This window comes from Cupriavidus pinatubonensis, from assembly GCF_019602855.1.
In the GTDB taxonomy this organism is placed as follows: Bacteria; Pseudomonadota; Gammaproteobacteria; order Burkholderiales; family Burkholderiaceae; genus Cupriavidus; species Cupriavidus pinatubonensis.
Map to the genome: position 1 here is coordinate 2308353 of NZ_CP080767.1, position 113712 is coordinate 2422064.

At 63.7% G+C, this 113712-nt stretch carries 109 protein-coding genes and 1 tRNA gene (2 of these 110 running past the window's edge); 24 read left to right on the forward strand and 86 right to left on the reverse strand.

The window, feature by feature from the left end:
• The 23 genes from K2O51_RS23325 to K2O51_RS23435 form a co-directional block, all read right to left on the reverse strand.
• Nucleotides 1-3774: the 5' portion of a phage tail length tape measure family protein gene (locus tag K2O51_RS23325; protein ID WP_220630843.1), read on the reverse strand. It extends 627 nt beyond the left edge of the window; only the first 3774 of its 4401 coding nucleotides appear in the window; it begins with the start codon at nt 3772-3774; its stop codon lies beyond the left edge, outside the window.
• Between the two features lie 49 nt (nt 3775-3823).
• Nucleotides 3824-4141 (reverse strand): DUF1799 domain-containing protein, encoded by a 318-nt coding sequence (locus tag K2O51_RS23330; protein WP_220630844.1) that lies wholly within the window; start codon nt 4139-4141, stop codon nt 3824-3826.
• 59 nt (nt 4142-4200) lie between these two features.
• Nucleotides 4201-4596, reverse strand: a complete 396-nt coding sequence (locus tag K2O51_RS23335) for a hypothetical protein (protein ID WP_220630845.1) — start codon at nt 4594-4596, stop codon at nt 4201-4203.
• Between the two features lie 72 nt (nt 4597-4668).
• Nucleotides 4669-5586 (reverse strand): phage tail tube protein, encoded by a 918-nt coding sequence (locus K2O51_RS23340; protein ID WP_245001874.1) that lies wholly within the window; start codon nt 5584-5586, stop codon nt 4669-4671.
• A 12-nt stretch (nt 5587-5598) separates the two neighbouring features.
• Nucleotides 5599-5805, reverse strand: a complete 207-nt coding sequence (locus K2O51_RS23345) for a hypothetical protein (RefSeq protein ID WP_220630847.1) — start codon at nt 5803-5805, stop codon at nt 5599-5601.
• 11 nt (nt 5806-5816) lie between these two features.
• Nucleotides 5817-6248 carry a hypothetical protein gene (locus K2O51_RS23350; RefSeq protein ID WP_220630848.1) on the reverse strand — a complete coding sequence of 144 codons (432 nt, stop codon included), beginning with the start codon at nt 6246-6248 and terminating at the stop codon, nt 5817-5819.
• A complete protein-coding gene (locus K2O51_RS23355) occupies nt 6245-6553 on the reverse strand; it encodes a hypothetical protein (protein WP_220630849.1) in 309 nt (102 codons plus the stop codon). The genes K2O51_RS23350 and K2O51_RS23355 overlap by 4 nt, the downstream gene beginning before the upstream one ends.
• Nucleotides 6553-6768, reverse strand: a complete 216-nt coding sequence (locus K2O51_RS23360) for a hypothetical protein (RefSeq protein WP_220630850.1) — start codon at nt 6766-6768, stop codon at nt 6553-6555. The genes K2O51_RS23355 and K2O51_RS23360 overlap by 1 nt, the downstream gene beginning before the upstream one ends.
• 64 nt (nt 6769-6832) lie before the next feature.
• A complete protein-coding gene (locus tag K2O51_RS23365; protein WP_220630851.1) occupies nt 6833-7768 on the reverse strand; it encodes a major capsid protein in 936 nt (311 codons plus the stop codon).
• Nucleotides 7769-7814: 46 nt separating this feature from the next.
• Nucleotides 7815-8189, reverse strand: coding sequence for a DUF2190 domain-containing protein (locus tag K2O51_RS23370; RefSeq protein ID WP_220630852.1), 375 nt, complete (start codon nt 8187-8189; stop codon nt 7815-7817).
• Between the two features lie 39 nt (nt 8190-8228).
• A complete protein-coding gene (locus K2O51_RS23375; RefSeq protein WP_220630853.1) occupies nt 8229-9581 on the reverse strand; it encodes a S49 family peptidase in 1353 nt (450 codons plus the stop codon).
• A gap of 47 nt (nt 9582-9628) precedes the next feature.
• Complete coding sequence (locus K2O51_RS23380; protein ID WP_220630854.1) at nt 9629-11197, reverse strand: phage portal protein; 1569 nt, start codon at nt 11195-11197, stop codon at nt 9629-9631.
• Complete coding sequence (locus K2O51_RS23385; protein WP_220630855.1) at nt 11194-11409, reverse strand: DUF6148 family protein; 216 nt, start codon at nt 11407-11409, stop codon at nt 11194-11196. The genes K2O51_RS23380 and K2O51_RS23385 overlap by 4 nt, the downstream gene beginning before the upstream one ends.
• Before the next feature lie 3 nt (nt 11410-11412).
• Nucleotides 11413-13512 (reverse strand): phage terminase large subunit family protein, encoded by a 2100-nt coding sequence (locus K2O51_RS23390; RefSeq protein WP_220630856.1) that lies wholly within the window; start codon nt 13510-13512, stop codon nt 11413-11415.
• A complete protein-coding gene (locus K2O51_RS23395; protein ID WP_220630857.1) occupies nt 13496-14020 on the reverse strand; it encodes a terminase small subunit in 525 nt (174 codons plus the stop codon). The genes K2O51_RS23390 and K2O51_RS23395 overlap by 17 nt, the downstream gene beginning before the upstream one ends.
• Before the next feature lie 104 nt (nt 14021-14124).
• A complete protein-coding gene (locus K2O51_RS23400; RefSeq protein WP_220630858.1) occupies nt 14125-14931 on the reverse strand; it encodes a hypothetical protein in 807 nt (268 codons plus the stop codon).
• Between the two features lie 131 nt (nt 14932-15062).
• Nucleotides 15063-15830 (reverse strand): hypothetical protein, encoded by a 768-nt coding sequence (locus K2O51_RS23405; protein WP_220630859.1) that lies wholly within the window; start codon nt 15828-15830, stop codon nt 15063-15065.
• Nucleotides 15831-15969: 139 nt separating this feature from the next.
• Nucleotides 15970-16362 (reverse strand): hypothetical protein, encoded by a 393-nt coding sequence (locus K2O51_RS23410; RefSeq protein ID WP_220630860.1) that lies wholly within the window; start codon nt 16360-16362, stop codon nt 15970-15972.
• 2 nt (nt 16363-16364) lie between these two features.
• Nucleotides 16365-16694 (reverse strand): hypothetical protein, encoded by a 330-nt coding sequence (locus K2O51_RS23415; RefSeq protein WP_245001875.1) that lies wholly within the window; start codon nt 16692-16694, stop codon nt 16365-16367.
• On the reverse strand, nt 16691-17770 hold the full coding sequence (locus K2O51_RS23420) for a hypothetical protein (RefSeq protein WP_220630861.1): 1080 nt from the start codon (nt 17768-17770) through the stop codon (nt 16691-16693). Before K2O51_RS23420 ends, K2O51_RS23415 begins: the two co-directional genes overlap by 4 nt.
• A gap of 190 nt (nt 17771-17960) precedes the next feature.
• Nucleotides 17961-18341, reverse strand: coding sequence for a hypothetical protein (locus K2O51_RS23425; RefSeq protein ID WP_220630862.1), 381 nt, complete (start codon nt 18339-18341; stop codon nt 17961-17963).
• Complete coding sequence (locus tag K2O51_RS23430) at nt 18338-18652, reverse strand: hypothetical protein (protein WP_220630863.1); 315 nt, start codon at nt 18650-18652, stop codon at nt 18338-18340. Before K2O51_RS23430 ends, K2O51_RS23425 begins: the two co-directional genes overlap by 4 nt.
• A gap of 119 nt (nt 18653-18771) precedes the next feature.
• The gene (locus K2O51_RS23435) at nt 18772-19359 is read right to left on the reverse strand and encodes a toxin YdaT family protein (RefSeq protein WP_220630864.1); all 588 of its coding nucleotides are present in this window, start codon (nt 19357-19359) and stop codon (nt 18772-18774) included.
• 228 nt (nt 19360-19587) lie between these two features.
• Here K2O51_RS23435 and K2O51_RS23440 point away from each other — a divergent pair, with 228 nt between their 5' ends.
• Nucleotides 19588-19989, forward strand: coding sequence for a hypothetical protein (locus tag K2O51_RS23440; RefSeq protein WP_220630865.1), 402 nt, complete (start codon nt 19588-19590; stop codon nt 19987-19989).
• Between the two features lie 210 nt (nt 19990-20199).
• On the opposite strand, the gene K2O51_RS23445 is transcribed toward K2O51_RS23440, so the two are convergent.
• Nucleotides 20200-20457 carry a helix-turn-helix domain-containing protein gene (locus tag K2O51_RS23445; RefSeq protein WP_220630866.1) on the reverse strand — a complete coding sequence of 86 codons (258 nt, stop codon included), beginning with the start codon at nt 20455-20457 and terminating at the stop codon, nt 20200-20202.
• A gap of 542 nt (nt 20458-20999) precedes the next feature.
• Between K2O51_RS23445 and K2O51_RS23450 the strand changes: the two genes are divergently transcribed.
• The 7 genes from K2O51_RS23450 to K2O51_RS23475 all read left to right on the forward strand — a co-directional run bounded on the left by K2O51_RS23450 (nt 21000) and on the right by K2O51_RS23475 (nt 23682).
• Nucleotides 21000-21260 (forward strand): hypothetical protein, encoded by a 261-nt coding sequence (locus K2O51_RS23450; RefSeq protein WP_220630867.1) that lies wholly within the window; start codon nt 21000-21002, stop codon nt 21258-21260.
• A gap of 268 nt (nt 21261-21528) precedes the next feature.
• Nucleotides 21529-22026: a hypothetical protein gene (locus tag K2O51_RS23455; protein ID WP_220630868.1), complete on the forward strand. Its 498-nt coding sequence runs from the start codon at nt 21529-21531 to the stop codon at nt 22024-22026.
• Nucleotides 22023-22148 carry a hypothetical protein gene (locus K2O51_RS35585; RefSeq protein ID WP_280640416.1) on the forward strand — a complete coding sequence of 42 codons (126 nt, stop codon included), beginning with the start codon at nt 22023-22025 and terminating at the stop codon, nt 22146-22148. Before K2O51_RS23455 ends, K2O51_RS35585 begins: the two co-directional genes overlap by 4 nt.
• Nucleotides 22145-22369, forward strand: a complete 225-nt coding sequence (locus K2O51_RS23460; RefSeq protein WP_220630869.1) for a hypothetical protein — start codon at nt 22145-22147, stop codon at nt 22367-22369. Before K2O51_RS35585 ends, K2O51_RS23460 begins: the two co-directional genes overlap by 4 nt.
• 14 nt (nt 22370-22383) lie before the next feature.
• A complete protein-coding gene (locus tag K2O51_RS23465; protein WP_220630870.1) occupies nt 22384-22743 on the forward strand; it encodes a nucleoside/nucleotide kinase family protein in 360 nt (119 codons plus the stop codon).
• Complete coding sequence (locus K2O51_RS23470; protein WP_220630871.1) at nt 22740-23159, forward strand: hypothetical protein; 420 nt, start codon at nt 22740-22742, stop codon at nt 23157-23159. The genes K2O51_RS23465 and K2O51_RS23470 overlap by 4 nt, the downstream gene beginning before the upstream one ends.
• A gap of 61 nt (nt 23160-23220) precedes the next feature.
• Nucleotides 23221-23682 carry a hypothetical protein gene (locus tag K2O51_RS23475; protein ID WP_220630872.1) on the forward strand — a complete coding sequence of 154 codons (462 nt, stop codon included), beginning with the start codon at nt 23221-23223 and terminating at the stop codon, nt 23680-23682.
• Nucleotides 23683-23804: 122 nt separating this feature from the next.
• Here K2O51_RS23475 and K2O51_RS23480 read toward each other — a convergent pair whose 3' ends face one another.
• Complete coding sequence (locus tag K2O51_RS23480) at nt 23805-24137, reverse strand: hypothetical protein (protein ID WP_220630873.1); 333 nt, start codon at nt 24135-24137, stop codon at nt 23805-23807.
• Between the two features lie 130 nt (nt 24138-24267).
• Here K2O51_RS23480 and K2O51_RS23485 point away from each other — a divergent pair, with 130 nt between their 5' ends.
• Entirely contained in the window at nt 24268-24525 is a 258-nt protein-coding gene (locus K2O51_RS23485; protein ID WP_220630874.1) for a hypothetical protein, read from the forward strand.
• Between the two features lie 65 nt (nt 24526-24590).
• Nucleotides 24591-24806, forward strand: a complete 216-nt coding sequence (locus tag K2O51_RS23490; RefSeq protein WP_245001876.1) for a helix-turn-helix transcriptional regulator — start codon at nt 24591-24593, stop codon at nt 24804-24806.
• Between the two features lie 266 nt (nt 24807-25072).
• Here K2O51_RS23490 and K2O51_RS23495 read toward each other — a convergent pair whose 3' ends face one another.
• From K2O51_RS23495 to typA, 5 genes are all read right to left on the reverse strand, one after another.
• Nucleotides 25073-26692, reverse strand: coding sequence for an AIPR family protein (locus K2O51_RS23495; protein ID WP_220630876.1), 1620 nt, complete (start codon nt 26690-26692; stop codon nt 25073-25075).
• Nucleotides 26693-28052: 1360 nt separating this feature from the next.
• Complete coding sequence (locus tag K2O51_RS23500; protein ID WP_220630877.1) at nt 28053-28616, reverse strand: NADPH-dependent FMN reductase; 564 nt, start codon at nt 28614-28616, stop codon at nt 28053-28055.
• Nucleotides 28617-28743: 127 nt separating this feature from the next.
• Nucleotides 28744-29826: an enoyl-CoA hydratase/isomerase family protein gene (locus tag K2O51_RS23505; protein ID WP_011298181.1), complete on the reverse strand. Its 1083-nt coding sequence runs from the start codon at nt 29824-29826 to the stop codon at nt 28744-28746.
• Between the two features lie 100 nt (nt 29827-29926).
• Nucleotides 29927-31492, reverse strand: a complete 1566-nt coding sequence (locus K2O51_RS23510) for a methyl-accepting chemotaxis protein (RefSeq protein ID WP_220630878.1) — start codon at nt 31490-31492, stop codon at nt 29927-29929.
• Between the two features lie 321 nt (nt 31493-31813).
• Nucleotides 31814-33634 carry a translational GTPase TypA gene (gene typA / locus K2O51_RS23515; RefSeq protein WP_011298183.1) on the reverse strand — a complete coding sequence of 607 codons (1821 nt, stop codon included), beginning with the start codon at nt 33632-33634 and terminating at the stop codon, nt 31814-31816.
• Nucleotides 33635-33824: 190 nt separating this feature from the next.
• On the opposite strand from typA, the gene K2O51_RS23520 reads away from it, so the two are divergent.
• The 4 genes from K2O51_RS23520 to K2O51_RS23535 all read left to right on the forward strand — a co-directional run bounded on the left by K2O51_RS23520 (nt 33825) and on the right by K2O51_RS23535 (nt 38862).
• Nucleotides 33825-34301 (forward strand): MarR family winged helix-turn-helix transcriptional regulator, encoded by a 477-nt coding sequence (locus tag K2O51_RS23520; protein ID WP_011298184.1) that lies wholly within the window; start codon nt 33825-33827, stop codon nt 34299-34301.
• 79 nt (nt 34302-34380) lie between these two features.
• A complete protein-coding gene (locus K2O51_RS23525; RefSeq protein ID WP_011298185.1) occupies nt 34381-35925 on the forward strand; it encodes an efflux transporter outer membrane subunit in 1545 nt (514 codons plus the stop codon).
• Between the two features lie 43 nt (nt 35926-35968).
• Nucleotides 35969-37258: an HlyD/EmrA/EmrK family protein gene (locus K2O51_RS23530; protein WP_011298186.1), complete on the forward strand. Its 1290-nt coding sequence runs from the start codon at nt 35969-35971 to the stop codon at nt 37256-37258.
• A gap of 2 nt (nt 37259-37260) precedes the next feature.
• Nucleotides 37261-38862, forward strand: coding sequence for a DHA2 family efflux MFS transporter permease subunit (locus K2O51_RS23535; protein ID WP_011298187.1), 1602 nt, complete (start codon nt 37261-37263; stop codon nt 38860-38862).
• A 169-nt stretch (nt 38863-39031) separates the two neighbouring features.
• Here K2O51_RS23535 and K2O51_RS23540 read toward each other — a convergent pair whose 3' ends face one another.
• On the reverse strand, nt 39032-39226 hold the full coding sequence (locus tag K2O51_RS23540; RefSeq protein ID WP_041679639.1) for a DUF3606 domain-containing protein: 195 nt from the start codon (nt 39224-39226) through the stop codon (nt 39032-39034).
• Nucleotides 39227-39340: 114 nt separating this feature from the next.
• Here K2O51_RS23540 and K2O51_RS23545 point away from each other — a divergent pair, with 114 nt between their 5' ends.
• Nucleotides 39341-39541 (forward strand): Type 1 glutamine amidotransferase-like domain-containing protein, encoded by a 201-nt coding sequence (locus tag K2O51_RS23545; RefSeq protein ID WP_245001877.1) that lies wholly within the window; start codon nt 39341-39343, stop codon nt 39539-39541.
• Here K2O51_RS23545 and truB read toward each other — a convergent pair.
• From truB to K2O51_RS23585, 8 genes are all read right to left on the reverse strand, one after another.
• Nucleotides 39457-40404, reverse strand: a complete 948-nt coding sequence (truB, locus tag K2O51_RS23550; protein ID WP_011298188.1) for a tRNA pseudouridine(55) synthase TruB — start codon at nt 40402-40404, stop codon at nt 39457-39459. The genes K2O51_RS23545 and truB overlap by 85 nt on opposite strands.
• 66 nt (nt 40405-40470) lie before the next feature.
• On the reverse strand, nt 40471-40839 hold the full coding sequence (rbfA, locus tag K2O51_RS23555) for a 30S ribosome-binding factor RbfA (RefSeq protein ID WP_011298189.1): 369 nt from the start codon (nt 40837-40839) through the stop codon (nt 40471-40473).
• A gap of 62 nt (nt 40840-40901) precedes the next feature.
• Nucleotides 40902-43802: a translation initiation factor IF-2 gene (infB, locus tag K2O51_RS23560; protein WP_011298190.1), complete on the reverse strand. Its 2901-nt coding sequence runs from the start codon at nt 43800-43802 to the stop codon at nt 40902-40904.
• 96 nt (nt 43803-43898) lie between these two features.
• Complete coding sequence (gene nusA / locus K2O51_RS23565; protein ID WP_011298191.1) at nt 43899-45374, reverse strand: transcription termination factor NusA; 1476 nt, start codon at nt 45372-45374, stop codon at nt 43899-43901.
• Entirely contained in the window at nt 45371-45859 is a 489-nt protein-coding gene (gene rimP / locus K2O51_RS23570; protein ID WP_011298192.1) for a ribosome maturation factor RimP, read from the reverse strand. The genes nusA and rimP overlap by 4 nt, the downstream gene beginning before the upstream one ends.
• Before the next feature lie 285 nt (nt 45860-46144).
• Entirely contained in the window at nt 46145-48004 is a 1860-nt protein-coding gene (gene rluB / locus K2O51_RS23575) for a 23S rRNA pseudouridine(2605) synthase RluB (RefSeq protein ID WP_220630879.1), read from the reverse strand.
• 5 nt (nt 48005-48009) lie between these two features.
• Nucleotides 48010-48888, reverse strand: coding sequence for an SMC-Scp complex subunit ScpB (gene scpB / locus K2O51_RS23580; RefSeq protein ID WP_041679640.1), 879 nt, complete (start codon nt 48886-48888; stop codon nt 48010-48012).
• Nucleotides 48889-49443: 555 nt separating this feature from the next.
• A complete protein-coding gene (locus tag K2O51_RS23585) occupies nt 49444-50199 on the reverse strand; it encodes a sulfite exporter TauE/SafE family protein (protein WP_220630880.1) in 756 nt (251 codons plus the stop codon).
• A 79-nt stretch (nt 50200-50278) separates the two neighbouring features.
• On the opposite strand from K2O51_RS23585, the gene fnr reads away from it, so the two are divergent.
• Entirely contained in the window at nt 50279-51004 is a 726-nt protein-coding gene (fnr, locus tag K2O51_RS23590) for a fumarate/nitrate reduction transcriptional regulator Fnr (protein WP_041679641.1), read from the forward strand.
• 42 nt (nt 51005-51046) lie between these two features.
• Here the strand turns inward: fnr and K2O51_RS23595 are convergent, their stop codons facing one another.
• The 18 genes from K2O51_RS23595 to ugpB form a co-directional block, all read right to left on the reverse strand.
• Nucleotides 51047-51292, reverse strand: coding sequence for a hypothetical protein (locus K2O51_RS23595; protein ID WP_011298197.1), 246 nt, complete (start codon nt 51290-51292; stop codon nt 51047-51049).
• On the reverse strand, nt 51289-51504 hold the full coding sequence (locus K2O51_RS23600; RefSeq protein ID WP_140950869.1) for a FixH family protein: 216 nt from the start codon (nt 51502-51504) through the stop codon (nt 51289-51291). The genes K2O51_RS23595 and K2O51_RS23600 overlap by 4 nt, the downstream gene beginning before the upstream one ends.
• 84 nt (nt 51505-51588) lie before the next feature.
• Nucleotides 51589-53061: a cytochrome c oxidase accessory protein CcoG gene (gene ccoG / locus K2O51_RS23605; protein ID WP_011298199.1), complete on the reverse strand. Its 1473-nt coding sequence runs from the start codon at nt 53059-53061 to the stop codon at nt 51589-51591.
• A gap of 49 nt (nt 53062-53110) precedes the next feature.
• On the reverse strand, nt 53111-54025 hold the full coding sequence (gene ccoP / locus K2O51_RS23610; protein WP_220630881.1) for a cytochrome-c oxidase, cbb3-type subunit III: 915 nt from the start codon (nt 54023-54025) through the stop codon (nt 53111-53113).
• Nucleotides 54026-54027: 2 nt separating this feature from the next.
• The gene (locus K2O51_RS23615) at nt 54028-54192 is read right to left on the reverse strand and encodes a cbb3-type cytochrome oxidase subunit 3 (protein ID WP_011298201.1); all 165 of its coding nucleotides are present in this window, start codon (nt 54190-54192) and stop codon (nt 54028-54030) included.
• Nucleotides 54193-54195: 3 nt separating this feature from the next.
• Nucleotides 54196-54858, reverse strand: coding sequence for a cytochrome-c oxidase, cbb3-type subunit II (gene ccoO / locus K2O51_RS23620; RefSeq protein ID WP_011298202.1), 663 nt, complete (start codon nt 54856-54858; stop codon nt 54196-54198).
• Between the two features lie 18 nt (nt 54859-54876).
• A complete protein-coding gene (gene ccoN, locus K2O51_RS23625; protein WP_011298203.1) occupies nt 54877-56325 on the reverse strand; it encodes a cytochrome-c oxidase, cbb3-type subunit I in 1449 nt (482 codons plus the stop codon).
• Nucleotides 56326-56463: 138 nt separating this feature from the next.
• Entirely contained in the window at nt 56464-56610 is a 147-nt protein-coding gene (gene ccoS / locus K2O51_RS23630) for a cbb3-type cytochrome oxidase assembly protein CcoS (RefSeq protein ID WP_011298204.1), read from the reverse strand.
• 10 nt (nt 56611-56620) lie between these two features.
• Nucleotides 56621-59170 (reverse strand): heavy metal translocating P-type ATPase, encoded by a 2550-nt coding sequence (locus K2O51_RS23635; protein ID WP_220630882.1) that lies wholly within the window; start codon nt 59168-59170, stop codon nt 56621-56623.
• Nucleotides 59171-59272: 102 nt separating this feature from the next.
• Nucleotides 59273-60370 carry a cell division protein ZapE gene (gene zapE / locus K2O51_RS23640; protein ID WP_011298206.1) on the reverse strand — a complete coding sequence of 366 codons (1098 nt, stop codon included), beginning with the start codon at nt 60368-60370 and terminating at the stop codon, nt 59273-59275.
• A gap of 152 nt (nt 60371-60522) precedes the next feature.
• Nucleotides 60523-61947 (reverse strand): dihydrolipoyl dehydrogenase, encoded by a 1425-nt coding sequence (gene lpdA, locus K2O51_RS23645; RefSeq protein WP_011298207.1) that lies wholly within the window; start codon nt 61945-61947, stop codon nt 60523-60525.
• 105 nt (nt 61948-62052) lie between these two features.
• Nucleotides 62053-63312, reverse strand: coding sequence for a 2-oxoglutarate dehydrogenase complex dihydrolipoyllysine-residue succinyltransferase (gene odhB / locus K2O51_RS23650; protein WP_011298208.1), 1260 nt, complete (start codon nt 63310-63312; stop codon nt 62053-62055).
• Between the two features lie 86 nt (nt 63313-63398).
• Nucleotides 63399-66251, reverse strand: coding sequence for a 2-oxoglutarate dehydrogenase E1 component (locus K2O51_RS23655; protein ID WP_011298209.1), 2853 nt, complete (start codon nt 66249-66251; stop codon nt 63399-63401).
• A gap of 310 nt (nt 66252-66561) precedes the next feature.
• A complete protein-coding gene (ugpQ, locus tag K2O51_RS23660; RefSeq protein ID WP_140950582.1) occupies nt 66562-67329 on the reverse strand; it encodes a glycerophosphodiester phosphodiesterase in 768 nt (255 codons plus the stop codon).
• A 2-nt stretch (nt 67330-67331) separates the two neighbouring features.
• Nucleotides 67332-68441 (reverse strand): sn-glycerol-3-phosphate import ATP-binding protein UgpC, encoded by a 1110-nt coding sequence (locus K2O51_RS23665; RefSeq protein ID WP_140950583.1) that lies wholly within the window; start codon nt 68439-68441, stop codon nt 67332-67334.
• A gap of 48 nt (nt 68442-68489) precedes the next feature.
• Entirely contained in the window at nt 68490-69338 is an 849-nt protein-coding gene (ugpE, locus tag K2O51_RS23670) for a sn-glycerol-3-phosphate ABC transporter permease UgpE (protein ID WP_011298212.1), read from the reverse strand.
• 15 nt (nt 69339-69353) lie between these two features.
• Nucleotides 69354-70235, reverse strand: coding sequence for a sn-glycerol-3-phosphate ABC transporter permease UgpA (ugpA, locus tag K2O51_RS23675; protein ID WP_140950584.1), 882 nt, complete (start codon nt 70233-70235; stop codon nt 69354-69356).
• Nucleotides 70236-70342: 107 nt separating this feature from the next.
• Nucleotides 70343-71659: a sn-glycerol-3-phosphate ABC transporter substrate-binding protein UgpB gene (gene ugpB, locus K2O51_RS23680; RefSeq protein ID WP_140950585.1), complete on the reverse strand. Its 1317-nt coding sequence runs from the start codon at nt 71657-71659 to the stop codon at nt 70343-70345.
• Nucleotides 71660-71864: 205 nt separating this feature from the next.
• Between ugpB and K2O51_RS23685 the strand changes: the two genes are divergently transcribed.
• Nucleotides 71865-72665, forward strand: a complete 801-nt coding sequence (locus K2O51_RS23685; RefSeq protein ID WP_041679984.1) for an HAD-IIB family hydrolase — start codon at nt 71865-71867, stop codon at nt 72663-72665.
• Nucleotides 72666-72721: 56 nt separating this feature from the next.
• Here K2O51_RS23685 and ntrC read toward each other — a convergent pair whose 3' ends face one another.
• The 4 genes from ntrC to K2O51_RS23705 all read right to left on the reverse strand — a co-directional run bounded on the left by ntrC (nt 72722) and on the right by K2O51_RS23705 (nt 77656).
• Complete coding sequence (ntrC, locus tag K2O51_RS23690) at nt 72722-74269, reverse strand: nitrogen regulation protein NR(I) (RefSeq protein ID WP_041679642.1); 1548 nt, start codon at nt 74267-74269, stop codon at nt 72722-72724.
• Nucleotides 74270-74360: 91 nt separating this feature from the next.
• Nucleotides 74361-75542: a nitrogen regulation protein NR(II) gene (gene glnL, locus K2O51_RS23695; RefSeq protein WP_011298217.1), complete on the reverse strand. Its 1182-nt coding sequence runs from the start codon at nt 75540-75542 to the stop codon at nt 74361-74363.
• A gap of 4 nt (nt 75543-75546) precedes the next feature.
• Entirely contained in the window at nt 75547-76113 is a 567-nt protein-coding gene (locus K2O51_RS23700; RefSeq protein WP_011298218.1) for a hypothetical protein, read from the reverse strand.
• 127 nt (nt 76114-76240) lie between these two features.
• On the reverse strand, nt 76241-77656 hold the full coding sequence (locus K2O51_RS23705) for a 3-hydroxylaminophenol mutase (protein WP_011298219.1): 1416 nt from the start codon (nt 77654-77656) through the stop codon (nt 76241-76243).
• 514 nt (nt 77657-78170) lie between these two features.
• Between K2O51_RS23705 and K2O51_RS23710 the strand changes: the two genes are divergently transcribed.
• Nucleotides 78171-78635, forward strand: coding sequence for a rhodanese-like domain-containing protein (locus K2O51_RS23710; protein WP_011298221.1), 465 nt, complete (start codon nt 78171-78173; stop codon nt 78633-78635).
• Nucleotides 78636-78703: 68 nt separating this feature from the next.
• Here K2O51_RS23710 and K2O51_RS23715 read toward each other — a convergent pair whose 3' ends face one another.
• The 6 genes from K2O51_RS23715 to hrpA all read right to left on the reverse strand — a co-directional run bounded on the left by K2O51_RS23715 (nt 78704) and on the right by hrpA (nt 87455).
• Nucleotides 78704-79525 (reverse strand): competence/damage-inducible protein A, encoded by an 822-nt coding sequence (locus K2O51_RS23715; RefSeq protein WP_220630883.1) that lies wholly within the window; start codon nt 79523-79525, stop codon nt 78704-78706.
• A gap of 12 nt (nt 79526-79537) precedes the next feature.
• A complete protein-coding gene (locus K2O51_RS23720) occupies nt 79538-80413 on the reverse strand; it encodes an EI24 domain-containing protein (protein WP_220630884.1) in 876 nt (291 codons plus the stop codon).
• Nucleotides 80414-80503: 90 nt separating this feature from the next.
• Nucleotides 80504-81478 (reverse strand): sterol desaturase family protein, encoded by a 975-nt coding sequence (locus tag K2O51_RS23725; RefSeq protein ID WP_220630885.1) that lies wholly within the window; start codon nt 81476-81478, stop codon nt 80504-80506.
• Complete coding sequence (locus K2O51_RS23730) at nt 81478-82329, reverse strand: polysaccharide deacetylase family protein (RefSeq protein WP_220630886.1); 852 nt, start codon at nt 82327-82329, stop codon at nt 81478-81480. Before K2O51_RS23730 ends, K2O51_RS23725 begins: the two co-directional genes overlap by 1 nt.
• Before the next feature lie 18 nt (nt 82330-82347).
• Nucleotides 82348-83271 (reverse strand): YVTN family beta-propeller repeat protein, encoded by a 924-nt coding sequence (locus K2O51_RS23735; protein ID WP_235679811.1) that lies wholly within the window; start codon nt 83269-83271, stop codon nt 82348-82350.
• A gap of 212 nt (nt 83272-83483) precedes the next feature.
• Entirely contained in the window at nt 83484-87455 is a 3972-nt protein-coding gene (gene hrpA / locus K2O51_RS23740) for an ATP-dependent RNA helicase HrpA (RefSeq protein ID WP_140950588.1), read from the reverse strand.
• A gap of 23 nt (nt 87456-87478) precedes the next feature.
• Between hrpA and argA the strand changes: the two genes are divergently transcribed.
• On the forward strand, nt 87479-88912 hold the full coding sequence (gene argA, locus K2O51_RS23745; protein ID WP_011298228.1) for an amino-acid N-acetyltransferase: 1434 nt from the start codon (nt 87479-87481) through the stop codon (nt 88910-88912).
• Between the two features lie 146 nt (nt 88913-89058).
• The gene (locus K2O51_RS23750; RefSeq protein WP_011298229.1) at nt 89059-89331 is read left to right on the forward strand and encodes an oxidative damage protection protein; all 273 of its coding nucleotides are present in this window, start codon (nt 89059-89061) and stop codon (nt 89329-89331) included.
• 76 nt (nt 89332-89407) lie between these two features.
• Here K2O51_RS23750 and rpiA read toward each other — a convergent pair whose 3' ends face one another.
• A complete protein-coding gene (rpiA, locus tag K2O51_RS23755; RefSeq protein WP_011298230.1) occupies nt 89408-90094 on the reverse strand; it encodes a ribose-5-phosphate isomerase RpiA in 687 nt (228 codons plus the stop codon).
• A 145-nt stretch (nt 90095-90239) separates the two neighbouring features.
• Between rpiA and tal the strand changes: the two genes are divergently transcribed.
• On the forward strand, nt 90240-91196 hold the full coding sequence (gene tal, locus K2O51_RS23760) for a transaldolase (RefSeq protein WP_011298231.1): 957 nt from the start codon (nt 90240-90242) through the stop codon (nt 91194-91196).
• Between the two features lie 21 nt (nt 91197-91217).
• Here tal and K2O51_RS23765 read toward each other — a convergent pair whose 3' ends face one another.
• From K2O51_RS23765 to rnr, 3 genes are all read right to left on the reverse strand, one after another.
• A complete protein-coding gene (locus K2O51_RS23765; RefSeq protein ID WP_011298232.1) occupies nt 91218-92000 on the reverse strand; it encodes an SIR2 family NAD-dependent protein deacylase in 783 nt (260 codons plus the stop codon).
• A 228-nt stretch (nt 92001-92228) separates the two neighbouring features.
• Nucleotides 92229-92969: a 23S rRNA (guanosine(2251)-2'-O)-methyltransferase RlmB gene (rlmB, locus tag K2O51_RS23770; RefSeq protein WP_041679986.1), complete on the reverse strand. Its 741-nt coding sequence runs from the start codon at nt 92967-92969 to the stop codon at nt 92229-92231.
• Between the two features lie 88 nt (nt 92970-93057).
• Entirely contained in the window at nt 93058-95646 is a 2589-nt protein-coding gene (rnr, locus tag K2O51_RS23775) for a ribonuclease R (protein WP_041679644.1), read from the reverse strand.
• A 70-nt stretch (nt 95647-95716) separates the two neighbouring features.
• Between rnr and K2O51_RS23780 the strand changes: the two genes are divergently transcribed.
• The 3 genes from K2O51_RS23780 to K2O51_RS23790 all read left to right on the forward strand — a co-directional run bounded on the left by K2O51_RS23780 (nt 95717) and on the right by K2O51_RS23790 (nt 97272).
• A tRNA-Leu gene (locus K2O51_RS23780) sits at nt 95717-95803 on the forward strand.
• A gap of 316 nt (nt 95804-96119) precedes the next feature.
• Nucleotides 96120-96554 carry an Rrf2 family transcriptional regulator gene (locus K2O51_RS23785; protein WP_011298235.1) on the forward strand — a complete coding sequence of 145 codons (435 nt, stop codon included), beginning with the start codon at nt 96120-96122 and terminating at the stop codon, nt 96552-96554.
• A 106-nt stretch (nt 96555-96660) separates the two neighbouring features.
• Nucleotides 96661-97272: an NAD(P)-dependent oxidoreductase gene (locus K2O51_RS23790; RefSeq protein WP_011298236.1), complete on the forward strand. Its 612-nt coding sequence runs from the start codon at nt 96661-96663 to the stop codon at nt 97270-97272.
• Between the two features lie 54 nt (nt 97273-97326).
• On the opposite strand, the gene K2O51_RS23795 is transcribed toward K2O51_RS23790, so the two are convergent.
• The 15 genes from K2O51_RS23795 to rlmN all read right to left on the reverse strand — a co-directional run.
• The gene (locus K2O51_RS23795; protein ID WP_011298237.1) at nt 97327-97896 is read right to left on the reverse strand and encodes a phosphoribosyltransferase; all 570 of its coding nucleotides are present in this window, start codon (nt 97894-97896) and stop codon (nt 97327-97329) included.
• 129 nt (nt 97897-98025) lie between these two features.
• Nucleotides 98026-99366 carry an adenylosuccinate synthase gene (locus K2O51_RS23800; RefSeq protein ID WP_011298238.1) on the reverse strand — a complete coding sequence of 447 codons (1341 nt, stop codon included), beginning with the start codon at nt 99364-99366 and terminating at the stop codon, nt 98026-98028.
• Between the two features lie 87 nt (nt 99367-99453).
• The gene (locus tag K2O51_RS23805; protein ID WP_011298239.1) at nt 99454-100605 is read right to left on the reverse strand and encodes an ATP phosphoribosyltransferase regulatory subunit; all 1152 of its coding nucleotides are present in this window, start codon (nt 100603-100605) and stop codon (nt 99454-99456) included.
• A 170-nt stretch (nt 100606-100775) separates the two neighbouring features.
• Nucleotides 100776-101687 carry a protease modulator HflC gene (hflC, locus tag K2O51_RS23810; protein ID WP_220630887.1) on the reverse strand — a complete coding sequence of 304 codons (912 nt, stop codon included), beginning with the start codon at nt 101685-101687 and terminating at the stop codon, nt 100776-100778.
• A gap of 10 nt (nt 101688-101697) precedes the next feature.
• A complete protein-coding gene (hflK, locus tag K2O51_RS23815) occupies nt 101698-103071 on the reverse strand; it encodes an FtsH protease activity modulator HflK (protein ID WP_011298241.1) in 1374 nt (457 codons plus the stop codon).
• Nucleotides 103072-103175: 104 nt separating this feature from the next.
• Entirely contained in the window at nt 103176-104420 is a 1245-nt protein-coding gene (gene hflX / locus K2O51_RS23820) for a GTPase HflX (RefSeq protein ID WP_011298242.1), read from the reverse strand.
• Between the two features lie 278 nt (nt 104421-104698).
• Nucleotides 104699-104938, reverse strand: a complete 240-nt coding sequence (hfq, locus tag K2O51_RS23825) for an RNA chaperone Hfq (RefSeq protein WP_006577126.1) — start codon at nt 104936-104938, stop codon at nt 104699-104701.
• A 208-nt stretch (nt 104939-105146) separates the two neighbouring features.
• Nucleotides 105147-106490 carry a ribosome biogenesis GTPase Der gene (gene der / locus K2O51_RS23830; protein WP_140950591.1) on the reverse strand — a complete coding sequence of 448 codons (1344 nt, stop codon included), beginning with the start codon at nt 106488-106490 and terminating at the stop codon, nt 105147-105149.
• Between the two features lie 244 nt (nt 106491-106734).
• Nucleotides 106735-107913 carry an outer membrane protein assembly factor BamB gene (bamB, locus tag K2O51_RS23835; protein ID WP_011298244.1) on the reverse strand — a complete coding sequence of 393 codons (1179 nt, stop codon included), beginning with the start codon at nt 107911-107913 and terminating at the stop codon, nt 106735-106737.
• Between the two features lie 54 nt (nt 107914-107967).
• Nucleotides 107968-108600 (reverse strand): YfgM family protein, encoded by a 633-nt coding sequence (locus tag K2O51_RS23840; RefSeq protein ID WP_011298245.1) that lies wholly within the window; start codon nt 108598-108600, stop codon nt 107968-107970.
• A 110-nt stretch (nt 108601-108710) separates the two neighbouring features.
• A complete protein-coding gene (hisS, locus tag K2O51_RS23845; protein WP_011298246.1) occupies nt 108711-110081 on the reverse strand; it encodes a histidine--tRNA ligase in 1371 nt (456 codons plus the stop codon).
• A 39-nt stretch (nt 110082-110120) separates the two neighbouring features.
• Entirely contained in the window at nt 110121-111413 is a 1293-nt protein-coding gene (ispG, locus tag K2O51_RS23850; RefSeq protein ID WP_011298247.1) for a flavodoxin-dependent (E)-4-hydroxy-3-methylbut-2-enyl-diphosphate synthase, read from the reverse strand.
• 40 nt (nt 111414-111453) lie between these two features.
• Nucleotides 111454-112470 (reverse strand): RodZ domain-containing protein, encoded by a 1017-nt coding sequence (locus K2O51_RS23855; RefSeq protein WP_011298248.1) that lies wholly within the window; start codon nt 112468-112470, stop codon nt 111454-111456.
• Nucleotides 112463-113242 (reverse strand): type IV pilus biogenesis/stability protein PilW, encoded by a 780-nt coding sequence (pilW, locus tag K2O51_RS23860; protein ID WP_011298249.1) that lies wholly within the window; start codon nt 113240-113242, stop codon nt 112463-112465. Before pilW ends, K2O51_RS23855 begins: the two co-directional genes overlap by 8 nt.
• A protein-coding gene (rlmN, locus tag K2O51_RS23865; protein ID WP_011298250.1) for a dual-specificity RNA methyltransferase RlmN crosses the window boundary here: on the reverse strand, nt 113239-113712 show its final stretch. Its footprint extends 681 nt past the window's final position; only the last 474 of its 1155 coding nucleotides appear in the window; the start codon falls outside the window, past its right edge — the gene reads right to left on this strand; it ends in the stop codon at nt 113239-113241. Before rlmN ends, pilW begins: the two co-directional genes overlap by 4 nt.

Sequence of the window (113712 nt, forward strand, 5' to 3'; positions counted from 1 at the left end):
TGACGGTGCCATCGCCATCAGCGCGGTGTAGGCCTGCTGGCCGGAATCCGTCGTGAGATTCAGCCCCTCGACCATCGCCCGGAAGGCTTCCTTGCTGTCCGGCATCGCCACGCCCAGCGCCGCAAACTGATCCCACAGCGTCTGGCGCAGGCGCTGCAGCTTCTCCTCCTCGCTGTAGTACGTCTCGTAGTACGTGGCCAGCTGCGAGGTGAAGGCATCCATGCCGCCCGCGGCATCGATCAGGTGCTGACGCATATCGGTGCTGGCCAGGCCCACAAAGCCGAACACCGCCTGCACGTCCTTGCCGAACACCATGGCGATCTGATTGGTCGCCGTGAAGACGCCCGTCAGCCGCGTCGCCGTGTCGAGCAGCTGCTCGCCTTCCTTGCGGAAGCCCTCAATGCCCGGCACCAGGTGATCGCCAAGCGCGTCCGAGAGCTTGCCGAACGACTTGGCGATGTTCTCCGGGCTGCTCCAGTCGTCGCGCATGGTGTACCGGAAGCCGCTCATGTCACCGCTAATGCCGGTGGCCTTGTTGAGCGCCTGGTAGGTACCGACCATGCCGCCGAATTGCGCGTTGACGCCGTCGAGCGTCTTCTGGTCGACCGCGGCGTAATCCGTGCCACTGCGATTGGAGCGAAACCACCCGCCCTTTTGCGACCAGTCGGCGAAGGCCCGGCCATCAAAGCCGTCAGCCGTCACCACCCCCTCGAAGCCCTTATCCCCGTAACGCTTCGGGCCCATGCCAAACGCACGGTTCACCAGACCGCCCGCCACACCCCCAATGATTGCGCCGATCGCCGTGCCAATACCGGGCAGGATGGCCGTGCCGATGGCAGCGCCGGCCGCCGTGCCGCCGCCCGTCGCGTAGGCCTGGTTATTGCCGATCGCCGAGAACTGGCCGGAGATCATCGACCCCAGGCCATAGCCGGCCACGATGCCGCCTGCCGCAGCCCCTGCAGGCCCCATCGCAGCGATCAGGCCCGTGGTGCCGGTGCCGGCGCCGCCTGCGGCCGCGGTCGACGCGAGGCCTGCCGCGCCGAATTCGCCCGTCTGCGCCGCCAACATGGCTGCCTGCGATCCCGCACCGAACGACGTCAGCCCCGGCACCGCCGCGGCATAGGCCGCCGACGAGCCGAACACGGTGGCACCGACGCCACCGGTCAGGGCGCTGTAGGCACTCTGCAGGTTGCTGGCCGCGCCGAGCAGGCTGGTGCCGCCCGACGCGTACGCGGTGCCAGGCACCCCCAGGACCCCGCCACTGAACATGGCACCGACCGGCGCGACGATCGCCGAAATGATCGGACGCAGCACCAGCGTGCCGAACATGTTTTTCATCGTGTCGACCAGGTTGCGCGCGTACCCCTTGCCGCTCTCGAAGCCGCGCAGCAAGGAATCCGTGAGCGAGCGGTTGATTTCCTCGCTGCCACGCTTCCAGTCCTTGACCGACTCCTCGGCCGCCTTGCGCACGCTGTCGCGATACTCGTTGCCCTGCAGCGCGTCGGCATACTCGCGCTGGGCCCGCGCCAGGCGCGACACGCCTGCGATCGCCTCGTCGTAGTAGTCGAGCTCGGCCTTGGTGCCGTCCAGCATGGCCACACGTGCCCGCCCCTGCTCGAGCAGCGCGAGCGACTCCTCGTAGCGCTCGGCCGTCACCGAGGCGAGCTGCCCCTTGGTCATGCCGTAGTTTTCGTTCTCCAGGCGCAGCGCATCGGTCGACTTCTGCAGCGAGCCGACATTCTGGTCAATGCCGTGGGCATACTCGGTGGCCAGACGCGTCTGCAGCTCGGCAACGGCGTTGACGTGCGTCTGCTCATTGTTGAGCCGCTCCTGCTGCAGCTTCTGCAGCTCGCCGACGTACTTCTGGTAAGCGGCGGTCTGTTTCTTGCCGCCCAGCGCCTCGAGCTCCAGCTCGACCAATGCCTGGCGGTCGACCAGGTAGTTGTCCTGCAGCTGATAGGACTGGTCCAGATAGTCACGCTCGCTGATCAGGCCTTGCTTGCGCTGGCTGGCCAGATCCCGCTCCTCGCCCTTCTTGATCTCCTCGAGGGTCTGCTGGTAGCCCTCATAGACCGCGATCTGCGCATTGAGCGCTTCCTTGGCCGCCGCCCCGCTCTCCGCGTATTTCTTGCGGATATCGGCTTCCATGCGCGACACGCGCGTCGGGTCCAGGCGCTCGTCGTTCGGGTTGACGGCCCGGATCGCGTCCAGGTTCTGCCGGTACTCGCGCAGCTCCTTATTCATGCGGGCGGCCTTCGAGGCGCCGTCTTCCAGGTTGCCGATGAAGTCCGACGCCTTCATGGCGGCCTGTTGCTTCTGCTGGAAGCGGGACGCCTCCTCCGCCAGGCGGCGCTCCTCGACCTGCAGCGCCTGCATCGAGGCCTCGACCTGCGCGGCCTGCTCCTCCAGCGCCTTGGCCTGGGCGGTATCCCCGCGACCCCGCGCCGCGCCAGCGCGACGCAGCAACTCGTTGCGGCGGTCATTGATGACTGCCGCGCCGGCATTCGGCGCATCGCGTCCGAACGACTTCGCCGAGTCCCATGCGCCCGAGATGGCACGGCCCACCGCGCGCCACGCCCGCTCGAGGTAGCCCAGGCTCTCCACGCCCTTGGTGGCCAGGTGATCGTGCAGCGCCTTGGCGTTCTCCAGCACGGCCGCCTGCGTCTTGCCCTGGTCTTCGAGTTCCTTGATGTAGTCGTACTGCGCCAGGGTCATGTAGTGCAGCGACTTGTTGTGCTCGGCCGCCCACTTCGCGACGCCGTCCGGCATCGACGCGTAGTCCTTGGCGATGCTCTCCATGCTTTCGCCGGAGAGCTGCGCCTGGCGCACCGCGGCCGCCCCGAGCAGATCCAGCGCTGCGCCGGTCAGCGTGCCGGTGGCCATCAGCGCCTGCAGCGCCTCGCGACCGGTCCCGATGCCGGTGGCTGCATCCTTTGCAATACGCTGGGCCGAGGCGCTGAATGCGTCCGCCGTCAGGCCGGCGTAGTTGCCGGTCAGCGCCAGCGTATCGTTGAACGCCTTCTGCTCCTGGTGGCCCTGGTAGACCGCCAGGCCCATGACGCCCGCCGCGGCGGCGAGCGCACCGAAGCCCAGCACCGCTGGCGAAAGCGCTGCGGCGATGCCGGCAAACATCTCACGGAAGCCGCCGAACATGTCGCGCGTCTGCAGGCCCTGCTGCATCAGCACGAGGAGCGGGTTCTGACCGCCGGCGAGCTGGGTGGCCACGTCGCTGAGCTGCGCCGGCAACATCCGCATGGCCTGCGTGGTCTGGCCGACGCTGGTGCCGACCTGCTTGGTTGATTGCTGCAGCCCTTTCTGCGCGGCGTCGAGCTTGCGGATCATCGGCTCAGCCTCGTCGCCGACGCCCAGCAGCGACGCCTTGTGCCGCAGCATCTGCGTCTGCGTCATGCCCAGCGTTTCGACCTGTTGCCGCAGCGTCTTCAGGTAGGTGGCGCCCGCAGCGATCTGTCGGGCCTGCTCGGCCGTTAGCCCCGCCATGTCCTGCGTCTGCTCGCGCACCGCACCGCTGGCCGCCGCCAACGCCGCCGCCTTGCGGCTCTCCGCCTCGGCCAGTTGCGCCGCCGCGGTCGAAGCGGCCCCACCGGCGGCCTGCGTCGCGTTGCCGGTTTCCTGCGCCGCCTTGGTGGCGCCGCCCATGGCCCCGACTGCGGCCTGACCGAACTCCGACAGCTTCTGCGCCGCCGCCTCCAGGCCGCGGTCCACGTCGCCCATGGAGAACCCCATGCGCATGACCAGCTTCGGCAGATCCGCCATTCCCCCCTCCCCTCAAAATGCGAAGGCCTGCGCTGGGCAGGCCTTTTCTTTACGACTGCTCCAGCCGCTGGTGGAGCACCTCGAGCGCCGCGCGCTCCATGAGCTGGATCCGCTCGAACAACTTGCGCTGACGCTGCCTGCCGTCGACCTGCAGCGCGATCTGCGCGACCACCGAGGCGTAGTTCAGGCCGCGTGGGATCGAGCCGGCCATGCCTGCGCTGGTGCTCTCCCATTGCGTGGCCACCGAGCAGAAAAACTCGTAGACCGGCAGGTTTTCCTCCCACAGGTAGAACACTGCCTCGCCGGCCTGCGCGCGGGCGGCCGCGATCACCTCGGCCGGCGCCTCGGACGCGACGAGCTGCTGCACGATGCCGTCATCGGCGGCAAACTCGTCGCGCTCGCCGGCCCAGTAGCGCGCGGCCTCGATCAGTTTTTTGTGCGCAGCGCCTTGATCTCTGCAACGCGGTCGATGGCCAGGCGTACGCCGGCGAGCACTTCCGGATCGGCGATCAGCACGAGTAGGTTCTCCGGCGAGAACTGGAAAGCATTGCCGGCTTCGTCGACCACGTCCTCGAAGCCCACCATCCAGCGCTTGACGTAGTCGTCAGCCGCGGCACTGGCCTTGTCCAGCTCGTTCATCGTCTCAGGCAGCGCATCGACGTAGTCCTTGTGCGCGTTGAACAGGGCGGAGCGCTCATGCCGGTCCAGGCGGCGGAAAATGCCGGTGAACTCGAATGTCTCGATCTTGCCGAAATCGTTGCGACGCTCGACCTTGACCTTTTCCTTGATCGTGCCGCCAGCGGCGCGGATTTTCATCGTCATGGGGATAGCTCCTCAGAATAGAAAAAAGGCCCGCACGATTGGCGGGCCCTTGGGGTAGCGCGGCGGGGCCGCTTATTTGACGGTCAGCAGGAACTCGTCATTGCCGGCATTCGGCACCAGGATCAGATTGGCGCTCACCTGGGCGATGCCGCTGTCATCGGAGTACTGCAGATTGGACAGCTGCACCTTGGGCGCGTCGATCTTGACGATGTTGCCCGCCGTGAGGCCATGCGTGATCGACAGCGTGTCGAGCACCGCGCCACGGACCTTGGTCCACCAGTCCTGCGACGCGACCGTGCCGAGGTCCAGCGTGACGCTGCCGGCCGGCTTGCGATCGGTCAGCACCGACGACTCGCTACCGATCAACGCGCGCCAGGCGATATCGTTAGCGAGATCCAACTGCAGCGCCGACAGCGCGCCCGTGTAGCCGTGCAGCGCCCAGGTGGCCGTGTTGGTCTTGTTCGCGATGCGCGGCGCGATGAACTTGGTGTAGTCCGCGGTCGGGTTGGCGCCATCGGTCACCGGCGAGAACGCGCCGATGAACTTGAAGCGCATGAACGGGATCTGCTTCGCCGTGATGTCGAAGGCCACCGTGCCGACGCAGCCGATCATCTTGTGCAGCAGGCCGTCCAGGTAGAAGTACAGCGTCACGGTCTCATTGTTGCCCGTGATAGGCGCGTACTTCACGTCGGTGGCCGCGGTGACGGTTTCCGACAGGCCGCACGCGCGCAGCAGTGGGCCATAGCCCGGCGCCGTGCCGGCGGCACCAGCGCCCGCGAGCTCGACCTCGACATCCATCTCGCTGTGCTCGCCGACCGGGATGTTTTCGCTGTTGCCGAAATAGGCCCGGATCAGGTTGCGCGGGACGTTGTCGACGACCAGCGGCTGGGGCGTGGTCGCGCGCACCAGGATGGCGTTGGCGGCGCCGGTCGGCACCGGGTCGGTACCGGACACCGCTTCGATCTTGGCCAGCAAGATCTGCTTCCGCATGAGTTTTGGCATTTATTCCTCGCGAGGTTGTTCAGCGGCCGCGTCAGCGGGCTGGATGGCTTGGGCCGGCGCTTCGGGAGCGTCAAGCGGGCTGCCGTCTTCGTCGATCCGTTGCCGAGTACCGGTCACCGGATCGAACAGGTAGCGCCCGGCTTGACCGGCGTACTGGTCGGTGGCCAGCACCTCCGCCGAGTCCAGCGGACCCTTCTGGGTTTTCATGGTCGTTCCTCTCATGCACTCAGGCTATTGCGCTGGGTGCGGTAGTGCAGGTCATAGTGGACGGTGCGCGCCGAGACGAGGCCGCCGGCGTTGTCGTAGGCCGGCGAGTCGGTTTGCAACTCGGCGACGTCAATGAGGCCGTCGGCGACGAAGCCCATCACCACCGGCTGGACCAGCTCGAGCACGGACTCGGACACCTGGTCGGGTTCCGGATCGCGCACGACGACGGTGAGCAGCACCTCGCTATGACGATCGAGCATCCCGACCACGCGCTCCTCCGGTGCGTCGGCGCCGTGGTGGACCACCACCACGATGCGAGTACTCCGCATGTCCAGCGCGGCGTACAGCGAACGCGAGAACTGCGCATTCTTGGCCTGCAGCGCAGGCGTCTGGCGCAGCGCGTCGTAGAGCTGCTGCGCGTAGGTTTCGCGAAGGGTCGTCATGTCGCCACCTTGTTCAGTTCCACCGCCACGAAGGCGCCATCGTCGATCGGCATCGGCGCGCCGAACGGGTGATAGTTGCCGGCGGCATATCCGCCCTCGACCACCACCAGGTCGGTGCCGACGAGCTGGCCGAACACATCAGCCCGCCCCGTCAGCGTGAAGGACAGGCCGCGTACGATGCCATTGATGACGTCCTTCCAGCCCTGCTCAATGACCGCTAGCTGACTTGCAATGCCGCGGCTGGCCACCGTCACCGGATCGCCGAAGTCCTCGACAAAGGCGTCCAGATCCTCGCCGGCCAGCATCAGCTCTGCGGCTCAGTGCCGCCGCCTTCACCGCCCTCACCGCCTTCGCCGGACTCGCTCTCGCTATCCTTGGCGGCGACTTTCTTGCGGTCGAGGATCTCGACAGCACCCGAGCGTTCGAGCTGCTCGGCTTCGTCGTCCGACACATCGAACTTAGCGCCGGTCGGATACACCTTGTCGCCGGTATCGACCGGCCAGTTCGCTTTGACTTTCATGCGTACTCCTCAAAAGGAAAACGGCCCGCACGCGGCGGGCCGACAGGGTTGCAGTGGCGCGCCGTTAGGCGATCGCGTTCTGGAAGAAGAAGGACAGATCCGGTGCGGTCACCAGCTCGTTGACGCGCTCACCCGCGCGCACCTGGTAGCCACCTTCGAGGCCGCCGTGCTGCTTGCCGAACTCGGCATCGGAGATGCGCTCGCCCTGCTGGGCGGTAAAGCCCCAGGTGGTCGAGCGCGTGGTCTCTGCCGGGATCTCGCGGTAGATGAAGGCGGCATGCTTGCCCCAGCAGCGCTGCAGGGACATGGCCTGACCCTTTTTCGCCGTGTTGACGAAGGCGCTACCGACCAGGATCTCCTCGAGCTCGAGCGCATCGGCCAGCTGCTGGCGCGTCACGCCCCCCGAGGTGCCGCCCTTGCCGTTGACGTAGTCGATCACCTTCGGGTGCAGGATCAGCTTGGTCCACACCGAGCGACCGAAGATGGCCACGTTGGGGCGCATGATCGGCGTGTCCAGGTTGGTCAGGATCGCGCTGATCGGGTCCGAGCTGGTGTAGTCCGACCATTGACCGGAACCCGACAGCGTGACCTTGTTGTTGTGGTTGGCCGCACCGAAGACGGTATTGGCCACGCGCACCTCGCGGTCCAGCGTCACCAGCTTCATCACGAACTCGGCGGCCAGTGCCAGCGGGTCGACGCCTTCCGGCGAGTTGCGCACGTCCTCGATCGGGACGATTTCATCCAGGCCATAGTCGAACACTGCACCGGTCTGCATGATGCCGGAGCTTTCGACCTGGTTGGGACGCGCCTTACGGCCCACCTTAGTGTCGGGCACGGTGAAGTGATCCGCGACGGTCTGCACCAGGTACTTGAACTCGGCCTGCGAGACGGTCACACGGGGCATCACCTTGTCGGCGATCATTTCGCCGTTGGTGTAGGCGATGACGATCGACGCGATGAGCGCCAGGTTGATCGGGTACGGCGCGACAGCAGTCGACATGTAGAACTCCTAGAAATTGGAAAGGGAAACCGCAGGCAAGCGGGGCTTAGCCCTGCATGACGCTCGGTGCGATGAAGACCGAGCCGATATCGCCCAGCACGCCCGACACCTCGGCGAAGCCGATCAGGCGCACGTTGGAGCCGCCCGCCGGAGCCGCCGCGACCGCGCGGCCGCTGGCGTCAGCGGTCAGCGGCTGGCCGCGCGTGACGTTGCCGCCGTACTCGACGTCGGCGAGGCCGCTACGTACGATGCTGGGGCGATCGCCGATGGCGTAGGCAAAGCCCTCCGTCACGCCGTTCAGTGCATCGGTAGCAGCACCCGCCTGCTTAACCGAGCCGTCGGTGGCGCCGGGCGCCGTGATACGGAACTTGGCCAGGGCGGTCTCGGCAATGGCCGTCTTGATCATTCCAGGATTGCTCATGATGTGGTCCTGTAGTGGTAGGGAGGAAAGCGCGGACGATCAGGCCTGCGCCAGTTCTTTTGCGGCCTGGGTGGCTGCCATCGAGTAGCTCAGTTTCTTGCCGGAGGCCTCCGCGGTGCTCACCAGTTCGCGGGCGCGCGCGGCGATCGCCTTCGGGTCCGGCTTGGCCGAGGCCGCCGGCGCGGGATCGGCGACCGGTGCAGCCGGCAGCGGCGTCGGCGCGTCGGCAGTCATGGCCGAGGCCTGCTTCGCCAGCGCGGCACGGTGGGCACCGAGGATCTGCGCGGCAGCCTGGTCCGGCGTGGTCTTACCATCGGCCTTGAGCGAGTCGACCAACGCCTCGTGGCCGACCATGGCGTGCGCCTCGATACCGAGGATGCGGGCGCGCTCTGCATCGGCGCCGGCGGTGCGGGCCTCGGTCTGGATTTCTGCCAACAGCTCGGGCGACTGGGCCGCCAGCTCTTCGCGGGTAATGCTCATCGTGGTTCCTTTCGGAGAGGTGGGCAGTTCTGCCCGGTTCTTGACAGGCGCGGGCTTCGCGCCAGGGACTTGAAACTCGCCGGCGGCGAGCCGGGCGATCAGCTGCTCGGCTGTGGCCATTCCGTCCACGAGTCCGGCATCGATGGCTTGCTGGCCGATGAAAATTCGGCCATCAGCCATATCGGAGAGCACGGTGTCCGCCGACGTGCCGCGGTTCTTGGCGACAGCGTCGACAAACTGCTCATACATGTAATCGGAGTGGGCCTGAATCGTTGCCCGGCCCTCATCCGATAGCGGCGCATAGCTGCTGGCGATGCGCTTGTACTTGCCCGAGTAGATCTCGGTGGTCTTGACGCCGCGTTGCGTCTCGGCGCCGGACACATCGCGGTGCGCATTGACCACGCCGATCGAGCCGACTTGCGTGGTGCTGTCGGCGACATAGACCGCCTGCGCAGCGCTGCCGATCCAGTAGGCCGCGCTGGCCATGGTGCCGTCAGCGAGTGCAATCACCGGCTTGATCGCACCGACCTCACGCACGATGTCGGCGAGCTGCTGCGTGCCGGCCACGGTGCCGCCCGGCGAATCGACATGCAGCAGGATGGCGCTCACCTGGCGATTGGCCGCCGCGGCACGCAGGTCCCGGCCGATCAGGTCACTGGAGGCCCCACCCGAGATATCGGTGAATAGGTTGGCGCGCTGCGCGATCGTGCCCATGATCGGAACAATCGCCACGCCGTTGGCGATCTCATAGTCCTGCGGCGCGCTGCCCAGCGGCTTCCCGATGCTCGCCTCGACCGCTTTCAGATCGATGGCATCGCCACGCATACGCATGTCGTATGCGTCTACGATGGCCACCAGCTTGTCGGGCAGGATCGCCCACGGGCCCGTGACCACGTCCAGTAGTCGGTTCATCGTCGCTCCAGAAAAGCGAAACCCGCCACGCGGGCGGGTTCGGGTTGTCATTGATCGTTCGCGTTATCGGGCGGCGCGAGCAGCTCGTCGGCCTGCCCTGGCGGTGTCGGCAGGAGACCGTCGCGCTCGCGCGCGGCATGCTCCCGCGTTTGCTGGGCGTGGTTGTCTTCCCAGTTACTGCCGTCGTAGGCCATCGTTTCCTTGGCCAGCGTGGTACGCCCGATCTTGAGGTTGAGCTCGGAGGCCTGCGCCTCTTTCATCGGGTCGATCGCGCCCGGCGCATCGCCCACCCACTGGCAGCCGAGCCAGGCGCGACGAATCAGCGGGTGATCGAAGTAGCCCGGCGCCGACAGGTACCCGTTGGCCACCGCTTCGTCGATGATCAGCTCATAGACCGGCTGGCAGAAGTTGGTGGCCAGCCAGAAGCGGCGCATCTTGAAGAAGCGCCACGCGTCCAGGATCGCCGCCCGCGCTGCGGTGTAGCTCGAGGTGTAATGCTTGATCAGCACCTCAAAAGGCAGCTCCAGCGCTACCCCAATCTGCCGCAGGATCGACTGCACGAACGGATCGAACAACGCGTTGGGCCGCCCTGGATTGATCACCTCGACGCTGTCGCCGGGCGCGCCCTGGATCACCGCGCCCTTGCCCAGTTTGTAGTCGGGGTCAGACTGATTCGGGTCCGGCTGCAGCGGGCCCTCGCCGTCCCCGGACTTGATGAAGACGGTGAACATGCCGGAGACCACTGCCGCGGCCAGCTCGGCATCGGTATAGGTGCCAAGCTGGCGCAGCGGGTCAATTACCGGCGCCAGGTAAGGCTCGCCGCGTGTCATGCCGATGCGCCGCCGCTCGAACAGGTGCAGCACGTTGCGGCGTCCGGTGCCGCTGCCGAACGCTTCGCGCCGATCCCACTGGCGTTGGGCGCCCGCGGCGCCAAGCGCACCGGGATGCTTACGCAGAAAGTGGTACGCGATCGGAGCGCCGAAATCGTCGAGCTCGACGCCCCCTGCAAACTGGTCGTCGTCGCGCCGGCCCTGCGGGTTGCAGCACCGATCGGCCTCGATCAGCTGCAAGCGCGTGCGATATCGCGTGCGGTGGCGATCGAACATCGGCGTCAGCATGAACGTGTCGCCGTTCTCTGCCGTCGAGCGAAAGGCCAGATTCTGCAGCTCGTAGAACGTCTGCCCCAAGGCCGCATCGCATTCCTTGCTCTCGGCCCACAGCGCAAACTCGCGCTGCGCCTGGCGCTGCCACGCGGTCGCCTCCTCCTGGGTGAGGCCCAGCACGTCGGCATCGACCGTCGGCTGCGGCGCCAGGCCGGTGCCGACCACGTTGGTGACCATCGTGTTGATGGCGCCGCGAGCGAGCGGGTTATTGCGCGCCAGGTCACGGCTGCGGTTGCGCAGCACCGCCAGCTGCGGGATCAGGTCGGCGTCTGCTGAGCCACCGAACGCAAACCAGTTTTTGAGGGAGCGCTTGGTGCGCGAGCCGCCCTCGTACGCGCCGGAGTAGGCCTGCACCGTACGCGCGTGCGCTCGGCGATTACCGGCGGCCGGATTGAAGTAGTTGACGACGCGGTCGATCACCGTCAGCTTGGGCGCGGGCTTGGCCATCTTCATTCCGCCACCCCGTAGCCGATCGTCATGCGACGCCCGCCGCGGCGGGCTCGCGCCACGCGCGCCTCCCAGTAGTCGATCTGCTCGCGGATCTCGGCGGCATCCACACGGGTCATCTTGCGGCCACCGATCTCGTAGGCCTGGCCTTTGGCCACGGCGATGCTTGCGGCCAGCCAGACATCGAGCTGGGCCTGCGCCTGTTCGGCTGTGATCATGGGTCAAATCTCCACGCCACGCGACACGGTGCCGTATCGGCGCCGACGTACTGGTGGCAGGTTGGGTGAATCGGTGTCGCCGACTGCAGGCGGCGGTACCGGCGCGACGTCCTCAGTGCTCGACGCGTCGTCGTCGACCTCCTCCGGCTCGACTGGTGCAGCCGTGGGCGCGGGCGGCTCGGGCGCTTCCACCGCTTCGGGCTCGTCGAACAAGCCGCTCTGCGAGTGCCGCGCCTCCAGGATCGACCAGTCGCGTTCCTGCATCAGGTGCACCTTGGCCGCGCGCGATGCGTGCAGCGCGTACACCTCGCAGTCGAGCGCCTCGTTGCGCTTGCCGACCTTTTTTTGCCAGACGCGGATCACGTGCCCGTTCTTCTGCCGCATCGGCGCCTTGACCTCCGCCAGGAGCTGCTCGAAGTAGTCCGCGATCACGTTCTTGTAGACGTGAAAGCGGCCCGGCCCCTTGCCCTCCAGGCCGACGCGCCCGCGCTCGCCGATCAGCAGATCCTTGGCGCGCCCGACACCGACCTGGAACACCGACACGCCATAACGTGCGGCCTTGGTGTTCTTCTTGTTGGTCTCCAGCACCGGACCCGGCTTGCGGAAGATCTCCGCGTCCGCGCTGCGCGCGCCCTTAATGGCCATGACGTGCGGCACGCCGCGGCCCTGGCGCGATCGCACGTACTTGTAGGCCGCGTCCGAGGTATTGCCATCCCCGCTGTCGATCGACACGGCGCTGATCCCTAGCGCGAAGCCGCGGGCGTGCCGGTACTTGCCGAAGAGCAGTTTGTCGAGCTGATTCCAGACATCATCCTGAATCAGCGCGACCTGCCCATAGAGCCGCTCGTACAGCACCAGCCAGGACTCCTCGCCGCGACCATACGCGCGAATGACGACTTCCAGCCGATCGGGCTGCAGGTCGACGCCCATCACCAGGATCAGGCCACCGGCCGGCACCATGCGCGGCAAGTAGTCCTTCGCGCGCTCGGCCAGCTGCTCGGGCTTCGCCTGGTCGCCCTTGAACGAGTAGGCCTCGCCTTTAGAGCTATTGGTGAAGGCCACAAGCTTGCTCTCGTCGCCCATCGCCAGGTGATGCAGCGCCGTGAGCCAGTTCTCCATCAAGGTCGGCATGGTCGAGCCCGGAAACGGGCTGTACAGCTCATTGATGAAGTAGCCGGCGATGCCGTTGAATGGCGCGGTGGCCATCCAGCGTCCGCCGCGCACGTTGCGACGCTTCTCCGCGTCGTTCCAGATCCCGCCGCAGTGCGGGCAGACGTAGTACGCCTTTTCCGGCAACTTGCTGCCGAAGATCGGATGCGCTGCGGCCGGGTCTTCGGGGCACTTCAGGTTGTCGAAGCTGAGCGCGTGCTCCTCGCCGCAGTGGTGGCAAGGCACCATGCCGACGCGTTTGTCGGACAGCTCCATCTCGGCGGCGATGGTCGACGTGCCCTCGACCGTCGGCGTGCCACCGATGACGATCTTGACGCGCGAGCGCCGGAACGTCTTGGTCCGTTCCTTGGCCAGCTTGATCGAGTCGCCCTGACCGCGCAGGTTCAGGTTGCAGTCGTCGGGCTCCTCGATGAATATCCGCGGAATCGGACTCGACTTCACCGAGCTGGGCGAGTTGGAGCCGACCAGCTTGAGGAAGCCACCGCGAAACCGCTTGAACAGCATGCGCTGCTGGGCCTTGCGGCTGCGCAGATCCACCGCCTGGCGTAGCCGCGGCGTGGCGGTGACCATCGGCTCAAACTTCTCGGCCATGTATTCCTTGGCCGCGCCCTCTTTCGGGAACAGCCCAAGGATCGGCGACGGGTCCAGGTCGATCCACTTGCCGAGCACGTTGCCGAGTACTCCCGACGTCCACGCCACCTGGGCTGACTTCTGGCAGCACACCTCGATCACGGTCGGATCGTCCAGCGCCTCGAGCGGATTGCCCGGCCAGCACAGGTAAGGCGTGACCTCGGGATCGTACTTGCCGGCGCGATCGGCCTCGATCGACGACAGGAAGCGATACTTGCGCGCCCACTCCAGTGCATTCATGCGCGGCGGCAACGCCCAACGCGCGACGGCCGAGCGCAGCACGCGCTTAGCTGTCGTCGTCATCCTCGTCATCGTCGCCGGCATCGCCAGAATGCTCAGCGTCGGGATCTCCATCTTCGTCCTCGTCCAGGTGCTGCAGCTTCGCGAGGCATTGCTCGACCAGCGGCAGGATCAGCTGCTCGTCGACCTCGACGTCATGGGCCTCGAAAATCGCGTCCGCGACCTTGCCGGGCAGTAGCAGCAGTTCCGTTTTGGCGGCCTCGATGTGGTCGCCCCACAAGCGCTCGAACGTGGCCGCGGGCGCCAGCATGTCGAGCTTTTCGCCGATGCGGATCTCGACCTCGATCTTGCGCGCGCGGTCGAGCTCGTCTTTCGGGCTCGACAGGCCTACGCGATGCAGCTCGCGTTGCGTGAGCCAGGTAATCACCGCGCTGGTGTCGTACTCGTTGCCGCGGCCGCGCTGGCCAGCCAGCATGACGGGCATGCCCTCGTCTTTTTGCCAGCGAATCAGCGTCTGCACGGCGAAGCCGGTGATCTCCGCCAGCTCCTGCAGGTTGACTGTCTTGCCCATCGGACCCCCAAACTAACTAACCCTAGAGCCCCCTTTATCTAGAAACAAAACGCGGCTCGAATCACCCCCATGCGAGCGGTCCCGGAAGGACCCGCGACGGGGGGTCACGCTCGGGCCGTGGCTAGGGCGTGACGTGTCGATGCCTCGAAGTTGGCCGCCAGGCTGCCCTCGACCGTCTCGCGCACCAGGTCGAAGAAAGGGAAGATCGGGCGGTAAGCCGCGTGGCGCACGAACAGCAGCACGGGCTTGGCGCCGCCGCGCTGGAGATGCGCAATACGACCGCTCTCCGCAGTGCTGTACGCCACGCGCTGGTAGATGCCCGGCGGCAGCTTGCCCTCTTGCCTGGCCAGCGCGAAGTACGAAAATCCCCGCACGCCCTGCGATGGCTTGCCCTTGAGCAGGTTGGCACGGCGCTTGTCCGTCATGTTGGCGCGGTAGCCCTGCTCACCAAACGCGCGGAAGTACGACAGCAGCTGCACGATCTGCCCGCGGCTCAAGTTGCCGAAGGCATCAAGCTGGGCCGCGCGACCCGTCACGGTGTACATGCCGGACGGGAGTACTCCTGCCGCCTGGAGCGATCGCTCGTAGCGCTTCTGCCGACGCTGACCACCGATGACCTCGGGCCCGAGATACCGCTCGGCCGGCGTGCCCTTCCCCGCTTCATCCTTGACCCACACCTTGGCCTCGAGCCGGTCCTTGGAGGCGTAAGAAATCCGGATCGAGTTCAGCGTGTACGGCGTCGCTCGATCGAAGCGCTGTGCCATCTCGCTGACCAGGCGCTGCTTGGCCAGCTCTGCAGTCTTGTTGAGCGCCACGCGCAGCGCGTAGGGCAGCTGCCGCCCGAGCAGATCCCGCGTGGCGTCGATGGCCGGCCCGAAATTAGGGCGCACCGTGAATTCCGGTCCTGGCATCTCGTCCTCACAAAAGTAATCTGGCTGCGAAGGCCACTCACACGGGTAGCTCCAGAAAACAAAAAGCCCGACACTGTGCATTGTGTCGGGCTTCCCTTAATGAGGGACTGCGGCAGCGAAACAAAATCCACTCAATCTAATCGACATGAAATATATAGCTCATGCATCAGGCCACACACGGAAAAAATCCCTAACAGGAACGGCACACCAGCATCAATGAAGAGCCATCGCATATTCTGGCTTTTAAGGAAATGCCGAAACCAGGAATCGAATCGTCCTAGGGATACAGGTATCCGGTCGGACTGGACGATTGACTCCACGCGTTTCACAGATGTGTGAATCGCCTCAAGATCAGCACTGAAGGAGTGGATTCGCTGAATGAGCGTAGTTGAACCGCTTATAGCGTCTGATGCTCTATCTGCAGATACAGTCTCGGCAAGATCATTCATTGATTTCTGGACACTCACTAGCATGTCCGCGATCCCTTGTAGTCCGCGAGATTGCTGCAGCCACCAATTATGAAGTGTGGACTGCTTAGGGTCTGCAGGATAATCTGCATGCTCGCTTCCGAAAGAAGCCCCAGTGAGGTATGCAACGCGAGTACCGGTAAGGCGAAGCCTCCACTCGACAAAGGAATCCCACACATACCATCCAAAATGGAGGAGCAGATAGAGCGTTACGGAAAGTAATCCGACGTTAATCATTGTCGGCGTAAGCCCCGTAAACTTAAACCCGAGCACGGTAGAGGCAGGATCGACCTGTATATTGCCCAAGACACTGAAGAAAGAAACCAGTGAAGCGATGAGCAAGTTTCGTCTGACCTTCAAGGCCTCATCTACGAGCTGCGCTGCAACAGGCTTACCCAGCACCGCCTCGACTGCCTCCCTTTGCTTTTCCATGGCCTCGACCCTAGTTAACACGCGCCTGATTCTGCCAGATGTGCCGCACATAAGAAGAAAGCCCGACGACGAGGGCCGGGCTTCCTATTCCCCTGCACGCACCGAGCGCACAGCGTAGCCGAAATCTATCACCACTCTGTCAGGATTTAAGCAAGATACGAAGGGGGGGTGTACTAACCCCCGGATTCTTAAGCAGAAATCCGATTATCTTTGTCAAGGTCGCGTGTAGGCGCCAAACATGGCTTTCGCCGACGCCCATCTCCTCTGCGATCAGCGACTTCGGCCATTCGCGGATGTACCAGGCCGCCGCCAGGCCTTGCAACTCGGCCGGCAGTTTGCGGACGGCCTCATGCGTGCGCTCGCAGTCCTGCGGGATGACGGGCACGTAGGCGTGCACTGGCATCGAGCGGATTTCCTCGAGCGTCAGGCAGCTCGGGCCGTAGCTGTTGCTGCGAAAATCCGACTTAGCCCACCTACCCCATGACTGCAAGCGCGCCACCACCCACGCGTGCGGATCACCACCCTTCGCCATGCTCACCTCCGCTTGCTCACGATGGCGCGCATATGCGCCAGACCGCGATCGGCTGCCGTCGCATCTGTCGGCAGGTTATCCACCTCTGGCACGCCAGGGATCGGCGGCAGGTGTTCTCGCCGCGCGACTGCCCACAGCCGCGTCCAGCGCTCGGCCGCCGCGGGCCATGTGCCCGGTGCGATATCGCCCACACCGTATCGCACCGCCGTCCAGAAGACCGCACGATCGCACCAGCGGTCTTGCTGGCCAGCACGAAGCTGCAACTGCTCGACGGCCTCGGCGTAGGCCTGCTCCGCGGTCATGCCAACGATGCCCTGGCCAGACCCGCTCATTTCCTACGCCCGCCCTTGAGGATCGCCCGGACCGTCGCAAGCCCGCGCTCGCGCGCCGTGGCCGTCGACGGCAAGACCTCTACCACCGCGATCGCATCCGCCCGACTCTCGGCCATGCGCTCCTGGTGCGCCGCCTCCTCGGCGGCAACCGACGCGGCCATGGCGATGGCGTTGGCGCGCGCCGCCGCGATCTGGTCGGCATATTTCGCCTCCCACGCGTCGCCCAATTCTTTCGCATTCTGCAACAGTCCCCGGAAGTAGGGCCACGGGCTCTTCGCCTTGATCACCTTGGCCTCGTAGGCGCCGTGCCATTCGTCCAAAACGCGTTGGGCCAGCTCTTTCGTCATCCCGATCGTCGATCGCGCGATGTAGGCCCGCTGCGCGTCCGCTATGCCGGTCGGCCACCGCAGGTGCGTCTCCCATGCGATTTCCTCCGCGGACCTCCCCTCTGCAAGCTCGCTTTTCTCGGCCCTTGACCTGCGTGGGCGCCGCTCCGAGGGCGCACGGCGCTGGCGCTCCGTCGGTTCTTCGTCAGAGGGGTTGTTCGCCTGACCCGCGCCCAGCGGGGCAGGGTCGACTTCGCCATCCCCGGAGGGGGTAGGGGGAGGGTTTAAGGTTTTAAAACCAGAACCCTGATGTGTGTCGGCTTTCGGCTCGGAACTACTTTGTGCATAACCTCCGAGAGCCCTGTCGGCATTGGCATTGCTGGCATCTTCCGGGCCTGTTGAACCCCCTCCGGCTTTATTGGAGACGTGCGAAAGCCTGCGGGCGGCCAGCAGTCGAAATTTGAGGCGCAGGCTGTTGCCAATGGACTCCACCAGGCCAACCTTCTCGAGCTGCCCCACACGCCGGCGGAGCTGCTGCTCGGACGGCTTGGAGGCGCGCACGCCAGGCCGTCCCTCCAGCTCGGTGTCCTCGCGCAGCGCCCACCAGGACACGGCCTTGCCTTCTCCGTCGCCCACGATGCCCGTGGCAAAGTCCATCCGACGGCGCAGCGAGAGGTACAGGTCGCGTGCGAGGTGGTCGACCTTGCGCATCAGCACCCACTCCCGGTCATCGATGACAAACGCGGTCATTGGCTGGCCTCCGGCTTGAGTGGCACCGTAAGCTTCCCCATCTGCGCCCACACGTGGCCATGCTCCCACTGGCGATAGTGACTGCCATACCGCGGGTACGGATTGGCGTTCTTCTTCTCTCCGCCCTCAGCCGCTTCTTGCCCTGCTTTGCGAAGCGATTCGATCGATTGAATTGGTAGGTCCATAGAAGCTACGGCCGCGCGCCGGCGGCCCCATAGAGAACATCGAAGGTGGCCGTGAACTCGGGTGAGGTCGAGGCAACAAGATCAGCACGGTAGGCCTCTCGCGCGGCCCCGGCCGGCATCGAGACGCATCGCGCCACGCAGACAAGCGCCAGCGCGGACATTTCCGCGCCAGCGTTGAAGATCCAGAACACGTCAGAAAGCGGCCAGAATTGCAGGAGGTCGCGAGCGAATGCCTGCAGCGCGGGCAGGCCCTTCGGCTTGCGCACGCGCTCCAGGTGGTGCCAGGCGCAGCAGAGTTGACTGCCGTGGTCGCACGCTAGGCTCATACCTGCCCGCGTCGACTTGCAGCAGTTCATGTCGCGCCAAAACACAATCTCCACCTTCACCTTGCCAGCCTCCTATCGAAGCAGCACACGGCGTCCCATATCTTCAGCAGATCAACATCGCCGCCCCACACTTGCCCAACACGGTGGTTCTGATACACAGCGCGGCGCTGCTGCCTTTCGAAGTTAGGGTCTTTCTCGTTGATGATTGCGAAGATGCGCGCGTCCTCGCGGCGAACCCGCCTGGCACGTGAGCCATCGCCACTGGCTGCACCAGGCGGCTCGCTCCTCTTCGGTACAGCAAAGACTGCGAACTTCTCAGCTGTCCTCCCCCTTTTGATCTGTCGCTCGACGTAGTCGACAATGCGATCCATGAGCGCATTGCGCTCCCGCATAGTGAGAGGCCTCTCCCTGCGATACAGGTTTCGTGGACGTGGGCGCGAGCCAATATCGGGCGCCGACGATTCGACGCCCGGCAGCAGGTCGATACATGTCATACGGAAGGCTTCTCGACGATCGCCTGTGAGGCCAAAGCAGCCTCGATATGGCGCAGCACGCCCTGCTGCGACGCCACGGCTTCGCTGACCTCTCGGTAAGCCGCGCGTAGTGCTTCCGGGGATGCGTCCGACATCAAGCTTGTGACCGCCAAGTGCGCCTCACCATCTTCCTTGAGCATGCCCGCCAGTAGCAGCGGGACCGGCAGCTCAGCATTTGTGCGTGCGCAAAGCGGGCGAACGGTCAAACCTAACGGCGCAAGTAATTGGCCCAACAGCTTCAAGCGCAGATCTGCCGGAAGGGCCGCAAGGATGGACGGGATGAAATTGGCCGGCAGCAGCGAGCTGTCCTTGGTCTCGTCGTCGAGCCAGCGAAAGATGCGGTCCGCATTGACCTTCATGCGCTCATATGCGTCTGGAGTGCGCGGGTCAAATCGAATACCCGTGCGATCCTCCACGCCCAAAGATTCGTGCGTGATGACGATCTCCTGCGCGACAGTCTCGCGCCCCCAGCGCTCACGCGTGCGCCAGGCGATAACGCTTTCGCGCAGCAGGCCGATCAACGTCTGTTGCGAATTGATTCGCATGCTTTCTTGTTCCCCGGTGACTAGACTGCCTACACAACAAATCGGCGCCCATTCAGGAGCGCCGCAGCAAGGGAGAAATCTGTGTTCCAACCCAGGCCGAAATTTCTTCGCCGCTTGACACTGACGGAGAGGCGGCGAATCCCCTCATTCGTGGAATTGGTGCGCACCCCAAGTTCAGGTATGTACGTTGGCTCTGACCTCAACAACCCAAACCTGAAAGGGGTAGGCATGGAAGACGACAATCAACTTAAGGTCCAATTCACCGTCGATCGAACCGAAGCCATGATCACCTTCAAGGAGCGATACACCGCTCTCGAGATTGAGACGCTCATGTTTGATTTGGCCGAAATCCGCTCGCTAATGGCCCCCGCAGTACCGCACAAAGCCCCGGATCCGGATGCATCTTCTGACAACGATCAAATCAGTTGCTTTGCGGGCGCCGACATCACCGCCGGAGTCGTAGTGGGCGACCAAGTAGCGCTGCAAATCAGGCACCCCGGAACCGGTTGGCTCTACTTCACACTGGATCCTCGGGCCGCTTTGGAGCTGGGCAGGTACTTGTTATCTCTACCCCCGGCCAAAGACCTAGAGCCTTCGCCCTTCTCAATTTCGCCATCCACACCTCACTGACGGCGCGCCGAGATCGAATTTCGACTCGATGCCAGTTTTTGCGCTCGCTCTCCCTTGCCTCAATGGCCTTTTGCTGAACAGAGAGCGGCTTCACGGTCGACTTGCCGGCGCTCACGTAGTGGACGCTCGCGACAACGAGCTCTTCATGCTGCAAGTGCACGAGCGCAGGGCGAATTAGCCAGAACACCAGACGGGCGTAGAGTTTCTTGATCATTGGTCTTTGTATTCCTTCAATGAAAGTTGGCAGCTGACCGCCCCGACTGGCGAGGAAACGCTAGACAGTCCAATCCCCACCTCAGCGGTGATGAAGCCGTCGATCTTCTCTAGGGTGTCCGAGCGAGGGTAGTAGTCCGGCGAGTTTGTGATGCGCTCCAGCGTCTTGGGATTGATTCCCAGTCGCTTCGCAATCGCACCGCGCCGCCCCTTCTGTTGGGCTAACCAGTCCCGAATTTGTGCGGTATCTCTCATAGCCCCGGATGGTAGTACATATATGTACGATCATCAATCAAATTGTAGATCACATAAGAACTACTCCGATCCGTACCATGCAGATATGCCGAAAGCTCAAATCCAATCGCCAAGTCTTTCAACGCTAGTCGGACACCTGGACGGGCTGATCGGGCCCGGTCGGCGCTTCGCAAGCATCAATGCGATGGCCGTTGCACTGGGCATGCATGCGACTACGCTTCGGCGGTACATGAGCATGGAGTCGGATATCACACTATCCATGCTCGACCACATCGCGGACGGATTGGGGATACCCGCTGGAGGCCTTTTGGACCCCGCCAGCGGCCAAGTCGAACCGGCGCACGAACTGGTGTTGGCTAGCCTCAAAGTTCTTAGATCTCTTCCACCATCAGAGCTGGAACGCGTTTTCCAATTGCTGATGGCTTACGCTTTCCCCTCCAAAGTGCGGCTTGAAAACACGACAAAACCAGTGGATCTGGATGCTTTGACGGTACCGCACAGCGCCCCTGAAGAAGGGCATGGGCGGGAAGGGGTTATACGTAGTGCAGTTGGCCAACATCCACGAAAAAGAACGCGCTGAAATCCACGATGCTTTGATCGCCCTCCTACGCCTCAATGGCGAAGGCAGGTTACGCGGCCTGACCTTCGGGCTCGCGCTCGACGATGGCGACTATCGAATAGGGATCAAAGGGAGCGTGCGACGACACCCGATGGAAGCTTTAGCCCTGTTCTCCCGCGGCGTGTCCACAGCAAACTCATTGGTTTCCACCCACCTTCAGAAACTAACCACTGAGAGCCCTTAGGCTATTGGACATATCTGTCCAATAGGAACAAATTCGACCATCTCAAAGTCGGATGGGACATTTATGTCTAGTAGATAGTTCATATATGCACTACACTCACGGGGAAATCCGAGTGGACATATATGGACAACCGTACACGCATCAAAGGCTGGATTCTCTACCTCGCTCTGGTAGGCGCCGCCCTTTTCGCCCACGCCTGCGCAGTTGAGTCCGATCTGCAGGGCAGTGCTGATCACCGCCACTGCGCGCCAGGTGTGAGGTAGCTGCCATGCATCTCGAATTCGACCGAAAAGGCAAGGCCTCCCCCAACAACTGGGTTGTCATCGACGACTTCGGAACTGAGCACGATGCGTCCAGCAAGGGCTCCTTCTGTGGCTACAGCGACCAGCCCGCCATCCAGCGCCGCGGTTTCCGTCACAGCGAAGACCACGACCCGGACGTAAATCGCGCGCACTGGTGCTGGCCGCGCTTCTATTCCGTCCGCGAGTCAACTGCCTTCGCCAGCTCGCTGGGGATGAGCATCGAAGTGGAGATCCGCATCGACTTCGAGCTGATCCCCGCATGGGACGAGCGCTATGGCGAGGAGCGATTGACCCAAGCCGACGGGGCGACGATTCGCGTCCTGTATGCAGGCACAAACGAATGGGAGTTCCGCCCGGCCTCAACGGTGCTTACGTCGAAGACCATCGAAGCCTTTTGCTGGGCCTACATCGAGATGGAGAAGGCACGCGAGGCCGCCGGCAGCTCGAGGAGGGAGATCCAATGATTACCTTCCGCGTCACTCTCGACGGCCACATCCACTACTTCGGCCTGTTCGCCCATGCGATCGACGCCATCGCTGATGGCCTCGACCGCGGCGCACGATCCGTCGCTGTCAGGCGCGCATGACTCGCCGCCCCTTCTCCCAAGCCGCATTGGTCGCAGAGTTTCTGCGCATCCAGGGCAGCGGCATTGCAGAGGAGGAGGTCATGAAACCAGCGATTCGCAAGGCACTGATTCGACTGATCGCCGCGCGCCTTAACGCCCAGCGTCGCGCCACCCGCCAACTCGATCGCCAGCGCCGTTCGGCAATCGACGTGAAGCGCCTTCAAGCCAACGACCTCGACTAACTGAGGAGAAAGCCATGCTGATCGGACTCACCGGCCGCACCGGCGTCGGCCAGGATGTTGTCGCCGACTATCTCGCGCGCGCCCACGCATTTACGCCCACCAAGTACATCACCGACCCGGTCGTCGATGACCTGCCCGGCCACCACGTTGTGGTGACCCACGTTCGCGATTACATCGACGCCGAGCTGCTGGCCGAGCGCGGCGGCATCGTGGTGCACCTGAGTGATGCCCAACTGCCCGACTTTGGACCGGAGAACGGCATCACGCTGCGCGACATCGACCACCAGGTCACGGTGACATCCGATTTCTTCCACGCCTTCGACCTGCTCGACCGCGTGATCGGCGAAGCCGAGTTCTCGGGAGCCGCAGCATGAAAAAGCGCAGCCGTTATCAGATGCGGGCGGTAGGCGTCCCGATGATGCCCTTCAACAAACGCCACGTCGAGCTGACGTATTACGCCGACCTGGTCAGCTTCATCAGCGCACCCACCGACACCGCCTACAACCGGCTGATGCGCACGCTGGAGCTCGTCGCCTTCGCCATGGAGGCGCAAAACATCCCGGACTACCGCGTGCACCTGCGCTCGACCAAGCTCGCCATGTCGGCAGTTTTCGACCGCAGCCAGCACACCGGCAGGGTCACGGTGCTGGATCTCGAAGCGATGACCCTGCGCGCCGCCGCCGCCGCCATCGAGCAAGCCATCAGCCGCATGCGCCTTGACACCTTCAACGAAGCCCACTTCATCACCAAGCTCGCCATGCAAGCGCAAGGCGCACCAGTCGAAGCCTGACCGTCAAGAGCCCGCCATGACCACTCTCCGACCCACCGCCCCTCTGACTACAGGAGATCGCATGACAAAGCATCGCCGCACTGGACGTGCGCCCTCCATCAACAGCATCGGCGCCCGCATCACCGAAGAGCAGGGCCTGCGGCTGGCCGCAGCCTCGGATCCAGATCGACCCTTCCGCAAGAAGCGGAGCATCAACACCGACGACATCGGCGTGGAGCAGCTGGCCGGCGCAATGAAACGCAAGCTGGCCAAGTGCCGGGCCGCAGGCCGCGGTGGCTGGGACAGCCCGCTCGATTGCTCGATTGAGCGGCTCGCCGCAATGCTTGGCGAAGCCGTGTGCAAGGGCGACCCGGTCGACGTGGCCAACTTCGCCATGATGCTTCATGTGCGCGGCGGCGATCACCAGCTCATTGCACAGACAGCCATGCGCGCGCTCCTGTGGGGCAGCCGCGAAGACCAGTCGGAACGCATTGCCGAGCTGGAAAAGCAGCTTGCCGGAGCAAAGGTGGGCGCCGCGAAATGACGCACTACACCGCGCTACTCGTCACGATGGCAGCGGGGCTGCTCTTCGCCACTGTCGGATTCTACGCCGTTCGCTGCCAGGCCAAGTGGATGCGCGACGCACTCACGCAGGAGCAATCCTCCTCAATCCGCCAGCAGATTGATCGGTACCAATCGGGCAGGCTGCGCGACCAAATCGAGACCCGCAACCTTAGCTATTGCTTTGACGGTAATCACGCTCGGCGGTTCGGAACGTTGAGCGAACTCTGCCAGCAAAGACTCAGCGATACCGGTTCTCGCGGCCATGTCCTGCAATCCGTACTCGGAAACTATTCGCCCCAGCGCGAAATTGATCAGGCGCGCATCTTCGCGAACCAACGCCATGGTCAGGTAGACAGCCCAGCGGTTCTCTCTGGCGATCAGGCCCTCGGCCGCCTTGATGATTTCATCAATTTGGCTGTTGATAGATGTGGTCATTGGAGTCTTCGTACTGCAAAAGGATGCTCTATCGGCAGCCGATCTAATTTCTTGAGCGTGCAAAGAGCCACGGCCAACCAACGGACCGCGCGAGGCCAACGAGTCCACAACCAAGAGGGAGCATAAGACCATGTCCCGCCCTGCCCTCGCCCGCACCGCCGGCATCTTGTGCAGCCGTACTGACTTCCGCAACTTCCTCGCTGAACGCTATCCGCACGCCTGGGCGCAGTTCGGTGCGCTACGCGACATCGAACGCGCTGCCGCAGTAATCCGCGCCCTCTGCGGCATCGAATCCCGCAGCGAGCTCGACAGCAACCCTGCCGTCGCCCAGCGCTTCCACACTAAGCTGGGCTTCCCGTTTAGCGCCTGGCGTCGCTCCATCAAATAGAACACCCGGTAGCCTAAGCTATGAACTCGAGCCTATTTCTCCTCGCCGCACAATTCGATGGCCGCATGCTTCTGTCGCTGGACGAGGTCTGTGACGCCGTCGGTATCCAGAAGCAGACAGCATACAATCGGCTGTCCGCTGGCACGTTCCCAATTCCGATGCGCAAGGAAGGCCGGTCGCTGATCGGCGACATCCGTGACGTGGCTGAGTACCTGGACGCGCAACGCGCCAGCGCAAAGGCAGAGCATGACCGACTGCGGCAGTCGATGGCCGCGCGATGAGAGCCACACGGCCAGTTGTTGGGGCGGGCGTTTGCAAAGGCCTACGGTATTAGCTACGGTCTACCCGGTGCGCGCACAGTACTGCTTGGACTTGCCTCCAGGCTACCTTTGTGGGTTCCGCCGGGCCGGCGGCTTCGCAAAATCTCCTCAGCTAAGCTTGACTTCCGACATACCCACCCCACCGCACTTTTAGTCTTGGCGCATATCAAAGACGGACCACAATTCGGTGACAGCTAATCTATCGTCGCGATAACGATATATGCAAACTACATTGACGTGGTAATCGTGCTCCGTAGCGCTTCGCATTTCTTTGTATTCTTAAAGAGTACAGCTAGATAGCAGTCGGCGCCATAAAGTTTGTCAATCGCCGCCTTTAATGACAAATGTATTTTTTCCATTTTCTTTGAATTGATGCTCCCCTTGGTCGTGAGGAGTACATTTTCAATGAATCTGTTTCCATGTACCGCCAACTGTGCTTCGCGCCCCGAATGCTGAGCCGCATATGTCGCGACGATCGAAGAAGCGATGCGCCATCTTTTTACCAGCTCCCACGCGGCATTGGCCTCAATATTTTTATCGAAAAGTTTGGAATAGTATCCACTTGGATCGGTAAGTGACCCAACATTACGTTTTGCCACCGTAACGCTTGTCATGTTGTCGCTCGATACCGCGAGAGCCGTTGCCAATTCTTGAACCTCAAGCCCATGGTTGACGTCGGCAACACGCTCTCCCCGCCGATAACAATACTGAATGCCAATCTTCTTCATTGACTCACCGATACCGTCCTGAATTGGATCGATGGCTAGGAAATCCTTGGCCTCTACACGGTTCTGGGTGTTAGTGGCGGTAGTTATTCTATTTGCGATGTCAATCGGCGCCTGATCAAGTGAAATTACTTTTATCTGAACATATGCCTTTTTAACCGATTTTGGATTTTTGGCGTAGGCTTTCGCTATAGACCCCGTTGTTTGGGCCCCATTGACAATTTTTAGATTTCCAACTTTCCAAAATGCGCTCTCCTTCTGATCCCCAAGTCCAATTGGCTTGCGGATGACCTCGTCGGCAATAGCTGTGATTCCATTGTTTAAATACCAGAAGTCTGCAGGCTGACGAAGAAGCGCTGATTCAATCTGAATATTTATATCACTCTCAGGAAGAGTATTTCGGATATTTTCAGAAAAAAGCAAGTCCTCGTGAGTGGCATACCATTCGGCGACATCCGCGCAAGAAATCTTCCCGTAAATTGCGTAGTAGGGTTCCTTCTGTTCGCCCCACTGTAGAAGATTCACGTCAACATCGGATTTTGTGCCAGATTTAACCGCCTTGATTGTCCGAAGGATCCGCTTCAAGTCAAACGAGCGGAAGCTAACGACCTCTTGAGAGTCAGAATTATTATCCTCTAGAAACTCATCTACGATGGCCTGCGCATCCGCGCTCAGCGCGTTATCACTATTATATGCGGCAACCAAAATGATTTCTGGATCATTCCGAATTGCATCGGAAATCTCTTGCGAAATGGATTTCACCCTGCTGTTAAATTTTTTCCAATCCTCATTGAGAAGATCATAAACGCCTGAAATGAATTTTCGAACCTCTCCAGTCTCAATGGTGCTCGTTCCTTTGGTAGACCATTTTGATTGAACAATATAGAGCTTATTACGGGGACTATCGAAAATAACCCCATCGATTCCGTTGTCCCTAGTGCCGTCAACGATGTATTTGGCAACTTGAGCGTATTGCATTCCAGCCAAACCGGCAAGGCAAATAGCTGCGATGCCACGAGAGAGAAGCTTTCCTTCGTCGCCGTTTATATCATCGAGATAGAGGTGTTCTTTTACAATGGATTCGATATGGTTGCGAACGCGATTTGAAAGAATGATACTCATGATGTCGATGAGTGTGTGCGGCGTGGCTGTGTGGGCGGCCTCAGCAAATGAGCCGGGTTCTGAATAGTGCGACCGTCGATAATGCCGTATTCAGTCGCGCGCGGCAACGAAAAAAACAGAGGGCTAAGCACCAGCATGGGCACAGTATCTGAAGCAGCAGTCAGTGGACGCTCGTTGAACGCTAACTCGGATGCAGCGCCACTTCGCACTTACCGACGGTAAGAGACAAGTTGTTGACAGCCAACTGACCGTTCAAAGGTCGAGCTGCTGCCAAACAGTCGGAGGCAGCCTTCCGACGACCGGCGCTTCTTGGCCGAACCAGGTCGACGCGCGGCGGTTCAGAAGATGGCAGACCTCCTCCGTCCTAGAACACTCCCCAATGGCTGCAGAAAGACGTCCATGTCATCTGTACTGCACGGTTCCTAAGGCCGCTTCTTCCCGTTTTTCTCATTCACTGCTACGAGATTGCTACAGCATTGCCTGTCGCTACCCGGAAAACCGCATGGTTAAGCCAAACCGATTCTTACTTCGCACCAGTCCATCATCGGGGCAACCGAGATGCGGCGGGGGCTTACTTTCATGGGAAAACGGCGTCAGTACTAGGGTCTGCGGGCGGTCTCGCCCTGTCTCGTCGTCTCGGAATTGACCTCGTTGAAGCCATTTTGGGGTGCAAGCGCTACGTTGTAGCACCACGAAGCATTTCGTGTAGCACCGCCGGGCAACGGAAACGATTGTCGAGCGAACGCAAGGACAAGAGTATAGGTTACCCGGCGCAGATTCGCCCGAAGCGAGGCCGGAAGCCCCCCACAACCAAACCATGACATTGGTCGCACCAGGCCGACTTCGTTGGCCTTCAGTCAAGCACGGGCAGTGGAACGCACCCGGTCAGGCCCGCCTTGCGCCGCCCCGCTGCCGGCGCATGGAATGTCGGCGCACCATCCCACTCAACCGGTATGATCGCGCGCAGAACACGGCAACGCGCCCCGCCATCGGGTCTCGCCAAGTGAGTCGAGGGGATTCCTGGGCAAGCCTGCTCGCTACGCTCCGGCCCATTAGCGCTCGGCTACGCCGGCGCCGGACTGTCAACATGACATCGAAAACCAAGTCACCTCCGGTGACCTCCGCGCACGAATCCCGATCCGATATATCATGCTATGACGTATCTCGGCTGCTCAAGCGGTTTGAAACCGGCCAGAACAGTGCGCATGGGACGATTACACAAAGCCGCAAAATGATGAGAACGAGCATCGTGTTGCTATCGGAGATAGGTCGATTCGGTCCCAGGCCGTGGTAAAAAACAGGACAGCAGATAGGCCACAGCGCACGATTGCGCCGCGGCCCGTGCCATCCGCCAGCTACATCAGCGCGCAGCTGCGTTGCGTTCGATCCAGGCCGCGTACGTTGTCAGGTACTTGCCCAGGAAACCGCGGGTAGATTCGTTCGCGATACCGCCCTGCTCGTCGAACAGCCTGTCCACGCCGCTGATATAGGCCTCTGGCTGCTGCAGGATCGGCACGTTCAGGAATACCAGCGACTGCCGCAGGTGATGATTCGCCCCGAAACCACCGATGGCGCCGGGCGAAGCGCTGATCACGCCGCCGGGCTTGCCGTCCCAGGCGCTGCTGCCATATGGACGCGATCCGACATCGATCGCGTTCTTCAGCGGCGCCGGCACGGAGCGGTTGTATTCGGGTGTGACGAAGAGGACCGAATCGGCACGGCGGATGCGGTCGCGAAAGGCGGTCCACTCGGCTGGCGGACTGGCGTCGAGGTCCTGGTTGTACAACTGCAGGTTGCCAATCTCGACGATTTCGAGCTTGAGTGGCTGTGGCGCCAGCGCGATCAGCGCCTTGGCCAGCTTTCGACTGAACGACTCCTTGCGCAGGCTTCCCACCAGTACAGCGACATCACGAGGATTGCTCATAACGACTCCTTCAACTGTGCGGTTCGAGTGAAGCGGAATGGCGCCGGCCACATGGATGGCCTGTCATGCCTGGCGCCGATCCAGCCGTCACTCTACCCGAGTCTGGAGAGCCGCGTGGCTCACCCCCTTACTTGCCGAGACTGGCCAGCGGGTGATCTTCCGCACGCCACGGGCTATCGAAGAACGACAGCACTTTCTCGTGACTCACGTCGTCGACGCGCGCGTCCTGCCAGCGTGGCTTGTGATCCTTGTCGATAGCGAGCGCACGGATGCCTTCCACGCCGTCGCCCTTGCGGAACACGTAGTGCATCATGTCGAGTTCCATGCGAAGTTCGTCGTCCAGCGACATGGTGCGCGCACGGCGGATCTGCTCGAGCGATACGTGCAGCATCAGCGGCGAACGGCTGCGCAGCATTGCTGCCGTTTGCGCGGCCCAGTCGCCCGGCGCCTCGCTGATCGCGGCAAGAATGTCGACCATGGTGTCCCCGGCAAAGATACGGTCGATCTCGGCCGACAGCCCCGCAAGCTGGCTTTGCGCCGGCATGCACGCATCGCGATGCTGCTGCGCGAACGTGGCGATGTGGTCGAGCACGGCCTGGCCGTTGTCGAACGTGCGCGCGCGCAGCGCGCTGACCACTTCAGCCAGTACATTGGAAGGCAGATAGGCGTCGGCCAGTCCAGCATAGAGCGCATCGGCCGCGGCAATGACCGTGCCGGTGAGACCCAGGTATTCGCCGATGCGGCCCGGCGTACGCGCGAGGAACCAGCCCCCACCCACGTCCGGAAACAGCCCGATATTGGTTTCCGGCATGGCCATCTTGGTGCGCTCCGTGACGAGGCGCAGGCGCGCCCCTTGCGAAATGCCCATGCCGCCGCCCATGACGACACCGTCCATCAGCGCGATATAAGGCTTGGCGTAGCGGTGGATCAGAAAATTGAGCGCGTATTCCTCGACAAAGAACTGATCGAGCAGCGGATCGCCTTCATGCGCGGCCTTGTGGAAATAGCGAATGTCGCCGCCGGCGCAGAATGCCTTGCCACCGGCCCCCGCCACCACTACAGCCACGACCTCCGGTGCATTGACCCAGGCCTGCAGTGCCGCGGTCATGGCACGGATCATCTCCAGCGACAGCGCATTGAGCGCCTGCGGCCGGTTCAGCGTCAGGTAGCCGATGCCACCCTGGACTTCTGTCGTGACGAAGTCAGTCATGATGCTCTCCTACGCAAATGCAAGCCGCGATTCTACGCCGATCATTCGCGCGGGAGCGCTGCATGTGCGGCATCCGCACACGCGTCACAGCCTTGTATCGTCACGCGAGCCGGAACGTCGACACCAGCGACATCAGCCGCTGCGCCTGATCCTGAAGCGATGCTGCCGCGGCAGCGGCCTGCTCCACCAGTGCTGCGTTCTGCTGCGTCATGCCATCCATGTGCGACACCGCGAGGTTCACCTGCTCGATGCCGTTGGACTGCTCGTCCGACGCAGAACTGATATCGCGGATGATCGCGCTCACGCGCCGCACGGCATCGACGATGTCCTGCATCGCACGGCCCGCGTCATCCACAAGACCCGTGCCCTCGCGCACATTGGCCACCGATTTGCCGATGAGTCCGCGGATTTCCTTCGAAGCGCCCGCACAACGTTGCGCGAGATCGCGCACATCGCCCGCGACCACCGCGAAGCCCCGACCATGCTCGCCTGCCCGTGCGGCTTCTACCGCCGCATTCAAAGCGAGGATGTTGGTCTGGAATGCGATCTTCTCGATCACGTCGATGATGTCGACGATCTTGCCCGAACTTGCGTCGATCGACTGCATCGTATGCACCACGCGCAGCACCGCTTCGCTGCCGCGCTCGGCGAGCGTCGTCGCGTCGTTGGCGAGAGTCGCCGCTTCGCGCGCGCTGTCGGCGTTCTGGCGTACCGTGCCGGTCAGTTCTTCCATGCTAGACGCCGTTTCTTCCAGCGACGCGGCCTGCTGTTCCGTGCGCTGCGACAGGTCGGCATTGCCGCTCGCAATCTGCCGGCTGGCCGCGGCGATCGAATCCGCACCGCCGTTGACCTGGCTGACCATGGACACCAGGCTGGCCTGCATATTGCCGAGCATGCCAAGCATGCGGCTGGTTTCGCTGCGCGCCTTTTCGTCGGCAACGATGCCGGCATCGGTGGCAGCGCCACTGAGATCGCCATCTGCAATGCGCTCGAATCGCGCGATGGCAACGTCCAGAGGCTGCACGATAGAACGGCGCAGACGCCATGCCACAACTGTGCTGAAGACCAGGCCGGCAACGAGCACCACCGCTGACCACACGAGCAACTCGTTGTAGCGCTGCTGCGATTCTTCGTACACGCGGTGCGCACTCGCGATCTGCGCGCGACTCAGATCGCCGCTGGCTGCAGTCAGCGCGATGTCGAGCTTTGGAATGGTTTTCATCACCGACGTCATCACCGCTTCGCGGTCGCCGGCCCTCAACGCCGCAACCATCGGCGCAACGCCTTGCGAGAACAACGCTTCCCGCTTGGCAGAGACATCCTGCGTCAGGTTCGATTCTTCCGCGGAGCGAGGCACGGCGAGGTAAGCCTTCCACGCGGTCTCCGAATCGCGCGCGAAACCCTGCGCCGTTTCGGCGCGCGCGCGCGCATCGGCGGGATCCTTGGCAAGCGTCGCCTGGTCGAGCAATACACGGACCAGCAACTGGTTGGAACGGGCCTCCGCGAGGCGCATGGCGGCGGTCAACTGGTGCTCATAGATTTCGTGCGTAGCATCATTGCTACGCGACATGCCGATCATGCCGAAGGCTCCGACAATCAACAGAAGGAGGTTGGTGACGACAATCAGGAACCACAATCTGGCGCCGATAGTAGTGTTGCGAAACATGGGCTCTCCGGGGTAAAGGGAACGGCCCGACCGGCCGTCCTGCTGGTCTACGGCGCTCCCGATCGTTCCTTGACCCTTACCTGACGACAGACAGAACTGACTTTTTTGCATCGTCCGGTAACGTGAATCTGGCACCAGGAGGTATCTCTCCTGGTGTCTTTCTGCGGCGCTTGCAAGCTATGCGCATGCACACCGAATCGCTCGATCCCGGACTGATCGCGCTCTCGTTCGCGCCGGCATTCCTGGACCATCTTGAAAGGACGCCATAAAAAAAACCGCGCACAAGGCGCGGTTTTTTTATTACTGCGTTGAAGCGCGTTCTTACACGCCTTCGCGGGAGGCACGCTTGCGCTCGTGCTCCTTCAGGTGGCGCTTGCGCAGGCGGATGCTCTTCGGCGTGAGCTCGACCAGTTCGTCGTCGGCAATGAACTCCACCGCATACTCGAGCGACATCTGGATCGGCGGCACCAGGCGCACAGCTTCGTCGGTACCCGAAGCACGCACGTTGGTCAGCTGCTTGCCCTTGATCGGGTTCACGACCAGGTCGTTGTCGCGGCTGTGGATGCCGATGATCATGCCTTCATACAGCGCATCGCCCGGCTTCACGAACATGCGGCCGCGATCCTGCAGCTTCCACAGCGCGTAGGCCACGGCATCGCCATCGTCCTGCGAGATCAGCACGCCGTTGTGGCGCTCGCCCAAGCCGCCTTCGCGCACCGGTGCGTAGTCGTCGAAGATATGGCTGATCAGGCCGGTACCGCGCGTCAGCGTCAGGAACTCGCCCTGGAAACCGATCAGGCCGCGGGCCGGGATGCGGTATTCGAGGCGGGTACGGCCCTTGCCGTCCGATGCCATGTCGAGCAGTTCGCCCTTGCGGCGACCCAGCTCTTCCATCACGCCGCCCTGGTGGCTGTCTTCGACGTCAACGGTCAGCAGTTCGTACGGCTCGTTCTTGACGCCGTCGATTTCCTTGAACACCACGCGCGGACGCGATACGGCCAGTTCGTAGCCTTCGCGACGCATGTTTTCCAGCAGGATGGTCAGGTGCAGTTCGCCGCGGCCCGACACTTCGAAGATCGTGTCATCGCCGGTGTCGTTCACGCGCAGCGCCACGTTCGACTTCAGTTCGCGGTCCAGGCGCTCGCGCAGCTGGCGGCTGGTCACGAACTTGCCTTCACGGCCCGCCAGCGGCGAGGTGTTAACGCAGAAGTTCATGGTCAGCGTCGGCTCGTCCACCTTCAGCATCGGCAGCGCGTCCTGGGCGTCCGGCGCGCACACCGTGCAGCCGATTCCCAGTTCTTCAATACCGTTGATCAGCACGATGTCGCCGGCTTCCGCTTCGGACACAATCTCGCGCTCCAGGCCCTGGAACTTCAGCACCTGGTTGATGCGGCCCTTGATGGGGTTGCCTTCGGGGCCGAACTTGACCACCACGTCCTGCAGCGGCCGGGCGCGGCCACGCGAGATGCGGCCCACGCCGATCTTGCCGACGTAGCTCGAGTAGTCCAGGGAGATAATCTGCAGTTGCAGGGGACCGTCGCGATCGTCGTCACGCACCGGCACCTTGTCCAGCACGGTTTCGAACAGCGGCTTCATGTCGCCGTCGCGCACGTCTTCGGTCAGGCCGGCAAAGCCATTCAGACCCGAGGCGTAGATGACCGGGAAGTCAAGTTGCTCGTCGGTGGCGCCCAGCTTGTCGAACAGGTCGAAGGTCTGGTTGATCACCCAGTCCGGGCGCGCGCCCGGGCGGTCGATCTTGTTGACGACCACGATCGGCTTCAGGCCCAGCGCCAGTGCCTTGCGGGTCACGAAGCGGGTCTGCGGCATCGGGCCTTCAACGGCGTCCACCAGCAGCAGCACGCCGTCGACCATCGACAGCACGCGCTCCACTTCACCGCCGAAGTCGGCGTGGCCCGGGGTGTCGACGATGTTGATATGGGTGCCGTTGTACTCGACGGCACAGTTTTTCGCGAGAATCGTGATCCCGCGTTCCTTTTCCAGGTCGTTCGAGTCCATCACCCGTTCGGCAACCTGCTGGTTGTCACGGAAGGTGCCTGCCTGGCGCAGGAGTTGGTCGACCAGGGTGGTCTTGCCATGATCGACGTGGGCGATGATGGCGATATTACGGATGGCGCGGGTCATTGCAGCGTCTCGCTGTACGGAAATCTGAAGTAACCCAACATTATAGCATGCTGCGGCGCGACATGCCTTGCGCCAACTGCGCCGAAGACATGGGCAAATTATTTCTAAAACCGAAATACCGAATTTCTATCCTTGCGGATAGTTAAACGGCTACATATATTTGCCATAGCAAAGATTGCAGAGGCAAATGATGTCACCCGGCTATTCCGCCACTTCATCCGACGATCCGTTTGATCCCGCCCGCTATGTGATGGCGGAGAGTGTGGGCTACCTGATCTCGCGGGCCAAGAACACGCTCGCGCACAGCATTGAACAGGAAGTCAGCGGACTGGACATCACGCATGCCCAGGCCAGTTGCCTGATCATGCTGTCATCCGGGCGCGCCAGCACGGTCACGGACCTGGGCCGGGAACTGAATACGGACATGGGATCCATCACGCGGCTGCTGAGCCGCATGGAAAAGCGGGGCCTGATCGAACGCACGCGCCGTGATGACGACCGCCGCGTTCTGGATGTGACCCTCACGCCAGCGGGCCACGCGCTGGCGGCGCAACTTCCCACAGTCTTCTGCAAGGTGATGGCTCAGCATTTCCGCGGCTTCAGCGCGGAAGAGATCGAAATTCTGCGCGGCATGCTCAGGCGTGTGATCTGCAATAACTCCGGCTAGCGTGCCGGCATGCTTTGCGCTTGCGCCACCAACATCGATCCAGATAACAAGCTGGGCCCCTTCGCCCAATGCATCAACAATGAACCACGCCCTTTCAACACCTGTTACAAGCCCATCGCGTCCACGCACCCTGGGACGTCGCGCCAGCACGCTGGCGCTGACGGTCGTGGCCGCGGCCGTGCTCGCCGGTTGCGCCGCCCTCGGCGACTCGCACAGCACCCAGACCGTGATGGACCCCAGCGCGCTGGCCACCGGCCAGACGCTGCCGTCCGAGCAAGGCCAATGGCCCGGCATGGACTGGATTGACCAGTTCCAGGATCCGCAGCTGCACGCGCTGGTCGACGAAGCGGTCAAGGACAATCCCAACCTGCAAGTCGCGTTTGCGCGCGTGGAAGCGTCGCGCGCCATGGCGGACGTGACCCGCAGCGCTCTCTATCCGACCGTCGGCTTCAGCGCGGACATCACGCGCGAGATCTTCTCGCAGACCGACCTGTTCGCCGGCACACCGCTGGCCGGGCGCTGGTGGAACCAGTCGCACCTGCAGGCCAACCTGTCGTACGAGTTCGATTTCTGGGGCAAGAACCGCTCGGCGCTCGAAGCGGCGCTCTCGGACGACCGCGCCGCGGAGGCTGAAAGCCAGGCCTCGCGCCTGATCCTGACCACGTCGATCGCCAGGGCCTACGCCCGCCTCGCCGCGCTCTACGCGCAACGCGACGTGGCCGAGCGCGCCATCACGCAACGCCAGGACCTGACGAGCCTGTCGCAGCAGCGCCTGGCCGCGGGCCTCGACACGCAGGTGGAAACCACCCAGGCACGCGGCACTGTGGCAGCGGCACGCACCGACCTGCAGCGCATCGACGAAGATATCGCGCTGTCGCGCAACCAGATCGCTGCGCTGCTCGGCAAGGGGCCGGACCGGGGCCTGTCGATCCAGAAGCCGGTCCTGCTTGCGCAGGCCACGCCGAAGCTGCCGGATGACCTGACCATCGGCCTGCTCGGCCGCCGGCCCGACCTGGTTGCCGCTCGCTGGCGCGTCGAAGCCAGCAGCAAGGAAATCAAGGTCGCGAAGACCGAATTCCTGCCCAACATCACCCTGACCGGCTTTGCGGGACTGGCCTCGCTGCGCCCGGAAGACCTGTTCATGGGCATCAGCCGTACGATGGGCTTCGGCCCCGCGCTGCACCTCCCTATTTTCGAAGGCGGCCGGCTGCGTGCCAACCTGAAGGGCAAGTACGCGCGCTATGACATTGCCGTGGCCAGCTACAACCAGACGCTGGTCGATGCCCTCAAGGAAACCGCCGACACGATGACGAGCATCCGCAGCGTCGACAACCAGATCAAGACACAGCGTGAAGCGCTGGACCTGGCCGAACACGCGTACGCGCTCGCCACCACGCGTTACAAGGCAGGCCTTGGCACGCAACTGACCGTGCTGAACGCCGAGAGCAACGTGCTTCAGCAACGCCGTCTCGCCACCGACCTGCAGGCCCGCCGGCTGGACCTGCAGATGGCGCTGATGAAGGCCCTCGGCGGCGGCTATGAAGAGCCGAAGGAAGGCGGCGAAGGCCATGCCCCCGCCGCCGCAGCGAACCAGACAACCAGCCAGGCCGGCGCACGCGGCTGATCCGCGCGCCCGCCGTCGCAGAACAGATTCACGAGAGACCAAAATGAGCGATAACCAGCAAGCCGGCAACCCGAACACTCCGGCGGCATCCGTCAACAACAATGGCAAGCGCAAGCGCCTGTTGCTTTCCCTGACCGCGGCCATCGTCGTGGCAGGCGTCGGCTACGGCGTGTACTGGGGCCTGTACGCGCGCCACTTCGAAAGTACCGATGACGCGTACGTCGCCGGCAACGTGGTCCAGGTCACGCCGCTGGTAGGCGGCACCGTGGTGTCGATCGCCGCGGATGACACGCAGCTCGTCACCGCAGGCCAGCCGCTGATCCAGCTCGACCGCGCCGATACGCAAGTCTCGCTGGAACAGGCCGAGGCCATGCTGGCGCAGGCCGTGCGCGAAGTCCGCACGCTCTACGTCAACAACGGCTCGCTCGCCGCGAACGTGGCGCTGCGCGAGGCCGACGTCGCCAAGGCGCGCGACGACCTGCGCCGCCGCCAGGCGATCGCCGGCTCGGGTGCGGTGTCGGGCGAAGAAATCTCCCACGCACAGACCGCGCTGCAGGGGGCGCAATCGGCTCTGCTTGCCGCACGCGAGCAGCTCGCCTCGAACAAGGTGCTGACCGACCAGACCACCGTCGAAAAGCATCCGAACGTGCAGCGCGCGGCAGCCAACCTGCGCTCGGCCTATCTGTCGTTCGCGCGTTCCGCTCTGCCCGCGCCGGTCACGGGCTACGTCGCCAAGCGCTCGGTCCAGGTCGGCCAGCGTGTGGCCGCCGGGGCACCGCTGATGGCCATCGTGCCGCTGGACCAGGTCTGGGTCGACGCGAACTTCAAGGAAGTGCAGATCACGCATATGCGCATCGGCCAGCCCGTGACGCTGGAAGCCGACGTCTATGGTTCGAAGGTCAAGTACAACGGCAAGGTCGCGGGCTTCTCTGCCGGTACCGGCTCCGCGTTCTCGCTGCTGCCCGCACAGAACGCCACCGGCAACTGGATCAAGGTGGTGCAGCGCCTGCCCGTGCGTATCGCGCTTGACCCGCAGCAGCTCAAGGATCACCCGCTGCGCGTCGGCCTGTCGATGAACGTGACCGTCGACGTGCGCCATGAAGAAGGCGCCGCCATGGTCAGCGCCGCCGCGGCCAAGCCGATGCAGACGGACGTCTACGACAAGGTCGCGCAAGACGCCGACCAGCTGATCGCGCGCATCATCGCCGTGAACAATGGCGGCCGCGCGCCAGCTCCCGCAGATGCCGTACCTGCCAAGGGCGCACCGGTCATCAATGTTCCGGCCGATGACGCGGCCAGCGCCGCTGTGGCGCGGCCTTCCAACCGCGGCTGATCATGGCGGACGCACTGACCGTGGCTGAACGCGCCGGCGCCGCACCAAAGCTGCCGGCGCGCCCCGCGCAGCCGCAGCCGCTGAGCGGCGGCAAGCTGGTGATCGGCACCATCGCGCTGTCGCTGGCCACGTTCATGAACGTGCTGGATTCGTCGATCGCCAACGTGTCGATCCCGGCGATTTCAGGCGACCTCGGCGTGGCGCCGAACCAGGGCACCTGGGTCATCACCTCGTTCGCGGTGGCCAACGCGATCTCGGTGCCGCTGACGGGCTGGCTCACCACGCGCTTCGGCGCGGTGCGCCTGTTCATCACGTCGATCCTGCTGTTCGTGCTGTCGTCGTGGCTGTGCGGCGTCGCGCCTAACCTGGAAACGCTGCTCGCAGCACGTATCCTCCAGGGCGCCGTGGCCGGGCCGATGATCCCGCTGTCGCAGTCGCTGCTGCTGTCGAGCTACCCGCCGCAGAAGAGCACCATGGCGCTCGCGCTGTGGGGCATGACCACGCTCGTGGCGCCGATCATGGGGCCGCTGCTCGGCGGCTGGATCTCGGACAACATGACGTGGCCGTGGATCTTCTATATCAACGTGCCGGTGGGCCTGCTTACCGCGTACGCCACGTGGGCGATCTACAAGGACCGTGAAACGCCAACCAAGGTGCTGCCGATCGACCGCATCGGGCTCGCGCTGCTGGTGATCTGGGTGGGTTCGATGCAGCTCATGCTCGACAAGGGCAAGGAGCTCGACTGGTTCCACTCGACCGAGATCGTGGTACTTACGCTGGTGGCCGTGCTCGGCTTCCTGTTCTTCCTGGTATGGGAGACCTACGAGAAGCATCCGATCGTCGACATCACCCTGTTCAAGGGCCGGAACTTCAGCTCGGGCGTGGTGGCGATCTCGGTCGCATACGGGCTGTTCTTCGGCAACCTGGTGATCCTGCCGTTGTGGTTGCAGACCATCGTGGGCTACACGGCCACCGACGCCGGCATTGTGATGGCGCCCGTGGGGATCTTCGCGATCCTGCTGTCGCCGCTCATCGGACGCAACCTGCCGAAGATGGACGCACGGTGGGTCGCCACGGCAGCGTTCATCACGTTCGGCATCGTGAGCCTCATGCGTGCCGGATTCACCACGCAAGTGGACACCGTCACGCTGATGATCCCTACGCTGATCCAGGGCGCCGCCATGGCGATGTTCTTCATCCCGCTCACGTCGATCATCCTGTCCGGCCAGCCACCGGAGAAAATCCCGGCGGCGTCCGGCCTGTCGAACTTCGTGCGTATCACGTTCGGTGGTATCGGCGCGTCGATTTCGACCACGGTGTGGGAGAACCGCTCGGCCCTGCACCACGCGCAACTGGTGGAGAAGATCAATCCCTACAACCCGGCCTACTCCGAGCAACTGCACCACCTGATGCAGATGGGCATGAACCAGGCACAGGCCGTCGGCGTCATGGAGCGCAACATCAGCCAGCAGGCGGCGATGCTCGGCGCGAACGACATCTTCTGGATCTCGGGCGTACTGTTCTTCGTGCTGATTGGCTTCGTGTGGCTCACCAAGCCGGGCAAGGGCGGCGCAGGAGCAGACGCCGCAGCCGGCGCACATTGAACAGACGGAAACATCCGGGAACAGACCGGAACAGACGGGAACAGGCGGGAACAGGCGCCGACGCCCGCGAGCGGCTCGTAACAAAGCCACGCGGCTCCGGATCCCCCGGAACCGCGTGGCTTGTTTGACTACAGCACGGCCTGACTGCGCCGGACCGTGTGCATCGCCGTCAATGCGCGCCTGGCTGCCCCGCCTCCAACTGTGCGCGCACCGCCGCAATGTGCTCTCCCACCTCGTCCACCGCGTCCTCCAGGGCGCTTGCGGTACATCCCAGTTCCTGACACCAGTACTGCACCTCCGCCGGGTCCATCAGGTTGATCCGGCCCGGATCGAGAGGTCGGAACTGGCTGATCTGCTCGCTCATGCTGCCTCCTGTTGCCATTGGCCTTCACACGGCTCTTGCATTGTAGGCGAGCGATTGGTCTGTACCCGCACAATCTGAGCGCTTGAATTCGCATCGGTACGGTCTCTGAACCGCGTGGGCGACGCGGAAGCGGCACGCCGGATCATCGACAGCGCCGAGCTGATCGTAGTCGGCGGCGGCAACACCTTCCGCCTGTTGCAATGTCTGCGTGAGAGCGGCCTGCCGGACGCTTACAGCCGGACCAGTCGTTCCGGCCGCAAGGCGCCTTCACGCATGCGGGCCACGCCGAGCAGCTTCGGCGGCTCGCCGCCATAGACACGCGCAAGCACGCCTTCCTGCGGCGCACTGTCGGGGTCCAGATCCCGGTATGCGAGGCGTTGACCTTGCAGGAAGCGCGACATCGCTTCGGCGGACAGCGTCACCGGCGGGCAGCGTCGCAACAGCGCATCGACCGGCGCCAGCATGGCCGGGCGGGCCTCGTCCGCCTGCGCGTCGATCTGATCGAGCGTCACAGCGCCATCGAGCGTCAGGTCGCCGACAGCGATGCGGCGCAACCCGGTCAGGTGTGCGCCACAGCCGAGCGCCTCGCCAATATCCTCGGCCAGCGTGCGGATATACGTACCCTTGCTGCACTTCACCCGCATCGTGAAGGAAGGCGCCAGCGGCAAGGCGCAATCGAGCACGTCGATCGCGTGAATCGTGACGCGCCGGGCGGGTCGCTCCACGGTCTGCCCCGCTCGCGCGTACTCGTACAGCGGCCGGCCATCCTTCTTCAGCGCAGAATGCATCGGCGGAACCTGGTCGATCTCACCGAGGAATCGTGCGATTGCGGCGTCCAGCCCGGCACGGTCGCAGCTCACCGGCCGCTCAACCACAACTTCGCCTTCGGCATCGCCGGTTGTGGTTTTCTGACCGAGCCTGACGACCGCCTCGTAAGTCTTGTCCGCATCGAGCAAGTCCTGCGAGAACTTCGTCGCCTCGCCAAAGCAAAGCGGCAGCAGCCCTGTGGCGAGAGGGTCCAACGTGCCGGTGTGGCCGGCCTTGAGGGCCCGCAGCAGGCGTTTGGCGCGCACGAGCGCGTCGTTGGAAGACAGCCCTAGCGGCTTGTCGAGCAACAGCACGCCGTGCACCTCGCGGCGCGGCAGCCGGGGCGGACGATTGTTTGCGGAGTCAGTCATGGAAACAATGCGGGGCGACGGGCGATACGGCCCGCGCCAGGACGGCGCTTCCCGGCGAGGCCGGAATCAGTCGTCCTTGGAACGCGTGGCGTTCGCTTCGTTGATCAGCTTGGACATCTCGATCGCATGCTCCACCGACGTGTCGTGATGGAAATGCAGCGTCGGCACCGTATGGATGTGCAGGCGCTTGAACAGCAGCGAGTGCAGGTAGCCAGCCTTCTCCTTGAGAATGGCAGCGGCCACTTCGGGTTCCGCACCGAGCACGGTGAAATACACCTTGGCGTGCGCGTAGTCCGGCGTCAGCGCCACGGACTGGAGCGTCACGAGCCCCAGGCGCGGATCACGGATTTCGCGCTGGATCATTTCGGCCAGTTCTTTCTGAATCTGGTCGGAAATGCGCAGATTGCGGGAGGAGATATTGCCTTTCTTGGCCATTCAATACTGTCTTGTTCCAAAGTGAAAACGGCAGGCCGGAGCCTGCCGTTTTGCGTATCGCCTTACAGCGTACGCGCCACCTCGGTGATTTCGTACACTTCGAGCTGGTCGCCTTCTTGAACATCGTTGAAGTTCTTGATCGACAGACCGCACTCGAAGCCTTGCTTGACTTCCTTGACGTCGTCCTTGAATCGCTTGAGCGAGTCGAGTTCGCCGGTGTGGACAACCACGTTGTTGCGCAGCACGCGCACCAGCGAGTTGCGCTTGACCAGACCGTCGGTAACCATACAGCCGGCCACCGCGCCGATCTTCGGCACGCGGAACACCTGGCGCACTTCCACCTGACCAATCGTGGTCTCGCGCTTCTCCGGCGCCAGCATGCCCGACATGGCCGCCTTGATCTCGTCTACCGCATCGTAAATGATGTTGTAGTAGCGGATGTCGATGCCATGGTTCTCGGCCAGCTTGCGCGCACCAGCGTCGGCACGCACGTTGAAGCCGATGATGACCGCCTTCGAAGCGGTCGCCAGGTTGACGTCCGACTCCGAGATGGCGCCCACGCCAGCATGCACGATCTGCACGCGCACTTCCGCGGTCGACAGCTTCTGCAGCGACTGCACCAGCGCTTCCTGCGAACCCTGCACGTCGGCCTTGACGATCAGCGGCAGCGTCTGCACGTCGCCTTCCGTCATCTGCTCCAGCATGGTCTCCAGCTTCGCGGCCTGCTGCTTGGCGAGCTTCACGTCGCGGAACTTGCCCTGGCGGAACAGCGCGATTTCACGTGCCTTGCGCTCGTCCGGCAGCACCAGCACTTCCTCGCCCGCGGCGGGCACTTCCGACAGACCCTGGATTTCCACCGGGATCGACGGACCTGCCTCCTTGGTCGGCTTGCCGTTCTCGTCCAGCATGGCACGCACGCGGCCGTAGGCGCTGCCAGCCAGCACCACATCGCCACGCTTGAGCGTGCCGCTGCTGACCAGGATCGTCGCGATCGGGCCCTTGCCCTTGTCGAGCTGGGCTTCCACCACCAGACCCTTGGCAGGTGCATCCACCGGCGCCTTCAGTTCCAGCACTTCAGCCTGCAGCAGCACCTGCTCCAGCAGATCCTCGATGCCTGCACCGGTCTTGGCGGACACTGGCACGAACGGCGAATCGCCACCGTACTCTTCCGGCAACACCTGCTCCGCCACCAGTTCCTGCTTGACGCGGTCCGGGTTGGCATCCGGCTTGTCGATCTTGTTGATCGCCACGACGATCGGCACGCCGGCAGCCTTGGCGTGCGCAATGGCTTCCTTGGTCTGCGGCATCACACCGTCGTCGGCCGCGACCACCAGGATCACGATATCGGTCGCCTTGGCACCGCGGGCACGCATGGCCGTGAAGGCCTCGTGACCCGGGGTATCCAGGAACGTGATCACGCCACGCTCGGTTTCCACATGGTAGGCACCGATGTGCTGCGTAATGCCGCCAGCTTCGCCCGCCGCCACCTTGGCGCGGCGGATGTAGTCCAGCAGCGAGGTCTTGCCGTGGTCGACGTGACCCATCACGGTCACCACCGGCGGACGCGGCAGCTGTTCGGCGTCGGTGTGTTCTTCACCGTCCACCACGAGCAGCGCTTCCGGATCGTCCAGCTTGGCGGCGAACGCCTTGTGGCCCATTTCTTCCACCACGATCATGGCGGTTTCCTGGTCCAGCACCTGGTTGATCGTGACCATCTGGCCGAGCTTCATCATCTGCTTGATGACCTCGGACGCCTTCACGGCCATCTTGTGCGCCAGGTCGGCCACCGAGATGGTTTCCGGCACGTGCACTTCACGCACCACCGGTTCGGTCGGTGCCTGGAAGTTGCTGCGGCCATCGTCGGCATGCTGCTGACGGCCGCCACGGCCGCGCGGGCCACCGCGCCAACCACCCACGCCGCCCGACGAATCGCCACGCGTCTTCAGGCCACTGCCCTTCTTACGGCTGCTGTCGTCCTGCCACGAACCGGGCTTGCCGGTCTTGCCCTTCTTGTCGGCGGTGGTGGTCGCGGTCGTGGTCGTGGTCGTCGCCGCGGGCTTCTTGTCGCCCGCCTTGGCTTCGGTCGCGGTCGCGGAAGCCGGCTTCACCGGCTTGTGCAGCGTACCAGTCTGCTCGGCCTTCTTTTCCTCGGCCTTGCGCTCGGACGGTGCCTTGAGCACGCGCGCCGGCGCATTCAGCATCTGCTGGATGGCGCGGGCTTCGGCTTCGGCAGCCTCGCGGCGCTTGCGTGCGGCGTCTTGCTCGGCACGCGCCTTGTCGGCGGCAGCCTTGGCATCGTCGGCAGCCTTTTGCGCGGCAGCGCGCTCGACGGCGACACGAGCCTGCTCGTCTTCGGCCTTCTTGCGCGAAGCGTCCTCGGCGGCCTCGCCCACGGCACGCGCGGCAGCGGCTTCCTCTTCGGCCTTCCTGGCAAGCAGTTCAGCCTGGCGGCGCTGTTCGGCTTCCAGTGCCTCCTGCTTGGCGCGGCGCTCGGCTTCCTCGCGCTCGGCGGCCTCGCGGCGTGCCTTCGCTTCGGCTTCCTGGCGCGCCAGCTCTGCAGCCTGCTGGCGTTCCTCTTCCTCGCGGCGTGCCTGCTCAGCAGCCTCGGCTGCCAAGGCATGCTGATCCGCAGCCTCGTTGTGCTGGTCGGCGCCCGCCTCGTCACGCTTGATCAGCACGCGCTTCTTGCGTACCTCGACCTGGACGGTACGAGTCTTGCCGGTGGAGTCAGCCTGACGGATCTCGGAAGTCTCACGCTTGGTCAGTGTGATCTTCTTGCGTGCGCTGTCATCGGCCTGGCCGTGCGAGCGCTTCAGATAGTCCAGCAGCCTGGTCTTATCCGATTCCGTGACGATGTCTTCTGGCGTCGCCTTGCCCAGCCCAGCCGCCTGCAATTGTTCCAGCAGGGCAGCTGCGCTGCGACTCAGTTCTGCGGCCAGTTGGGCAACTGTTGTGCTTGCCATTCAAACCCTTTCAATGCATGGTTTCTACGTCGGGACAAATCGTATGCGGAAAGCGCGTCCGGACAATGTGCTGTGCACGCGTCCCGGACGTGTCCCTCAGTTAAACCAATGTTCCCGTGCTTTCATGATCAGCGCCTTGGCTTCTTCCTCGGTGACGCCCGTCATCTCGACGAGTTCGTCGACGGCCAGTTCGGCCAGGTCGTCACGCGTATGGATATCACCTTCGGCCAACTTGCCGATCAGCTCGGGATTCAGGCCGTCGAGCGAGCGCAGATCCTGCGACACCTCTTCCACCTTCTCTTCCCGGGCCAGTTCCATCGTCAGGAGCGCATCACGTGCGCGGTTGCGCAGCTCGTTGACGGTGTCTTCATCAAACGCCTCGATTTCCATCATTTCACTGATGGGAACATAGGCCACTTCTTCCAGCGTGGAGAACCCTTCCTCGATCAGGATGTCCGCCACTTCTTCGTCGACGTCGAGCTTGGCCATGAACAGCTTGCGCACGGCATCGCTTTCCTCGGCCTGTTTCTGCGCCGACTCTTCCTGCGTCATGATGTTGATCTGCCAGCCGGTCAGCTCGGACGCCAGGCGTACGTTCTGACCACTGCGACCGATGGCCACCGCGAGGTTCTCCTCATCGACGACCACATCCATGCAGTGCTTTTCCTCGTCCACGACGATCGACTGTACCTGTGCCGGCGCCAGCGCGCCGATCACGAACTGCGCCGGATCTTCGGACCAGAGCACGATGTCCACGGCTTCGCCGCCGATCTCGTTGCGCACGGCCGTCACCCGGGTACCGCGCACGCCGACGCAGGTACCGATCGGATCGATACGCTTGTCATGCGCCACGACGGCGATCTTGGCACGCACGCCCGGGTCACGGGCAGCCGCCTTGATCTCGAGCAAGCCCTGCTCCATCTCCGGCACTTCGTTCTCGAAGAGCTTGATCAGGAACTCGGGCGCGGTGCGCGACAGTTCGATCTGCGGGCCGCGCGCGGCGCGATCCACATTCAGGATGTACGCACGCACACGGTCGCCGGTGCGCAGGTTTTCCTTCGGGATGATCTGGTCGCGTGCCAGCAGCGCTTCCACGCGACCGGATTCGACGATCAGGCCCTTCTTGTCGGCACGCTTGACCGTGCCGGTCATGATCTTTTCGCCGCGCTCGAGGTAATCGTTCAGGATCTGCTCACGCTCGGCGTCGCGGATACGCTGCAGGATCACCTGCTTGGCGGCCTGCGCACCGATACGACCGAATTCGACCGACTCGATCTGCTGTTCGACATAGTCGCCCAGCTCGAGACTGGCGTCGTCATCGCGCGCCTCGAACAGCAGGATCTGCTTGTCCGGCTCCTGCAGGCCCTGTTCATCAGGGACAACAAGCCAGCGGCGGAACGTCTCGTGCTCGCCCGATTCCCGGTCGATAGCGACACGGATATCCACGTCTTCCTCGAAACGCTTCTTGGTCGCCGAGGCCAGTGCAGCCTCCAGCGCGCCGAATACCACATCCTTGTCGACGTTCTTCTCACGCGCAAGCGCATCGACGAGCAACAGAACTTCGCGGCTCATTGCTTGTTCCCTTTTCTTTGATTTCCTTTGAAGTCGATCACCGGCACCAGGCGCGCCTTGTCGACATCAGATACAGTGAATTCCAGCAACGCCGGACCATCCTTGCCCTCGAACTCCAGGCCGACCTTCTCCGCGCCAGCCTCTCCAGTGGGCTCACGCAGGATGCCTGTGAAGTTCTTTTGCCCATTGACGGGCAGGCGCAGCGTCACGCGCGCTTCTGCCCCGGCAAAGCGGACATAGTCGGCCAGCTTCTTCAGCGGCCGGTCCAGCCCCGGCGACGAGACCTCGAGCCGTTCATAGTCGACGTTCTCGACGGTCAGCACATGGGTCAGCTGCCGGCTTACCTTCTCGCAATCCTCAATGACGATGCCGGTTTCAGGCTGATCGATATAGACACGCAACAGTCCGGCCGGAGCCCGTTCGAGCTCAACCAGCTCGTATCCCATGCCGTTAAGGGTGGTTTCGATCAAATCTGCCAGATGCACTGTATTCCCGAATAATGGCCATCAACACCAGGCAGGCCGGCTTTGCCTGCCCCGCCTGGGACGACATGGGCACAGCCACCTGCCAGCCAACTCCAGCGCGCATGCGTCAAACGGGCGAACCAAAAAAAAATGGGCGCAATGCCCATCATTCGCCCATCCTCTGGAGGATGACTTTTTGAATAGACTTTAATTATACGCAGATTATGTCCAAAAGGCAAAAGGGCATGTATCGGCGCGTAATGGATCCCCGGCAGGCGCTAGCCGCCGGGGTTGGAGCGGGAAGATTCAGCGGTTTCCGCCGCGATTGCCACCGCGATTGTTGCCGCCACCACCCTTGTTGCCACGGCCCGGGCGGTTGCCACCACCACCACCACCACCACCACCACCGCCACCGCTGCCACCGGACTTGGCCGCCTTCGGCATCACATTGCCGTTGACATCGCCACCGCCGCGGCGCTGGGGCCGACCCTGGCCACCCAGTCCCATGCCCGTGCCACGGCCGGCACCACCAGCACGCCCGCCTCCCTGCCCGCGCCCACCACCGAGATTGGCGGCGTGCGACGTCAACACGGTCGGACCATGGCTGATATAGCCCATCGACGTGCGCATCGGATCCGGCTGACCACGACCAGCGCCGCCCTTGTCGACGCGCGGCAAACCGTCCATGCCGGTGTGCATGGGCATGCCTGCGATCGCCGCCTCGGTACGCTGCTTGCGCCCGCCGACCTTGGTCACGCCCTTGCCGCCCTGCTCGCTCGTGCCGGGCACCTTCAGGCCGATCGCAGTCATCATCGACTTGACCTCGTTCGCCTCCAGCTCCTGCCAGCGGCCACGCTTGAGGCCGCGCGGCAGCAGGAACTGGCCGTAGCGCGTGCGGATCAGACGCGACACAGTCAGGCCAACCGCCTCAAACATGCGCCGCACTTCGCGGTTGCGGCCTTCGGTCAGCGCCACGTGATACCACTGGTTCACGCCCTCGCCGCCGCCATCCGCAATGCGCAGGAAATTGGCTTCGCCATCATCGAGCTTGATGCCATGCAGCAGACGCTGGCGATCGGCTTCCGCCAGTTCGCCCAGCGTACGCACCGCGTACTCGCGCTCCACGCCATAGCGCGGATGCATGAAGCGGTTGGCGATATCGCCGGACGTCGTAAAGATCAGCAGGCCTTCGGTATTGAAGTCCAGGCGCCCCACGGCGACCCACTTGCCGGTCTTCATGCGCGGCAGGCTATCGAACACGGTCGGACGGCCTTCCGGATCTGACTGGCTGACGATTTCACCGGCCGGCTTGTGGTACAGCAGCACGCGCGGCGGCTTGGTGGAGACTTTGCGGTGGATCAGCTTGCCGTTTACGCGCACCTGATCGGTCGGCAGGATCCGCTGGCCGATATGCGCGGGCAGTCCGTTGACGGAGACGCGGCCCTGCAGGATCAGCTCTTCCATTTCGCGCCGCGAGCCAAGGCCGCCTTCGGCCAGGACCTTGTGCAGCTTCGGTGCATCGTCGTCGGCCGACAGTTCGCGCACCGGCTTTGCCTTGGTGCGGGGAATGACGGTGTCTTCCTGGTCGTACTGGTCGGAAATGACGAAACGGAACAGGTCTTCGCTGCCTGCGGCCGACTTCTCGGCGCCGCGTTGACCCTTGCGCTGTTGCTGGACACCACCCTGCTGGGGGCCGCCCTTGCGTCGGCCCTGTTGCCGGGCTGCCGGCTGGGCGTCACCTTCCGGAGAAACCCTGGCTGCACGCTGGCCTTGTGGCTTGCGCTTGCGGCCAGCCGACTCGGCCTTTTCGCCACCTTCCTGCGCGGGTTGGCCGCCTTCACGCGGCGCGGTGCCTTCGGCCCTGGCCGGCTTGCGCTTGCCGCGGCCACGCGGGGCGGCACGTCCGCCGGCCTCGCCGGCAGCCTTGCCCTCGCCCGCATCGGCCGGTGCCGAAGATTCCGTCTCCTCGCCGCGGTCGTCGCGATCCTGCGCAGCCTGCCGGCGCGAAGCCACCAGGTTGCGCAAGCCGCGCCTCAGCCCTTTCCTGCGCGGCGCGCCATCGGAGCCTGATCCGGATTCTGCAGCGCCATCGGCGGCCGGTGCCCCGGCGGCCCGGGTGTCTTGTTCAGCGGAGTCAGACAAAGTATTCACTATCGGATGTTGCATATTGTTCAGTTGGGCACGCGCTCATCGTGCTCGTTCGCGTGCGGCGGCGCAGCGTCGTCGTCGCCGGATGGATTGCCGCCGTCCTGATCGCCCGGCGCGTCTTCGGCATGGAAGCCGTTTGCCTCGGAAACGGCAGACGCGAGGTCTGCCACGTGCATGGCATCGGCGGAGGCTTGTGCGACAGCGTCGGCCGCCTCGGCCGGCGACTCATCGGCAACCGGTGCGGCTTCGGCGACTTCAGCCACCTCGCCTGCCGGCGGCGTTGCCCCCGATTCGGGGAAGGCCTCTTCGTCGCCGACCACCGGCTGCGCCGTGGCCAGCTCTTCAAAATCTATTGCCTGCTGGTCAAGCAGCGTCGCCTGGGCCTGCGCCTGGGCGTCTTCGAGAGGAGGCAGCTCATCGAGCGTGCGCAGCCCGAGATCGTCCAGGAACGCCTTGGTCGTTGCATACAGCGCCGGCCGGCCGGGCACATCGCGGTGGCCGATCACTTCGATCCAGCTACGGTCTTCCAGCTTCTTGATCACTTCCGTGCTGACCGTCACGCCACGGATTTCCTCGATATCGCCGCGCGTCACCGGCTGTCGGTACGCAATGATCGCCAGCGTTTCCATGACGGCCCGCGAATACTTGGGTGGCTTCTCAGGATTGAGCCGGTCCAGGTACTCGCGCATCTCGGGGCGGCTCTGGAAGCGCCAGCCACTGGCCAGCGCCACCAACTCGACCCCGCGCTGGCGCCAGTCCTGGCGCAGTTCATCGAGCAGGACCCGGATGGTATCCGCACCGACATCTTCGGCGAACAGCCGGCGCAGATCGCCTACGCGCAGGGGTTCCTGCGCACAGATCAGCGCGGTCTCGAGGACGATTTTCGCCTCTTGGGTATTCATGTGGGTGTGCAGCCTGTCTTTGCACCTGCTCCCGGACGAACCCGGAGCCCTGGACATTGTGGATTCAGCGGTGCGAATGCCACCACCATCTCGTCGCGCAGCAAACCTGGAAGCGCTTTCGCCTCAAGGTCGTGCACCTTCTTTTTGCATCGATTTGCCGGGTCGATCCGGCAGGAGATCATCCGGTCACCGGCAAGTACCAGTGCACGAACCTCTTGCACGCGCCCAAATGGACGGACATGGCTTCCGGCGAACGTCCGCCTAGGCCGCAAGAAAATAAACGGATATCGGGAGCAGGGCCAGCAATGACCGCACCACGGTCGCAGTGCCAGCCGGACTTTTGAAACCAGATCTTTTGAACCGGATGGACTGCGGAAGGGTTCGGCGCCGAAATGTCAGCTCATTGCCCGAAACCCTGGGCGCGCCCCTTTTTTTGGAAGGGCTGCCAGGCGCCGCTCGGAAAACACGCCGCGCGATACCGCAATGCAGAGGATTGTATGGCATTCCCGCCCACGCCTGCAACCACTACGCGGCGACAGCGCGTCGCCCCGGGCCTTAGAACACCAGGCAGAAGCCATGCTCGGCCAGCGAATGTGGCAATAACACCGCACGGGTGATACCCATCGCCCCAAACGCCATGACTGCTACCCCGGCTCCCATCCTGACCCGTCTCCGGCGCGACCAGGCCCGCAGGAGTCCCGAAAAACTGGACAGCGCCAGAAGATTCGGCAGCGTGCCAAGGCCAAATGCGCCCATCACCAGCGCCCCGGACGGCGCATTTCCGGCCAGCAGCGCGAGCGCCAGTGCACCATAGACCATGCCACAGGGAACCAGGCCCCACGCCAGACCTGTTCCATAGCGCCGGATCAGGCCACCGCGCCGCACTACGCCAACCGGCGGCTTCCGACCAGGACGCGCCATGCCAGCAGCAATGGCCCTGCTGGCCCGCGCCGCAAGCTGTTCCAGCCAGACGATGGAAAACGCCTCGCCACGCAGGAGCCTCCAACCGGACAAGAGCAGCATGGCGCTGCCCGCCCCGAACAGCCAGCGCTGCACCGGCAGATAGTCCTGCCGCCAGGCCGTCGCACCCACCCCGCCGAGCAACGCGCCAAGCACCATGTAGGTGGAAATCCGCCCGAGGTGCATGACGAGCAATTCCACGAGCCAGTCCTGCCGCCGGCGCACCATGGCAACCGGTACGTCCCCGGCACGCTGCTCGACAGCCAGCGCAACGCCGCCGCACATGGCAGCGCAGTGAAAGCCACCCAGCAGGGCTAGCATGAAAACACTGAGAAGCACACCAAATGTCAACTGCAACTCCCTACCGCATCACATCGCGCGTTAAAATGCATACATTGCGCCCTCGCCGCTAATTACTCGCAGGTTCCAATTGCTAACATCCATTCCCGTCACCGAGATGTCGCCCCGTTGCTCCACTTGCGGCATGGGGCAACTGTGCCTGCCGGTGGGCATGAACCAGCAAGACCTGCAGAAGATGGACACTCTGGTGCAGGAACGCGTTCGCGTCCACAAGGGCGAGACCCTGTACCGCATGGGCGATCCGTTGACCGCGGTCTATGCGATCCGCTTCGGCACCTTGAAAACGCATGTGACCACGGAAGACGGCCGCTCGCAAATCACCGGATTCCATCTGCCCGGCGAGGTGGTCGGCCTCGACGGCCTCGGCGAAATGCAGCACGCGTCGGACGCAACCGCACTCGAAGATACCGAAGTCTGCGTTGTGCGCCTGTCCGACCTGCAGTCGCTTTCGATGGACCTGCCATCGCTGCAGCAGCAGTTCCTTCGCCTGATGGGCAAGGAAATCTCGAATGACCAACTCATGCTCGTCACGCTGGGCTCCATGCGCGCCGAAGAACGCCTTGCCGCGTTCCTGATCAACCTGTCCGAACGACTCTCCGCGCGTGGCTATTCTTCGACCGAGTTCGTCATGCGCATGAGCCGCGAAGAAATCGGCAGCTATCTCGGGCTTAAACTCGAAACCGTCAGCCGCCTTTTCTCGCGCTTTGCCGAAGCCGGCCTGATCCAGATTCGCCAGCGCCATGTGAAACTCGTCGACATGGCAGGCATCAAGCAGGTCTACAGCCGTTCCTGCTGAAGCAGACGGCCGCCTTGCGTGGCAAGGCGGCCGCCCTCCCTTTTACTCCAGTTCGTCCGTTTCGCTGAGCTTCGTCGGCATCGTGTACAGCGTCAAGCCGCTGGACAACGCGCAGAAGACCCACGCGAGCAGGAATCCGATCGTGTAGACGGCCTCGCGTGAAGCCTCGATGGGCTGGCCGAAGAAATTCAGGTCACCGGGATCGACCACGGAAAACACCGTCGCCGTCGCTACGCCGGCCATCAGGAACGCTGGCCACAGTACCCACATCAGCCAGCGCAGCCTCATGGCTGCCTCGCTTGGGGCGCCTTGGCACCACCCGAGGAAGCCCCTACCTTTTCGACCACCAGACCATGGCGTGCGACACCTTCGACCACAGGCCGGTCGGGATTCGCGGAAGCCAGCCAGATCGTTACGCCGCAAGCCACCATCGCCAGCAACGGGCCGCTCATCAGCAGCCACGGCCACGGCTCCTTCCACCACGGATTGCCCTCTTGCATCGTCTTGCCCCCTTCGTCTGCGCCTTGTCCGGGCGCTCGCGGTTGGTGCGGCACAGCGCCGATGCGCTGCAACCGCCTTTAGCTTTACAAATTGCGCGGCACGATGAAACTGGTAGATTGCCTGATTTGCGCACTACCCTGCCCCGTACCTTCGCTGGTCACTGTCACGCTGATCTTGTGCGTACCCTGCGCGGCATCATCGATCGGCACGCGGATCCGGATCGGCACCAGCTTGTTCGAGGTCGGCGCCAGGGCCTGCGCATCCGGATCGTATTCGACGGTCAGGTTCTTCAGGTCATCGCTTTCAGCACGCACGCTGATACGCATAGGCGCCTCAGTCGTGTTGATGAGCTGCAAGCGATAAACGTTCTCGATCCAGCGTCCATCCACTTCCCGGCCCAGCGCACCACGATCGCGAATGATGTCGACCTTCAACGGCGTGCGCAGCGCAAGCGAGGCTGCGAAGCCCGCCACCAGTACCAGCCAGATGACCGAGTAGATGATGACCCGCGGACGCACCAGACGCTTGCGCGCAACCGCTGCGGACAGCGCCTTGCGCATCGCGTTTTCGGACGTGTAGCGGATCAGCCCGCGCGGGTAATCCATCTTGTCCATGACCTGGTTGCACGCATCGATGCAGGCGCCGCAGCCGATGCACTCGTACTGCAGTCCGTCGCGGATATCGATGCCCGTCGGGCACACCTGCACGCAGATGCTGCAATTGACGCAGTCCCCGAGTCCCGCCTGATGGTGGTCCACCTTGCGCGACCGGCTGCCGCGCGGCTCGCCGCGACCGACGTCGTACGTCACCACATAGGTATCGCGATCGACCATCACGCTCTGGAACCGCGCATACGGGCACATGTACTTGCAGACCTGTTCGCGCATGAAGCCAGCGTTGCCCCACGTGGCGAACGCGTAAAAGAGCATCCAGAATGCCTGCCACGGCCCTAGCGAGAAGGCAAGCACCTGACTGCCAAGGTCGCGGATCGGCGCGAAGTAGCCGATGAACGTGAATCCTGTCCACAGCGCGACCACCACCCACAGGAAGTGCTTCGTGGCCTTGAGCCGGAACTTGCGCACGCTCCACGGATCGCCATCGAGCCGGATCCGAGCGAAGCGATCGCCTTCGACATGCCGCTCGATCCACATGAATATCTCGGTGTAGACCGTCTGCGGACATGCGTAGCCACAGAAGAGCCGCCCGGCAAGCGCAGTGAAGAGGAACAGCGATAGCGCGGAGATCACCAGCAGGACGGCCAGGTAGATGACGTCCTGCGGCCAGAGCACCAGTCCAAAGATGTAGAACTTGCGCGCGCCAAGGTCGAACAGCACGGCCTGTCTGCCATTCCATTGCAGCCAGGGCGTGCCGTAGTAGATGAGCTGGGTCAGGAGAACCATCCAGACCCGCCAGTTGGAGAACGCCCCCGTCACCGAGCGCGGATAGATCTTGCGGCGAACCTCGTAGAGCGTCTCGTCGGAGGTATCGACAGGCGCCGACGCCGGCCCTTGCGGGCCAGCCGTCCGGGCCAGCGATTCTGTCCCGGGTGCATTCATGGGCGCCCCCCCTTATGCAATATGGCGCGCCCCGGGCCTGAGTCTGTGATCATTGCCCTGCGCCTCCGGTATTCGAAAGGCCCCAGACGTAGGCCGTCAGCATGCGGATGCGCTCCGGAGTCAGGATTTCCTCGTGCGCCGGCATGTGGTTGTTGTGGCCCTTCAGGATCGCCTCGACGATGCTGCCTTCCGAGCTGCCGTACAGCCACACATTGTCGGAAAGATTCGGTGCGCCGAGCGCCTGGTTGCCCTTGCCGGTCGCGCCATGGCATGCCGCACAGGTGGACTTGAAGGTACTCTCGCCACGTGATGCACGGATCGGATCGGACGACAGGCCCGACAACGAACGCACGTACTGCGCAACGTCACCGGCCAGCTTGCCGTCGATGGTCGACGCAAACGGCGGCATCACACCATTGCGGCCCTTGGTGATGGTCTGCTGGATCGTTTCGGGTTCCCCACCATAGAGCCAGTCATGATCCGTCAGGTTCGGGAAACCGCGGCTGCCACGCGCGTCCGAGCCATGGCATTGCGCGCAGTAGTTCAGGAACAGACGCTGGCCGATCTCGCGTGCCTGCGGGTCCGCCGCCACTTTCTTGATATCCATGTTCAGGTACTTGGCATAGATATCGTGCTGCAGCTTCTCCTGCGCCTGCTGGTTCGCAGCCAGTTCCCCTTGCGTGGAGAACTTCAGCACACCGGCATAGGAGCCCAGCCCCGGATAAAGGACAAGGTAGACCAGGCCAAAGATGCAGGCCAGCAGAAACATCCACATCCACCAGCGTGGCAAGGGGTTGTTCAGTTCACGCAGATCGCCGTCCCAGACATGGCCAGTGTCATCGCCGCCGTTGGCGACCTTGGTGACCTTGCGTTGGGAGAACAGCAGCCACACGCACCACACGATCCCGACCAGCGCGATGGCAGCGATGTAGTAACTCCAGTAATCGGAAAAGAAATCGCTCATGACTAGGTATTCCGGCTCGGTGTTGTGTGGATCTCGTCAGGCAGTGCGAACGGGAGCATCGCGGACTCTTGGTTGGCGGCCTGCCGGCCTTTCGACCAGGCCCACCAGCAGATCCCGAGGAACACGACCATCGACACGACCGTGAAAAACGCAGTCAGCATCGCCATGGCTTACTCCTTTGCAGGCGCGGCAGGGGCCGCTTCCACACGTACGTTGCGACGATTGGTGCCCAGGCCCTGGAGGTACGCGACCAGCGCATCCTCTTCGGTCTTGCCCTTGATTTCCTCGGGCGCCTTGGCGATTTCGGCCTCGGTGTATGGCACCCCAAGGCGAACCAGCGCGCGCATGCGGGCCTGGACGTCGTTGGTCGGCAATTGCGCTGTCTCGAGCCACGGGTAGGACGGCATCACCGATTCCGGCACCACGTCACGCGGATTGCGCAGGTGGATGCGCTGCCAGTCGTCGGAATAGCGGCCGCCGACGCGCGCGAGGTCAGGACCGGTACGCTTGGAGCCCCACAGGAACGGGTGGTCGTAGACCGACTCGCCCGCCGTCGAGAAATGGCCATAACGCTCGGTTTCGGCCTGCAGCGTACGCACCTGCTGCGAGTGGCAGCCGACGCAGCCTTCGCGGATGTAGATATCGCGGCCCATCAGCCGAAGCGGAGAGTACGGCTTGATCCCGACATCGGGCTTGGTCGTGGAATGCTGGAAGAACAGCGGCACGATCTGCACCAGGCCGGCGATGCTCACCACCAGGATCGTGCAGACAATCAGCCAGCCGATGTTCTTCTCCAGCGTTTCGTGGGAAAAGAAGCTTTGTTTTGCGGACATCGTTTCTATCCTGATGAATCAGTGAGCGGAGGCAGGAATGCTGACCGGAATCGGTGCATCCACCGCGCGCTTGCCGATGATGGTTTTCGCGACGTTGTAGGCCATCAGCAGCATGCCGGACAGGAAGCAGATGCCACCAAGCAGACGGATCAGGTAGAACGGATACTTGGCCTTGACCGCTTCAACGAACGCGTAGGTCAGCGTGCCGTCAGGCTGCGTGGCGCGCCACATCAGGCCTTCCATCACACCGGCAATCCACATCGAGGCGATATAGAGCACCACGCCGATGGTCGCGATCCAGAAATGCCATTCGATCAGCCGCACGCTGTACATCTGCTTCTCGCCGAACAGGCGCGGAATCAGGTAGTAGAGCGAGCCGATGGAGATCATCGCGACCCAGCCTAGCGCGCCCGAGTGCACGTGGCCAATGGTCCAGTCCGTGTAGTGCGAGAGCGCGTTGACGGTCTTGATCGACATCATCGAGCCTTCGAACGTGGCCATGCCGTAGAACGACAGCGCCACCACCAGGAACTTCAGGATCGGATCGGTACGCAGTTTGTGCCAGGCGCCCGACAGCGTCATGATGCCGTTGATCATGCCGCCCCACGACGGCGCCAGCAGGATCAGCGAGAACACCATGCCCAGCGACTGTGCCCAGTCAGGCAGCGAGGTGTACTGCAGGTGGTGCGGGCCAGCCCACATGTACGTGAAATTCAGCGCCCAAAAGTGGACGATCGACAGGCGATACGAGTAGATCGGCCGTTCGGCCTGCTTCGGGATGAAGTAGTACATCATGCCCAGGAAGCTGGTGGTCAGGAAAAAGCCCACGGCGTTATGGCCGTACCACCACTGGATCATCGCGTCCTGCACACCGGCATAGGCGGAATAGGACTTCCACATCGACACCGGCATCTCGATGTTGTTGACGATATGCAGGATCGCGATGGTCAGGATGTACGCGCCGAAGAACCAGTTAGCGACGTAGATATGCCGGGTCTTGCGCTTGACGATGGTGCCGAAAAACACGATGGCGTAGGCGACCCAGACGGCCGTGATCAGCAGATCAATCGGCCATTCGAGTTCGGCGTATTCCTTCGAGCTGGTGATGCCCAGCGGCAGCGTGATGGCAGCCGCGACGATCACCAGTTGCCAGCCCCAGAACGTGAAGGCGGCGAGCGGGCCGCAGAACAGGCGAGCCTGGCAAGTACGCTGGACCACGTAGTACGAGGTCGCGAACAACGCGCTGCCGCCGAAAGCAAAGATCACCGCATTGGTATGCAGCGGTCGCAACCGACCGAACGATAGCCACGGCGTGTTGAAGTTAAGATCCGGCCAGATCAGCTGCGCTGCGAGCAGCACGCCGACGGCCATGCCGACGATCCCCCAGACTACCGTCATGACAGCGAACTGTCTTACGACGCCGTAATTGAAGGTGTCGACGCGTGAAGACGCGGCTGAGACATCCATTCAGACCCCCACAGAAAGAAGAATAAACCGATTGACACTGTGACTGTATGGAAGCAACGCTCTTGCCGCGTTGATCTTTATCAAGTTGCGGAGGTTGCCCCTGAACCTATCTCCACATGGCAAGTCCGTGGCCCCGGTTCAAGGCTTGTCGTTGTCCAGCAGAATGGCCTCTCCCGGCCGGTCCAGATCGTCGTACTGCCCGGCGTGCAGCGCCCACCACAAGGCACCGGCGATGACCACGACAAGGACCAGGCTCATTGGGACCAACAGGTACAGCGTTTCCATTCCCAGACTCCTAGACTCCGTTTCTGCCCGCGCGCAAAAGGCGCCAGGCATTGGCCACCACCAGCAGCGACGACACCGACATGCCGATCCCTGCCATCCACGCCGTGACAACGCCCGTGGCTGCCAGCGGAATGGCAACCACGTTGTAGAAGAAGGCCCAGCCAAGGTTTTGCCGCACCACGCGGCGGGTCTGACGCGCCAGCGCAAGCGCGTGCGCGATGTCGGCGACGTTGCCGTGGGTCAGGACTGCATCGGCACCTGCCTGTGCAAGCGGAGCGCCGCTACCGATGGCGATAGACACCTGCGCCTGCGCAAGTACTGGCGCGTCGTTGATGCCATCGCCGACCGCCAGCACAACGGCGCCCTTGCGCTGAAGCTTCGCGACATAGTCGCGCTTGCCTTCCGGTGATACGGCGCCGATGGCGTGATCCATACCGAAGCGCGACGCCCACCATTGCACGGTCTCGGCGCTGTCGCCGCTGACCAGGTGGCAACGCGCCCCATGTCGGCTCAGTGCCTCCAGCAGTTGCGGCGTCGATTCGCGCGCCTTGTCGGACAATGCGAAGACAGCCAGCATGCCCGCTTCATCGCCGAGCCATACCTGCGTCGACCCTGGAACCGAAACGGTGTCTGCTTCTTTGATCTGCTCCTTACCGTTTACATTGCGGATTCCGGCCACAAAGGCGGTGCGCCCGAGTCGAAAGCGCTTGCCCTGCATTTGAGCCTCGACCCCCTGCCCCGGCACATTGCGTACGGTGGCCATGGACGCGCCGCCGATATCGACACCAGCGCTGCCAGCGGCGCTAACCAGCGCCCGCCCTATCGGATGTTCACTGCCCGCCTCCATGGCAGCCGCCAGCGCCAGGCATTGGGCCGCAGGCTTGGGCCCGAGCGTCTGTTGCCCCGTCAGCGCAAAGCATCCTTCGGTCAAGGTGCCAGTCTTGTCCAGCACGACATCCGTCACGCCTGCCAGCGTCTCCAGCGCATGTGACCGCGTGAGCAACAGGCCGCGTCGCGACAGCGCGGCACCCGCTGCAGCCAGCGCAGCCGGCGTGGCAAGGGAAAGCGCGCACGGGCAGCTGACGACCAGCACCGCGACGGTGACCAGCAGGGCCCTTGAAGGGTCAATCCAGAGCGCCCATACCACGCCGGTCAACGCAGCCAGCACGAGCAACGTGGCCACGAACCAGCCAGCGACACGGTCAGCCAATGCCGCAAGGCGCGGCTTCTCCGCCAGCGCGCGATCAAGCACGGCCACGATCTCGGCCAGCCGCGTGCCAGCGCCAACGTGATCCACCGCGATTTCCAGGGGGCTGGCGGTGTTGTAGCACCCCGCCAGCGCCATGTCGCCCACGGTGCGATGCACGGGCCGGCTTTCACCGGTCAGCATGGATTCGTCAAGTTCACTCGCGCCCGATACGATCGTGCCGTCGGCGGGAATGATTTCCCCCGCCCTGACCCGGATGCGATCTCCGTGCTGAAGGCGCGCGACCGGTACCCGCTCCGGCGCCGCGCCTTCCGCACCAAGCCGCTCGCATGTCGCCGGCAACTGGCGCGCCAGCATTTCGGCGCCGCTGCGCGAGGCTTGCCGTACACGCAACTCCAGATAGCGCGCGGCCAGCAGGAAGGCGACGAACATCGTCACAGAATCGAAATACACCTCGCCAACACCGCGCACTGTCGCCACGGTGCTGGCCACAAACCCGGCGGCAACGCCGATAGCGACCGGCACATCCATGCCTAGATGCCGCTGGCGCAGGCTGCGCCGGGCACCCGAGAAGATCGGCGATGCCGAATAGAAGACGACCGGCAACGTCAGGGCCAGGCTGGCCCAGCGCATCAATTGCAGCATGCCGGGGTCAATCGTGGCCTCGTGCGTGTAGATCGGCCACGCGTACATCATCACCTGCATCATGCCGAGCATGGCTACGGCCATACGCATCAGCAGGCTGCGACGCGCACGACGGTCAGCCTCGTCGCTGCGGGAGACCTCGAACGGCCATGCTACGTAGCCGATCTCGGCCAATGCGGCCAGCAGGCCGGAAACCGTCTGCTCCGCATCGCGCCATCGCACAACGACGCGGCGCGTCGCCACGTTTGCGATCGTGGATTCCACGCCAGGCAAGCGCCCCAGATGCTGCTCGATCAGCCAGGCGCAGGCCGCGCAACGGATGCTTTCGGGCGCCAGCGTGATCTCGGCGCGGCCGCCTTCAAGCGGGCGCACGAACTGGCTGCGAAGTTCAGGCGTATCGTAGGCCGCCCAGACCGGTTCGGATTCCCGCCTGGCGGAGTCATCGATGGGACGGGCAAAGCGTGCCTCGTCCCCATAGAGATGGGCAAAGCCGGCGGAATGAAGCGTGCGTGCCAGGGTCTGGCATCCGCCACAGCAAAATACGCGCCGCTGGCCGGCCATCTCCTCGGCCAACGCCTGGCCCGCGGGCACTGGCTGCCCACAATGGAAACACGCCGACCGCGCGGCCGGCGCCGTGCGCTTGACGGAAGCGTTCTGGAGGGCGGACGACGGAGGGTCCGCAAGGAGGTTGGCGTGTGGGGCGGACATGGAGATCTTTTTTTACCCGTTGGAGGGTATATGCCGATCTCCAAATCGGCCTTGATATAGGTCAATAATGGCCGGCTGCCTTCGCTAATCCGGCCGCAACGCTCAGGTGAGCGAGGTATCCATAGTGCGCCGTTCGGATTCCAGGTACTCGCGGGACTGCATCTCGATAATGCGCGAGACCGTACGGTGGAATTCGCTGGCCATCTGACCTTCGACGTAAAGCTCATCCGCAGGCACTTCAGCGGACATCAGCAGCTTGACCTTGTGGTCGTAGAATACGTCGATCAGCCATGTGAAACGACGGGCTTCCGACGACATCCGCGGCGTCATGCGCGGAACATCGGACAAAATAACAGTGTGGAACTGGGATGCCAGCTCCAGGTAGTCGTTCTGCGAGCGCGGGCCCCCACACAGCGTCGCAAAGTCGAACCAGACCACGCCATTCGCCTTGCGCAGAGCACGCAGTTCGCGGTGTTCGATATGCAGTACCGGCGACTCATCGGCCACGCCCGCGATGGACGTAAAGGCATCGCGCAGCGCCGAGTTGGCCTTGGCATCGAGCGGCGTGTGATACGCCTCGACCTGTTCCAGTGCGCGCTTGCGATAGTCGATCCCGGCATCGACATTGAGCACGTCCAGCTTCTGCTGGAGCAACGCAATGGCGGGCAACACGCGGTCACGGTGCAGGCCGTCCGGGTACAGCAGGTCCGGGCGGTAATTGGACGTCATGACGAACTGCACGCCATTCTCGAACATCTGTTGCAGCAGCCGGTGCAGCATCATGGCATCCGCGACGTCACTGACGTGGAACTCGTCGAAGCAGATCAGACGGTAGCGCCGGGCGATCCGTTTGGCCAGTTCGTCCAGCGGATCGGGACGGCCACGCAGCTCTTCGAGCTGGCGATGCACTTCGCGCATGAACTCATGGAAGTGCAGGCGGGTCTTGCGCACGACCGGGACGCACGTATAGAAGCTGTCCATCAGGAAGGACTTCCCACGCCCCACCCCGCCCCACATGTACACGCCCTTGGGTACTTCCGGGTGCACCAGCAGCTTGCGAATGGCATTGCTGCGCCGGCTCTTGTAGGCCACCCATTCGTCGTAGCACTGCTGCAGGCGCGCCACGGCGCGCAACTGCGCCTCGTCGGAATGGTAGCCGCGCTCCTTCAGTTCCTTCTCGTAGTACTCGCTGACGTTCATGCTGGCTGCTTCGTTCTGGACTGCGCGCGAAAGGCACCAATACGCCCTTCGCGGCCATGCCCGGCACCGTTTCGATCCGGCATGGTTTGCAAGTGAAAACGGCGCGCCGCTGTTGCGGCGCGCCGGTGCTCAGGCAAATGCAGGCAAAGGCCTTACATATTGAGCTGACGCTTGTCGACGGCCAGCGCGGCTTCGCGCATGACTTCCGACATCGACGGGTGCGGATGGCAGACGCGGCCGATATCTTCGCTCGCCGCCTTGAACTCCATCGCCACAACGGCCTCGGCGATCAGGTCCGACGCGTTGGCGGCGACGATGTGCACGCCCAGGATCTCGTCGGTCTTGGCATCGGCCAGCATCTTGACGAAGCCTTCCGGATGACCCATGCCGAGTGCACGGCCATTGGCCATGAACGGGAACTGGCCAGCCTTGAACTCGCGGCCTTCGGCCTTGAGCTGTGCTTCGGTCTTGCCCACCCATGCGATTTCCGGGAAGGTGTAGATCACCCACGGAATGCAGTTGTAGTCGATGTGCGGCTTCTGGCCGGCGATGCGCTCGGCCACAGCCACGCCTTCGTCCTCGGCCTTGTGGGCGAGCATCGGGCCACGCACCACGTCGCCGATGGCCCACAGGCCCGGCACCTTGGTTGCGCAGTGATCGTCGACTTCGATGAAGCCGCGCTGATCAGCGGCCAGGCCGACAGCTTCCAGGCCCAGGTTGTCGGTGTTCGGGACGCGGCCGACCGACACGATCAGGCGATCGACTTCCAGCGTCTGGGCAGCGCCATCCTTGTCGGTGTACTTGACGGTCACGCCGCTCTTGCCGGTCGTCACTTCGTCAACCTTCACGCCGAGGCTGAACTTCAGGCCCTGCTTGGTCAGCTGCTTCTGCGCTTCCTTGGCCACGCCTTCGTCAGCGGCACCCAGGAATGCGGGCAGCGCTTCCAGCACGGTCACTTCAGCACCGAGACGGCGCCACACCGAGCCCAGCTCCAGGCCGATCACGCCGGCGCCGATCACGCCCAGCTTCTTCGGCACTGCTGGGAACTTGAGCGCGCCTTCGTTATCGCTGACCAGGTCGTTGTCGACCGTGATACCCGGAAGATGGCGAGCCTTCGAACCAGTAGCGATGATGACTTGCTTTGCGGTCACGACTTCACCGGCGACCTCGACCTGGAAGCCCTCGGCGGTCTTGCCGACGAACTTGCCGTAGCCCTTGAGCAGCGTCACCTTGTTCTTGCGGAACAGGAACTCGATGCCCTTGGTCATCTTGCCGACGATGTCGTCCTTGCGCTTGAGCATCTTGGACACGTCGACCTTGACGTCGCCCACGGTAATGCCGTGGTCGGCCAGATGGTGCTGGGCGTTCTCGAATTCTTCCGAAGAAGCCAGCAGCGCCTTCGAGGGAATGCAACCCACGTTCAGGCAGGTGCCGCCCAGGCGCGGTTCGTTCTTGGGATCGTCGTAGGCGTTGCCTTCGCAGCACGCCACGTTCAGGCCGAGCTGGCCGGCACGGATAGCGGCGATATAGCCGCCGGGGCCGGCGCCGATCACCAGCACGTCGAATTGTTTGCTCATGGAAATTCCTTTCTGGGCGCCGACAGCAGCTTGTGCCGGCACTCCCTCAACACTGGGAACACGCCCCGCGCGACCGATTGCGGCAGCGCGCGGGGAAACCGGTTCTTACAGGTCCAGCAGCAGGCGGGCCGGATCTTCCAGCGCTTCCTTCATCGCCACCAGGCCCAGCACGGCTTCGCGGCCATCGATGATGCGGTGGTCATACGACATGGCCAGGTAGTTCATCGGACGGATCACGATCTGGCCGTCTTCCACCACGGCGCGATCCTTGGTCGCGTGCACGCCCAGGATGGCCGATTGCGGCGGGTTGATGATCGGAGTCGACAGCATCGAACCGAACGTGCCGCCGTTCGAGATTGAGAACGTACCGCCGGTCAGTTCTTCCAGCGACAGCTTGCCGTCGCGGGCCTTGGCGCCGAACTCGGCGATCTTCTTCTCGATGTCGGCCAGGCTCATCTGGTCGGCGTTGCGCAGAATCGGCACCACCAGGCCACGCGGCGAGCCGACAGCGATACCGATGTCGAAGTAACCGTGGTAAACGATGTCGTTGCCGTCGACCGACGCGTTGATGACCGGGTACTTCTTCAGCGCGTGGACAGCGGCCTTCACGAAGAACGACATGAAGCCGAGCTTCACGCCGTGTTCCTTCTCGAAGCGGTCCTTGTACTTGTTGCGCAGATCCATCACCGGCTTCATGTTCACTTCATTGAAGGTGGTGAGGATGGCGTTGGTCGATTGCGACTGCACCAGGCGCTCGGCGATACGGGCGCGCAGGCGGCTCATCGGCACGCGCTCTTCCGGACGGTCGCCCAGCGCGGCGAAGTCCACATTGGCAGCAACTTGCGGCAGGGCCGGCTTGGCGGCGGCGGGTGCCGGCGCCGCCTTGGCGGCCGGTGCGGGTGCCGGAGCAGCCGAAGCGCCCAGCACGTCGCCCTTGGTGATGCGGCCATCCTTGCCGGTGCCGGCGACCTGGCCAGCCGACAGGCCGGCTTCGGCCATCAGCTTGGCAGCCGACGGCATGGCGACTGCGCCAGCGGCGGCCGGCGCAGCAGCGGCGGCAGCAGCCGGTGCGGCAGCGGCCGGAGCCGGTGCGGCGGCGGCGGGAGCCGCAGCGCCAGCGGTGGCTTCGGTGTCGATCTTGGCGATCAGTTCATCGGCCACGACGGTGTCGCCGTCGTTCTTGATGATCTGCGACAGCACGCCGGCCGACGGTGCCGGCACTTCCAGCACGACCTTGTCGGTCTCGATCTCGATCAGGATCTCGTCCTGGGCGACGGCTTCGCCAGGCTTCTTCTTCCAGTTCAGCATGGTCGCTTCGGCGACCGATTCGGACAGTTGCGGAACCTTGACGTCAACAATAGCCATGGTTGTGAATTCCTCGTGTATGCGTTTTGTTCTTCAGGCAGGAAAGAACACGGCGGTCACCTGCGAGCGCCGCCGTGCTGCCACATTTACTTGGTCAGGACAAAGCCCTTGAGCTTCGAGAACGCCGCGTCCAGCAGCGCCTTCTGTTGCTCGTTGTGCTTTGCGTAGTAGCCCACTGCCGGCGAAGCGGAGGCGGGACGACCGGCATAACCGAGCTTCTGGCCTTCCGTCATGTTTTCCATGATGTAGTGCTGCACGAAGAACCAGGCACCCTGGTTCTGGGGCTCGTCCTGGCACCACAGGATTTCGTTGGCGTTCGGGTACTTCTTGAGCTCCGTGGCCAGCGCCTTGTGCGGGAACGGATACAGCTGTTCCACGCGGATGATCGCGGTGTCGTTCGCCTCGCGTTCCTTGCGCGTGTTGACCAGGTCGTAGTAGACCTTGCCCGAGCACATGATCACGCGCTTGACCTTGCTGGCGTTCAGTTCCTCGTGGTCGGGGATGACCGTTTCGAAGTGACCCTTGGCCAGGTCGGACAGCGGCGAGACGGCGTCCTTGTTACGCAGCAGCGACTTCGGCGTCATGATCACCAGCGGCTTGCGGAACAGACGGATCATCTGGCGACGCAGCAGGTGGAAGATCTGGGCCGGCGTGGTCGGCTGGCAGACCTGCATGTTGTGGTCCGCGCAGAGTTGCAGGAAGCGCTCGATACGTGCCGAGCTGTGTTCCGGACCCTGGCCTTCGTAGCCGTGCGGCAGCATCAGCGTCAGGCCCGAGGCACGGCCCCACTTCACTTCACCCGACGAGATGAACTGGTCGATCACGACCTGCGCGCCGTTGACGAAGTCACCGAATTGGGCTTCCCAGATCACCATCGCGTTCGGTTCGGCAGCCGAGTAGCCGTATTCGAAGCCGAGCACGGCTTCTTCCGACAGCACCGAATCAATCACGGTGAACGGTGCCTGGTTTTCCGACACGTTCTGCAGCGGCACATACGAGCCGGCATCCCAGCGCTCACGGGCCTGGTCGTGCAGCACGGCGTGGCGGTGCGTGAAGGTGCCGCGGCCGGCGTCCTGGCCGGTGATACGCACGGGATAGCCCGATGCCACCAGCGAGGCGAAGGCCAGGTGTTCACCCATGCCCCAGTCCAGCGGCTGATCGCCGCGACCCATGTTGGCGCGGTCCTTGACGACCTTCTCCACCAGCGGGTGCAGCTTCAGCGTCTCAGGCGTGGTGGTGATGCGCTCGGCCAGGCGTTTCAGCTCGGTCACCGGCACGGCAGTGTCGGCAGCATCGGTCCACTTGCGGTTCAGGAACGGCATCCAGTCCACGGCGAACTTGTTCTTGAAGTTCGACAGGACGGGGTCGGAGGTATGCTTGCCGGCGTCCATCGCGGCGCGGTATTCCTTGACCTTCTGGTCACCGAAGTCGGCCGGAACCAGGTTCTGCGCGACCAGCTTGTCGGCGTACAGCTTGCGCGTGCCCGGATGCTGGCTGATCTTCTTGTACATCAGCGGCTGCGTGACAGCCGGAGTGTCCTGCTCGTTGTGGCCCAGCTTGCGGAAGCAGATGATGTCGACCACGACGTCCTTGTTGAATTCCATGCGGAAATCAACGGCGAGCTGCATGGCGTACACCACGGCTTCAGGATCGTCGCCGTTCACGTGCAGCACCGGCGCCTCGATCATCTTGACCACGTCCGTGCAGTACAGCGTCGAACGGGCGTCGCGCGGGTCCGAAGTCGTGAAACCGATCTGGTTGTTGATGACGATGTGCATCGAGCCGCCCGTGCCGTAGCCGCGGGTCTGCGCGAGGTTCAGCGTCTCCATCACCACGCCCTGGCCGGCAAAGGCCGCGTCGCCGTGCACTTGCACCGGCAGCACTTCCTTGTGGCCGGCGTCGCCGCGGCGCTCCTGGCGCGCCTTGGACGAGCCCTCGACCACCGGGTTGACGATTTCCAGGTGCGACGGGTTGAACGCGAGCGACAGGTGAACCGGGCCGCCTTGCGTCGAGACATCGCTCGAGAAACCCTTGTGGTACTTGACGTCACCGGCCGGCAGGTCGTCGACGTGCTTGCCTTCGAATTCGGCGAACAGATCAGCCGGCATCTTGCCCAGCGTATTGACCAGCACGTTCAGGCGGCCGCGGTGGGCCATGCCGATCACGATTTCCTGCACGCCCTTGCTGCCCGCTTCCTGGATCAGCTCGTCCATGGCCGCGATGAAGCTCTCGCCACCTTCGAGCGAGAAGCGCTTCTGGCCGACGTACTTGGTGTGGAGGAAGCGCTCCAGGCCTTCGGCCGCGGTCAGGCGGTCCAGGATGTGCTTCTTCTTTTCCAGCGTGAACACCGGCTTGGAACGCGTGGATTCCAGGCGCTCCTGCCACCAGCGCTTCTGCGCCTGGTCGCTCACATACATGAATTCGGCGCCGATGGTGCCGCAGTAGGTTTCGCGCAGGTTGTTCAGCAACTCGCGCAGGCTCATCGACTCCTTGCCAAAGTAGGTATTGCTGGCATTGAAGACGATGTCGAGATCAGCTTCGGAGAAGCCGTAGAAAGCCGGGTCCAGATCCGGAAGGGGCGGACGCTCCTGGCGCTTGAGCGGGTCCAGGTCGGCCCAGTGCGACCCAATGTTGCGGTAGGCGGCGATCAGCTGGGTGGCAGCGACACGCTTGCGACCCATGTCGGAATCGGCCGAGGCAACGATGGTCTTGATGGGGCCTGCTTTGGCGCGCTCGGCGAACGAGGCAACGATGGGAGCGTGCGGAACGTCACGCGAATTGGAACCATCGACGGCCGGGACGTTCTGCATCGCGTCGAAATACGCGCGCCAGTTGTCGGGAACCGAAGTGGGGTTCTGGAGATAGGCTTCGTACAGCTCTTCAACGTACGGGGCGTTGCCGCCGAAGAGATACGAATTGCTCTGATACTGCTGCATCATGGGACGCTCACTTTTCTCCGGGTATGCCGGAGTTCAGCGGGTTATTCAACCTTCCGCGACACGGCTTGACCGGTTAGCGGATCGCAAACAACTCTTGGGAGCCCAACGAACGGCCCTTGGACAAACGGCACCACTAGGGCGCCGGAGTATAAGTGCCGCCACAAGGCCCGAAAGGGCAAGTTGTGCGGGGAAGGACCTAAGTCTTCACGCCGGTAAGAATAGCACGTTTGCTTATGCGCTATGTGGACTTTTCGCGATGTGGTATTACACGCCGCATTAATTCGCGTCTCAAACAACAGATCCGCAACAATTAGTCGGCCGGGGAAATGGCGTCGACAGCGTCCGTAATCAGTCCGTCGAGCCCCCAGCCGATCAGTTCGGCAGCGCGCCCGGGATCGTTCACGGTATAGCTAAGCACCTTCAGTCCCGCGGAGTGCGCGGCGGCAATGACCTGAGCATCGAGCCCCTTGTGGTTCGCATCCAGCGCGACGCAACCGAGCGCCTGCGCGCGGGCGAGCCAGTCCGGCGGCAGCACATCGACCAGCAAGGCGCGCGGAAGCTCCGGCACGGCCAGCCGCGCCGCGGCGAGCGCCTCTTCCGAAAACGACGACAGCAGGGGCGGCACGTCGGCTCCGCGCCACATGGACCGGGCGTCCAGCGCGACTGCAGCGCCGGTTTCCCTTTCCCGCCCGGGGACAGGCTTGATCTCGATATTGCAGAGAAGCCCGTTGGCTCGCGTATAACGCGCGATGGCGGCCAGGGTCGGCACCGGCTCGCCGGCGTATCCGGGGCTGTGCCAGGCTCCGGCATCGAGCTGAGCCAACTCGCCGAACGTTAGTGCATCGACGCGGCCGGTACCGCTGGTAGTCCGATCCAGCATGGCATCGTGCATCAGCACCGCCTTGCCGTCCGCGCTCAGCTTCACATCGAACTCGAACATCCGGTAGCCAAACGACGCACCGAGGCGGAAGGCAGTCAGCGTGTTCTCGGGCGCCAGCTTGCCGGCGCCGCGGTGCGCGATGTGGCGAGGGTATGGCCAGTTGGCCGCCGTGACGGGCGCGAATTGCGGTGCATCCATGCTCAGGCCTCGATGCGCTTGCCCGATTGGGCGTCGAAGAAGTGAAGATGATCCGGCGACGATGTCACCGGCAGCTTGTCGCCGGCGCGCACCCGGGCATGGCTGTCGAGCCGCACGACGATGGGCTGGCCACCCAGTGATCCATAGGCAAAGGAATCCGCACCCAGTGCTTCGACCACGCGCACGTCGACTTCGGCAATCGCATCATGCGCAGCACACGGCTCGATATGCTCCGGCCGCAGCCCGAGCAGCGCTTCGGCCGGCAGATGCAAACCCATCGGCAGGTGTCCAAGCGTCGCGTCGCTGGCGCCCCCCTCCTTCCCTAACACGCGCATCTGCGCCACGCCGCCCGCTCCCGCCGCGCCGCCGTTGCGCGCGACCGGGACCAGATTCATCGGCGGCGAACCGATAAAGCCGGCCACGAAAGTACTGGCCGGGCGCGTATAGACCTCCAGCGGCGTACCGATCTGTTCGACACGCCCGCCGTTGAGCACCATCATGCGGTCAGCCAGCGTCATGGCCTCGACCTGGTCATGCGTCACGTAAAGGCTCGTTGTACCAAGTCGTCGATGCAGCTCCTTGAGCTCCAGGCGCATCTGCACCCGCAGCTTGGCATCGAGGTTCGACAATGGCTCGTCAAACAAGAACACCGACGGCTCGCGCACGATGGCACGCCCCATCGCCACGCGCTGGCGCTGGCCGCCGGAAAGCTGCCGGGGCTTGCGGTCCAGCAGCGGCGCAAGTTCGAGAATGCCGGCCGCATGTTTGACGCGCTGCTCGATCTCGGCCTTGGCCATGCCGCGTATCTTGAGCCCGTACGCCATGTTGTCGTACACGCTCATATGCGGGTACAGCGCGTAGTTCTGGAACACCATGGCGATGTCGCGCTCGGCCGGCTCCAGATTGTTGACGACCCGATCGCCGATATGAATATCCCCGCCGGTGATGGTCTCCAGCCCCGCCACCATGCGCAGCAGCGTGGATTTGCCGCAGCCCGATGGGCCGACGATGACGATGAACTCGCCGTCAGCGATCTCCATGTCGATACCGTGCACGACTTTGACGTTGCCGGCATAGGTCTTCTGAACATTGCGAAGCGACAGTTTTGCCATTGTGTGTTCCTGAACAGCCTGCGTGAATCCAGTCTCCGGATCGCGCGCTCACTTCTCGGTTTCGACCAGTCCCTTGACGAACCACTTCTGCATCAGCACCACGACGACAGCTGGCGGAATCATGGCCAGCATCACGGTGGCCATTACGAGGTTCCAGTCCGTTGCCGCATCGCCCGAGCGCGAAATCATCTGCGTCACACCGACCACGATCGGCGTCATCGACTTCTGCGTGGTGATCAGCAGCGGCCACAGGTACTGGTTCCAGCCGTAGATGAACTGGATCACGAACAGGGCCGCGATGCTCGTGCGCGACAGTGGCAGCACCACGTCCCAGAAGAAGCGCAGCGGCCCTGCGCCATCGATGCGCGCCGCTTCGGCAAGCTCGTCGGGAATCGTCAGGAAGAACTGCCGGAACAGGAACGTGGCCGTGGCCGAGGCGATGATCGGAATCGTCAGGCCAAAATAGCTGTCGAGCATGCCGAGGTCGGACACGACCTTGTAGGTTGGCAGAATGCGGACTTCCACCGGCAGCATCAGCGTGATGAAGATCAGCCAGAAGAAGGTCTTGCGCAGCGGGAAGCGGAAATAGACGATCGCGAAGGCCGAGATGATGGAGATCGCGATCTTGCCCAGCGCAATCCCGAGCGCCATGATCAGGCTGTTCATCATCATCGTGGAAACGGGCGACGCGGCATTGCCAACACCGTCCACCAGGACCGTCCTGTAGTTTTCCAGCAAGTGGCTGCCTGGCACCAACGTCATGGGCGCCTGTAGTACCTCGTCCGCGGTTAGTGTCGACGCGACGAAGGTCACATAGACCGGAAAGGCCACGATGCCCACGCCAAGGAGCAGCATCAAATGAGAAAGTACATCGAGCAAAGGTCGTCGTTCTACCATCTTGCAGCCCGCCTCTTAGTATTGCACCTTGCGTTCCACGTACTTGAACTGCACCACGGTCAACGCGATCACGATCACCATCAGCACCACTGACTGCGCCGCCGAGCCGCCGATATCCAGCCCACGGAAACCGTCGTGGTAGACCTTGTACACCAGCGTATTGGTCGCGTTGACCGGCCCCCCGTGCGTCACCGCGTCGATGATCGCAAAGGTGTCGAAAAACGCGTACACCACATTGACCACCATCAGAAAGAAGGTGGTCGGTGATAGCAGCGGAAACACGATCGACCAGAAGCGCTTCCACGGTCCCGCGCCATCGATCGCCGCCGCCTCGATCAGCGACTTTGGAATGCTCTGCAGCCCGGCAAGGAAGAACAGGAAGTTATAGCTGATCTGCTTCCACGCGGCGATGATCACCACCAGCAACATCGCCTGGTTGGCATTGAGCAGAAAATCCCAGTGCACGCCTGCAGCATGCAACGCATAGGACACGACGCCCAGCGTTGGATTGAAGAGAAACATCCACAGCACGCCGGCCACCGCCGGCGCCACGGCATAGGGCCAGATCAGAAGTGTCTTGTACCCCGTCGCGCCACGCACCACGCGGTCGGCAAAGTAGGCCAGCAGCAATGACACGGAAAGGCCCAGCAGCGTCACTCCCACCGCGAACACAGCCGTGACCTGCAAGGAGTGCAGGTACTCGCCGTCATTCGCCAGCACCCGGAAATTGTCCAGCCCGACGAACTGCAGGTCGATGCCGAACGCGTCTTGCTGGAGCACCGATTGATACAGGGCCTGCCCGGCAGGCAGAAAGAAAAAGATCAGCGTGACCGCCATCTGCGGCAGCACCAGCAGATAGGGCAGCCACGAAGAGCGGAAAACAACCCGTTTTTCCATAAGACATCCCGCGCCGCGACGGCCAGGCGGCCGCCTTGCATAAACCCATGCAGAGGCAGGACGCCCGCCTTGCGGCCGTCCCGGCCCCGCTACAGAACTGGCGAAGCTTACTCGCGCACGGTCTTCTGGAACCGCTCCAGCAGTTCGTTGCCGCGCGCCACGGCGGCATCGAGCGCCTCCTTGGGTTGCTTCTTGCCCGACCAGACTGCCTCGAGCTCTTCGTCGATCACACTACGGATCTGCGGGAAGTTGCCAAGGCGAATGCCCCGCGACTTATCCGTGGTCTTGACGATCATCTGCTTGACCGCCACGTCCGCGCCCGGGTTCTTGTCGTAGTAGCCCGACTTCTTGGTGAGCTCGTAGGCGGCCACCGTCACGGGCAGATAGCCCGTCGACTGGTGCCAGTCGGCCTGGACATCGGGGCGCGACAGATACGAGAAGAACTTGGCCACGCCCTTGTACTCGTCCGGCTTGCGGCCACTCATGACCCACAACGATGCGCCGCCGATGATCGTATTCTGCGGGGCACCCGGCACGCCCTGCTCGTACGGCAACGGCGCCACTGTGAAGTCGAACTTGGCGTTCTTGCGAATATTGGCAAGCGCTGCCGACGAGCCCGTCAGCATCGCGCACTGGCCGGCAATGAACTTGGCCTTCGGCTCATCCTTGCGGCCGCCGTAGACGAAATAGCCCTTCTGCGACATGTCCAGCAGGTTGGCGATGTGCTTGACATGCAGCGGCGAGTTGAACACCAGGCGCGCGCCCGGTCCGCCGAAGCCATTGTTTTCCGTCGCGAAGAGGACGTTGTGCCAGGCAGAGAAACTCTCCAGGTGCACCCAGGACTGCCAGTCAGTGGTGTAGCCGCACGAAACGCCGGCCGCCTTCAGCTTGGCTGAGTCGGTCGCCACTTCCTGCCAGGTTGCAGGCGGCTTGTTGGGGTCCAGCCCCGCCTTCTTGAACGCATCCTTGTTGTAGTACATCACCGTGGTCGAACTGTTGAACGGGAACGACAGCATCTCGCCCTTGTTCGACGTGTAGTAGCCCGCCACCGCCGGAATGTACGCCTTCGGATCAAACTTTTCGCCCGCCTCCTTCATGACCGTGGCCACGGGCTTGATGGCGCCCTTGGCATTCATCATGGTGGCCGTGCCGACTTCGAATACCTGCAGAATGGCCGGCGCATTGCCAGACCGGAACGCCGCAATACCCGCCGCCAGCGACTCGTCATACTGACCCTTGTAGACGGGCACGATCTTGTAGTCGGACTGGCTGGCATTGAACTGGTTGGCAATGGCATTCACCTTGTCATTCAAGGCGCCTTCCATCGAATGCCACCACTGGATCTCGACCGCTGCCTGGGCGCTGCCCGCCCCGGTAAGGGCGGCCAGCACGGCGATCTTCAGCACACTACGGGAAAAGGACATGGGTGGTCTCTCCTGGTCAAGTTGTTCGCTGCATCGGGAAACAAGCGAATTTATGTGCTTTTTATGACACCGGCATGTTACGCCTGTCGCACCCCGGGCGGCAATTCAGCAAAATCACCAGTACGAGACTTATTGCAGTGCAATGTCGACCGACCCCACCGCTTCCCGCAATGGTGCAGGGCAAGCGGCAGTACAATCCGGCACCATGCAACCGCTCCAAACCCTGGCCGCCCCCGCCCTGCGCCGCGTGCGCGGGATCCTGACCGACATCGATGGCACCCTGACCACGGGCGGCAGGCTGCCGGCGCGAGCAGCCCTCGCGCTGGAGCACCTCCACCAGGCCGGCCTGCATGTGATCCCGGTCACTGGCCGCTGCATCGCCTGGGCCGAGATCCTGGTGCGGCTATGGCCCGTGGACGCCATCATTGGCGAGAACGGCGCGTTCTACTCGCACCTGCGCGATGGCCGATTGCTGACGCGCTTCCTCGATGACGCCCCAACCCGCGCCCGCAATCGCGACCGTATCCGTGCACTGGGCGAGCGCATCGTGCGCGAAGTCCCCGGCAGCACGCTCGCCTCTGACCAGGCCTGGCACGCAGCCGACCTGGCCATCGACCACGCCGAGGATGTCACGCCGCTGCCGCCCGATGCGGTTTCCCATATTGTTCGGCTCATGCAAGACGAAGGCATGACGGCGACAGTCAGCTCCATCCACGTCAACGGCTGGTTCGGCCAGCACGACAAGCTCAGCATGAGCCGGCTGTGTGCGGCGGAACTGCTCGGCGAAGACCTCGACATCCGGCGCGACGAATGGCTGTTCATCGGCGACTCGGCCAACGATGCGAGCATGTTCGCGCATTTCCCCTTGTCGGTCGGCGTCGCCAACGTGCGCGAGATCCTGCCGCAATTGCCGGTGGCGCCGGCCTACGTGACCGAGGCCGTGGGCGGCGATGGATTCGCCGAGATGGCCGAGCGTTTGCTTGCGGCGCGCTCGGATAGTGCATAGCAAGAGAAAAGGCCGGGGCGAACCCGGCCTTTTCGCTGAAAGCCATCATCGGTAGCTTAGTCGAAGCCCAGTTCCTGCAGCTTGCGCGTGATCGTATTGCGTCCGATGCCAAGCCGCGTGGCAGCTTCCACGCGGCGGCCCCGCGTCACACCGAGCGCCGCCTCCAGTACGGCCTTTTCGAAGCGCCGCGTCAGCACGTCCATGACTTCCGGCTGGCCGGACTCCAGCATTGCCTTTGCCTCGCCAGCGAGCAGGGTTTCCCATCCGGCCGCGAGCGACGAAGGTGCTGGCATCGAGGTCGCCGTGACTGGCCTCACCGCGGTCATGGTGTCCGCCTCGGCGACTGGCATGGCCAGTCCGCCGTAATCGGAAAGATCATGGCCGCCCTCGAAATCAGCCGATGGCAAACGCGCCTCGACCGCACGCGGCACCGGCGCGCTTTCCGCACTGCCGGTGCCGATCATCTCGCGCGGCAAGTCCTTGACCTCGATGGTCTGGGCCGGCGCCATCACGGTAAGCCAGTTGCAGAGGTTCTCTAGCTGGCGCACGTTGCCCGGGAACGGCAGCGTGCTCACGTACGCCAGCGCCTCGTCGGACATGCGCTTGGGCTCCACGCCCAGTTCCTTCGCGCTCTTCTGCAGGAAATGCCGTGCCAGCAGCGTGATGTCCTCGGGACGTTCGCGCAGCGGCGGCAGGCGTAGCCGGATCACGTTCAGGCGGTGGAACAAGTCTTCGCGGAACAGGCCCTCCTTGACGCGCAACTCCAGGTTCTGGTGCGTGGCGGCAATCACGCGCACATTGGCGCGCAGCGGATTGTGCCCGCCCACACGGTAGAAGTTTCCGTCGGACAGCACACGCAGCAGCCGGGTCTGCAGGTCGAACGGCATATCGCCGATTTCATCGAGGAACAGCGTGCCGCCCTCGGCCTGCTCGAAGCGACCGCGGCGCATGGTTTGCGCGCCCGTGAACGCGCCGCGCTCATGGCCGAACAGTTCGGATTCGAGCAGATCCTTCGGGATGGCGGCCGTGTTCAGCGCAATGAACGGGCCATTCGCGCGCGGGCTGTGCTTGTGCAAGGCTCGCGCGACGAGTTCCTTGCCCGTACCGGACTCGCCCGTAATCATCACCGTCACATTCGATTGCGACAGGCGGCCGATCGCGCGGAACACGTCCTGCATCGCGGGCGCCTGCCCGAGGATTTCCGGCGCATCGACGAGCCGGTCGTCCATCTCCTCCTCGCGCAGGCTTTCTTCGAGCGCGCGGCGGATCAGTTCGACGGCCTTGTCGACATCGAACGGCTTGGCCAGATATTCGAAGGCGCCGCCCTGGAATGCCGCCACGGCGCTGTCCAGGTCCGAATAGGCCGTCATGATGATGACCGGCAGGCCTGGGTGCTTCGCCTTGATGGCCTGCAGCAGGTCCAGGCCCGAGCCGCCGGGCATGCGGATATCCGATATCAGGACCTGCGGAACATCGTCTTCCAGCGCCGCGAGTGCGTCGCGGACATTGGTAAAGCTGCGCGAGAGCAGGCTTTCACGGGCCAGGGCCTTTTCAAGTACCCAGCGGATTGATTGATCGTCGTCGACTATCCAGATCGGCTTCATGTGCGTCGCTTGTCTGCTCGGTGTCATTTGGTCTTCCGCATGCCCGGCCTGGCGGCAAGTGCAACGATCGATCGCGGATGCCGGCGGACAGCTAGTGCAGCGGCAGCAGGATGCGGAAGTCGGTACAGCCCGGCCTGCTCTCGCATTCGATCAAGCCCTCGTGCTGCTGCACGAAGGTTTGAGCGAGTGTGAGACCGAGTCCGCTGCCGCCGTCCCTACCCGAAACCAGCGGATAGAAGATGCGTTCGCGGATGTCATCGGGAATTCCCGGGCCGTTGTCGATCACATGCAAGTCCAATGCCAGCTTGAACAATCGCTTCGCAATCGTGACCTGGCGGGCGACGCGCGTGCGCAGGATGATCTGCGCGTCGCCGCGCGCAATGCGCTCGGCCAGCGCCTGGGCTGCGTTATGGACGATATTGAGCACGGCCTGGATCAGCTGTTCCATGTCGCCGCGCAGTTCGGGCAGGCTGGCATCGTAATCGCGCTCGATGTCCAGCCCGTTGGGAAACTCGGCCAGCACGACCGAACGCACACGCTCTAGCACCTCGTGGATATTCAGGCTCGACACGATATGCGGATGGCGGTGCGGCTCCAGCAGCCGGTCCACCAGCGTCTGCAACCGGTCCGACTCCTTGATGATGACCTGCGTGTATTCGCGCAGTGCACGTTCGGGCAACTCGAACTCGAGCAGTTGTGCCGCGCCACGGATACCGCCGAGCGGATTCTTGATCTCGTGGGCGAGATTGCGGATCAATTCCTTGTTAGCGGCCGTCAGGTCGAGAATGCGCTCTTCCCTGTCGCTGCGAACCTTCTGCTCGTTGGGCAGGATCTCAACGAGCACGGTATCGCTGAAGGCCTCCAGCGCGCCGATGACCACGTGCGCGTGAATGGGCTCCTGCAATGGTGGGCGCAGCACCAAGTCCTGGCGCCGCACATCGAACTGGCGCGTGATCACCGTGTCGATCATGCCCTGCAGCTCTTCGGACTGCCCGAACAGGTCCGACAACGACAACTCCACCATCGCCTTGCGCGACACTGCGAAGGTCGATTCCGCCGCCGGATTGGCATACATCACGCCCAGACCCGGTTGCCTGACGAGCAGTACCGGGTTAGCGACGACATCGAGGCCGGCATGCAGCGCCACCGCGCCTAGTGGCAACACCTGACCGCTGCCCGGACCATTGGCCGGTGGAGTCCGGCCGGCAGTGTCGCCGCCGGCGCCATCGGCGCTACCGCTCCTGCGCGACACGCTGCGAATCAGGCGACGCATATGACTAGTCCTTCAAGTTGGAAAGCTCGCGGCGCAACGACGCCGCGTTGGCTTCGCTGCGGGCGATGTCATCGCGCATGGCTGCCGTGCGATCCAGATACTTTTGATAATTCCGTTCGTTGCCCTGCCGCTCGGGCTGGCCGTTGTTGTACTCGGCACGCAGGGTGGCCAGCTTGGCGTCCTCGGCCTGCAATTCCTGCTCCAGCACGGTGCGCCGCTCGCTGTCACGGCTCTTCTGCGTGGCGCTATCCACCCGGGGGAAACCGGCCGTGGACGCTGTCGCTGCCGGAGCCGCAGCAGCCTTTGCCGACGCCGAGGTACGCCCGCCTGGCACGGAAACCACATCGGGCAGGTTCAGCCGCTTGCAGCCTTTGCCTGCGTTGCCATTGCGATACTCGGGCACGCCATTGGGGCCGACGCAGACATAGACGTCGGAGGACTGCGCCTGTGCAGTCTGGCTCCACGCAGATGCCAGCAGCACGGCCGCAGACACCAGGATGGGGAGTCGGACACGGGAATGGTGCAGCAGCTTGGCCAGCCGGGCCAGGGGCGCGAACTCGTTCATGAACATCAGCGATAGGGTTGAACGGAAAGCCCCATTCTAGCCATCAAAAGAAAAAGGGACAGCCAAAGCCGCCCCTTGATGGTGCTACTGTTGCCCGACCACAACCTGTCGTCATCGCCGGGCAACAACTCGCTTACAGCGAGTAATACATTTCGAATTCGACCGGGTGAGTGGTCATGCGGAAGCGGGTGACTTCTTCCATCTTCAGCTCGATGTAGGCGTCGAGCATGGAGTTGGAGAACACGCCGCCGCGGGTCAGGAACTCACGGTCGTTGTCGAGGTATTCCAGCGACTGGTCGAGGCTGTTGCAGACGGTCGGGATCTTTGCATCCTCTTCCGGCGGCAGGTCGTACAGGTTCTTGTCGGCAGCTTCGCCCGGGTGGATCTTGTTCATCACGCCATCCAGACCGGCCATCAGCAGTGCCGAGAAGCCCAGGTACGGGTTCATCAGCGGATCCGGGAAGCGGGTCTCGATACGGCGGCCCTTCGGGTTGGCAACGTACGGAATACGGATCGAGGCCGAACGGTTGCGGGCCGAGTAGGCCAGCTTCACCGGCGCTTCGAAGCCCGGCACCAGACGCTTGTACGAGTTCGTACCCGGGTTGGTGATGGCGTTCAGCGCGCGAGCGTGCTTGATGATGCCGCCGATGTAGTACAGCGCGAATTCCGACAGGCCGGCGTAGCCGTTGCCCGCGAACAGGTTCTGGCCGTCCTTCCACACGGACTGGTGCACGTGCATGCCCGAGCCGTTGTCGCCGACGATGGGCTTCGGCATGAACGTGGCGGTCTTGCCGTAGGTGTGGGCGACGTTCTGGATCACGTACTTCTGCAGCTGGGTCCAGTCGGCGCGTTGCACCAGCGTGCTGAAGCGCGTGCCGATTTCGTTCTGGCCCTGGCCAGCCACTTCGTGGTGGTGGACTTCAACGGGAATGCCCAGCGATTCGAGGATCAGGCACATTTCCGAACGCATGTCCTGGAACGTGTCGATCGGGGCAACCGGGAAGTAGCCGCCCTTCTTGCCCGGACGGTGGCCCGAGTTGCCGTGTTCGAATTCCTTGCCCGACGACCACGGGGCTTCTTCGGAATGCACCTTCACGAAGCAGCCTTGCATGTCGACGTTCCAGGTCACGCCGTCGAAGATGAAGAATTCGGGTTCCGGACCGAAGAAGGCGGTGTCGCCCAGTCCGGTGCTCTTCAGGTAGGCTTCTGCGCGCTTGGCGATCGAACGCGGGTCGCGGTCATAGCCCTTGCCATCCGACGGCTCGACCACGTCGCAGGTCAGCACCAGCGTCGGCTCTTCGTAGAACGGGTCGATGAAGGCGGTGTTCGAATCCGGCATCAGCAGCATGTCCGAAGCCTCGATACCCTTCCAGCCAGCGATGGACGAACCGTCGAAGGCATGGCCGCTTTCGAACTTGTCGTCGTCGAAATGCGAGGTCGGCACCGAAACGTGTTGCTCCTTGCCTTTGGTATCGGTGAAACGGAAATCGACGAACTTGACGTCGTTTTCCTTCACAAGCTTCATCACATCTGCAACGCTTTGGGCCATGCCAATCTCCTGAAATTCGGCTGAAGTCTAGAAAGCCATTCGTGGGCCGGTCATCGCGTCAACGGCAAAGTGCTGAGCCTCACGGCCGCTGTGCCCGCGCGATTCCTTGCCCTGAAAAGGACGAGGAATGTTAGCAGAAAGCATGCCAAGGAAATGCCTGCCGCATTGCCGCCGTCCCGAAAAAAGTGCGGATCCAAAGCCCGCGCACCGCTGCGGGGGCACGTCGATCAACGGGCGCAGAGCCGCCTCATGACAACGTGATTCAAACGCAACAGAACACCGGCAAAGTACCCCACCCATAAAACACCATAACGGTGCGCACATCAAGATTTGGCACCTTATTAGTGCTTATGCACCAAACAGGTTCATTGCGCACCGCAAACGCCCCATTGCGCTTCATTGCCTCTGCGCAAGCGACGAATCGACCCGCCTGCATCGATGGTCATTGGCGGGGCGCGCTATAGAATAACGGTTTGGCAGCTCCGCCATTCCAACTACCAATCTTGTCAGCCAGATGACCACCCGAGACGAACTCCTCAAGACTGCGCAACAACGTCAGCAACAGAACCAGCTTCCGTATTTCGGCGCGCTGTCGCCTGTGGAAGCCTTCGCGCTGCTGCAGAGCGATCCGTCGGCTGTGCTGGTCGACGTGCGCACGCAGGCCGAGCTCGACTGGGTCGGCGGCGTCGACCTGCCCGACGCGCAATTCGCCCACGTGGAGTGGATGTCCTATCCCGGCGGCGCGCAGAACGCGCGCTTCGTTGAAGAACTGAAGGCGCGCGTGCCGGCCAACGCGCCGGTGCTGTTCCTGTGCCGCAGCGCCGCGCGCTCCAAGCATGCCGCGCGTGTTGCGACCGAAGCCGGTTACCAGTACGCGATGGATGTGCTGGAAGGCTTCGAAGGCAACCGCGACGACAACCACCACCGCAAGACCGTTGAGGGCTGGTGCGTACGCGGCCTGCCGTGGCACGGCGCCTGAAGCGCGCAAGCGTAGAAGCGCAAAATGAAACAGGGGCCGCGGCCCCTGTGTTCTTGTCTCGGAACGACTCAGCGCGCAGCTTCCGCGCCGGCCTGCTCCACCGTTTCGAATCCCATGCTGCGTACCCCTTCGAGCAGCATGGCGTACGCCGGTGCGACCTGCTCCGAGGCGCCCTTGACGCCAAGGTCGATATGGCGCCGGGCAAAAATCTCCCCGCGCTGCGCATCGCCCACTGATGGCAGGCTAAACACGCGGATCCCCGGGAACGCCGCCTCGACCCGCTCCATCAGCGGCGTCAGCGTCGATTCCGGCGCCTCGAACACGTAGAACGCACGTTCCTGCTGGCCAGCCTGATGAAACAGGTGGGCATAGGCATGGTCCAGTACCCATTCCATCATCGGCCATGCCATGACGGGGAAGCCTGGCATGAAATGGTGGTCGGCTACCGAGAACCCCGGAATGCGGTTGTAGCTGTTCGGGATGATGCGCGCGCCCTCGGGAAACTCCCCCATCTTGAAGCGATGCTGGTTTTCGGGCAGGTTGAGGTCGCCCTTGACTGGATCGCCCTGCGCGGTTTCGGCAATCCGTAGTGCGATCTGTTCGCGGGCCTCGGGATGCAGCACCAGCGGCACGCCGAGCGCTGCGGCCGCGCACTGGCGCGTATGGTCGTCGGGCGTCGCACCGATACCACCCGTGCAGAACACCACATCCGGGCCTGCCAGTGTGCGGCGCAGCGTGGCTGTGATGCTTTCACGGTCATCGCCGACATACTGGGCCCAGTCCAGTTTTAGGCCGCGCTCGCCAAGCAGCTCGATGGCGCGGCGCAGGTGCTTGTCCTCCCGCCGCCCGGAAAGTATTTCGTCGCCAATGACGATCAGGCCGAAACCCATGATGCCCCCGCTTCAGGAATGTTCAATGCGGCGCACGTCGGACGGCGCCAGATCAATAACGGCACCGGCCGGCGCCGAAGGCGGCGCGGTCGAGGCCCGTTCGGCACGCAGTTGCGCGAGCGCACGCAGGCAGAAATGGCCGAACCACAGCGCCGAGAAAATGAAGATCAGCACGTAGAGCCACAGCGTACCTGCCAGCACGAACGGAAAAAGGAAAATGACCGCAGCAGACGACACCCACAGCAGCGTCGGGGCTGAGCCGAGCAGCCCGACCACCACGCCCATCGTCAGCAGCGGGACACGATGGCGCTGCATCAGCGTCTTTCGCTCTTCGGCGGACGCGTGATCGGCCAGGGCGTCATAGGTCATTACGCGGTAGGTCAACCAGCCCCAAAGCACGGGCGGAATCAGTGCAAAGAACAGCGGCATCAGCCACAGCGGCAACGTCACCACCACCAGGACCAGGAACACCACCGTGCTGCCGAGCGACTGGAACACGCTGCCCACGACGCTGCCGCCGCGCTTCTTGTCCAGGTCCGGGTAGCTACGCTCGAGATGGCGCACCACCGCAGGCACCGAAAACAGGCTGATGAACAGCAGCATCGACGCAATGACCAACGGCACCGCCAGCGCAACCACGAACAAGGGCGCCACCACGGCTCGCATCGACTGAAGCCCGAACCAGTCCAGCGTGCTGTAGATCCAGCTGGTCAGCACGGAAGTTTCGAGGAAAGACCGCATGGCGCCCATGATCGGGTCCCAGCCCCACCAGAGCAGGCCGCCCCACAGCGCCGTCGCAAGGAGGAAAGGCAGGATCGTCAGCATCAGCATGCGAGGATGCAGCTGGCTCACAAGCGCGCGGCCAAACGAGCGAAAAATATCGTTCATGCAGGATATCGGAAGGGAACAGTGCAATGCGCCGGAAAATGCACGCGCACCGGAACACTAGCATACGCCGCCTGTGCCGCGGCGTGTCGCTCAGCCGAGGCGCAGCAGGCGTTTGATGCCGTACCACTGCTGGGCCAGCAGCCCCGCGCCGTAGTCGCGGCCCTTGCCCGTGGGAGGCGGCATCTGGTCGCGGATGCCGGTCGGATGGTATGCCGGCGTGAAGACAGCGGTGCCGAACAGCATGTCCCACCACGGGAAGATCACGCCATAGTTGCAGCCGCCGAGACGCGCCGGCACGCCGGCCGCCTCATGCCCGATCCCCACGGCATGGTGCGTACGGTGAAAGCGTGGCGAGACCAGCAGGCGTTCGCCGAACGCGCCGAAGTGCAGGCGCAGGTTGGCATGCTGAAGGCTTTGCAGCAGTTGCGACAGCGCTACGAGAAGCACGTATTGAGACGGCTCCACACCCACCGCAATGGCAACCAGGGCGAACACGAGGTCGCGCAGCATGTCGTCGAGCAGATGATTGCGGTTATCGCTCCACAGCGTCATCTGGCGCTGGCTGTGATGCACCGCGTGCAGGCTCCACCACCAGCGGTAGGTGTGCGACAGCCGGTGGTACCAGTAGTCGAGCAAATCGAACAGCAGCAGGTAGACGAAGAAGCTGACCAGCGGGATCGACGTCACGCCGGGCCACCAGTCCTCCACGTTCACACGCTGCCAGCCGACCAGCCGCAGATGCCCTTCCAGCGCATCGGTCAGCGGCGCCAGCATGAAGAACATCGCCAGCCGGAACAGGCCGAGACGGTGGATCAGCGTATAGAGGATGTCAGTGCGGATGCCGGCCCGGTCGGTGACCGGCTCGACCGGGCGCAGCTTTTCCAGCGGGCCCAGAATCAGCACCATCACGGCGATCTGCACCAGCCCCACCAGCAGCCATTCGGTGCCGGTGAACGCGTCTTCGGCATAGCCGCCGAATCCCAGGTTGTAGACAAGCGGCAGCACGACGTCCTGGAACAGCGTGCCTTCGAACTGGGCAATCCACCCGTTGAGGGTTTCCCACATCAGCGCTTGCCCTCCTTGCGCGCACCCTGTCCGGCAGTGGCGATCCAGTCCCGATAAGCCGGGTGCTCGCGCAGCGTGGCGAAACAGAAGCCCTTGTGCTCAAGCCCCGTGATCAGCGGCTCCAGCACGCCGGGTGCCCAAGGGTCCTTGCGCGACCAGATGCCAAGGTGCGCCATGGTGATATCGCCGTCGCGCAGGTCGCGCAGCGCGCTTGCGAGCAGCGCCTGGTTCGGATAGCGCTCCGATGACAATTCGTCACCAAGAAAACCGGCCGGAGCCCATCCCACATGCTTGAACCCGCATTGCTCGGCCCACTGCAGCGTTTGCGGGGCGGTGCGGCCGCCCGGCGCGCGCCACAGCGGCACCATGTCGACACCCGTCATGCCGCGCAGCGCCTGTGCACTGCGTTGCAGCTCGCGGCAAAAACCGTTGGCGTCCATGGTGACATCCTTGCCGGCATCGGCACCGAACTGCGGGCGCATGGTGACCTTGCCATCGCGCACGCTGCGTAGATAGACATGATCGTACGTATGCGTGCCGAATGCATGACCATCCGCTGCCAGCACTTTCCAGTATGGCGCCCAACCGGCCTCCAGCGAGCTATCCTTGTTGATGGTCGGCTCGTTGGCCAGGAAAAACGTGGCCTTGATATGGTGGCGGCGCAGCGTGTCGGCAATCAATTGGGCCTGGCTCATGCTGCCTGTATCGAAGGTCAGGTACAGCGTGCCTGCCCGGCAGGCCTGGCCTGGCGCCAAGGGGGCGTCAGCAGCCTGCAGACCCGTCACCGGCGCGGCCATTGCCGCGATGGCGGCGATCAGCCAGTTGAAGCGAGACACGTTGGACTTGCTCATGATCCTGCCCTGCGGTCGTCAGTAGAGCGGCGCCCGGGTGCGGAAATAAATCCCGTGGGGCGAACGGCCTACGCGGATGGTTTTCACCAGCTTGCGGTTGGCCACGTCGATCAGGCCGACCGCGCGCGCCCAGCGGAACGTCACCCACAGCGTCTTGCCGTCGGCAGTCAGCTCCATGTCGTCCGGACCCGGCGGCAGTCCGGTGATCTCGCCCACCTTGGTCAGCGTCTGCTGGTCGACGATGCTGATGCTGCCCGATACGCGATTGCTCAGGAACAGGTGGCGCTTGTCACCGACGGCACGGAAGTTGTGTGCGCCCTTTCCGGTCTGGATCTGCTTGACGATGGTACGTGTGCGCCAGTCGATCACCGCGACATAGTCGGCGCCCGTCATGCCGACCAGCAGGTAGCGCTGGTCCGGCGTCACCCAGATGCCCGCCGGCGCCGAGCCCGCGTCCATGCGCCACATCACGTTCTGCGTGACAAGGTCGATCGCGACCACCTCGTTGGAGTCCTGCAGCGTGATGAACGCGATACGGCTGTCGGCGGTATAGGCGATATGGCTCGGCGTCTTGGCCAGCGGAAACTGCTTGGCGATCTTCAGCGCCTTGCCGTCCCAGCGATAGAGGTCGACGCGGTCCAGCCGGTTGCCAGTGGCGATGAACCACTTCTGGTCGGGCGAAAAGCCGATCTGGTACGGATCGTCGATGTTCGGGACGCGCTGCTGCACCTTGCCGGTCACCGGATCGAGGAAAACGAGGTCATTGCCCACGGCGTTCGCCACGATCAGGGACTTGTCGTCCGGCGTGGCGATCAGGTGGTGGGGTTCCTTGCCGACCGGGAAGGTCTCCAGTACCTTCTGCGAGTCCTTGTCGATCAGCGTGACGGTAGCATCACCCGAATTGAGCACCACCACGACTTCCGCCGAGGCCGGCGACGTCATCAACCCCAGGGCCAGGGAGCCGACCGTCAACACACCAGCAACAACACGACGCAACACGAGCATAAGTCCAGTTAATCCATAGGCGGAATCGCACATTCTAACGTTTCGGACCGACGCCACGATGACCGGCGAACTGATCAGGAACAAGTCTTTCACAATTCGTTACACATCTTTGTGCTGTTCCTGCCCCATCGGCATGGTCCTGCGGTGGTTTACCGCTGCATCGCCTCCCAGACCTTTTGCAACCGCTTGACCGACATCGGCACAGGCGTGCGCAGTTCCTGGGCAAACAGCGCAATGCGCAGTTCTTCCAGCATCCAGCGGAATTCGTCGAGCCTGGCATCGGCACCCCCCTTGCCTTGCGTGCGCAACTGCTTTTCTGCGCGCTGCCATTGCTGCAGCAGCGGCATCATTTCCTGCATGCGCTGCGTGTCGCGAGCGGGGTCGCCCTTGAGCTTGTCCACGCGCATGGCGATACCCTTCAGGTACCGCGGGAAATGCACGAGCTGCGGATACGGTGTGTCGATGATGAACTGCTTGCCCATCAGGCGTCCAAGCTGCGCTTCCATGTCGGCGTAGGCCGTGCCGAACGGCTTGGCCTGCAGCAGCTTGCGCGGCAGTCCGGCGTACTCGGCCAGGATGGTGCCCGCCAGCCGCGCGATCTCCTGTGCGAGCAGCGACAACCGGGCCCGACCCTCGTCCTTGCGCGCGGTGAACTCGGCATCGTTGCGGGGCAACGGCGCCTGCAGGCAAGCCCGTTCCAGCGCCAGCAGCACGATCTGCTCCCGCAGCATCTCCTGCGTGCCGAGCGTCATGTACTGCATCGCCATCTGCTGCAGGCCGGGGATATTCTTCTCGATGAACTTGACCTGCTCGCGCAGCTGCAATGCGAACAGCCGGCGCAGGCCCGCATGGTGAATACGTTCGGCCTCCTGCGGATCGTCGAACACCTCGACGTCGCAATGCGTGCCCTTGTCCACGAGTGCCGGGTAGCCGAACAGCGTCTGGTTGCCTTTGCGGATCTCCAGCAGCTCGGGCAGTTCGCCGAACGACCAGGACGTCAAACCCTCGTACTGGCCGGCTTCGGCCGCCGGCACGTCGCGCGCGGCAATGTTCTGGAACGACTGCTGCGCCTGGCCACCGAGTTCGGCGCGAAGCTGCGCCAAGTTGCGCCCCATGTCCAACTGCCGGCCGTGCTCGTCGACCACCTTGAAGTTCATGAAGTGGTGCGCGGACAGCGTCTCCGGCTTGAAATCGGCGCGCCGCACCATCGTGCCGGTCTGTTCGCGGATATCGGCGATCAGCACGTCGGTCAGCTCGCCCTCGCCGAACGGTTGCCGCGCGACGAAGCCGGCGGCGTAGTCCGGCAGCGGCACACAATGGCGGCGCAGCTTCTGCGGCAGCGATTTCAGCAGCAGGTGAACCTTCTCCTTGATCATGCCCGGCACCAGCCATTCGGTGCGCTCCGGGCGTACCTGGTTGAGCGCGTACAGCGGCACGGCCAGCGTCACACCGTCGCGGTGGCTGCCCGGTTCAAAGTGATATGTCAGTCCCATGTCGACGCCGGCCACGGACATGGTCTTGGGGAACAAGTCCGTCGTGATGCCGGCCGCCTCATGCCGCATCAGCTCGTCGCGGTTCAGGTAGAGCAGCTTGCGGTCCTTCGCGCTTTCAGTCTGGTACCACTGTTCGAACGCTGTCTGCTGGCAGACGTCGGCAGGAATCGCGCGGTCGTAGAACGCGTAGATCAGCTCGTCATCGACCAGCACGTCCTGGCGGCGCGACTTGTGTTCAAGATTCTCGATCTCGCGCACGAGCCGCTGGTTATGCGCATAGAACGGCAGCCGCGTGTCGAACTCGCCTTCGACCAGCGCCCGGCGGATAAAGATTTCGCGCGCTTCCTTCGGGTTCATCGGCCCGTAGTGCACGCGGCGGTGCTGGTACACCACGAGCCCGTAGAGCGTGGCGCGCTCCATCGCGAGCACCTGCCCCGCCTTCTTTTCCCAGTGCGGATCGCTCCAGCTGACCTTGAGCAAGTGGCGGCCAACTTGCTCCAGCCACTCTGGCTCGATGCGCGCCAGCGTGCGCGCGAACAGCCGGCTGGTCTCGACCAGTTCGGCGGCCATGACCCAGCGGCCGACCTTGCGCGCGATCAGCGAGCCCGGCCACAGGTGGAACTTGATGCCACGCGCGCCAAGATATTCGCGGCCCTTGCCGTCGCTGTCCTCGATGCGGCAGCCGACGTTGCCTAGCAGGCCAGTCAACAGCGCCTTGTGCAACTGCTCGAACGTCGGCTCACTGTCGTTCAGCCGCCAACCCTGCTCGGTCACCGTGGTCAGAAGCTGCGAATGCACATCGCGCCACTCGCGCAGCCGCACATGCGAGAGGAAGTTGGCGCGGCACTGATCCTGCAATTGCTTGTTCGACTTCTTGTGCGCAACGGCCTCTTCAAACCATTTCCACAGCTTGACCCAGCCCAGGAACTCGGACTTCTCGTCCATGAATTTGCGATGCGCCTGGTCGGCCGCCTCCTGCGCTTCCTGTGGACGCTCGCGCGGATCCTGCACCGACAGCGCACTGGCGATCACCAGGACCTCGCGCAGACAGTGCTGCTCGCGCGCGGCCAGGATCATGCGCGCCACGCGCGGGTCCAGCGGCAGCTTGGCGAGTTGCCGGCCCGTGCCGGTTAGCTGGTTGGCATCGTCGACCGCGCCGAGTTCCTGCAGCAACTGGTAGCCGTCGGCAATAGCGCGGCCCAGCGGCGGCTCGATGAACGGGAACGATTCGATCTCTGTCAGCCGCAGCGCCTTCATGCGCAGGATCACGGCCGCCAGCGACGAGCGCAGGATTTCCGGATCGGTAAAGCGCACGCGGCCCTGGAACTCCGACTCCTCATAGAGCCGGATGCAAACGCCGTTGGCCACCCGCCCGCAACGGCCGGCGCGCTGGTTAGCGGCGGCCTGCGAAATCGACTCGATCTGCAGCTGTTCGACCTTGTTGCGATACGAATAGCGCTTGACGCGTGCGAGCCCGGTATCGACCACATAGCGGATGCCCGGCACCGTCAGCGAGGTCTCGGCAACGTTGGTTGCCAGCACAATGCGGCGCGTGTTCGACGGCTTGAACACGCGTTCCTGCTCCTGCACCGACAACCGTGCAAACAGGGGCAGGATTTCGGTGTGCGGCGGATGATGCTTGCGCAGCGCCTCGGCGGTCTCGCGGATCTCGCGCTCGCCAGGCAGGAACACCAGCACGTCGCCGGGGCCAAGGCGAGCCAGCTCGTCCACCGCATCGACGATGCCATCGTACAGGTCGCGCTCGCGCGCCTGCGCGCTCTTCGGCGGAGCGTCGGCGGGCTTGTCCTGCTGGATCGGCCGGTAGCGGATCTCCACCGGATACAGCCGTCCGCTCACCTCGATCACCGGGGCCGGCTTGCCGTTGGCCGCGAAATGCGTGGCGAAACGCTGCGCGTCGATCGTGGCCGACGTGATGATGACCTTGAGATCCGGGCGCTTCGGCAGGATCTGCTTCAGGTAGCCGATCAGGAAATCGATGTTCAGGCTGCGTTCGTGCGCCTCGTCGATGATGATCGTGTCATACGCGCGCAGCAGCGGATCGTTCTGCGTCTCCGCGAGCAGGATACCGTCGGTCATCAGCTTGACCGAGGCACCGGCGGACAGGACGTCGTTGAACCGCACCTGGTAGCCCACGTGCTCGCCCACCGGGGAGCCGAGTTCCTGCGCGATGCGCTTGGCCGTCGAAGTGGCAGCAATCCGCCGCGGCTGGGTGTGGCCGATCAGCCCGCCGCCTTCGCGCCCGGGCCCACGGCCGATCGACAGGCAGATCTTAGGGAGCTGCGTGGTCTTGCCCGAACCAGTCTCGCCCGACACGATGACGACCTGGTTGGCCTGCAGTGCCGCGGCGATCTCGTCGCGGCGGGCCGAGACCGGCAGTGCCTCCGGGAACGTGATCGGCGGCAGCGGATTGGCCTGGCGCGGCGGCCGTGTCGGGCGCGCGCGCCTGGCCGGCGCCTCCCCGCCGGGCGCGCCCGGTGCAATTTCGGGCCGCGGGCCGGAACGGGATGGCGGGCGTTGCGCGGGACGGCCGTCGGATCGGGGGGCAGGCCGTGCGCCAGCGGCAGGCTGGCGTGGCGAAGAAGGCTTGGCGGGACGTTGTTCTGACATTGGCCGGGATTATAATCCGCGGCATGAATGCCAGAACCGACACGCCCCCGCAGGCGCCCGCTCCTTCCGAGCCGGCCGAGCCACAGCCTGCCACCGAATCGCAGCCCGCCGTGGGCGCGCCCCAGACCGAAGCCGGCGAGCGCGGCGCGCCGGACCATCAGCAATTCGTCGACTGGCTGCGAGCGGTCGCACCGTATATCCACACATTCCGCGGCAAGACCTTCGTGATCGCTTTCGGTGGCGAACTGGTCAAGGCCGGCGTCCTAAATGCGCTGGTCAATGACGTGGCGCTGCTGCATGCCATGGGCATGCAGATCGTGCTGGTGCACGGCTCGCAGCCGCAGGTGGAAGAGCAGCTGGCCCTGCGCCATGTCGAATCTCAATTCGCCAATGGCGTGCGCATCACCAACAACGCAGCGCTCGAATGCGCCAAGGAAGCTTCGGGCGAATTGCGTCTGGACATCGAGGCCGCTTTTAGCCAGGGGCTGCCGAATACACCGATGGCCGGCGCGCAGCTTTCCGTGATTTCGGGCAACTTTGTCACGGCGCGGCCCGTGGGTATCGTCAACGGCGTGGATTTCCAGCACACCGGCATGGTACGCAAGATCGACGGCGAATCGGTCCGCATGTCGCTGTCCCACGGCAAGATCGTGCTGCTGTCCCCGCTCGGCTTCTCGCCGACTGGCCAAGCCTTCAACCTGACCATGGAGGACGTGGCCAGCGCCACCGCCACCACGCTGAAGGCCGACAAGCTCATTTTCATCACCGAAGTCCCTGGCGTACTCGATCCGGTCGGCAAGCTGATGAAGGAGATGTCGCTGCGCACCGCCGTGGACCGCCTGCAGAACAATGACCTGCAGCCCGACGTGGCCTACTTCCTCGAACACCTCGTCAAGGCGCTCAAGGGCGGCGTGCCGCGTGCGCACCTGATTCCCTATGACCTCGACGGCTCGGTGCTGCTGGAACTGTTCCTGCACGACGGCGTCGGCACCATGATTTCCGACACCGACCTGGAAAGCCTGCGCGAAGCCACGCTCGACGACGTCGGCGGCATCCTGCAGCTGATCGCGCCGCTGGAGCAGGACGGCACGCTGGTTCCGCGCGGCCGCCACCTGATCGAGCGCGATATCGGCAACTTCTCTGTGATCGAGCACGATGGCGTGCTGTTCGGCTGCGCCGCGCTGTACGACTATCCGCGCGAGAACATGGGCGAAATGGCTTGCCTGACGGTGTCGCCCGAAGCACAGGGCACCGGCGACGGCGAGCGCCTGCTCAAGCGTATCGAACGGCGCGCGCGCGCGCTGGGGCTCGAACGCCTGTTCGTGCTCACCACGCGTACCGAGCACTGGTTCCTCAAGCGCGGCTTTGTCCACGCCAATGTGGACGACCTGCCCGAGGACAAGCGCAAGCTCTACAACTGGCAGCGCAAATCGATGGTGCTGATGAAAAAGCTGTAGGAAATGTAGGGGCAATGCCGCCGTGGGGCGGCGCCCCGCCCTGCTTGGCTACAATATCGCACCAGTCGTCCACTGAACCACAAAACGGGAGCGCAGGACGCGCGGCATGCCGCGCCGGCTTCCGACCACGCACACAAGGAGTCCTCATGGCCCGCATGGTCCAATGCATTAAGCTGAACAAGGAAGCCGAAGGGCTCGATTTCCCGCCCCTGCCCGGCGAACTCGGCAAGAAGATCTGGCAAAGCGTCTCGAAGGAAGCCTGGGCCGGCTGGCTCAAGCACCAGACCATGCTGATCAACGAGAACCGCCTGAACATGGCCGATGCGCGTGCCCGCCAGTATCTGCTCAAGCAGACGGAGAAGTACTTCTTCGGCGAGGGCGCGGACGAGGCCGCGGGCTACGTGCCTCCGCAGGCCTGATCTTCCTGCACGATTGAAATGAAAATGGGGTGCCGCCGGCACCCCATTTTCATTGTGGCTTGCAGCCACTGGCCGATCAGTAATCGGTGCGCTGCACGCCCTCGCCCGTGCCGAGCAGCAGCACGTTCGCACCGCGCAGCGCGAACAGGCCCACGGTCACGACGCCGGGAATCTGGTTGATCGACTGTTCCAACCCGCGCGGATCGGTGATTTTCAGGCCGCTTACGTCCAGAATCACATTGCCATTGTCGGTCTTGTAAATGCCGCCGTCCTTGTTCATGCGCAGGCGGGGCTGGCCGCCAAGCGCGGCGACTTGGCGCGCGACCGCCGCGCGTGCCATCGGAATCACTTCGACGGGCAGCGGGAAGGCGCCCATCGTTTCGACGAGCTTACTGCCGTCCGCGATGCAGACGAAACGGCCGGCGACCGAGGCCACGATCTTCTCGCGGGTCAGCGCGCCGCCACCGCCCTTGATCATCGCGCCACTGGCGTCGATCTCGTCGGCGCCGTCGACATAGACGGGGATATCGTCGACTTCATTGAGGTCGAGCACCTTGAAGCCATGCTGTTGCAACCGGCGCGTGGACGCCTCGGAGCTCGATACCGCACCCGCGAAGCGATCCTTGAACGCCGCCACGGCGTCAATGAAAAGATTGGCCGTGGAACCGGTGCCAACGCCGAGCACGGCGCCTTCCGGGACTTCCTGCTTCACGTAGTCGGCCGCGGCTTGCGCCACCAGCGCCTTGAGTTCATCCTGAGTCATGACAACAGCCAGATGGCTTTCGGGAAAAACGCGTAGTGTAGCGGATTGCGATGGCAAGGCTGCCCGCGACGGTACAATGCCTCAACGGCGCCGCGAGTCGGCCGCCTTCCCGCCTCCCCATGACGACTGCAACGACTTACCGATCATGAACCAGCTCGAACAACTCAAGCAGTTCACCACGGTCGTGGCCGATACCGGCGACTTCCAGTTGATGAAGCAGTACACGCCGCAGGACGCCACCACCAACCCGTCGCTGATCCTCAAGGCGGTGCAGAAGCCCGAATACCGCGGACTTCTGGAACAGGCCGTGCGCGACTACCACAACGAAGGCGGTGTCGACGCCGTGATGGACGGCGTGCTGATCGCGTTCGGCTGCGAGATCCTCGCCATCGTGCCCGGACGTGTGTCGACGGAGGTCGATGCGCGGCTGTCGTTCGATACCGAAGCGACGGTCGAAAAGGCCCGCCACCTGATCCGCCTGTACGAACAGCGCGGCGTGGCGCGCGAGCGCGTGCTGATCAAGATTGCATCGACGTGGGAAGGCATCCGCGCCGCCGAGATCCTGCAGCGCGAAGGCATCCGCTGCAACATGACGCTGCTGTTCTCGCTGGTGCAGGCAGTCGCGTGCGCCGAGGCCGGCGCGCAACTGATCTCGCCGTTCGTCGGTCGCATCCTCGACTGGTACAAGAAGCAGGCCGGCGACCAGTGGGACGCTGCCGCCAATGCGGGCGACAACGATCCGGGCGTGCGCTCCGTGCGCCAGATCTACGACTACTACAAGAAATTCGGCTACAACACCGAAGTGATGGGGGCCAGCTTCCGCAGCACTGCACAGATCGTCGCGCTGGCCGGCAGCGACCTGCTCACGATCAGCCCGGACCTGCTCGAGCAACTGGCACGCACCGAAGGCACGGTGGAGCGCAAGCTGTCGGTCGATCTCGCACAGGCAGGCAATATTGCCCGCATCCCGGCCGATGAGCCAGCCTTCCGCTGGCAGCTCAACGAAGACGCCATGGCCACCGAGAAACTCGCTGAAGGCATCCGTCTGTTTGCTGCGGACGCAATCAAGCTGGAAAAGCTGGTTGCGGAAATCGCCGGCTAAGGCGCCGACCGAGGCGGCCGCTCAGTCCATCTCCGTATCGGAGCCGGACTGCGGCCATAGCAGCGGCAGGCTTGCACCTGCTGCTGCCTGCAGTACCACATCAGCGGTCTGATCCAGCACCGAGGGCTGCGGATTCACCACGACGACCCGTGCGCCGTGATCCCTGGCCAAACCCGGCAGCCCGGCTGCCGGGTACACCAACCCCGACGTCCCCACGACGAGGCACAGGTCCGCCGTCTCGGCGGCATGTTCGGCGCGGAAACGCGCCACACGCGGCAGGTCTTCCCCGAACCACACCACCCCGGGGCGCATCAGCGCACCACACAGGCTGCAGCGTGGCGGATCGCCGGGAATCGCCGTGGCCTCATCGCAGCGCCCGCAGCCGTTCAGCCATTTGTTCGCGAACAGGTTTCCATGCAGCTCGATCACATGATCGCTGCCGGCGCGCTGGTGCAGCCCGTCCACATTCTGCGTGACCAGCGTCACCGTCTTCTGCGCGGCCAAAGCCACCAGCGCATAGTGCGCAGGATTCGGCCGTGCGGCAGCCACGAGGTCGCGGCGATGCTGATACCACTCCCACACCAGTGCCGGTTGGCGGCGGTATGCCTCTTCGCTCGCCAGCTCCTCGGGATCAAAACGTGCCCAGAGACCGGTCAGCGCATCCCGGAACGTCGGCACGCCGGATTCCGCGGAGATGCCTGCCCCGGTCAGCACGAACACGCTGCGAGCCTGGGCAATCAGTTCCCGGGCTTCTTCCAGGCCGGGCCACGGCGACGACAGGGGGATAAGGGCATCATCGTTCATGGTGTCATTTCCCGCCTGTCGGCCGAGATTGCGGGATATCTGCAATGCACTGCATAGCAATCGCCTTCAGGAAGTCGGACAGGCATGGCACGGCGGCAACGGCCTGCTCACAGGTGCTGCCGGCGCGGCCAGGCCAGGGGATGACACAGATTCTAGCCCCGTGCGACGGGGACAGCGCGGACGGCCGGCAACGTGCCGCGTTACAGCGGCAGCAGATACAAGGATGCTTTACTTCAAGCGCCGCTGGCGCACCGCTTCGTACAGGCAGACACCGCTGGCCACCGACACGTTCAGGCTTTCGACACCGCCAAGCATGGGGATGCCAACCAGTTCGTCGCAGGTCTCGCGCGTCAGGCGGCGCATGCCCTCGCCCTCGGCTCCCATGACGATCGCCATCGGGCCCTTCAGGTCCACATCGTAAAGCGTCTTGTCAGTACCGTCGGCCGTGCCGACCACCCAGATGCCCCGTTCCTGCAGTTCACGCAGCGTGCGGGCAAGATTGGTCACGGTGATGTAAGGCACGGTCTCGGCCGCGCCGCTCGCCACCTTGGCCACGGTTGTATTCAGTCCGACGCTGCGGTCCTTGGGCGCGATCACCGCATGCGCGCCGGCGCCGTCCGCCACACGCAGGCAGGCGCCGAGGTTATGCGGATCCGTCACACCGTCGAGCACGAGCAGCAGCGGCGTGCCCTCAATACCATCGAGCAATTCGTCGAGATTGAGTGCAAGCGCCACGTCTTCAGCACGCGCCACCACGCCCTGATGACGGTCGGTGCCCGCCATGCCGCGCAAGCGTTCGGCATCAACGGGGTGCAGGCGCACACCGAGGCTCTCGGCCAGGCGGATGAAGTCCTGCATGCGACGGTCGCGGCGCGAAGCCTCGACATAGACATCGGTGACGCCCTTGGCGTCCTGGCGCAAGCGCGCGGTGACGGCGTGAAAGCCGATCAGAAGTTTTTGTTTAGCCATGGCGCGATTGTACTCGCCCGGCCCGGCCATCACGCTTGTGCGTGCCGCCCGGGGCGCCGATGTGGAGGCGCCCCGGAGCGGCTCAGGCTCAACGCTTGCGCGGCGTGCGCGAGGTTTTGCCTGCGGTCTTGGCCGGGTGCGTCTTCGAGGCCGGCTTGCGCGACTTGTCCAGATGGGCTGGCTTGGGCTTGGCGGCACGCTTGGCCGGCTTGCCGCCGGTCTTGACGTGCGGACGCAGCGGCGTGATCACGGCTTCGAACACCGGTTGCTCTTCGATCACGCGGTCCAGCGTTTCATCGAACGACTCCTCCGGCTTGGAAGTACCGCCGAGCAAAGCCGCCAGTTGCCGGCCCTTCTTGCGCGCCGGCACCGCATGGGCGGCCGGCACACGCGGCGGTTCGCCCACGCCGGCACGGGCCCGCAGCGTCTTGGCCGATGGCTCCTGCACCAGGCGGAAGTCGATCTTGCGCGCGTCGAGATCCACACGCGACACCTGCACGCGCACGCGATCCGTCAGTCGGTACCGGATACCCGTGCGTTCGCCGCGCAGTTCGTTGCGCGCTTCGTCGTACTGGAAGTAATCGCTGCCGAGTTCGGTGACGTGCACCAGCCCTTCCACGTACAGCTCGTCGAGCTGCACGAAGATGCCGAACGACGTCACGGCGCTGACGGTACCGGCGAAATCGCTGCCGAGCTTGTCGCGCATGAAGTAGCACTTGAGCCAGGCCTCGACATCGCGCGATGCCTCATCGGCACGCCGCTCGTTGGCCGAGCAGTGCAGCCCCAGTTCGTCCCAGATCGCCTCGTTGCGCCGTGCACGCGCCGCCGTCAGTTCCGCCTTCTGCTCGGCGTCCTTGGCTTGCAGGCGCCGCGCCTTCGGGGAGATCGCGGTGTTGAGTTCGGTACCGTGAGCGAAGGCCGGCTGATACTTGGTGTGCGCAAGGACGGCCTTGATCGCGCGGTGCACCAGCAGGTCCGGATAGCGGCGGATCGGGCTGGTGAAATGCGCGTAGGCTTCGTACGCCAGGCCGAAGTGGCCGATATTGTCCGGGCTGTACACGGCCTGCTGCATCGAGCGCAGCAGCATGGTCTGCAGCATCGGCGCATCGGGCCGCGACTTGATCTTGTCCATCACCTCGGCGTAGTCGGACGCCTGCGGCTTGTCGCCGCCGCCGAGCGACAGGCCCGAGGTCTTCAGGAACTCGCGCAGGTTCTTGAGCTTTTCCTCGCTCGGGCCTGCGTGGATGCGGTACAGCGCCGGGTGCTTGAAGCGCTCGAGGAAATCGGCCGCGCAGACGTTGGCCGTCAGCATGCACTCCTCGATCAGCCGGTGGGCGTCATTTCGCGTGCGCGGCAGGATCTGCTCGATCTTGCCCTGGGCATTGCAGACGATGTAGGTCTCGGTGGTATCGAAATCGATCGCGCCACGCTCGCGCCGCGCCTTGAGCAGGACCTGGAACAGCTCGTACAGGTTCTGCAGATGCGGCACCAGCTCGGCGCGCTTGTGGGCCTCCGGCCCCTTCGTGTTCGACAGGACCGACCAGACCTCGTTGTAGGTCAGCCGCGCCGCCGAGTGCATGACCGCCGGATAGAACTGGTACCCCTTCAGCTCGCCCTTGGCCGTAATCACCGCGTCGCACACCATGCACAGGCGGTCCACCTGCGGGTTGAGCGAGCACAGGCCATTCGACAACTTCTCCGGCAGCATGGGGATCACCCGGCGCGGGAAGTACACGGAGGTGGCGCGATCGAGCGCGTCGGCATCGAGCGGCGTGCCAGGCCGCACGTAGTGCGAAACATCGGCAATGGCCACGATCAGGCGCCAGCCCTTGCTGCGGCCCATCTTCACCGGCTCGCAGTAAACCGCGTCGTCGAAGTCGCGCGCGTCTTCGCCGTCGATCGTGACAAGCGGCACATCGCGCAGGTCAATGCGGTGGTCCAGGTCGGTCTGGCGCACCTCATCGGGCAGCGCCGAGGCTTCCTTGGCCGCGGCTTGCGAGAACGCATGCGGCACGCCGTACTTGCGCACCGCAATCTCGATTTCCATGCCCGGATCGTCGATATCGCCGAGCACCTCCACCACGCGCCCGACCGGCTGGACGTAGCGGTCCGGGAACTCGATCAGTTCGACGCTGACCACCTGGCCAACGCGCGCCTTGCCCTGCGCCTTCGGCGGGATCAGGATGTCCTGGCCGATGCGCTTGTCCTCGGGCGCGACCACCAGCACGCCGCCTTCACTGAGCAGGCGGCCGATCACGTAGCGGTTGGCACGTTCCAGGATCTCGACGATCTGCCCTTCCGGGCGGCCGCGCCGGTCGTAGCCGACCACGCGCACTTGCGCGCGATCGTTGTGCATGGCCTTTTGCAGTTCGCGCTCGGGCAGGAAGATATCGTCCTCGCCATCGTCGCGAATCAGGAAGCCGAAACCGTCGCGGTGCCCCTGCACGCGGCCGGTAACGAAATTGGGTTGATGGGCCAGTTCATAGCGGCCCTTGCGGTTCAGTTCGACCTGCCCGTCGCGTTCCATCGCGGCCAGGCGCTTCTGGAATCCGTCATGCTCCTTGCGCGTGACGGACAGGGCCTTGGCGATATCGCCGGCCGACAGGGGCGACCCCGATGTTCTCAGTACGCCGAGGATTTCTTCACGGCTAGGGATCGGATAGTTGTTTTGATTCAATTTTTTCTGAAAACTATTTGACAAAATTTCGGCGCTCTCTATAATGAGCGCTTCGGTTGTTTCGACACCTGCCCAGGTGGCGGAATTGGTAGACGCACTAGGTTCAGGTCCTAGCGGTGGCAACACTGTGGAGGTTCGAGTCCTCTCCTGGGCACCAGATCAGCGAGAAACCCGCAGCGCTTTCAAAGCCTGCGGGTTTTTTGTTTTCCGCCTTCGCCTTGCGCATCTGATCCGGCAATTTGCACTCCTCGATTTGCAGCCAGTCGCCGCTGCATTCCATTTGTTGATTTATCGCAGCCATACGGACTGCTGCGAACCAGTGTATCAGTTTCAGTGGCGATTCCGGCATTCTGCTGCCACCTTTACGACACAAAATCGCGCGAGTCGCCACGAAGCTGCATTCCGCCACCTTTCCACCGATTGACAATCCCATTCATGTGTAACTATCATGGTTTCACATTCGATTCTCCATCATGACCACCAGCAGCCGGTTCGCCGTCGCCGTCCATATCCTGACCTTGCTGGCCAGCGCCAGCGAGCCGCTGCCGTCATCGCTGATTGCCGGCAGCGTGGGGACCAATCCGGCATTGATCCGGAGGCTGATCGGCCAGCTTGCCGAAGCGGGACTCGTCACCAGCATCATGGGCAGTACCGGGGGCTCTACACTGAGCCGCCCCGCTGAACGTATTACCCTGCTGGACGTATTCCGCGCGGTCGAGACGACGGCGCTGATTACCCTGCACCAGAGCGCGCCCAATCCGGCGTGCATGGTTGGCAGGGAAATCACCGGAGCGTTGCGACAGGTGGCGGACCGCGCCCAATCCGCGATGGATAATGCCCTGGCCGAAATCACGATTGCGAGCATGCTCGCCGATGTCGAGCGCGCTGCGCAGCGTCGTAAGCGCTGAAATTTTTTTTACCCCGATATGTAACTGAAGTAGTTTCATATCGGAGCCTCCACGCCAAACACGTGGCAACCGCTAACCCGATTTCATCCTGACTTAAGGAGCAACCATGAATATCGCCATCATCGGCGCCACGGGCCGCGTCGGCACCCGCCTGATCGACGAAGCGCTGCGCCGCGGCCACCACGTCACCGCACTGGCCCGCACGGTCAGCCGCCTGCCGGCACGAGAAGGACTGGCCACGCACGATATCGACGCTACCGACAGCCAGGCGCTCGCCGCAGCGCTGGCCGGCCACAATGTGGCCATCAGCACCGCCCGATTCGAACAGCTTAACGCGCAGCAGGTCGTGGGGCCGGTCAAGGCCGCAGGCGTGCCGCGCCTGCTTGTGGTGGGCGGCGCAGGCAGCCTGTTCGTGGCGCCTGGCAGCCAACTCGTCGATACACCGGGATTTCCGGCCGCATACAAGAGTGAGGCATCCGCGGGACGCGACTTCCTCAATGCACTGAGCGGAGAATCGGATCTGGACTGGACGTTCTTGTCGCCGTCCGCCCTGTTCGAGCCGGGCCAGCGCACCGGCAAATACCGTGCAGGCAAGGATCAACTGCTGGCGGATGCCGCCGGCAAGAGCTGGATCTCGATGGAAGACTACGCGATTGCGATGCTCGATGAGATCGAGCAGCCGGCGCATCCGCGCCAGCGCTTCACCGTCGGCTACTGACGCCGATGGTGGACGGCCCCGGCGTGGGGCCGCCCTTTGACACGATAGCGCGCGTTAAGCTTGCGCGCTGTCCTGTCCGTCCTGCGAGCGCTTTCCGCGCTTGAGCCAGGCAGACAGGTTGTGCGGACGCAGCGTGTCGTATTCCTCGAACGGCTGGTGGATCCACGGATTCGAGGGCAGGAACGTCACGTGGTAGTCCGGCTGCACCTTGGAGCAGGCCTTGTACCACAGCACGGCCGAACGGACTTCCGTCACTGCGGGATAGCGCTCCCGTAGATGGCGTCCCACGCGCTCGAGCGTCACGCCCGAATCGACGAGGTCGTCGACCAGCAGAATCTTGCCGGTCAGCTCGCCGCGCGTCATGGTGATGTACTGCGCGATATCGAGATCGCCCTGCTGCGTACCTGCCGCCTCGCGATAGCTGCTGGTGGCCAGAATGGCCAGCGGCACATCGAAGATGCGGGACATCTGGTCACCCACGCGCAAGCCGCCACGGGCAAGGCACAGGATCTTGTCGAATTTCCAGCCCGATTCATGCACGTTCAGCGACAGGCGTGCTACCAGGCGATGGTACTCATCCCAGGATACCCACAGGTTCTCGTCGTCGTTCGTTGGCTGATTCATGATTTGCTCTTTCTGCTTTCTGTCTTCTGGTCGGTTGACCGATATAGTTCGGCCCGCATGCGCGGGCCGATTTGTTCTTGCCAGCCGCAGCGCTTGTGGCGCGCGGCCGTTGCAACGTTGTACGCCGGATCAGGCCAGGTACGGGTGACGCAGCAGGATGGTCTCGTCGCGGTCCGGACCGGTCGAGATCATGTCGATCGGGATACCAACCACTTCTTCCACACGCTTCAGGTAGACACGCGCCGCTTCCGGCAGCGCATCCCACGCCTTCACGCCAAAGGTCGACTCGTTCCAGCCCGGGAATTCCTCGTAGACCGGCTCGCAGCGCGCGACAGCATCGGAGCCGCGCGGCAGGATGTCCACGGTCTTGCCGTCGAGCGTGTAGCCCACGCACAGCTTGATGCTTTCTAGGCCATCAAGCACGTCGAGCTTGGTCAGGCACAGGCCCGACACGCCATTGATCTGCACCGAGCGCTTGAGCGCGGCGGCATCGAGCCAGCCAGTGCGGCGCGGACGGCCTGTGACCGAACCGAATTCCTTGCCGACGTTGGCCAGACGCACGCCGACTTGATCCTGGCGCGCCGGATTGTCGTTGTCGTACAGCTCGCTCGGGAACGGACCAGCGCCAACGCGCGTGCAGTAGGCCTTGGTGATGCCCAGGATGTAGCTCAGGCGGCCCGGGCCGACGCCGGCGCCTGCGGCAGCCGCACCGGCCACGCAGTTGCTGGACGTCACGAACGGATAGGTGCCGTGGTCGACGTCGAGCAGCGTGCCTTGCGCGCCTTCGAACATCAGGTTGCCACCGGCAGCATTGACGGCATAAAGCTCTGCGGACACGTCAGCGACCATCGGTGCCAGGCGCGGCGCAAAGGCCAGGGCGTCATCGAGCGTCTGCTGGTAGTCCACGGCTTCGGCGCCGAGGTACTGCGTCAGCATGAAGTTGTGGAAATCCAGGTTTTCGCGCAGGCGTTCGGCGAACTGTTGCGGATCGAACAGGTCCTGCACGCGCAGCGCGCGGCGTGCCACCTTGTCTTCGTAAGCAGGGCCAATGCCACGGCCGGTCGTGCCGATCTTGGCGGCACCGCGGCGCGCTTCGCGTGCCTTGTCGATGGCCACGTGGTACGGCAGGATCAGCGTTGCGGCTTCCGAAATGCGCAGACGCTTCTGCACTTCCAGGCCAGCCGTCTCGAGTTCTTCAATTTCGCGGAACAGGGCTTCCGGCGACAGCACCACACCGTTGCCGATGTAGCAGACGGTGCCTTCACGCATGATTCCCGACGGGATCAGTCGGAGGATGGTCTTCTTGCCGCCGATGATCAGGGTGTGGCCAGCGTTGTGGCCGCCCTGGAACCGCACCACGCCTTTTGCATGATCGGTAAGCCAATCGACGATTTTCCCCTTGCCTTCGTCACCCCACTGGGTGCCGATCACGACGACGTTGCGTCCCTGGCCTACTGCGGATGCGGACATATTGCTTTGGTCAATAGGTTAAAAACGTATTCTACTCTTGTTACCGGTCGATTCCCGCTTTTTGGGGCAACCACCCGGCGGCAAGTCCTAGCGAGGCGCGACGACCCAGCCTGCTTCCTGGCGTACGAGTTGCCGGTCACAGTTGAATTCGTCGAGTTCCTTGGTGTGGCCGGGCAGCGACTGGATCACAATCTCCCCGGCTGCACGCAATGCCACAATGGCCGCGCGAAGCGCCGGATCGGCGTCCCACGGCGCGAATATTGCCTGAGCGCGCACTTCGATCGGCGACAAGGCGGCAACTTCGCGCAAATCCAGCGAAAACCCGGTTGCCGGACGCGCACGGCCGAATGCTTCACCGACCTTGTCATAGCGGCCGCCACGCGCCACGTAATTCGGCAAACCTGCCACGTACGCCGCGAACATCACGCCGCTGTGATAGTGGTAACCACGCAAATCGGACAGGTCGATATTGATGCTGGCCCCGCGCACCTGCGTGGCAAGTGCGACCAATTCATCGAGCGCACGGCCGATCGCCGGGCTGGCGGGCAGTGTCGCCCGCGCGCGGTCGATGACCTCCACGCCGCCATACAGCGTCGGCAGCGCCAACAGCGCATCGCGCTCGGTCTGCGGCATGCCCTGCGTAATCTCGCGCAGCGCCGAGACATCCTTGGTCTCCAGCGCTGCGAACAGCGCGTCCTCGATCCGGCGGATCGATGGCAGGCCGTCCAGCAGTGCCTCCAGGATGCCGGCATGGCACAGGTCGATGCGGATATCCGACAGCCCAGCAGCTTGCAGCGCGGCCAGCATCAGCTCCTGAATTTCGACATCGGCTTCCAGGCCGGCGTGGCCATAGATCTCGGCCCCAACCTGAATCGGCTCGCGCGTTGCGTGGAAGCCGGCCGGGCGCGCATGCAGGACGTTGCCGGCATAGCACAGGCGGGTCACGCCGGGGCGGTTCAGCAGGTGCGCATCGATACGGGCAACCTGCGGCGTGATGTCGGCGCGCAGGCCCATCGTGCGGCCCGACAACTGGTCCACGAGCTTGAGCGTGCGCAAGTCCAGGTCATGCCCGGTCCCTGTCAGCAGCGACTCGAGGTATTCCAGCATCGGCGGCATGACCAGCTCATAGCCGTAGGTGCGGAACAAGTCCAGCATGCGGCGGCGCAATTCCTCGATCTTGCGGGCCTCCGACGGCAGCACGTCGGCAATGTTTTCTGGCAGCAGCCAATGGTTGGACATGATGAATCTCTTCTCTGTATGACACGTTTGCGGGCAGGCCTGGCCTGCACACCCGGCGAGTCCGGTATCGGCCAGCGCGTCCGCGCCGTCACTTCCGGTGCAGACCTCCAGCCGGACAAAACCCCGGCAAGCCGGGGTTTTGTCATCTCGCCACAAATTCCGCGGTCTCGCTAGCGCCGCCCTCCGGACGCGCCGCTTGCCGCCGGCGCCGCAGCGCCACCGCTTGATCGCATGTAGCGGAAGAAGTCCGAGTTCGGCTCCAGCACCATGATGTCGCGCTTGTCGCGGAAGGTATTGCGATATGCCTCCATGCTGCGCCAGAACTGCGCGAACTGGGGATCCTTGCCGAAGGCATCGGCATAGATCTGCGAAGACTTCGCATCGCCCTCTCCCTTGATTACCTGGGCGTCGCGATAGGCTTCGGCCAGCACCACTTCGCGCTGGCGGTCCGCATCGGCGCGGATCTTTTCGCCTTCCGCGGCACCCGTCGAGCGCAATTCGTTAGCCACGCGCTTGCGCTCGGCTTCCATGCGGCGGTACACCGATTCACTGATGGCCGGCAGCAGGTCCACGCGCTTGAGGCGCACGTCCAGGATCTCGACCCCGACCGACTGCGCATACTCCGACATGCCGGCGCGGATATTCTGCATAACCTTCTCGCGCTCGCCGGCGACCACGTCAGCCACGGTGCGCTTGCCGAACTCTTCGCGCGCGACGGCATCAATACGCTGCGTCATGCGGTCCTGAGCGCTGCGCACATTGCCGCCGAACGCGACGTAGAACTTGCGCGGATCAGTGATGCGCCATTTGACGAACCAGTCCACCACCATGCTCTTCTTTTCAGCGGTCAGGAAGCGCTCGCTGGCGGCCACGTCGATGGTCTGCAGGCGGCGGTCCATGAACACCACGTTCTGCAGCGGCGGCGGCAACTTGAAGTGCAGGCCCGGCTCGCGCACCACCTGCTTGATCTCGCCGAAGGCGAACACCACGGCGTACTGGCGCTGATCCACGACGAACATCATCGAAGACACCACGGCGAGCACGATGAAAGCGCCGATCGCAAAGGAAATCAGTCGGTTCATGACGGTCTCCTCAGCGCGAATCGCGGTCACGGTTGCGCAGGGATTCGCGCGACCGGTTGTCGCCGGGGGAATCCTGCGTGGGCGCTGGCGTGCCGGCACCGCTGGCCGGCTGCGACGGCGTCTGCGCGCCGCGGCCATCGGCCTGACTCTGCGCCATCAGCTTGTCGAGCGGAAGATAAAGCAGGTTGCTGCCCTGGCGGGCATCCACCAGTATCTTGTTCGAATTGGCGTAGATCTGCTGCATGGTTTCGATATAGATGCGGTCGCGCGTCACCTGCGGCGCCTTGGCGTATTCGCCCTGCACCGAACGGAAGCGCGAAGCGTCGCCCTCGGCCTGTGCCACCACGCGCGCACGATAGGCCTCGGCTTCTTCCTTCAAGCGCGCCGCCGTACCCTTGGCGCGCGGAATTACGTCATTGGCGTAAGCCTGCCCTTCGCTGATCGCACGCTCGCGATCCTGGCTGGCCTTGTTCACGTCGTCGAACGCGGCCTGTACCTGCTCGGGTGGCTGCACGCTCTGCACGTTCACCGAGATCACGCGAATACCGGTCTTGTAGGCAGACAGGATCGACTGGATCGACTTGGCCAGACCTTGCGCAATCTGCTCGCGGTTCTCGTAAAGCACCGCATCCATCTTGTTGCGGCCGACGATCTCGCGCACCGAAGTCTCGGCAGCCTGCGTCACGAGCTCTTCATCGCCACCGCGGTCGGTCTTGTTGAAGAACAGGAATTCGCTTGCATCCTGAATGGCGTACTGCACCGTGAAGCGGACATCGATGATGTTCTCGTCCTGCGTCAACATCGACGAGTCCTTCAGGTTGCTGTCCTTGATGGAAGTGGAGCGCCCCACTTCCACCGAACGCACGGCCGACAGGTTGACGACCTCCGCCGACTGGATCGGCCAGGGCAGGCGCCAGTTGATGCCGGGGCCGGTCGAATACTTGAACTTGCCGAACTGCAGGATCACGGCCGTCTGGCCTTCCTGCACCATGAAGAAACCACTGGCCAGCCAGATGCCGACGATCGCGGCTGCGACGACGCCCACGCCCACGCCTGAGCTCTTGCCCGGCGTCCGCGGTCCGCCAAATCCCTGGTTGTTGCCGCCACCGTTTTCCTTGCGGCCAAGCAGCCCGTTCAGGCGCCGGTTGAAGTCGCGCCAGAGCTCGTCGAGGTCAGGCGGGCCATCCTGCGGACGCTGGTTCTGCTGACGGTTCCCGTCCCGGTCGTTCGCGCGGCCGTCCTTGTCTTCCTCGTCCTGGCCATCGCGTCCCCAGCGGGGATCGTTCAGCGAGAAAATTGCGCGCAGGCGCTGCCATCCCGCACGCAGCGGAAATCGGCCGCCCGGGGTCAGGCTCGATTCAGGATTCCGGGAGAACTGGGGCATGAAGTGCACGGGTCCGGGAAGTTTGTAACAGGGGGATTCTAGCAGTCATCTGCGCCACTTTTGGCCAATGCGCGTAATCCGGCCGCGAATCTCGCCGAAAAGGATCAGGACGGGCGGCGATCTTCGCGATCATCGTGACCCTCGCGCTCATCCCATTCAAACTCCTCGTCGTCCAAGCGCGGCCCCTGCTCCGCCAGCCGTGGATCAAACGGTGCCGGCTCGGGCGGACGGCTCGCAAGCCATTGCGCGACCTCGACGATCGACTGCCGCAACGCATCCAGGCCAATGCCCTCGCGCGCACTGAGGAACACCCGCGTCGGAACGCCCTCCTCGTCACGCTCCACACGCACGCCCTGCTCGAGCAGTTCCGGCGCAGCATCGATCTTGTTCATCACGATGATCTGCGGGATGCCGGACGCTTCGATTTCCGCCAGCACACGGTTGACCTGTTCGATCTGCTCATGCCGCACGGGGCTAGACGCATCGACGACATGCAACAGCAGGTCGGCATGCACAGTTTCGTCCAGCGTTGCGCGGAACGCCTCGACCAGTTGCGTCGGCAGGTCACGGATGAAGCCGACCGTGTCCGACAGCACCACATTGCCAAGCCCGTCCAGGAACATCCGGCGCGAGGTCGTATCAAGCGTCGCGAAAAGCTGGTTGGCCGCGTACGCGCCGGCCTTGGTCAACGCATTGAACAGCGTCGACTTGCCCGCATTGGTATAGCCCACCAGCGAAATGCTCAAGGTGTCGTTGCGCGCGCGGGCGCGCCGCTGCGTGCGGTGCTGCCGCTGCAGCCGGGCAAGGTCGGACTTCAGCCGCTTGGCCCGGTCATCCAGCATGCGTCGGTCCAGTTCGAGCTGGCGTTCGCCCGGGCCGCCCCGCATGCCGATACCGCCCTTCTGCCGCTCCAGGTGGCTCCACGCACGGACCAGGCGTGATGCCTGGTACTGAACCTGCGCCAGCTCCACCTGCACCTTGCCCACGTGGCTCTGGGCACGCTGCGCGAAGATGTCCAGGATCAGGCCGGTACGGTCAATCACATGGCGCTGCAAGAAGCGTTCGAGGTTACGTTGCTGTGCCGGGCTCAGGGCATGGTTGAACACCACGATATCGGCATCCAGCGCGTCCGCCGCTTCCCGCAGCTCTTCGGCCTTGCCCGAGCCGATGAACAGCGCCGGGTCCGGGCGCGAACGTTTGCCGGTCAGTGTATGCACCGGCATGGAGCCGGCAGTGGTGGTCAGCAAGGCAAGCTCGCTCAGGCTTTCCTGGAAATCGTGCTTGCCGAAATCCACGCCAACGAGAATGGCACGCGACGGTTCGGTGTTGGAGGTAGCTCTGGGATCCAAGCGGGGGGCGCTACGCGCGAAGTGAGACGGTTTGGGGAGATGTCCGGATATGAGCCGGACAGAAGGCCGGACGTGTCCCGGTTCAGCGGGACGGGAGCGGGCCTGCACAGGCGCGCGCTCCCTTGCGCAATTGCGGCGTGGGGACAGCTGGCAGCCGTTCCGGTTCACCGCATGCCGGCCGCACTTGCGAACCGGCGACCGGCACCGCGGCAACGCCGGCTGGCATTGGCACGATGTCGGCTGGCAGAGGCCGCAAGCCGTTGCGGCCGGCAGGAAAATCAGCCCTCGGCGGAATCATCCACGCGGAAATTGACCGCGCGAGCCGGGACGACGGTGGAAATCGCATGCTTGTAGACCATCTGCGTCACGGTGTTACGCAGGAGCACGACATATTGGTCGAACGATTCGATATTGCCTTGCAGCTTGATGCCATTGACCAGATAGATGGAAACCGGCACGTGCTCTTTGCGCAGCGCGTTCAGGAACGGGTCTTGTAGCAGTTGCCCTTTGTTGCTCATGGCACACTCCAAATTTATAGGTTTAGTGGTGAATAATGGGGACGGAAGTCCCCGGTTCAAGTCAATCGGCGCAAGCTCGCGCCAGAAAAAAGATCAAAAACGGTACCAAGCTGCATCAGCGTGCAGAGAACCCCTGCTACCGCAAATTTAGCCGCAGTTCCAAACGAACGCAAACGAAAACTTGCCGCGCCAGGCACCCGCCAGGACCTCAGTCCTTCGAGTCCGCATACGGGTTTTTGTTCGTACGAAATTCGATGCGAAGCGGTGTCCCCTTCAGTTTGAACGCCGCGCGGTAGCGGTTCTCGAGATAACGCCGGTAGGTCTCGGAAACGGACGACAAGGCGTTGCCGTGGATCACGATGATCGGCGGGTTGGAGCCACCCTGGTGCGCGTAGCGCAGCTTCGGCCGCGACACGCCGGCGCGCTTGGGCTGCTGGAATTCCACGGCCTCCTGTAGCACCCGCGTGAGCTGCGGCGTGGGCAGCTTGACCATGGCCGCGGCATACGCATCGTCCACGGAACGCATCAGCGCACCGATGCCTGTGCGTTCCCGCGCAGACACGAAATGGAAATTGGCGAAGCTCAGGAATTGCAGCTTGCGCTCGAGATCGTGCTTGATGCGATCGCGGGTATGGCCGTCGAGGCCATCCCATTTGTTGACACCGACTACAAGGGCACGGCCGGATTCGACGATGAAACCGGCAATATGCGCGTCCTGGTCGGAAATATCCTGCTGCGCATCAAGCAGCAGGATCACGACATTGGCGTCGGCGATCGACTGCAGCGTTTTGACCACCGAAAACTTCTCGATTGCCTCGAACACTTTGCCCCGGCGCCGCAGGCCCGCGGTGTCGATCAGCGTGTACGGCTTGCCGCCGCGCTCGAACTCCACGTAGATCGCGTCGCGCGTGGTGCCAGGCATGTCGAACGCAATCACGCGCTCTTCGCCGATCAGCGTATTGACCAGCGTCGACTTGCCGACGTTGGGGCGGCCAACGATGGCGATCTTCACGCCCTTGCCACTGTCCGCGTCTTCCTCGGCCAGCTCCGGACGCTCCTGGACAGCCAGCTCCAGCGCCTCGTCCACGAGCTCTCGAACGCCGTCGCCGTGCGCGGCCGAAATCGCGTACGGATCGCCCATGCCAAGTTCATAGAAATCGGCGGCGACCGAGGTGTACTTCATGCCCTCGGCCTTGTTGACCGCGAGCATCACGCGCCGACCCGTCTTGCGCAGGTAGTCTGCAATGGCGCGGTCCTGCGGGGCCAGGCCCAGCCTGCCATCGACAATGAAGATGACAACGTCCGCCTCGACCACGGCTTGCTTGGTCTGCTTGGCCATCTCGGCGACGATGCCTTCCTTGACCACCGGCTCGAAGCCGCCGGTATCGATGGCAATGAACGGACGATCGCCGATACGACCCTCTCCGTAGTGGCGGTCGCGCGTCAGGCCCGGCAGGTCGGCGACGAGTGCGTCGCGTGAGCGGGTCATGCGGTTAAATAGCGTCGACTTCCCGACGTTCGGGCGGCCGACAAGTGCAATAACTGGTTTCATGCAATAAACGGAAACGGGGGCCGGCACCTGCCGTCCCCCTGGAACTCCGGAGTCAGTTGATCCTACGGCGCCTTATGCAAAATATGCATGGCCAGCCGCTTATCCTGTCGGGCGGAACTGGCGCCAAGCCCGTCCCGCATTTCGCCGCACGACCAGGGATCATGCTACCGGAATTGCGCCGCCCGTACCGACAGGTGTACGGGCAGTCGCTGCCTCATTGACGCTTCAGTGGCTCATCGTCGGCTCAGCCCGGCACATAGCCGTAGACATCGCCGTCGCGCGTCTGGACAACCATGGTTTGCCCCGCCACAACCGGCGCAGCGCTGATGGCGCTGCCATCGGTCTTCATGCGCGCCACCACCGTGCCGTCCTCCCGCGAGAGGAAATGCACATAGCCTTCGAAGTCGCCCATCACCACCGAACGGCCCAGTACCAGCGGCGCGCCGAGCCGTCGATAGCGCAGTTCGTTGTTCTTCCAGCGCTCGTTGCCATTCTGGCGATCGAACGCGAACACCACCGACTGCTCGTCGCTGGCATAGATCGCATTGTCATCCTGCGCCGGGCCGGACGGCGACGAAAAATCCTTGCCCCACTGCGGCTGGCCATTGGCCAGCTCCAGGCAGGCCACGCGGCCCTGGAAGGTGGTCGCGCATACCTGGCGGCCGCTCACCATGGGCTGGCCGGTCACGTCGTTCAGGCGCTCGATTTCCGACACGCCCTTCGGATAGGAAACCGCGCTTTCCCAGCGCAGCACGCCGTTGGCCGGCGTCAGGACGCCCAGCTTGCCGCCGGGGAAGCCCATCACGATGCCGTCGCCGGCGAAGACCATGCCCATGGCCGCACGCAGGTTCAGCGGCGTCTGCGAACGCTGGTAGATCCAGCGGCGCTCACCAGTTTGGGCGTCCAGTGCGAGCACCCGGGTATCGGTCGTCCGCACTACCACGATGCCATTGCCGACCAGCGGCGCCGACAGGACTTCACCGTTGACCTGCTTCTTCCAGATCTGCTTGCCGCTGGTGTCAAACGCGTAGACGGCACCCTTCTCGCCCGCCACCGCCGTCACCGAGCCATCGCTGCCCGGACCGGTGGTGATGTCGACGTCGGTCTTGGCCTTCCACAGCGTCCGGCCGGTTGCGCCGTCCAGCGCCATGATGGTGCCGTTGTTGGCCGACACATACACGTTGTTGCCCGCCGCGGCCGGCTGCAGCGCATACGGCCCGCTCTTGCCGACGTCCGCCTTCCACGCCTGGCGCACGGACAGCGTCGCCGACACCGGCTTCAGTTCGGCCGGCGGATGCTTGTTCTCCTTGCTGAACAGCGAGCAGCCGCCCAGGGCCACAAGGCAGGCGCCGGCGACGAGCGCACGGGCAATCTTGCGGTGGGACTGGCCTTGTTGTTCGGCACCGGAAAGCATGAACGTCATAGGGTTCGAATCCTGGATTGGGTTATGGCGGATGTCCTTCACGTGCAGCGGCGATCAGGCCGTGCCCAGCGCGTCGAGCTTGAACTGGATGATCTGGCGCATCGACTGATCGTCGGCACCGAGCTTGTCCAGCGCCTTGCGGTAGGCGGCACGTGCATCGGCACGCTTGTCCTGCGCGGCGAGCAGATCGCCCCTGCGATCGGCGTAGATCGCGACGAACGCCGCCGGCGGCTCGTCCTTCAGCAGCGCCAGGCCCTGGTCGTAGGCCTTCTCATCAAGCAGCACGCCGGCAAGGCGCACGCGCGCGATATGCGAGTACTCGCCATCGCCGTGGTCCATTGCCCACTGCAACTGGGTTTTTGCACCTGCCAGATCGCCGGCATCGTACAGCACTTTGGCGGCCACCAGCGCACTCATCGGGCCATAGGCGGTCCTGCCGAACTTGTCCTCGAGGTCGCCCGCTGCGCGCTTCACGCGCTCGGCATCGCGGCCTTCGGCGGCCTTCATCACCTGGTCATACAGCACGGCCGCTTCGGAAGCCTGCTTGCGCTCCCAGTACTTCCAGCCGTTCCAGGCAGCGAATGCCAGCAAGGCGGCAATCAGGATCCACGTCAGGGCATTGCCATACTGACGCCACCAGGCCTTCAGATTTTCAAGCTGTTCCTGCTCTTCCAGATCGTATGCCATGTCGAGGCAGTCTTTTTGCGGTTGGTTTGTATCTCAGGCCGCTTCCGGCAGGCTTCGCTTCCTGCCGGGCGGATCTTGCTACGCCGTTACTTGCGTCGTCAGTCGTCGCGTTATTCGCTGGCGCCGACCATCGCGTCGATCAGGTAATCGACCAGGTTTTCAGCGGGCACCTGCGCCTGCTGGCCACCACCTTCAGCCTGCGCGCCCTGGCGAAGTTCCTTCACCTGCACCACGCCCGCAGCGACTTCATCTTCGCCAATGATCACGGCATACGCCGCACCGCTCGCGTCAGCGCGCTTCATCTGCGACTTGAAGCTGCCGCTCTTGCCATCGGGCGTGGCATGCAGCACCACGTCCAGGCCGGCATCACGCAGGCGCTCGGCGGCAACCGTCGCCTGCTGCTGCGCCGCTTCGCCCTGATGCACCAGATAGACGTCGCAACCGACCGCATCAGGCACCACGCCTTCCTCGCGGATCAGCTCGATGATGCGCTCGATGCCCATGGCCCAGCCGCAAGCCGGCGCCGCCTTGCCGCCCATCTGCGCAATCAGCGGGTCATAGCGGCCGCCACCGGCGATGGTGCCCTGCGCACCGAGCTTGTCGGTGATCCACTCGAACACCGTCAGGTTGTAGTAGTCCAGCCCACGCACCAGGCGCGGGTTGATCTTGTACGGGATGTTGTTGGCCTTGAGCAGCCGCTGCACGCCCTCGAAGTGGGCGAGCGATTCCTCACCGAGGAAATCGATCAGCTTGGGCGCGTTGGCGGCCATTTCCTGCAGCGCGGGATTCTTCGTATCCAGCACGCGCAGCGGATTCGTGTAGAGGCGGCGCTTGCCGTCCTCGTCCAGGATGTCCTTGAAGCCTTCGAGGTACTTGATCAGCTCCTCGCGGTGCGCGGCGCGCTCGTGCGCCTGGCCCAGCGAGTTGATCTCCAGCCGCACGCCGGTCAGGCCCAGGTCGTCCCACAGGCGCTGGCACATCAGGATGATCTCGGCATCCACATCCGGGCCCGCAAAGCCGAGCGCCTCAGCGCCGAGCTGGTGGAACTGGCGATAGCGGCCGCGCTGCGGGCGCTCGTGGCGGAACATCGGGCCGGTGTACCACAGGCGCTTCGGGCCGTCGTACAGCAGGTTGTGCTCGATGGTCGCACGCACGGCGGCGGCAGTGCCTTCCGGACGCAGCGTCAGTTGTTCACCGTTGAGCGCATCGGTGAAGGAATACATCTCCTTCTCCACGATATCCGTGACCTCGCCGATACCGCGCACGAACAGCTGGGTATGCTCGACGATCGGCGTGCGGATCTGCTGGTAGCCGTAGGCGCGCAGCATCGCACGCGCGGCGTTCTCGAAATGCTCCCACAGCGGGGCATCGGCGGGCAGCATGTCGTTCATGCCCTTCACGCCCTGCAAGGCCTTCGCGGGGCGTGCCTTGTCTTCTGGCTTGGCGCCGCTTTGCGCGGACGGATTCTCGTTTTGCGTCATTCTGTCGTTATCTTGCTGGGTGGACTGGCCAATGCCGGCTCAGGCCACCGCTTCCTTCTCTGCCCGCGCTGCGCCCGGACCGTAATGCGTGCGAACGTACTCGTCGACGATCGCCTGGAATTCCTCGGCGATGCGCTCGCCGCGCAGCGTCTTGACCTTGACGCCATCGACAAACACCGGCGCCGCCGGCGATTCGCCCGAACCCGGCAGCGAAATGCCGATGTTGGCATGCTTGCTTTCGCCAGGGCCGTTGACGATGCAGCCCATCACGGCCACATCCATCTCTTCGACGCCCGGATAAGCGGTCTTCCACTGCGGCATCTGCTCGCGCAGGTACGCCTGAATGCTTGCCGCCAGTTCCTGGAACGTGGTGCTCGTCGTGCGGCCGCAGCCGGGGCACGCAATCACCATCGGCGTGAAATTCCGCATGCCCATGGTCTGCAGGATTTCCTGCCCGACATAGACTTCCTTCTCGCGCGGCGCACCGGGTTCCGGCGTCAGCGAAATCCGGATCGTGTCGCCGATGCCTTCCTGCAGCAGCACCGACAGCGCCGCCGTCGACGCCACGATGCCCTTGCTGCCCATGCCCGCCTCGGTCAGGCCGAGGTGCAGCGCATAGTCGCAGCGGCGCGCGAGTTCGCGGTACACCGCAATCAGTTCCTGCACCTGCGACACCTTGCACGACAGGATGATCTGGTTGCCCGGCAGGCCGATTTCCTCGGCCTTCTTTGCCGAATCGATCGCCGAAGTGATCAACGCTTCGATCATCACGCTCTGCGCGGGCCACGGCTCCGCGCGGCCGGCGTTCTCGTCCATGATGCGCGCGAGCAGGTCCTGGTCCAGGCTGCCCCAGTTGACGCCGATGCGCACCGGCTTGTTGTACCGGCAGGCCATCTCGATCATCTGCGCGAATTGCGTGTCGCGCTTGGCGCCCTGCCCCACATTGCCGGGGTTGATGCGGTACTTCGACAGCGCCTCGGCGCAGGCCGGATAGTCCTGCAGCAGCTTGTGGCCGTTGTAGTGGAAATCGCCCACCAGCGGCACGTTGACGCCCATGCGGTCGAGCTGCTCGCGGATATGCGGCACCGCTGCCGCTGCCTCGGGCGTATTGACCGTGATGCGCACGATCTCGGAGCCCGCGCGCGCCAGTTCCTTGACCTGGATGGCCGTGCCAATGGCATCGACGGTATCCGTATTGGTCATCGACTGCACGCGCACCGGCGCGCTGCCACCGATGGTGACGATGTTGTCGCCCCACGCGATGCTCGCCTGGCGCCTTTCGCGGCGCGGCAGCGGGCCCGGCAGGACCGGAAGACAAAGCTGTTCGTTCATAGCGTTACCACCTCGCAATGATGCACGGTGTCGAGCCGCGTCAGGGCAGCGTCAACCGCGCCACGTTGTTGCGATTCGCCGCCTTCAGGTCAACCGGCGTGCCGTTCCGGCTCATCGATTCCACACCCTTGACGTTGCCGATGGTCACCTTGTACGGTGCCGTGCCGCCGCCCGCGACTTCCTGGCCGGCCTTGGCGGTACCGCCGAGGACAACCTTGCCGTTGCGGTCGCGGATCTCGTACCAGGTATCGGCGGAGAACTTGATCTGAAGTTCGCCTTGCGCCGCGGGAGTCGCTGCAACAGGCGCCGTATTGGCAACCGGCGTGACCGTCGTTGCCACGGCGGGCACGGCCGTGGTCGCTGCCGCGGACTGTGCGGGCACCGCGACGCCGCTCGCGGCCGGCGCGCTGGCGGGCAATTCCTCGGACGGAGCCGGAGAGTCGGCGGCAGCCATGACCGGCGGCAGTGCAGCCGTCACGGTGCCCGGCTCGCCGCCCTGGCCCGCCGGTTCCTGCACTTCGGCTGGCGCGGCCTGAGCGGCGCTGTTGCGCGCTTCCAGCCATTGTTTCATATGGTCGAGCCCGAACCAGCCGCCTGCCGCCAGGCCGGCAATCACGAGTGCCAGCCAAACCCAGCGCCCACCGGCCCCTGCGCCGCCACCGCGCTTGCCAAAGCGCCTGCGATCGTCAAACGTCTCGTTGAGACCGCCTTCGCGCTGGCGCGCCATTTCGGTGACCTGCACGGGCCGCGGGTGGAAACGCGCAAGCAAGCCGTCAATGTCCACGTGCAACATGCGTGCGTACGCGCGCATCACGCCCTTGGCAAACGTGATGTCGGGCAGCGCCTCGACGTTGCCGGATTCGATCGCCACGAGCTTCGGCGCCGCCACCTTCAGACGGGCGCTCACGTCCTCGACGGACATCCGTTGCGATTCCCGTGCCTGCGCCAACAGGGCGCCGATCTCGCGCGCCACGGCTTCACGTTCTGAATCGGTCGCGCCCCCGCCGACGTGTCCCGTCGATGCGGCCTGGCCTGCGGCGCGCTCTTGCTCACTCATCCCATGCTCCTTGTTCGTACGCGCTCAATTCGCGCGAGTCGGGAAAACGCTGGCGCAGCTGTGCCGCCAGGGCACCCTGCGCCGCCGCGTCGCCCTGACGGCGCGCAATGCGCGCACCCAGCCAGAGGGATTGCGCGCTTGCGAATTTGCTGTTGTTGACACGCTCGGCAAATTGCTGAGCCTGCCTGAGGTCGCCACGCCGGTAATAGACGAGCGCCAGGTTGGTGTTGGCGACAGGATTGTTCCGGTCATAGCCGAGCGCCGCCTTCAGGTTCTTCTCGGCTTCCGCGCCGGCGCCATTGCGCAACTGGCAGGCTCCGAGGCTGATCAGCGGCTTTGCCGGCCCGCCAGCGGAAGGCGCCGACACCGCGCGTTCGAGCATCGGCACCGCCTCGCCATACCGGCCTTCCTGGCACAGGAACCAGCCGTAGTTATTGAGCAGGTCACCGTCATTGCCGCGCATGGAGACCGCGGTGCGGAAACTGTCGTCGGCCAGCGCCTTCTCGTTCATCGCCATGTAGACCAGCGCACGCACATGGTAGGCGTCGGCCATGGCCGGGTCGGCGGCAATCGCCTGCTTCACCTCGTCAAGTGCGACCGAATTCTGGCCGGCCTCAAGGTAATTGGTGGCGAGCTGCAGCCGGATGCTGGCGCGGCGCCTTGCATCGGTCTGGTCGGAAGTAGTCTGGAGGTCCTGCGTCGGTGCGGGCGGCAACTGGCAGGCGGACAACATCAGCAGCCCCAACAGGGCTGCAGCGATCAGACGGATCATGCAGGGCGAGCCTCCCCGGCTTGGCCAGTCGCGGCGACCGGCACCAAAGGCGTGATCTTGCCGAACTTGCCCCGCTCGGCAAGCCGGGTGCGATCCTTGACCTCCCCGGCAAGCTGGCCGCATGCCGCGTCGATATCGTCGCCGCGCGTCTTGCGGATCGTGGTCACGATGCCCGCATCCATCAGTACCTGCGCAAAGCGCCGGATCTGATCGTTGTTGGAACGCTTCAAACCCGATTCAGGGAACGGATTGAACGGGATCAGGTTGAACTTGCACGGCACGTCGGCCACAAGCTTCAACAGTTCCCGCGCATGTTCGACGCCGTCATTGACGCCATCGAGCATGCAGTATTCGAAAGTAATGAAATCGCGCGGGGCGAATTCCAGATAACGGCGGCATGCCGCCATCAGTTCGGCCAGCGGGTACTTCTTGTTCAGCGGCACGAGCACGTCGCGCAGGGCGTCGTTCGA

Coding starts and splice junctions, on each gene's coding strand:
- K2O51_RS23335 (WP_220630845.1), bottom strand. CDS start 4,596: ATGACGATGAAAATCCGCGCCGCTGGCGGCACGATCAAGGAAAAGGTC.
- K2O51_RS23340 (WP_245001874.1), bottom strand. CDS start 5,586: ATGCGGAAGCAGATCTTGCTGGCCAAGATCGAAGCGGTGTCCGGTACC.
- K2O51_RS23345 (WP_220630847.1), bottom strand. CDS start 5,805: ATGAAAACCCAGAAGGGTCCGCTGGACTCGGCGGAGGTGCTGGCCACC.
- K2O51_RS23350 (WP_220630848.1), bottom strand. CDS start 6,248: ATGACGACCCTTCGCGAAACCTACGCGCAGCAGCTCTACGACGCGCTG.
- K2O51_RS23355 (WP_220630849.1), bottom strand. CDS start 6,553: ATGCTGGCCGGCGAGGATCTGGACGCCTTTGTCGAGGACTTCGGCGAT.
- K2O51_RS23360 (WP_220630850.1), bottom strand. CDS start 6,768: ATGAAAGTCAAAGCGAACTGGCCGGTCGATACCGGCGACAAGGTGTAT.
- K2O51_RS23365 (WP_220630851.1), bottom strand. CDS start 7,768: ATGTCGACTGCTGTCGCGCCGTACCCGATCAACCTGGCGCTCATCGCG.
- K2O51_RS23370 (WP_220630852.1), bottom strand. CDS start 8,189: ATGAGCAATCCTGGAATGATCAAGACGGCCATTGCCGAGACCGCCCTG.
- K2O51_RS23375 (WP_220630853.1), bottom strand. CDS start 9,581: ATGAACCGACTACTGGACGTGGTCACGGGCCCGTGGGCGATCCTGCCC.
- K2O51_RS23380 (WP_220630854.1), bottom strand. CDS start 11,197: ATGAAGATGGCCAAGCCCGCGCCCAAGCTGACGGTGATCGACCGCGTC.
- K2O51_RS23385 (WP_220630855.1), bottom strand. CDS start 11,409: ATGATCACAGCCGAACAGGCGCAGGCCCAGCTCGATGTCTGGCTGGCC.
- K2O51_RS23390 (WP_220630856.1), bottom strand. CDS start 13,512: ATGACGACGACAGCTAAGCGCGTGCTGCGCTCGGCCGTCGCGCGTTGG.
- K2O51_RS23395 (WP_220630857.1), bottom strand. CDS start 14,020: ATGGGCAAGACAGTCAACCTGCAGGAGCTGGCGGAGATCACCGGCTTC.
- K2O51_RS23400 (WP_220630858.1), bottom strand. CDS start 14,931: ATGCCAGGACCGGAATTCACGGTGCGCCCTAATTTCGGGCCGGCCATC.
- K2O51_RS23405 (WP_220630859.1), bottom strand. CDS start 15,830: ATGGAAAAGCAAAGGGAGGCAGTCGAGGCGGTGCTGGGTAAGCCTGTT.
- K2O51_RS23410 (WP_220630860.1), bottom strand. CDS start 16,362: ATGGCGAAGGGTGGTGATCCGCACGCGTGGGTGGTGGCGCGCTTGCAG.
- K2O51_RS23415 (WP_245001875.1), bottom strand. CDS start 16,694: ATGAGCGGGTCTGGCCAGGGCATCGTTGGCATGACCGCGGAGCAGGCC.
- K2O51_RS23420 (WP_220630861.1), bottom strand. CDS start 17,770: ATGACCGCGTTTGTCATCGATGACCGGGAGTGGGTGCTGATGCGCAAG.
- K2O51_RS23430 (WP_220630863.1), bottom strand. CDS start 18,652: ATGGATCGCATTGTCGACTACGTCGAGCGACAGATCAAAAGGGGGAGG.
- K2O51_RS23435 (WP_220630864.1), bottom strand. CDS start 19,359: ATGCGAATCAATTCGCAACAGACGTTGATCGGCCTGCTGCGCGAAAGC.
- K2O51_RS23440 (WP_220630865.1), top strand. CDS start 19,588: ATGGAAGACGACAATCAACTTAAGGTCCAATTCACCGTCGATCGAACC.
- K2O51_RS23445 (WP_220630866.1), bottom strand. CDS start 20,457: ATGAGAGATACCGCACAAATTCGGGACTGGTTAGCCCAACAGAAGGGG.
- K2O51_RS23455 (WP_220630868.1), top strand. CDS start 21,529: ATGCATCTCGAATTCGACCGAAAAGGCAAGGCCTCCCCCAACAACTGG.
- K2O51_RS35585 (WP_280640416.1), top strand. CDS start 22,023: ATGATTACCTTCCGCGTCACTCTCGACGGCCACATCCACTACTTCGGC.
- K2O51_RS23460 (WP_220630869.1), top strand. CDS start 22,145: ATGACTCGCCGCCCCTTCTCCCAAGCCGCATTGGTCGCAGAGTTTCTG.
- K2O51_RS23465 (WP_220630870.1), top strand. CDS start 22,384: ATGCTGATCGGACTCACCGGCCGCACCGGCGTCGGCCAGGATGTTGTC.
- K2O51_RS23470 (WP_220630871.1), top strand. CDS start 22,740: ATGAAAAAGCGCAGCCGTTATCAGATGCGGGCGGTAGGCGTCCCGATG.
- K2O51_RS23475 (WP_220630872.1), top strand. CDS start 23,221: ATGACAAAGCATCGCCGCACTGGACGTGCGCCCTCCATCAACAGCATC.
- K2O51_RS23480 (WP_220630873.1), bottom strand. CDS start 24,137: ATGACCACATCTATCAACAGCCAAATTGATGAAATCATCAAGGCGGCC.
- K2O51_RS23485 (WP_220630874.1), top strand. CDS start 24,268: ATGTCCCGCCCTGCCCTCGCCCGCACCGCCGGCATCTTGTGCAGCCGT.
- K2O51_RS23490 (WP_245001876.1), top strand. CDS start 24,591: ATGCTTCTGTCGCTGGACGAGGTCTGTGACGCCGTCGGTATCCAGAAG.
- K2O51_RS23495 (WP_220630876.1), bottom strand. CDS start 26,692: ATGAGTATCATTCTTTCAAATCGCGTTCGCAACCATATCGAATCCATT.
- K2O51_RS23500 (WP_220630877.1), bottom strand. CDS start 28,616: ATGAGCAATCCTCGTGATGTCGCTGTACTGGTGGGAAGCCTGCGCAAG.
- K2O51_RS23505 (WP_011298181.1), bottom strand. CDS start 29,826: ATGACTGACTTCGTCACGACAGAAGTCCAGGGTGGCATCGGCTACCTG.
- K2O51_RS23510 (WP_220630878.1), bottom strand. CDS start 31,492: ATGTTTCGCAACACTACTATCGGCGCCAGATTGTGGTTCCTGATTGTC.
- typA (WP_011298183.1), bottom strand. CDS start 33,634: ATGACCCGCGCCATCCGTAATATCGCCATCATCGCCCACGTCGATCAT.
- K2O51_RS23520 (WP_011298184.1), top strand. CDS start 33,825: ATGTCACCCGGCTATTCCGCCACTTCATCCGACGATCCGTTTGATCCC.
- K2O51_RS23525 (WP_011298185.1), top strand. CDS start 34,381: ATGAACCACGCCCTTTCAACACCTGTTACAAGCCCATCGCGTCCACGC.
- K2O51_RS23530 (WP_011298186.1), top strand. CDS start 35,969: ATGAGCGATAACCAGCAAGCCGGCAACCCGAACACTCCGGCGGCATCC.
- K2O51_RS23535 (WP_011298187.1), top strand. CDS start 37,261: ATGGCGGACGCACTGACCGTGGCTGAACGCGCCGGCGCCGCACCAAAG.
- K2O51_RS23540 (WP_041679639.1), bottom strand. CDS start 39,226: ATGAGCGAGCAGATCAGCCAGTTCCGACCTCTCGATCCGGGCCGGATC.
- truB (WP_011298188.1), bottom strand. CDS start 40,404: ATGACTGACTCCGCAAACAATCGTCCGCCCCGGCTGCCGCGCCGCGAG.
- rbfA (WP_011298189.1), bottom strand. CDS start 40,839: ATGGCCAAGAAAGGCAATATCTCCTCCCGCAATCTGCGCATTTCCGAC.
- infB (WP_011298190.1), bottom strand. CDS start 43,802: ATGGCAAGCACAACAGTTGCCCAACTGGCCGCAGAACTGAGTCGCAGC.
- nusA (WP_011298191.1), bottom strand. CDS start 45,374: ATGAGCCGCGAAGTTCTGTTGCTCGTCGATGCGCTTGCGCGTGAGAAG.
- rluB (WP_220630879.1), bottom strand. CDS start 48,004: ATGCAACATCCGATAGTGAATACTTTGTCTGACTCCGCTGAACAAGAC.
- scpB (WP_041679640.1), bottom strand. CDS start 48,888: ATGAATACCCAAGAGGCGAAAATCGTCCTCGAGACCGCGCTGATCTGT.
- K2O51_RS23595 (WP_011298197.1), bottom strand. CDS start 51,292: ATGAGGCTGCGCTGGCTGATGTGGGTACTGTGGCCAGCGTTCCTGATG.
- K2O51_RS23600 (WP_140950869.1), bottom strand. CDS start 51,504: ATGCAAGAGGGCAATCCGTGGTGGAAGGAGCCGTGGCCGTGGCTGCTG.
- ccoG (WP_011298199.1), bottom strand. CDS start 53,061: ATGAATGCACCCGGGACAGAATCGCTGGCCCGGACGGCTGGCCCGCAA.
- ccoP (WP_220630881.1), bottom strand. CDS start 54,025: ATGAGCGATTTCTTTTCCGATTACTGGAGTTACTACATCGCTGCCATC.
- K2O51_RS23615 (WP_011298201.1), bottom strand. CDS start 54,192: ATGGCGATGCTGACTGCGTTTTTCACGGTCGTGTCGATGGTCGTGTTC.
- ccoO (WP_011298202.1), bottom strand. CDS start 54,858: ATGTCCGCAAAACAAAGCTTCTTTTCCCACGAAACGCTGGAGAAGAAC.
- ccoN (WP_011298203.1), bottom strand. CDS start 56,325: ATGGATGTCTCAGCCGCGTCTTCACGCGTCGACACCTTCAATTACGGC.
- ccoS (WP_011298204.1), bottom strand. CDS start 56,610: ATGGAAACGCTGTACCTGTTGGTCCCAATGAGCCTGGTCCTTGTCGTG.
- K2O51_RS23635 (WP_220630882.1), bottom strand. CDS start 59,170: ATGTCCGCCCCACACGCCAACCTCCTTGCGGACCCTCCGTCGTCCGCC.
- zapE (WP_011298206.1), bottom strand. CDS start 60,370: ATGAACGTCAGCGAGTACTACGAGAAGGAACTGAAGGAGCGCGGCTAC.
- lpdA (WP_011298207.1), bottom strand. CDS start 61,947: ATGAGCAAACAATTCGACGTGCTGGTGATCGGCGCCGGCCCCGGCGGC.
- odhB (WP_011298208.1), bottom strand. CDS start 63,312: ATGGCTATTGTTGACGTCAAGGTTCCGCAACTGTCCGAATCGGTCGCC.
- K2O51_RS23655 (WP_011298209.1), bottom strand. CDS start 66,251: ATGATGCAGCAGTATCAGAGCAATTCGTATCTCTTCGGCGGCAACGCC.
- ugpQ (WP_140950582.1), bottom strand. CDS start 67,329: ATGGATGCACCGCAATTCGCGCCCGTCACGGCGGCCAACTGGCCATAC.
- K2O51_RS23665 (WP_140950583.1), bottom strand. CDS start 68,441: ATGGCAAAACTGTCGCTTCGCAATGTTCAGAAGACCTATGCCGGCAAC.
- ugpE (WP_011298212.1), bottom strand. CDS start 69,338: ATGGTAGAACGACGACCTTTGCTCGATGTACTTTCTCATTTGATGCTG.
- ugpA (WP_140950584.1), bottom strand. CDS start 70,235: ATGGAAAAACGGGTTGTTTTCCGCTCTTCGTGGCTGCCCTATCTGCTG.
- ugpB (WP_140950585.1), bottom strand. CDS start 71,659: ATGTCCTTTTCCCGTAGTGTGCTGAAGATCGCCGTGCTGGCCGCCCTT.
- K2O51_RS23685 (WP_041679984.1), top strand. CDS start 71,865: ATGCAACCGCTCCAAACCCTGGCCGCCCCCGCCCTGCGCCGCGTGCGC.
- ntrC (WP_041679642.1), bottom strand. CDS start 74,269: ATGAAGCCGATCTGGATAGTCGACGACGATCAATCAATCCGCTGGGTA.
- glnL (WP_011298217.1), bottom strand. CDS start 75,542: ATGCGTCGCCTGATTCGCAGCGTGTCGCGCAGGAGCGGTAGCGCCGAT.
- K2O51_RS23700 (WP_011298218.1), bottom strand. CDS start 76,113: ATGTTCATGAACGAGTTCGCGCCCCTGGCCCGGCTGGCCAAGCTGCTG.
- K2O51_RS23705 (WP_011298219.1), bottom strand. CDS start 77,656: ATGGCCCAAAGCGTTGCAGATGTGATGAAGCTTGTGAAGGAAAACGAC.
- K2O51_RS23710 (WP_011298221.1), top strand. CDS start 78,171: ATGACCACCCGAGACGAACTCCTCAAGACTGCGCAACAACGTCAGCAA.
- K2O51_RS23715 (WP_220630883.1), bottom strand. CDS start 79,525: ATGGGTTTCGGCCTGATCGTCATTGGCGACGAAATACTTTCCGGGCGG.
- K2O51_RS23720 (WP_220630884.1), bottom strand. CDS start 80,413: ATGAACGATATTTTTCGCTCGTTTGGCCGCGCGCTTGTGAGCCAGCTG.
- K2O51_RS23725 (WP_220630885.1), bottom strand. CDS start 81,478: ATGTGGGAAACCCTCAACGGGTGGATTGCCCAGTTCGAAGGCACGCTG.
- K2O51_RS23730 (WP_220630886.1), bottom strand. CDS start 82,329: ATGAGCAAGTCCAACGTGTCTCGCTTCAACTGGCTGATCGCCGCCATC.
- K2O51_RS23735 (WP_235679811.1), bottom strand. CDS start 83,271: ATGACGTCGCCGGCCTCGGCGGAAGTCGTGGTGGTGCTCAATTCGGGT.
- hrpA (WP_140950588.1), bottom strand. CDS start 87,455: ATGTCAGAACAACGTCCCGCCAAGCCTTCTTCGCCACGCCAGCCTGCC.
- argA (WP_011298228.1), top strand. CDS start 87,479: ATGAATGCCAGAACCGACACGCCCCCGCAGGCGCCCGCTCCTTCCGAG.
- K2O51_RS23750 (WP_011298229.1), top strand. CDS start 89,059: ATGGCCCGCATGGTCCAATGCATTAAGCTGAACAAGGAAGCCGAAGGG.
- rpiA (WP_011298230.1), bottom strand. CDS start 90,094: ATGACTCAGGATGAACTCAAGGCGCTGGTGGCGCAAGCCGCGGCCGAC.
- tal (WP_011298231.1), top strand. CDS start 90,240: ATGAACCAGCTCGAACAACTCAAGCAGTTCACCACGGTCGTGGCCGAT.
- K2O51_RS23765 (WP_011298232.1), bottom strand. CDS start 92,000: ATGAACGATGATGCCCTTATCCCCCTGTCGTCGCCGTGGCCCGGCCTG.
- rlmB (WP_041679986.1), bottom strand. CDS start 92,969: ATGGCTAAACAAAAACTTCTGATCGGCTTTCACGCCGTCACCGCGCGC.
- K2O51_RS23785 (WP_011298235.1), top strand. CDS start 96,120: ATGACCACCAGCAGCCGGTTCGCCGTCGCCGTCCATATCCTGACCTTG.
- K2O51_RS23790 (WP_011298236.1), top strand. CDS start 96,661: ATGAATATCGCCATCATCGGCGCCACGGGCCGCGTCGGCACCCGCCTG.
- K2O51_RS23795 (WP_011298237.1), bottom strand. CDS start 97,896: ATGAATCAGCCAACGAACGACGACGAGAACCTGTGGGTATCCTGGGAT.
- K2O51_RS23800 (WP_011298238.1), bottom strand. CDS start 99,366: ATGTCCGCATCCGCAGTAGGCCAGGGACGCAACGTCGTCGTGATCGGC.
- K2O51_RS23805 (WP_011298239.1), bottom strand. CDS start 100,605: ATGTCCAACCATTGGCTGCTGCCAGAAAACATTGCCGACGTGCTGCCG.
- hflC (WP_220630887.1), bottom strand. CDS start 101,687: ATGAACCGACTGATTTCCTTTGCGATCGGCGCTTTCATCGTGCTCGCC.
- hflK (WP_011298241.1), bottom strand. CDS start 103,071: ATGCCCCAGTTCTCCCGGAATCCTGAATCGAGCCTGACCCCGGGCGGC.
- hfq (WP_006577126.1), bottom strand. CDS start 104,938: ATGAGCAACAAAGGGCAACTGCTACAAGACCCGTTCCTGAACGCGCTG.
- der (WP_140950591.1), bottom strand. CDS start 106,490: ATGAAACCAGTTATTGCACTTGTCGGCCGCCCGAACGTCGGGAAGTCG.
- bamB (WP_011298244.1), bottom strand. CDS start 107,913: ATGACGTTCATGCTTTCCGGTGCCGAACAACAAGGCCAGTCCCACCGC.
- K2O51_RS23840 (WP_011298245.1), bottom strand. CDS start 108,600: ATGGCATACGATCTGGAAGAGCAGGAACAGCTTGAAAATCTGAAGGCC.
- hisS (WP_011298246.1), bottom strand. CDS start 110,081: ATGACGCAAAACGAGAATCCGTCCGCGCAAAGCGGCGCCAAGCCAGAA.
- ispG (WP_011298247.1), bottom strand. CDS start 111,413: ATGAACGAACAGCTTTGTCTTCCGGTCCTGCCGGGCCCGCTGCCGCGC.
- K2O51_RS23855 (WP_011298248.1), bottom strand. CDS start 112,470: ATGAGTGAGCAAGAGCGCGCCGCAGGCCAGGCCGCATCGACGGGACAC.
- pilW (WP_011298249.1), bottom strand. CDS start 113,242: ATGATCCGTCTGATCGCTGCAGCCCTGTTGGGGCTGCTGATGTTGTCC.